Consider the following 113,200-nt stretch of genomic DNA (forward strand, 5'->3'; position numbering starts at 1 on the left):
GGCGTGCAACAGGCCCGTACGCGCCGTGCCGGCGAAGAGGAACCGCGCCAGCAACTGACCCACCCGGTCGCGCTCCACCCGCGAGCCGTCCGCTATCAGCTCCGAGACCGGCACCCCGTCCAGCCACTCGGTGACCAGCACCTGGTCCGCCTGGTGCACCACGGCCGGCACCAGCACGTCCGGGTCGTCCGCGAACTCCTCCGCGTACGTGCTCTGGGACCGCGCCTCCAGCTCGTAGTCCAACTCCTCCGAGACCCGGTCCCGCAGCTCCTGGATCAGCGGCTTGACGTCCAGCCCCGGCACCAGCGGCCCCAACAGCCGCGCGAAGCGGCCCAACTGCGCCAGGTCCGACAGCAGCGCCTTGCCCGCGCCCGGGTACTGCACCTTCACCGCCACCTCGCGGCCGTCGTGCCACACCGCCCGGTGCACCTGCCCGATCGACGCCGCCGCCGCGGGCGTGTCCCCGAACTCCAGGAAGAGATCGCGCCAGTCGGGGCCCAGCCGCTCCGCCAGCGCGCCGTGCACCGTGCGCACCGGCATCGGCGGCGCCGCCTCCTGCAGCTTGGTCAGGGCCGCGCGATACGGCCCCGCTATCTCCTCCGGCAGCGCGGACTCGAAGACGGACAGCGCCTGCCCGAACTTCATCGCCCCGCCCTTCAGCTCGCCCAGCGTCTTGAACAACTGCTCGGCGGTGCGCTGCTGGAGCTCGCGGGCGACCAGCTCCGCCGGCCGGCCGCCGAGCCGCTTGCCGAGCCCCCAGGTGGCCCGCCCGGCGAAGCCCACCGGCAGCGAGGCCAGCCTGGCCGTACGCGTGATCGCCTTGCGCGGAAGGTCAGACATGGACCACTCCCGTATCCCGGTCAGCGGCTGCCGCCGCACCGCACCCGCACCTCGGGTGTGGATCGAGCTCCGTCAACTCCCAGGCCAGGCCCGGCAGCGCGAACTCCAGCCGGGCCCCCGTACAGACCGGAAGCCGCCCGTCGAGAAAAGTCAGCGCGTGGGCGGCCGTCAGCCCTGCCACCATTGTCGCCAACGCCACATCGCACGCGGCGACCCCCTCCCGATCACCTCCGGCCCGCCACTGGGCGAGCATTCGCGGCCACTCCGGCTCCCGCTCCGCCCGGGCCGCCGCGAGGCAGCCCGCACAGGCCGAACCACCCGGCAGCACGAGCGGTCCCACCACCCCCGTGCCCTCCAGCACCCCGGCGTACACGTGCGGAATGCCCGCTTCGCGGTACCGCCGCGCGACCTCCGGATCCGGCGCGTACGCACCGAGCCCGTCCCGCGGCGCCAGCACCACGAGCGACACCGACCCGCCCTCGCGGCCGCCCCGCGCCGCCGGCCACGGCCCGGCCCGGCGCACCGCGCCCAGGGCCGCGTCCCTCCGCCGCCGCCCGACGTCCGCCGCGCCCACACCGCCCGGCGCCACGTCCCACGGCTCGACGCAGCCGCCGTCGACGACCTCCACCCCGCCGACCCCCGCGGCGGACAGCAGCGCCGCCACCGAGGCGCCCACCCGCCCGGCGCCGCGCACCACCACCCGCAGCCCCCGCCGCGCCGCCAGCCGCTCCACGGCGGCACCCGGCTCGGGGTGCACGACGGAGAGCGAAGCCCGGTCGCCCCCCAGCCGCGCGGGTATCACCCCACCCCGCCGCCGCGCCCCGGACCGCGGCGGCCCGGGCGGCGGCCGATCCGACGGCGGCGGTCCGGACGGCGGTGGATCGGGCACCGCCGCCGGTCCGGGGCGCGCGGAACGGTGGACGTGGCGTGGAAAGTCGGTGGAGGTCGGGTGGTCGTCCCGGGGAGTTCCCGTGCCGTTCGGCGGGGGCGGCCCCTCGTCGACCAGCCCGGCCCGCGTCAAACGGGCGACGAGCGTGTCCACGGACCCGGGGGAGAGGCCGAACCTGTGCGCCTCGCGGCGCAGCGCGTCCAGCCCGCGCGTGCCGTCCAGCCGACGCAGGAACAGCCCCGTCGCCGAGTCCACCGGATGGATCGACACCGCATGTGCCCTGGTCACGCCCATCTGCATGGTGTGCCTGCCGCGCCAGCTCCGCCGCAGCGCCGGCTTGATCATCGGATGCATCGCGCCCCCCTCGTTCCCCGGACACTCTGCCAGCCCGCCGCCGCACCTCATCATGAGTTATCCACAGGTGCCGGAAAAAGTATTACGAATCGGCTGCGGTGTCCGTGACGGTCCCGCACACCTGCTCCTGGCCGGGACTTTCTCCGCCCTGAACAGGTAACGTCGTGCCGTGCCCGCTGACCCAGAGCACAGCCCAGGACGGCCGAAACCGTCGCGAGCGGTCGAGGTCAGACGCAGTGCGCGCAGACGCAGGACCGTTTCCGCATATCGCGAGGGCGACCGCACCGTCGTGCTGATCCCCGCCCGCATGAGCGAGGCGGAGGAGCAGCGCTGGGTCACGGTCATGCTCGACAAGCTGCAGGCCCAGGAGAACCGGCGGATGCCGGGCGATGCCGAACTGGCCGACCGCGCCCAGCGGCTGTCCGCCCAGTACCTCGACGGGCGGGCCCGGCCCAGCAGCGTGCGGTGGGTCACCAACCAGAACACCCGCTGGGGCTCCTGCACCCCCGCCGAGGGCACGATCCGCCTCTCGCACCGGCTGAAGGGCATGCCCGAGTACGTCATCGACTACGTGCTGATCCACGAGCTGGCACACCTGCTCGTGCCGGGCCACGGCCCCCGCTTCTGGGACCTCGTCGGCGCCTACCCCCGCACCGAGCGCGCCCGCGGCTACCTGGAGGGCGTGGTCGCCGGCGAGAGCCTGCCCTTCATCCCCCGCCCCGCGCCGACCAGCCCCCCGCCCGGTACCGACTAGCCCGGGTCTGCCGTTCGGACCTTGCCGGGACCGGGAGCGTCGGCGGTCTCCCATTCCTGCCTGGACCCCCCGGCGGCTTCTGGCTACGCTGTGGGAGCGCTCCCATCCACGCGCCCCCACGCCCCTGGAGGACCCATGGCGCTCTTCTCCGCTCGCTCACCCCGCCCGCGCGCCCACCGTCCGCGCGCCCCCCGCGGCATGGCATTCGCCCTGCTCGGCGCGGTCCTCACGGCGCTCACCGGCACGGCGGCACCCGCGGGCGCCGCGCCGACCCCGACACCGACATCGGCGTGTGCGGCCAACGGCTTCTGCGAGGACTTCGAGTCCCAGACCGGCACCCAGCCCTCCGGCCGTTGGAGCTTCCAGGCCGCCGACTGCTCCGGTACGGGCACCGTCACCGTGGACACCTCGGTCGCCCACGGCGGTACGACGTCCCTTCGGGTGAACGGCGGCGAGGGGTACTGCAACCACGCCTTCGCCGGCACGGCACTCGATGACGTACCGGCGGGATCCGGGCTGTACGTGCGCTTCTGGGTCCGGCACACCACCGCGCTGCCCGCCCAGCACGTCACGTTCCTCGCCATGCAGGACACGCACGCCCGCGACACCGACCTGCGCATGGGCGGGCAGAACGCCGCCCTGCAGTGGAACCGCGAGTCCGACGACGCCACGCTGCCCGCCCAGAGCCCGGCGGGCGTCGCGCTGAGCGAGCCGCTGCCGGTGGACACGTGGTCGTGCCTGGAGTTCCGGGTCGAGCCGGCCGGCAGGCTGCAGACGTGGCTGGACGGCGAGAGCGTCGAAGGACTGATCGTCGACGACACCCCCACCCAGGACGTCGACGCGCAGTGGCTGAACGGCGGCACCTGGCAGCCCGTGCTCGCGGACCTGCGCCTGGGCTGGGAGAGCTACGGCCAGGGCACCGACACCCTCTGGTATGACGACGTCGCCGTGGGCACCGACCGCGTCGGCTGTGCCTGACGCCGCTGACGGCGTCCCCGCCCGGCCCGGGTCCGTACGGACGGACCCGGGCCGGGCCGGCGCGTGCTTCCGGGCGGCGTTCAGCAGGTGTTCTGCGAGGAGTTGACCAACTCGACGTTCCGTACGACGGTGTTCTCGCCGCACGGATTCTCGTTGATCGCGGAGTTCGTCACCCGGACGTTCTGCAGGGTGATGTCCCGGTTGTTGGCGAACTCGCCGCGGGCCGCGAGGCGGATGTCGCCCGGTCCCGCGATGGTGCCGCTCTCGCCGGCGATGGTGACGTTGTAACAGTTCTCCACGAGGACGGCGTTGCTGCCGGTGTCGGCGATGTCGACGCGGTCGATGACCGCGCCGCCGCTCTCGGAGACGCAGAAGATCCCGCGCCCGCCGCCGCGCGCGATGACCTGGTCGACGTGCACGTTCGTCGCGTAGCTGCCGCCGATGCGGCCGTTGCGGTTGGCCATGCGGAAGGCGGCGTAGCCGGTGCCGGTGCCCGCGTCGACGGCGTCGACCGTGCCGATGTCCGCGTTGACGGTCTCGTTGAGCAGCAGGCCGGACTCTCCGACGTCGCGGGCGGTCACGGAGCCGATGGTCAGGCCGTCCACGCCGTACGTCTCCACCGCATGGGAGCCGGCGCCGGAGACGTACACGTCGTCGATCCGTACGTTCCGGGTGGGCTCGGTGGTGTTGTACCGGTCGACGCGCACGCCGATGCCGCCGCCGGACAGGCGCATGTCTATCTGCCCGAGGTGGACGTCGGTGGCGTTGCGGATGAACACGCCGTACAGCGGGGTGCCGGTGACGCTGAGGTGCTGCACCTCGACGTCGGTGACCCCGCGGGCGTAGACCGGCGCCATGTCGCCGGCGGACGCGCCGGTGACGTTGATGGTGCCGCACACGTCGAGTGCGGTGTGGCTGGGCAGTCCCAGCCGGGTGTCGGCGCGCATGGTGCCGTCGCCGCGGACGACGACGCGTTCCTTGGATGTGCGGTTCGGGGTGAGGCTGCCCACGGCGGCGCCCATTGCGGAGAGCATGTCGTCGCCGGTGTAGACGACGTCGCCGCCGTGGCGCGCGGTCCAGGTACCGCCGTCCTTGACGGCCTCGGCCTGGTACGTGCCCGCGCCGCAGTCCTGTGTTGCGGCACCGGCCGCCGCCCGCGGGGCGGGCCGCTCCGGCTCACCCCAGGCGTTGCCGGGCACCGTCAGGACCGTCGCCGTCAGGACCGTTGCCGCGGCGCCCGCGACGAGGACGGGGGAGGTGCGCGTACCGCGTTGCGGTCTGCCTGATCGCCGAGCCATATTGCCAACTCCTTCACGTGGGGGAGGTGAGGAAGAGGCCCCTGGCGGCGGCTGTTCGTAATATCGAACAGCGTTCGCCATATCGCGGACAAGCTAACCGGCGTGACATGGGTCGTCAATGGAGAGGCACGAAGCGCCCGCCGGCGGGGAACGGTTGCCCCCGCCGTCGCCGCAAAGGCGTTGCGGTACCGGGCTCAGGCCAGCCGCGCCCGCGTGCGCTCCATGAGCGCCGCCACGGACGGGTCGGCGACGCCGGCCACCTCGTCGTACCCGTACCAGCGCAGGTCCAGCGACTCCTCGCTGATCTCCGGCACCGCATCCGCGGGGGCCAGCGCCGCGTACTGCACGTCCAGGTGCCAGGCGCACGGCGTGTGGTGCCGGTCGAGGCCCACCGGTCCGCCGGGGAGCAGCGTGAGGCCCGCCATACCCGACTCCTCGCGGGCCTCCCGCAGCGCCGCCGCGGCCAGCGTCGCGTCCTCCGGCTCGCAGTGGCCACCCGTCTGCAGCCACATGTTCAGCTTGCGGTGGAGGGTCAGCAGCACCCGCTCGCGCGCCGTGTCGACGATCAGCGCGCTGGCCGTCACATGTCCGTCCGCGCACGGCTTGTACATCCCGTCGGGATGCGCCGCCAGGTACTCCACGTATGTGAGGCGGAGCGCGTCCTGACCGCCGTCAGGCGCGCTCCACTCCTTCAGTACGCGCTCGGCGTCGTCCCGCAGCGTCACTTGTCCGTGTCGCCCTTGCCGCCGCCCTGCCCGTCCTGCTCGTCCTCGCCGTCCGGCCCGGCCTTCTCCTCGGGCCCGCTCTTGTCCTCCGGCGCGGCCTTGCCCTCGCCGCCGGTGCCGGAGCCCGAGCCACCCGGCTCGGCGTCGCCGCCCGAGCCCAGCAGCTTCTCCAGCTCCGAGAAGTCCACCTGCTCGCTGTGCACGAACCCGTCCGGGTCGTCCAGGTCCGCTGCCGTCGGCAGCATGTCGGGGTGCGCCCACAGCGCGTCCCGCCCGTCGACCCCGCGCGCGTCCGCCAGCGACGCCCACAGCCGCGAGGCGTCCCGCAGCCGCCGCGGGCGCAGCTCCAGCCCGATGAGGGTCGCGAACGTCTGCTCCGCCGGACCGCCCGTGGCGCGCCTGCGGCGCAGCGCCTCGCGCAGCGAGTTCAGCGACGGGGCGTCCAGGTGGGGCTCCGCGGCGGCGTGCACGACCGCGTCGACCCAGCCCTCGACCAGCGCGAGCGCCGTCTCCAGCCGGGCCAGCGCCGCCTTCTGCTCCGGGGTGTCCTCCGGCTGGAACATGCCCTGCTGCAGCGCCTCCTGCAACTGCTCGGGGCGCTCGATGTCGACCTGGCCGACCAGATCCTCCAGCTTGGACGTGTCCACCTTGATGCCGCGCGCGTAACCCTCGACCGCGCCGAACAGGTGCGAGCGCAGCCACGGCACGTGGGCGAAGAGCCGCTGGTGCGCCGCCTCGCGCAGCGCCAGGTACAGCCGGACCTCGTCCAGCGGCACGCCCAGGCCCTCGCTGAACCTCTTGATGTTCACCGGCAGCAGCGCAGCCTTGCCCGCGGGACCCAGCGGCAGCCCGATGTCGGTGGAGCCGACGACCTCGCCGGCCAGCACCCCCACCGCCTGCCCGATCTGGGTACCGAACATGGCTCCGCCCATCGAGCGCATCATGCCGATGAGCGGGCCGGCCATTGCCTGCATCTCCTCCGGCAGCACACCGCCCATCGCGGCGCCCACGCGCTCGGCGACCGGGTCGACCAGCTCCTTCCACACCGGAAGCGTCGCCTCGACCCACTCCGCGCGGCTCCAGGCCAGCGCGGCGCCCGACCCGGAGGGCAGCGACGTCGCGCCGTCCAGCCACAGGTCCGCCAGCCGTACGGACTCCTCGACCGCCTTGCGCTCGGAGTCCCCGACGCTGGCGTCCTTCGAGTCGTCGGCAGCGCCCTGGGCGACGGTCTGCCTGGCGATGTCCTTGGCCATGTCCCAGTTGACCGGCCCGCCCTCGTAGCTCAGCATCTGGCCGAGCTGCTGGAAGGCGGCGCCCAGGTCCTGCGGGCCCATGGCACCGCCCTGGCCGCCCAGGGAGCCGAAGAGGGCCGCAAACGGGTTCTGCGGGTCGCTGCCGGCGCCCCCGAAGCCGAACGGGTCCCGGCTGCTCCGGTCGCCGTCCCCCTTGCGGGCACCCTTGTCGTCGCCCTCGCCGTCGTCGTCCGGCTCCTTCGGGGGGCCGAATCCGAATGGGGTGTCACTCACGGTTTCCTCGGCTCGTCGGGCCGCCTGCACCGGGCCGGCGGCGTACGCCCTCCACTACCTCCACCCTATGCCGCTTCGTATGCCTGCACGATGTCCTGGCGCCCGCCGCCACCGCTGCGGGTGCGGCTGGGGCAGGATGGATGGAACTACTGCACACAACAGCTGGAGCCGCCCGGTGAGTTCCCCGGAACCGAACGTTCGCGCAGCGCGAAAGGCCGCAGAAGGGGCCGCGGCCGACGAGCCCGCCCCGGGTGCGTGGCGCCCCGTCGTCGCCGTCACCGGGGCGGCGGCCGGCATCGGCGCCCTGGTCACGGAGCGGCTGGCGGCCTCCGACGAGGTCAAGCAGGTCGTCGCCATCGACGAGCGGCGCGGCGAGCTGCCCGAGGCCCACTGGCACGTGCTGGACGTGCGGGACCCCGCGATCGCCGACAAGCTGCGCGGCACGGACGTCGTCGTGCACCTCGCGCTCGACCTGGACCTGGAGACCGACGCCACGGCCCGTACGGCGTACAACGTACGTGGTACGCAGACGGTGCTCACCGCCGCCGCCGCGGCCGGCGTGCGCCGCGTCGTGCTGTGCACCTCCGCCATGGTCTACGGGGCGCTGCCCGACAACCCCGTGCCGCTCGCCGAGGACGCCGAGCTGCGCGCCACCGAGGAGGCCACCGGCGTCGGCGACCTGCTGGAGATGGAGCGCCTCGGCCGCCGCGCGCCCCGCGCGCACCCCGGGCTGAACGTCACGGTGGTGCGCCCGGCGGCCGTCGTCGGCGGCGTCGACACCCCGCTGACCCGGTACTTCGAGTCGCCCCGGCTGCTGGTCGTCAAGGGCACCCGGCCGTGCTGGCAGTTCTGCCACATCGACGACCTGGCCGCCGCGCTGGAGTTCGCGGCGCTGGAGAAGGCCGAAGGCGAGCTGGCCGTCGGCTGCGACGGCTGGCTGGAGCAGGAGGAGGTCGAGGAGCTGACCGGCATCCGGCGCATGGAGCTGCCGTCGGCCGTCGCGCTCGGCGCCGCCTCCCGGCTGCACCGCCTCGGGCTCACCCCGTCGCCCGCCGGCGACCTCGCGTACACGATGTACCCGTGGGTCGTCAGCGGCAGCCGGCTGCACGACGCGGGCTGGCGTCCGCAGCACACCAACGAGGAGGTGCTCGCCGAACTGCTCGCAGAGGTCTCCGGCCGGCACACGGTCGCGGGCCGCCGGCTGGGCCGCAAGGACGCCGCCGCCGCGGGCGCCGCGGGTGCGGCCGGGGCGACGGTCGCGCTGCTGGGCACGGCCGCGGTCGTACGGCGGGTGCGCAAGGCGCGGCGCGGCAAGATCTGAGCCCCCGTGGCGGCGGAGCGTCGCGTACGGACCGTGCCCGGGCCCGTACGCGCGGCCGCCCGTGCCGCCCGCCGCCCGTGCCGCCCGCCGCGCGGGGCGCGGCGTCGGTCCCGTGCGGCAGGATGGACGCATGGCAGACACCCCGCAGCACCCGGGCGAGCAGGCCGCGGCGGACCCCGTGCGCCTCGTCGCCGTCCGCGAGGAGCCGCTGTCGCTCGACGAGGTCTTCGCCGCCGTCGGCGACCCCGCCGCGGGCGGCACGGCGCTCTTCGTCGGCACGGTCCGCGACCACGACCGGCAGGCGGCCTCCGAGCGCGTCCAGGACGTGACCGGGCTGGGGTACTCGTCCCATCCCACCGCCGAGGCGGAGATGCGCCGTATCGCGGAGAAGGTCGCGGCCGGCTATCCGGTACGGGCTCTGGCCGCCGTCCACCGCGTGGGCGAACTGGCCGTGGGGGATCTCGCCGTCGTCGTCGCCGTCTCCTGCCCGCACCGCGCCGAGGCGTTCGAGGCCTGCCGCAGCCTGGTGGACACCCTCAAGCGCGAAGTTCCCATCTGGAAACACCAGAAGTTCACGGACGGGACGGAGGAATGGGTAGGTGCTGGTTGAGGTTGTCGAGTTGCGTAACTTCCGGGCCCGCGTGAGCGTTGGCTTATCGGAAAGATGTCACGTCAGCTAGGAGCACGGGATGGCAGCGATAGCCTGGTTGGTCATACCCCTCGCGTCGGCCGGGGCGGCCGCGATATGGGCGGGCTGGGCCACGCGGACCCGCAAGGTCGGAGACAGCACGGAGCTGGCGGGGTACGCCCGATTCCGGGAAGCCATGGAGCGTAGCCACTCCCGTTCCGGGGCCGCTTGAGCGTCCCGTACTGTCGTTCTATGCCACGCCGCACGGCGACGTTGCTCGCCTCCACCGTGACGCTGCTCGCCATCCTCGTCGCCGGGGTCTTCATCCCCGTGCCCTACGCGGAGATGTCGCCCGGGCCCACGGTGAACACCCTCGGGGACCACGACGGCGAGCCCGTCCTGCAGATAGAGGACCGCAAGACGTTTCCCACGAGCGGCCACCTCAACATGACGACGGTCCGCGTCACGGGCGCCGACTACAAGATGAACCTCGTCGAGGCCGTCTACGGCTGGCTCTCGCCCGACGACGCGGTGGTGCCGCGCGAGTCGCTGTACCCGGACGACAGCACCGCCGAGGAAGTCGACCAGCAGAACGCCGAGCAGTTCACCGCCTCCCAGGAGAGCGCCAAGGTCGCGGCGCTCGACGAGTTGGGCATCGACTTCACCACCCGCGTGATCGTGGCCTCCGTGGTCGCGGGCGGCGCCGCGCAGGGCACGCTGCACGCCGGCGACGTGATCAAGGCGGTCGACGGCAAGGCGGTCGACGGGCCCGGCGACGTGGTCGAGCAGGTCACCAGCCGCAAGCCGGGGGAGAAGGTCACGTTCCGGATCGTCCCCGCGGACAAGGCGGAGAAGGCCGAGAAGAACGGCGAGGACCCCCGCAAGCTGCCCGGCGAGGAGCTGACCGTCACCACCCGGGCGTCCGACCAGGACCCGGGCAAGGCGATGGTCGGCATCACGGCGGGCACCGCGCACACCTTCCCGTTCGAGATCGACATCAAGCTCGCCGACGTCGGCGGCCCCAGCGCGGGGCTGATGTTCGCGCTCGGCATCGTGGACAAGCTCACCAAGGGCGACCTCACGGGCGGCGAGTTCGTCGCCGGCACCGGCACGATCAACACCGAGAGCCAGGTCGGGCCGATCGGCGGCATCCACATGAAGACCATCGGCGCCCGCGACCAGGGCGCGAAGTTCTTCCTGACCCCCGCGGCGAACTGCGCCACGGCCGCCCGGGACGTACCCGACGGGCTCACGCTCATCGAGATCCACACGATGTCCGACGCCATGGACGCGCTGAAGGACATCCGCGCGGGCAACCTCGACCGGCTCGACGAGTGCGAGGAGTAGCCGCACGGACACGGGGCGCGCGCGGCGTGCGAAGGCCGGCCACCCCGCCGGGGGCGGCCGGCCGTTGCGGCGCGGTCAGTCGAACGTCGCCGCCAGCGCCCGGGCGAGCCCCGGCACCAGCTCCGGGCCCGTGAGCACCTCGGTGGGGGCGTCCTTGGAGCGCAGCCGCAGCGCGGCCTCCCGGCTGCCGTCGCGCAGTACGCCGACGGTCAGGCGGACCTCCTCGCGCCGCGGGTGCTCGGCGACCCAGGCGGCGAGCCCCTCCTCGTCGAGGTCGCCGGGCACCTCGGCCTCCGCCGCGGGCGGGAGCATCAGGCGCTCGACCGTGAGCGCGCAGCCGCCGACCGCGTCGGGCCAGGCGATGGTGGCGAGGAACTCGTCGAGGGGCTGCCCTTCGGGCAGTTCCTGCTGCTCGATCGGCGTGTACGAGACCTGCGCGGCCGGCCCCGCCGCGAACCCGGCGCCGCTGTCGGCGCCGTCATCCGCGCCGAGGTCCAGTCGCTGGGCGAGCCCAGGCTCCTGCGCGCGCAGCTGCGCGGTGTCGACGAGGGCGAAGAGCCGGGGCGGCCGGTCCCAGCCGAAACCGGCCGCGTACTCGTCGAGCTCGAGGACCGCGCGAGTCAGCGGGTCGGCTGCCAGGGGTGGACCGCCGGTGGGAGAGTTGGACATGCTCGTCATCCTGCCTCATCGCTCTCTGCCACCCCCCGGCGGGAACTGAGTAAAGCTTTAGTAAGTTGCCACATTGAGCCCCTGTGCCGCGGGGGCCGTATGACATGACGTTCACGTCTCGATCGAGGTGCCACCTTGGCTTTCCAGATGCCGGACCGCGGCGGGGGCCCCACCGGGCCACGGATCAGTGTGGGCAGGCCGTCCCGGCGAGTACGAACACTGCTGATGACCCTGGGTGTGCTCGCCATCCTGGGCATCGTCTTCGTCATGTTCGCCGGCTTCTGGACGGACTGGCTCTGGTACCGCTCCGTCGGCTATTCGTCGGTCTTCACCACCCGGTTGTGGACCAAGGTGGGGCTGTTCTTCGTCTTCGGCCTGCTGATGGCGCTCGCCGTGGGCTTCAACATGTGGCTGGCCCACCGGCTGCGGCCGCCGCTCAGCGCGATGTCGCTGGAGCAGGAGAGCCTCGACCGGTACCGGATGAACCTGGCGCCGTACAAGAAGTGGGTGCTGCTCGGCGTCGCCACGCTGGTGGGCCTCATCGCCGGCGCCTCCGCGACCGGGCAGTGGCGCACGTGGCTGCTGTGGGTGAACGGCCAGTCGTTCGGGGAGAAGGACCCGCAGTTCCACAAGGACATCTCCTTCTTCGCGTTCGACCTGCCGTGGTACCGCTTCCTGCTCGGCTTCGGCTTCGCCACGGTCGTGCTGTGCACCATCGCCGCCGCGCTCACGCACTACCTGTACGGCGGCCTGCGGATCTCCAGCCCGGGCGCCCGCGCGACGTCCGCGGCGACCGGCCATCTCGCCGTGCTGCTCGGCACCTTCGTGGCGCTGAAGGCGGTGGCCTACTGGTTCGACCGCTACAGCCTGGCGACCAAGACCAGCGGCCTGAAGACCACCGACGGCTGGACAGGGCTGCGCTACGTCGACGCGAACGCGTATCTGCCCGCGAAGACGATCCTCTTCGTCATCGCGATCATCTGCGCGGTGCTGTTCTTCGCCACGCTGTGGCGGCGCACCTGGCAGTTGCCGCTCATCGGCCTCGGCCTGATGGTGCTCTCGGCGATCCTGATCGGCGGGCTGTACCCGGCGATCGTGCAGAAGTTCCAGGTGCAGCCGAACGAGCAGGCCAAGGAGACGCCGTTCATCAAGAAGAACATCGACGCGACGCGCAAGGCGTACGACATCGATGGCTCCCAGGTGACGGAGTACTCGGGCCAGGCGCCCAAGGACACCACCAACGAGCAGCTGCGCAGCGCCGTCGACAGCACGGCGAGCGTCCGCCTGCTCGACCCGAGCGTGGTCTCGCCGACGTACCAGCAGCAGCAGCAGGTCCGCGGCTACTACCAGTTCCCGGGCACCCTGGATGTCGACCGGTACGAGGACGAGGACGGCAACTCGCAGGACACCGTCGTCGGCCTGCGTGAGATCAACGTGAACGGCATCCCGGAGAAGGGCTGGATCAACAGCCACTTCCGGTACACCCACGGCTACGGCGTCGTCGCGGCCAAGGGCACCGAGGTCACCGAGGACGGCGACCCGTCGTACACGGAGAAGGACCTGCCGCCCGAGGGCGAGCTGGGCGACTACGAGCCCCGCATCTACTACGGCGAGCAGACCCGCGACTACTCGATCGTGGGCGGCCCGCAGGACGAGGTCGACTACGCCGACGACTCCGGTGAGAAGACGTACCGCTACAAGGGCGACAGCGGCGTCGACCTGTCCAACCCGATCAACAGGGCCGCGTACGCGCTGACGTTCAGCGAGCCGCAGATCATGTACTCCGGTGCGATCGGCGACGGCTCGCAGATCATCTACAACCGCACCCCGAAGGAGCGGGTGGAGGCCGTCGCGCCCTGGCTGACGATCGACGGCGACCCGTACCCGGCGGTGGTCGACGGCCGGATCACCTGGATCGTCGACGCCTACACCACCAGCAACGGCTACCCGTACTCGACCAGGACGACCCTGGGCGACACGACGGCCGACTCGCTGACGGACGACCAGCGTTCGGTGGTCGCGCAGCAGAACCAGGTCAACTACATCCGCAACTCGGTGAAGGCCACCGTCGACGCGTACGACGGCAGCGTGGACCTCTACGAGTGGGACACCGAGGACCCGGTCCTCAAGACCTGGATGAAGGCGTTCCCCGACACGGTCAAGCCGCGTGCGGAGATCAGCGACGCGCTGATGGACCACCTGCGCTACCCGCAGGACCTGTTCAAGGTCCAGCGCGAACTGCTGACGCAGTACCACGTCACCGGCCCCAAGCAGTTCTACTCCGGCAGTGAGCAGTGGGAGATCCCGGACGACCCGACCACCAAGGTCGAGTCCTCGGTGCCGCCCTACTACCTCAGTATGAAGATGCCGGACCAGGACTCGCGGTCGTTCTCGCTGACGACCACGTTCACGCCGCGCAACCGGAACAACCTGGGCGCGTACATGGCCGTGGGCGCGGACGCGCGCAGCGACGACTTCGGGCAGATCAGAATCCTGAAGCTGCCACCCAACAGTCCCGTGCCGGGACCGAAGCTCGTGCAGTCCAGATTCAACTCCAACGCCGCGATCGCCGACCAGATCAACATCCTGCAGAGAGGCGATTCGGAAGTCATCTACGGCAACCTGCTGACGGTGCCGTTGGAGGGCGGACTGATCTACATCGAGCCGGTGTACGTGCAAGGCACCGGCACCGGCTACCCATTGCTGCGCAAGGTGCTGGTCACGTACGGCGACCAGACGGCCTTCGAGGACACGCTGCCCAAGGCGCTGAACGTGGTCTTCGGGGTGGAGGAAGCGACACCACCCGAGGACACGGGCGAGGAGCCACCACCGGAAGAGGGCCAACCGCCGGCCGGTGACAGCCTCCAGGAGGCCGTGGAGGACGCGCAGAAGGCGTACGAGGACGGTCAGCAGGCGCTCTCGGACCAGGACTGGGAGGCGTACGGCAAGGCCCAGGACGAGCTGGAGGAGGCCCTCCAGCGGATCGAGGACGCCGAGCAGCAGGCCGGCTCGAACGGCGACGACGGAGCCGGTGGCGGTTCCGGTGACGGCGGCGGCGGAGCCGACGGCGAAGGCGGCAGTGATGCCGGTGATGCCGGCGACGGCGGAGGCGGCGAGGCCTAGGGCGGCCGTGGCCCGCCGGACGGGTAGTCCGGCGGGCCACGGGCCGCGCGGGCCGGTGGCGTTGAGGCCCCCGCCAGCGTGATAGCCTTACGGCACAACGACGCGGGGTGGAGCAGCTCGGTAGCTCGCTGGGCTCATAACCCAGAGGTCGCAGGTTCAAATCCTGTCCCCGCTACTTGAGATCGAGGCCCGGAGTCCATCGGACTCCGGGCCTCGACGTGTGTCTGGTGCGTGATCCGTGGGTGCCGTGGGGGCGGTGGTGTCAGGGGGGCGGATGTGTCGTGTGTGTGTTCTTGAGGTCATTGTTTTGGGGGTTGTGGGTGTGACGAGGTTTGATGAGTCGTCCTGTCGGGAAGTCGACAAACCGCTGTAGTGACCTTCCTGGCTGCGGTATACCAGGTGTACGCGGGTTGCAGGTGGTGCGACGATGGACCTCATGGGGGACGAGGCAAGGGTGTTGGACGCCCGTAGGACAGGGGGCACCGGTGGCCAGGAGCGCAAGGCTCCCGCCGCCACCGGTGAGTTGAGCGCTGCGCGCGGCCAGGACCCGGCCGTGGCGGAGCTCAGCGCGCGGGGCGCCGCCCTGCTGCGCAAGGGGGATCTCGACGGCGCCGAGCCGGTGCTGCGCGCCGCGACCGGCGAGGGCGACCGGGCGGCGGCGAACAACCTGGGCGTGCTGCTCTACCAGCGCGGCCAGGTCCACGAGGCGGCCGGCTGGTGGCGTATCGCCGCGGTCGGCGGCTCGCCCGCCGCCGCGCACGCGCTGGGGCGGTACTACCGGGAGAACGGCGACGAGCCCGGCGCCGAGTACTGGCTGCGCCAGTCCGCCGAGGCCGGGCACGCGCTGGGCGCGTACGCGCTCGCCGACCTGCTGGAGCACCGCAGCGACGTGGGCGCGGAGCGCTGGTTCCGGATCGCCGCCGACAAGGGCCACCGCGAGGCGGCGTACCGCCTCGCGCGCATTCTCGACACCGGCACCCGGGCGCGGTCCGGCAGCGGCGTCGAGACGGGTACGCGGCTGACGCCGCCGGCGTCGCCGGCCGCGGTGAGCCTCGTCCGCGGCGCGGCCGGGGCCGGCGACGACCCGGTCGCCGAGGCCGAACAGTGGTACCGGCAGGCCGCCGCGCGCGGACACGTGCGCGCCGCGCTGCACCTCGGCACGCTCCTGGAGGAGCGCGGCGAGTCGCAGGAGGCCGGCCGGTGGTACGTGATCTCCGCACGGGGCGGTGAGCCGCGCGCGGCATGCGCGCTGGGCTTCCTGCTGCGCGACGCCGGTGACGACGCCAGCGCGGCCGTGTGGTGGCGCCAGGCGGCCAAGGACGGCGACGGCAACGCGGCGAACGCGCTCGGCGCGCTGTACGCGGACCGCGGCGAGCCGCAGGAGGCCGAGCGGTGGTACCGCGCGGCGCTCGGCGCGGGCGACGTCAACGGCGCGTACAACCTCGCGCTGCTGTGCGCCGGGGAGAACCGGGTCGAGCAGGCCGAGCAGTGGTACCGGCAGGCCGCCTACACCGGGCACTGCGAGGCGGCCAACGCGCTGGCCGTGCTGCTGCTGCAGCGCGGCGACGCCGCGGGCGCGGAGCCGTGGTTCTCGAAGGCCGCGGAGGCCGGGAGCGTCGACGCGGCGTTCAACCTCGGGATCATCCACGCGGGCCGGGAGGACGAGACGGGCGCGCGGCAGTGGTACGAGCGCGCCGCGTCCGCCGGGCACGTGGAGGCCGCGTTGCAGGTCGGCATCGGGCTGCTGCGCGACGGCGAGGAGAAGGAGGCGGAGCACCGGCTGCGGACCGCCGCCGAGGGCGGCAGCCCGGAGGGCGCGTTCCGGCTGGCGGCGCTGCTGGACGACCGGCGGCCCGGCCCCGGAGCGGAGCCGGACGCCGCGGGCTCGCGCAGCGCGCGGGCGTGGGGCGGGGCGGTGGCCGCGGGTGCCGCCGGCGCCCCGGGCGGCGCGGGCGGCTCCGACGCCGACGCCGAGTGCGAGCAGTGGTACGAGCAGGCCGCGCGGCAGGGGCACCGCCGCGCCCAGGTGCGGCTGGGCATGCGCGCGGCCGGCCGGGGCGAGACGGAGGCCGCCGGCCGGTGGTACCGGGCCGCCGCGGAGGCGGGCAGCCGCAACGGCGCCTTCAACCTGGGCCTGCTGCTGGCGCGCGAGGGCAGCGTGCCGGAGGCGGCGATCTGGTGGCGCCGGGCGGCGGAGCACGGCCACGGCCGTGCGGCGCTGCGGCTCGCGCTGCTGGCCGCGCGGCGGGGCGACCTGCCGGAGAGCCAGCACTGGTCGTCGCGCGCGGTGGAGCTGGGCCCCGCGGAGGTCGCCGAGCGCGCCGCACGGCTGCGGGACGCGCTCGCGCAGGAACTCACCGCCTGAGCGGTCCGTACGACGTCCGCAGCGGGGCCTGCCGCCAGGCCTCTCGGTAGGGGCCCGGGAGGTACTGGCGGCGCGTTCGGCGGCCGAACGCCGCGCTTATCCCCGCCCAGTCCGCGATCGAGCTGCGCCAGATGTGGGACGGTGGCCTGCCCGCCCCCGTCGACGGCCTGCGCGCCGTGGCCCGGTTCCGTGCCGGGGGCCACGACATCGAGGACGAGGACGCGGCCCGTATCTCCCCGCTCAGGTGCGCTCCTTCTGAGACCCGGACGCCGCCGGTGACGCTTGAGCACGAGTATTGATCGACGGGCCCGGGGTGGAAGGCCTGTCAGGCAGGTTCGGCGTTGAGGACACGCCCGGCGGGGCTGCGGGTGTGGAGCCAGGCGGGCAGGGCGGTCAGCGCTGCCACGGCCAGGAGTGCGGCGGGGGCCGCGGTCGCGAGCCAGGTGCCCGGGGGCGTCACCACGACCGCGCTGAACAGCGCGAACAGGCCGATTCCGAGCGGTATGCCCACTGCGATCGCGCCCACTGCGGGCAGCAGTTGCGCGGTGCACAGCGCCGCGATGACCTGGCCCGGCGTGGCACCGAGGGTGCGGGTGACCGCCAGGGCGCGCCGGGCCTGCACCGCGGCGCTCCAGCCGACGAAGACGGTGTTGAGCACGGACAGCGCCACGAGGGCGACGGTGGCACCGAGCATGACGTGGCCGGTCACGGCGTTGCGAATCTCCTCGACGGCGGACGCTCCCCGAGCGGTGTCCGCTTCGAGCGACACCTGAAAGGTGAGGACCGCAGTCACCATGACGGTGGTGGCTGCCGTGCCGACGGCGCTCAGGACGGCGCGTCCGGGACGTCGAGCGATCAGCCGTACGCCGATCAGGAGCGGCGTGGGCAGATGGGCCGTCATGGCGGTAAGCCGAGGACGGTATGCGGTCGGGTGCGCAGGGTCGGCGAGGGTGTCGACGGTGCTGGAGCGCACGGTGCGCAGCACCGGGCCGAGCGTGCCGATCAGGGTCACCAGCAGGGCGAGCACGGTCGCGGTCGTGATGATGCCCGTGGTCGGCGGGGCGGCTGTGTTGAGCAGCCCGGCACTGGGGTCGGCCAGCGCGGGAGCGGTCAGACATCCCACGGTGACCCCGGCGACGGCGGACACCACCGTCAGGAGCAGGTACTGCGCGAGCAGCATCGCGGCCACGGTCCTGGGTGTGGCGCCGACCGCCTGGAACAGGCCTGCGCGCCGGTGATCCCGCGGGCCGCGCACGGCGGCGAGTGAGGCGAGGGTGACCACCGAGGCCGCGGCGAGCAGCCCTCCGCCGACGACCAGGGCGGGCTGGACCGAGCGCAGCAGCCGGGTGTTGTCGTCGACAAAGGTCTGCCAGGAATGGGTGTTGACCCAGTCCCGGCCCCGGAGGTCGTCGGTCAGGACGGTTCCCGCCCAGCCGCGTGCCGCGCCGGGGTCGGACAGCTTGATGTTCAACAGGTACAGGAGCGACTCATCGCCGGCTGCCGCGCGGGCGTCGTCGGTGGTGAGCCAAATCCGGCCGCCCCCGTCGGACGGACCGGGACCCTCGGCCCAATTGCCCCATGGATAGACGGCGGTGGCCGCGCTGACGGCCGTGCCGACCACCGGGTACGCGCGCCCGCCGATAGTGACGCGGTCACCGACGCGCACACCGAGTGCCTGGGCGAAACCGCGTTCGACGACCGCGCCGCCGCTGCGCACCCACGTGCCGGAGGTCACCAGCGGCCGGTCCACGGCGGACGCGGTGCGCTCACGCCCTTCGACCGCGGTGTTCTCCGTATGCCCGTGGGCGCGGACCGTAGTGGAGAACCCGGGGACCGGGGCTGCCACCTGGTCCACGCCGGGTGCGTCGGCGATGCGCCCGGCCAGGGCGGTGGGGCCGGTGGCGGTGGTGATGGCAGTGACGTCCGGCCCTGCGGTGACCTCACGGGTCTTCAGGTACCCACCGACCACGGCGTTGTCGGTGGCCATCCCCAGGGTGAGCGACGCGGTGGCGGCGGTGACGGCGAGCAGCAACACGACGGCTTCGCCCGGACGGCGCCGTATGTCCCGTGCGACAAGCCGCCAGATCAGCAGCAGACGGCCTCTCATCACCCCTCCCATCCCAGGAACGCGCCCAGCTGCGAGCCACCCGCGGGCACGAGTGTGTCCTCGCACAGCGCCCCGTCGCGCAGGGAGACGACCCGGCCGGCGGTGGCGGCGACGCGTTCGTCATGGGTGACGAGCACGAGGGTCTGTCCGGCGTCCCGCAGGTCCGAGAAGAGGCGCAGAACGTCGTGGGTCGCGGCGGTGTCGAGGTTCCCGGTGGGTTCGTCGGCGAGGACCACGAGCGGCTCGTTGACCAAAGCGCGGGCGATGGCTACCCGCTGGCGCTGCCCACCGGACAGCTCGGACGGCAGGTGCCGGTCCCGGTCCGCGAGCCCGGCACGGTCTAGAAGGGCCGCGGCGCGACGGCGGGCGGTGCGCGGTGAGTTGCCGGCGAGCAGCGCGGGCAGCTCGACGTTCTCGGCCGCGGTCAGCTCGTCCATCAGGTGGAAGTCCTGATGCACGAAGCCGACCGCGCGGCGCCGCAGCCGGGCGAGCGCACGCTGTCCGAACCGGTCGATGCGTTGCCCGCCGAGCCACACCTCGCCCTCGTCGGGCCGGTCGAGTCCGGCCAGAAGATGCAGCAGGGTCGACTTGCCGCAGCCGCTGGGGCCGGTCACGGCCAGCGTCTGCCCGGCCGGTATGTCGAGATCGACCCCGTCGACGGCCACCACCGTGCTCTCGCCCTGCCCGTAGACCCGCGACAGGCCGACGGCCCGCAGCACCGGACCTGCCGTCACCTCCCCGCCCTCACCGCGCCGGGATGGCCCTCCGCCACGTCGGCCGCCTCGTGTCGTCATCCGTTCCCTCCGTCTTTCCCGTACGGGGCGCGCGCGGACCAGGCGCGCCCGCACGCCTCCAACCAGTGCAGATCGGCCTGCAATCGGAGTGCGATGCCCTCCAGGAGCAGCCCGGCCTCCGTGTCCGTGCCGTGAGCAAGGAGGGTGTGCTGGGCCTCGGCGAGGCTGCGCCTCAGCTCGCGGCGCCGGGCCTCGACGAGCGCGAGCGGCTCGGCCATCCCCGACTCGGCGGCGGCCACCAGCTTCAGATGGAACTCCGCCACGTCCGCCCGGGGCCCGGCGGGCTCGGCCAGCCACCCGGCCACCCGCTCCCGTCCGGCCCCGGTCAGTGCGTACACCTTGCGCCGCGGACCACGCGCGGACGCGTCCTCACGGTCCCGAACGACCAGACCCACCTTCTCGAGCCGGGTGAGTGTGACGTACACCTGCCCGGCATTGAGCGTCTCGCCCAGCGGCCCGAGCGCGGCGCACAGCCGTCCGCGCAGGTCGTATCCGTGCGACGGTCCCTTGACCAGAAGCGCCAGCACCACGTCCTGCACGGACGGCCTCTCTTCCTCTACGACAGCGCAATAGATAGCGGTTAAGTAAATGCGGCGTCAAACTGTCACTCACCGCGCACCCCCCCTTCAGGAAGCGGCCAGACCGGGCCGCCTCAGGACAGGGCCTCGACGGGACGGCACCCGCGGCGCGGACCGGATCCTCGTCGTCAACGGTGCGCAGCACCGGCCTAGCCGTCACCGCCGTGGCCGCGCTCACGGCCGGCGGCGTCGTCGCGGCCGACGCACTCACCTACGCTGGTTTCAAGGCGCTCGCGCACGCCTTCCACCTCGGCCTGGAGCCCATCCCCACCCCGTCGACGGGCAAGGCCCCGACGCCCTGGAGAAGCTGTGCGCTACCCGGCCGGTGCGTGCGGCCTACACCATGTCGACCCTGCACAACCACCTGGCCACGACGGAAGCCGACCGCGTCCGCCTGGTCAGGATCGCCCGACGGCACGACCTCCACTGGTGGTGGCACCGGGCATCACAGCCCGGCCCTGACCACGGCGATCGCTTGCAGCCGCTCGACGACGGCACGGTGGGCCAGTTGGAGGCGCTGAGTCGGGACGACGCCAAGGCCCGCAGACCCTCCCGCGCAGGAACTGGCAGGGCTACCGCTGGTCGGCCACCCCTCGTCCTGCTTCACGTGGGTGTCTCTGCCCGGCGACGCCCCGCGCCGACCGCCTGACGGCCACCCTGGCGCTCACCGCTTCCCGGTCACGATTCACCATCTCGGCTCACACGCCGCAGGCGGTGGATGCGGCGTACGACGAACGAAGGCCCGGACCAGATGGTCCGGGCCTTCGTCATGTGGTAGCGGGGACAGGATTTGAACCTGCGACCTCTGGGTTATGAGCCCAGCGAGCTACCGAGCTGCTCCACCCCGCGTCGGTGAAACCAACACTACCCCTGGCTGATCGACCAGCGCAAATTACTTCCCGCGCCGCTCGGCGCAGTCCGGGCAGATGCCCCGGTACGTGACCTCGGCGCCGGAGACCCGGAAGCCGTAGCGCTCGCCCTCGGGCAGCGTCGACAGCAGGTCGCCCTCCGGGCGCACGTCGCGGATCGAGCCGCAGCGGCTGCACACCAGGTGCTGGTGCGCGCTGTGGGCGTTGGGGTCGTACCGCTTGGCGCGGCCGTCGGTGCTGACTTCGAGCACCTCGCCGAGGGCGACCAGCTCGCCCAGAGTGTTGTAGACCGTCGCCCGGGAGATCTCGGGGAGCCGGGCGGTGGCACGTGCGAGTACTTCGTCGGCGGTGTAGTGCACGTGGTCGCCGTCCAGGACCTCGGCCACGACTCGCCGCTGTGCGGTGAGCCGGAAGCCACGGCCGCGCAGTCGCTCCAGGAGGTCACTCATGCATTCAGGGTAGCAGCGCACCGCTCTATGGCCAGAACCCATACGGACTTCATTGGAATCTTGACTTGGACTGTGTCTAATGTAGGCTCCCTGGCAGGCTGCGGCGATCGGTTCCGAGGCCGTGCTCCAGGCCCTGTGCGGCCGCGGGCCGGTTGCCGTGCACGGACAGAGGGGTCGGGATGCCGGTCGGGCTCCCGGCCCCTCTGACTTTCCGGTGCGCTACGCGAGGGCTGTCTCGCGGCGCTCCGGCTCCTGCCGCTCCGGGGTCCAGCAGCGGATGATGTCGCGCACGGACACGATGCCGACCGGCTCCGCGTCGTCGAGGACGATCAGATGCCGGAAGCTGCCGTGGGTCATGGCGCCGGCGGCGTCGTCGAGGGTCCAGCCGGGTGCGGCGAAGACGACGTCCGTGGTCGTGTGGTCGTCGGCCTTCTCCATGTCCGGGTCCTGGCCCGCGCCGACGGAGTTGAGGATGTCGCGCTCGGTCAGGATGCCGAGCCCGCTGGTGTCGGGGTCGAAGACGATCGCCGCCCCGACGCGCCGCGCGGACATCAGCCGGGCGGCCTGGCGGAGGGTGTGAGCGGGGCCGATGGTGAGGACCACCGTGCTCATGGCGTCGCGGACGAGCATGGGGTGGAGCCACCTCCTAGGCGTTACGGGCCCTTGTGCCGGCCTGTGAAGACATTCACAAGTTCACAAGGTCTGTCACTGCCAGATTGGCACGCAGAGGAGAGGGCAACAAGGGGCGGGGGAGGCCCGGCCGCCGGGCCCGCGCCCCCGGGCGCGGGTTTGCCGGCGGCCCGGACGGGCGGCTACGGGCCGAGGTACTTCAGCAGTTCCTGGTGGAGCAGGCCGTTGGACGCCGCGGCGTTGCCGCTGTGCGGCCCCGCTTCGCCGTCCAGGCCCGTGAACATGCCGCCGGCCTCCGCCACGATCGCCGCGCACGCCGCCATGTCCCACAGCGACAGCTCCGGCTCCGCGCAGATGTCGACCGTCCCCTCGGCGACCATCATGTACGGCCAGAAGTCCCCGTACCCCCGGCTGCGCCAGCAGTCGCGGGTCAGGTGCAGGAAGCCGTCCAGCCTGCCGCGCTCGTCCCAGCCGTGCAGCGAGGAGTACGCGAACGAGGCGTCCTCGATGCGCTGCACCCCCGACACCCGCAGCGGGCTCGCCTTCGCCAGGCTGCGGCCGGTGTACGCGCCGCCGCCCTGCACCGCCCACCACCGGCGGCCGAGGGCCGGGGCCGACACCACGCCGACGACCGGCTGGTTGCCCTCCGCACCCGGCGCCATGAGCGCGATGAGCGTCGCCCACACGGGGACGCCGCGGACGTAGTTCTTGGTGCCGTCGATCGGGTCGATGATCCAGCGCCGCGGGCCGGTGCCCTCGGTGCCGTACTCCTCGCCCATCACGGCGTCGCGCGGCCGGGCCCGCCGCAGGGAGGAGCGGATCAGCTCCTCCGCCGATCTGTCCGCCTCCGACACCGGAGTCAGGTCCGGCTTCGTCTCGACCTTCAGGTCGAGGGCCTTGAACCGCTCCATCGTGGTGGCGTCGGCGGCGTCCGCCAGGACGTGGGCGAGACGCAGATCATCATGAAAACCGGCCATGCAACGAACAGTAACCCCAAAGGTGCACCGCCAACCTTCGCCCGCGCCCGCGGCGGGTCTCCGGCCCCTCGTACGGACCCTTGACAGCACCTGGCGGTGCGTCAATTCTGAGCGCACGGTCGCCTTCTGGAGGCCACGATGCCCACAGCGCGAGAAGGACTCCTCGACGCCGCCTTCGCGGCGCTCAGGAGCCGGCCCTGGGCGGCGGTGCGGATGGTCGACGTCGCCGCCACGGCCGGGGTGTCCCGCCAGACTCTCTACAACGAGTTCGGCAGCAAGGAGGGCCTGGCCCAGGCCCTCGTCAGACGCGAGGTCGACGGCTACCTCGCGGGCGTGGAACGGACGCTGGTCGGCGCCCGCAGATCCGGCGCCGACGCCGGTGGCCGACTGCTCGCCCTGGTCGCTTGGACACTGCGCGCGGCCCGCGGCAACCCGCTGGTGCGCGCCGCGCTCACCGGGTGCTGGGGCGAGCAACTGCCGACCCCCGCGCGGCGCGTGTCCGCCAGGGGCGGTGCGCCGGGCGCACGGCGCCCGGACCCGCCCGTGGAGACGCCCGCGCAACTGGTCGAGGAGGTACGCGACCGGGTGCTGCGGGCGCTGGAGGAGCAGTTGCCGGGGGGACCGGGCGAACGCCGCCGGGTCTGCGAGGCGGTGACCCGGCTGACGCTGTCGTACGTGGTCGCGCCCGCGGCGCGGGGCGAGGACGTGGAGCGGACGGTCCGCGGGCTGCTGGCGGTCAGTGCGCCGAGCCGGACAGCTGCAGGCCGATGACGCCGACGACCACCAGCGAGATGGAGACGAGCTTCAGCGCGGAGACCAGGTCGCCGAGGAAGACCATGCCGTAGATCGCGGTGCCCGCGGCACCGATGCCCGTCCACACCGCGTACGCCGGACCGACGTCCAGCTTCTTCAGCGACAGCGTCAGCAGGCCGAAGCTGCCGAGCGCGAACACGCAGAAGGCGACCGTCGGCCAGAGCCGGGTGAAGCCGTGGGAGAGCTTCAGACAGACGGCGAAGCCGGTTTCGAGGATTCCGGCCACGACGACCAGCAGCCACGCCATCGTGTAGTGCCTCCCGTTCGGTTGACGCTCCTGCGATTATGCCCAACGCGCCTCCGCTTGGGCGATGGACCTGCCGAAGGCTTCGGCGGCCCGGGGCCGGCGCCCGTCAGTCCCCTTCGCGGCGCTCGCGGGTGGCGAGCAGCCGGCGCAGCGACGCGAGCCGTGCGGGATCGGCGTGGCCCTCGGCGACCCAGGCGTCCAGCGCGCAGTCCGGCTCGTCGTGGCTGCAGTTGCGCGGGCAGTCCGCCGTCCCGGGCTCCAGGTCGGGGAAGGCGTGGATGACGCGCGACGGGTCGACGTGCGCCAGGCCGAACGACCGCACGCCGGGGGTGTCGATGGCCCAGCCCCTGTCGTCGGGCAGCGGCAGGGCGAGCGCGGACGTCGTGGTGTGGCGGCCGCGGCCGGTGACGACGTTCACCTCGCCGGTGGCCCGCTGGCGCGCCGGCACGAGCGCGTTGACCAGGGTGGTCTTGCCGACGCCGCTGTGGCCGACGAAGGCGGTGACGCGGTCGGTGAGGAGATCCAGCACGCGGGCCGCGCCGGCGCCGGTGGCCAGCTCGTCGCGGTTGCAGGCGACGGCCCGCACGCCCAGCGGGGCGTACGACTCCAGCAGCTCGTCCGCGGGCGCCAGGTCGGACTTCGTCAGCACCAGCAGCGGGTCGAGCCCGCCGTCGTACGCGGCGACCAGGCAGCGGTCCACCAGGCGCGGGCGGGGCGGCGGGTCGGCGAGGGCGGTGACGATGGCCAACTGGTCGGCGTTGGCGACGACCACGCGCTCGTACGGATCGTCGTCGTCGGCCGTGCGGCGCAGCACCGACGTGCGCTCCTCGACCCGGACGATGCGCGCCAGCGTCCCGGGGTCGCCCGAGACGTCGCCGACGACCGCGACCCGGTCGCCGACGACGATGCCCTTGCGGCCCAGCTCGCGCGCCTTCATCGCGGTGATCGTGCGCTCCTGCACCAGGCAGGTGATCCGGCCGCGGTCGACGGTCAGCACGAAGCCCTCGGTGGCGTCCTCGTGCTTGGGCCGGTTGCGGCTGCGGGGCCGGCTGCCCCGGCGGTCCGGGCGTACGCGGACGTCGTCCTCGTCGGGGTTCTTGCCGTAGCGCCGCATCGTGCGGGTCAGTCTCTCCGGGCGGCGGCGGGCGCGCCGGCTCCGGGCGCGGCGCCGGGTCCGGTGTCCGCCCCGGCGAGGAGGCCGGTCCACATCCCGGTGAAGTCGGGCAGGGTCTTGGCGGTCGTCTCCACGTTCTCCACCCGCACACCCTCCACCGCCAGGCCCAGGACCGCTCCCGCGGTGGCCATCCGGTGGTCGTCGTACGTGTGGAAGACGCCGCCGTGCAGCGGGCGCGGGCGGATCTCCAGCCCGTCTTCGGTCTCGGTGACGTCGCCCCCCAGCCCGTTGATCTCCTGCGTGAGGGCGGCGAGCCGGTCCGTCTCGTGCAGCCGCAGGTGGCCGACGCCGCGCAGCCGCGACGGCGAGTCCGCCAGCGCGGCCACCGCGGCGATGCCGGGAGTCAGTTCGCCGACCTCGGAGAGGTCGATATCGATGCCGCGGACGCCTCCCGCGGAGGAGCCGGCCGAGGGGCCGGTGAAGACCAGGTCCGTGCCGTCCGCGGTGGTCACCAGCTCGCAGGAGCCGCCCATCTCCGTGAAGATCGCGCGCAGCGCGTCCCCGGGCTGGGTGGTCCGGCGGGGCCAGTCGCGGATGGTGACCCGGCCGCCGGTGAGGAGCGCGGCGGCCAGGAACGGCTGCGCGTTCGACAGGTCGGGCTCGACCGTCAGGTCCCGGCCGCGCAGCGGGCCCGGCGCCACCCGCCAGACGTTCGGCTCGCCGCTGTCCTCCGGGGCCTCCACCTCGGCGCCGGCCGCGCGCAGCATTTCCACGGTCATCCGGATGTGCGGCAGCGACGGCAGCCGCTCGCCCGTGTGGCGCAGCTCCACGCCCTTGTCGAAGCGCGGCGCGGACAGCAGCAGCGCGCTGACGAACTGCGAGGACGAGGAGGCGTCGACCTCGACCGGGCCGCCCCGCAGGGCGCCCGTGCCGTGCACCGTCAGCGGCAGGGCGCCGGCGCTGCCCCGCGCGGTGTCGTCGATCCGGGCGCCGAGGGCGCGCAGCGCGTCGATGACGCCGTGCAGCGGGCGCTCGTGGCTGCGCGGGTCGCCGTCGAAGCGGACCGGGCCGTCGGCCAGCGCCGCGACGGGGGGCAGGAAGCGCATGACCGTCCCCGCGTTGCCCACGTCCACCGCGGCGTCGCCCCGCAGGCCGCCGCCGGGGGTGACGCGCCACTCCTCGGCACCCGCCGGGCCCGCGCCCTCCTCGATGCCGACGCCCAGGGCCGTCAGGCCCCCGGCCATCAGGGCGCTGTCGCGCGAGCGCAGCGGCCGGCGCAGCAGGCCGGGCCCGGCGGCGAGCGCGGCGAGCACGAGCGCCCGGTTCGTGACCGACTTCGAGCCGGGCACGGTGACGGCCGCGGCCACCGGTCCTGAGGCGGTCGGCGCGGGCCAGGGGCTGCTCTGCGTAGCGGTCATGGCACTCACCCTATGCGGGCGGGCCCGCCCGCCGCAGTGTCCGGCCGCCGGCCTGTGGACAACCGCCGGCCTGTGGACGACCGGGGTGGCGCGGGCCGTGGCGGGCGGGTCAGAGGTCGAGCAGCCAGCGGGCGCCGCCGGCGAGGGCGCAGAGCGCGACGACGTAGAACAGGAACACCCAGAGCCCTGCGGGCGTATGCGTCAGCCGCCCCAGCTGGTCGGCGTCCGACTGCGGCGCCTCGCCGCGGCGCCGCTTGCGCTGCAGTTCGAAGACCGGCCGCACCCCGCCGAGCAGCAGGAACCACACGGCTGCGTACGCGAACGCCGCCTGCACCTCCGGCTCGGTCAGCCAGGAGACGAGGAAGAAGGCGGCCCCGGTCAGGACGACGGTCACCACCCCGTACGCGTTCCTGATCATCAGGAGCATCGCCGCGAGCAGGGCGATCGCGCCCCACAGCGCCGCCGTGATCCGCCCGTCGGCCAGCAGCCAGGCGCCGGCGAGGCCGAGCAGCGGCGGGGCGGTGTAGCCGGAGGCGGCGGTGAGGACCATGCCGAGGCCGGAGGGCTTGCCGCGGCTGACGGTCAGGCCGGAGGTGTCGGAGTGCAGGCGTATGCCCTCCAGTCGGCGTCCGGTCAGCACGGCGACGAGGCCGTGGCCGCCTTCGTGCGCGATGGTGACGGCGTTGCGCGCCACCCGCCAGACGCCCCAGGTCATGACGGCGCAGAGCGCCACCAGGCCCGTCACCGCGACCAGCCACTCCGAGGGGTCCGGCTGCGTGCCGACGACACGGTCCCACAGCTCGCCGAGGCTGGTTCCTTCCATGTGCCCTCCCGGTGCTCGGACGAGCAGGGTAGCCAAGGCGGCGTGTGCGGGCTGTCAGAGGGGCGTGGCAGTCTTGTCACCCATGTGCGGACGGTACGCGGCGAGCAGGAAACCCGAGGACCTCGTCGACCTCTTCGAGGTCGAGAAGTGGGACGCGGAGGAGACGCTCGCGCCCGACTACAACGTGGCGCCCACCAAGAACGTGTACGCGGTGCTGGAGCGCCCCGAGCGGGACTCCGACGACCCCCGGCCGGTGCGGCAGCTGCGGGCGCTGCGCTGGGGCCTCGTGCCGTCCTGGGCGAAGAACCCGGACCTGGGCGTGAAGATGATCAACGCCAGGGCCGAGACCGTGCACGAGAAGCCGGCCTACCGCCGGGCGTTCGCCTCCCGGCGGTGCCTGCTGCCCGCCGACGGCTACTTCGAGTGGCTGACGTTCAAGGGCGAGCGGCAGCTGGAGGAGCAGGGCAAGAAGAAGCGGCCCCGCAAGCAGCCGTACTTCGTCACCCCCGTCGACGGCTCGGTCTTCGCGATGGCCGGGCTCTTCGAGTTCTGGCGGGACAAGACGCTGCCGGACGACGACCCGCGCGCGTGGTGGGTGACGTGCACGGTGGTGACGACGGAGGCGGAGACCACGGAGCTGGCGGGCGGTGCGGCGGGGGAGTCGGGGCCGCACACGCTCTCCGAGATCCACCCGCGGATGCCGCTGATGCTCCCGCCGGACCGCTGGGACGCCTGGCTCGACCCGGCCAACAAGGACCCGGAGGCGCTGCGCGAACTGCTGGCCCCGCCGCCGCCCGGCCTGCTGCGGGCGTTCCCGGTGTCGACGAAGGTGAGCGACGTGCGGAACAACGGCGCGGAACTGGTGGAGGAGATAGCGGCTCCGGAGGAGGAGACGCTGTTCTAGGGGTTCGTCGGCGTCTGCCCGGCTTGGCGTGATTCAGCAGGAAATCTCCCCGGCGGTGCGGCCGACGGGATCCCGGCCCTACACTCCGCGCCCATGTTCTCCACTCAGCACCTTCCCGACTTACTCGCGCGCGGTGGCCGCGGCGGCGGCTTCCGCGGTGGCGGCGCCGGCGGCTCCGGCGGGGGCGGCACGACGGCACTCATCGTCATCGGCATCGTCGTCGCGGTCGTCGTCGTGCTCGTCGTGTACCTCCGCGTCCGGGCGAGGAGGAGGGAGATCGCGAGCGACTGACCCCCGGTGCGGGGCCGTCGGAAGCGCATCCGACTCGCCTAGATTGGGGCGCGTGAAGCCCACCACCGAGACCGTCGCCACCCCGCCGGGGGACGCCCGCATCACCTGGCACCGGGCCGCCCGGCCCCGGCTGGTCCTCGCCCTGAGCCACGGCGCGGGCGGCGGCATCGAGGCCCGCGACCTGCGGGCGCTGGCCGCCGCGCTGCCCGGCGAGGGGGTCACCGTCGCGCTCGTCGAGCAGCCCTGGCGGGTCGCGGGGCGCAAGCTGGCGCCCGCGCCCAAGACCCTCGACGCCGGCTGGACGGCGCTGTGGCCCGCCCTGGAGAAGCCCGGCGCGCCGGTCGTCGCGGGCGGCCGGAGCGCGGGCGCGCGGGTCGCGTGCCGTACGGCCCGGGCCCTGGGTGCCCGGGCGGTGCTCGCCCTGGCGTTCCCGCTGCACCCGCCGGGCAAGCCGGAGAAGTCCCGGCTGCCGGAGCTGCTGGACGCCGGGGTGCCGACGCGCGTGGTGCAGGGCGCGCGCGACCCGTTCGGCGCCCCCGCGGAGTTCCCCGCGGACGTCGACGTGGTGCCCGTCCCGTACGCGGACCACGGCTTCGCCGTGGCCAAGAGCGCGCCGCCCGACGACGCGCAGACCGCCGACGCGATCACCGCCGCCGCGCTGGAGTGGCTCGCCGGCCTGCGCTGACGCCCCGCCGCGGCGCGTGCCCGCGCCCGGGCGGCCCCGCGGGGCGGTTGGGGAATGCGGCATCGGAAGCGTGCGTTCTCACCGGTGTACGTTCACGTGATCGACGAAGGGACACGCATGAGCGGGGTTGCATGCCCGTCGCGTCCGCAGCCGCAGGCAGCGGAGAAGTACTGGGCGGCGGATGTGCACGGACGTCGTCTATCCTCCGAACCGTACGGGGCCACCGCAGGCTCCACCACGGTGCTGGAGGAGGTGGGTCTCGTCACTGGGACCGACACGGGGAAGGGCGGGCAGGCCGAGGAGCCGACCGCGCCCGAGGAGACGTCCGCCGAGCGGAACGCGCGCTTCGAGCGGGACGCGCTCCAGTTCCTCGACCAGATGTACTCGGCCGCGCTGCGCATGACGCGCAACCCCGCCGACGCGGAGGACCTGGTGCAGGAGACCTATGCCAAGGCGTACGCGTCCTTCCACCAGTTCCGCGAGGGCACGAACCTGAAGGCGTGGCTCTACCGGATCCTGACGAACACGTTCATCAACTCGTACCGCAAGAAGCAGCGTGAGCCGCAGCGCAGCGCCGCCGAGGAGATCGAGGACTGGCAGCTCGCGCGCGCCGAGTCGCACATGTCGACCGGTCTGCGCTCCGCCGAGGCCCAGGCGCTCGACCACCTGCCGGACTCGGACGTGAAGGAAGCCCTGCAGGCGATCCCGGAGGAGTTCCGCATCGCCGTCTATCTGGCGGATGTCGAGGGCTTTGCCTACAAGGAGATCGCCGACATCATGGGGACACCCATCGGTACGGTCATGTCCCGGCTGCACCGCGGTCGCCGCCAGTTGCGCGGTCTGCTGGAGGACTACGCGCAGGAGCGCGGCCTGATGCCGGCGGGAGCCGGACCGGAGTCGGCCGGCTCGCACACGGGAAAGGGTTCGGGATCATGAGCTGCGGAGAGCCGCACGAGACGGATTGCTCAGAGGTCCTCGACCACCTCTACGAGTATCTCGACAAGGAGATGCCGGAGGGCGACTGCGCGAAGTTCCAGGTCCACTTCGACGAGTGCAGCCCCTGTCTGGAGAAGTACGGCCTGGAGCAGGCCGTGAAGAAGCTCGTCAAGCGCTGCTGCGGGCAGGACGACGTGCCGTCGGATCTGCGCGCGAAGGTGATGGGCCGGATCGACACCATCAGGTCCGGTGACGACGTACCGGAGCAGCCGGTGCTCGACGCCGGTGACGAGGGCCGCTCCACGTCACTCGAAGGTGCGAATCCACCCGGCTCGTAGTGTTCTTTTAGGCAACTGCGCCCCATTCGGCCGTAGGTGCCGCCCTATGCTCCCCAACTCGTACGGAGTACAGCGCGGACGAGGAGCGTGGGGCCCATGGGGCAGGTGGCGCAGGTCTCTGCGGCCGGGCGCGGATGTCTGTTGTGCGCGGTGCTCGCGACGGCGGCGTGTGCCGCCCCCGCACTGCGGCCCGGCGCCGCGACCCCCTGGACGGCGCTGGCGCTGCTCGCCGCCGTCTACGCGGCCGGTGAACACCTCTGGCGCGTGCCGCCGCTGGCCGGCCGGATCCCCGACGGTATCGGTGCGTTCTTCCCGGTCCTGCTTGCAGGAGCGTTTCTGCTGCCGCCCGCCGCGGCCGCCCTCGTCCCCCTCGCGGGCGCGCTGACCGCCCGGATCGCCGAGCAGCCCGCCGCCCCGCGGCGGCTGTGGCGGGCCGCGGAGCTGGCGCTCGCCGCTTGGGCGGCCGCGTACGCCGCCGGGCGGGTGCCCGGGGACGCCGTGCCCGGCGAGGCCGGGTTCCCCGAGCTGGTGCCCGCCGCGCTCGCCGCGGTCGCGGCCTTCTGGACCGTTCTCACCTGCCTGGACGCCCTGATGCAGGCCGCCGCGGAGCGCCGCTCGCCGCGCACCGCGCTCGCCGGGGCGCCGGCGGCGGCGGGCGCGTATCTCGTGCACGGGCTCGCCGGGCTGATGATGGCGATGCTCTGGCACAGCCCGCACGGCCCCGCCAGCGGGCTGCTCGTCCTGCTGCCGATGGCCATCTCCTGCTGGGCGTTCGCCCAGGCCGACCGCGAACGCGCGGCGCACCAGGCGACGATCCGCGCGCTGGTGCAGGCCGTCGACATCAAGGACCGCTACACCCGCGGGCACAGCGAGCGGGTCGGCCGCGCGTCGGTGCTCATCGCGCGCGAGCTGGGCATGGACGAGCGGCGGCAGGAGGTCCTGCGGTTCGCCGGGATCCTGCACGACGTGGGCAAGCTCGGCGTGCCGACGCGCATCCTGCGCAAGGACGGGCCGCTGACACCGCAGGAGCGGCGGATCATCGAGCTGCACCCGGAGTACGGGCACGAGATCGTCCGCGGCATCGGCTTCCTGGAGGAGGTGCGCTCGGCGATCCTGCACCACCACGAGCGGATGGACGGCGGCGGCTACCCGTACGGGCTCACCGGCGAGCGGATTCCGGAATACGCCCGGGTGGTGGCTGTCGCCGACGCCTTCGACGCCATGACCTCGACCCGCTCCTACCGCCGCGCGCGCGAGGTGCCCGCGGCGCTGGCGGAGCTGCGGCGCTGCGCGGGAGCGCAGTTCGACCCCCGGATGGTGCGCGCGCTGGCCGGCGCGATCGAGCGCAGCGGCTGGCACGCCGAGGTCACCGCGGACGAGCCCGCGACGGTCCCCGCGCCGCTGCGCGGCGGGGCCGGGGAGGCTGCGGCGGGCACCGGCGCAGCCGCAGAAACGGTCGTACGCAGCGGTGGTACGCCGTGAGCGAATCGGTTCTCCGCACCCGGCTCCCGGCCCCGCCCGAGGTGCGCGTCGCGGTCGGGGCCGCGGGGGCGGTGACCGCGGCCGGGTTCTGCTGGACGCTGTGGCACGGGCTCGCCCAGCCCGAGGCCGCGCTCGCCTTCGGCCTGCTCATCGTGCTCGGCGAGGTGGCGGGCGACCACCGGGCGGGCGCCCCCGCACGCATCCCCGCGCCCCTGGCGACCGCCGGCGCGCTCGGGTACGCGCTGCTCTGCATCCCCGCGGACGCGGCGGGCGGCGCCGTGCTGGAGATCGCCGCCGTGTCCTTCACCGCCACCGTGGTCGGCACCGTCCCGCACGTCGCCCGGGGCCGCGGCCCCACCGCGGAGCACCTGGTCCGCCGCGTCCTCGGCACCGCCTTCGCCGCCGCCTGCTGCCGTCCCCTGTGCGCCGGCGCCCCCGGCGAGGGCGACGGCGGCCCGGTCGCCGGCCTCACCGCGGGCCCCGGCTACGTCCTGGCGCTGCTCGGCGTCCTTGCCCTGACCGCGCTCTGCGACGCCGTGCTCGCCGCCTGTCTCGCCCGGGCCCGCACCGGCTGGCCGTACGGCCCCCTGCTGCGCGACGAGCTGCGCGCCCTGCCCGGCGTCGGCTCCGCGATGTGCGCCACCGGCGTCGTCATCGCGCTCGCCGCGCAGGTGGCCGGGCCGTGGGCGCTGCCCGTGCTGAGCCTGCCGCTGCTGCTCACCCAGGTCTCGCTCCGCCGCTACGCCGCCGTGCGCCGCACGTACCGCCAGACCATCGCCTCGCTGGCCCGCGCCACCGAGATGGCCGGGTACCACAGCCCGGGCCACGCCCACCGCGTCGCCTCCCTCAGCCGGGCGATCGGCCGGGTACGGGGCCTCTCCGAACGGGAGCTGGACGTGCTGGAGCAGGCCGCGCTCATGCACGACCTCGGCAAGCTGTCGCTGGCCGACCCCGTGCCGCCCGCCGCCGACGCCTCGCTCCCCGCGGGCGCCGGCCTCGCCGACCGGCGGCGCATCGCCCTGCTGGGCGGCGCCGTGGTGCGGCAGACCGGCGTGGCCGCCGAGGTCGCCGTCGTGGTGGAGCGGCAGGCGGAGCCGTACCGTGACCAGCCGGTCGCGGCCCGTATTGTGCGCGTGGCGGCCGCATACGACGCACTGGTGACGGGGAACGCGAAGGGTGAGGGCGCGGTCGCGCCGCTCGCGGCCCTGGAGCAGCTGCGCCTGGTGGCCCGCGCCGAGTACGACCCCGCCGTGGTCGACGCGCTGCGGGAGGTGCTGGCGAGTGGCGTGCGCGCGAACTGACCGGTAAGAAGCGGGTGTACGGCACCGCGTGGTTGGATGCGGGCATAGCCCGGTACCCGAGCGGACAGGAAGTTGCGGGGAGCAACGGCACCCCCCGGGAGAGCACGCCGTGCGGACGGGCCGCACAGTGGTCATCCTGGAGTCAAAGACGGCAGGCAGGAATCGTGAGGATCTTCGGCAGAACACGGCATCGGCCCTCCGCCTCGTGGCGGCAGGCGACCGACCGCGCGTTCACGTTGATCGGCGACGGCCGGTACGACGACGCGGGCGCGCTGCTCACCCGTGCCGCGGGCCTGGAGCCCTGGCTGTCGGAGTCGTGGTTCAACCTTGCGCTGCTGCACAAGTTCCGGCACGACTGGGAGCAGGCGCGCGCCGCGGGGCTGCGGGCCGTCGCCCTGCTCGACCGCGAGACGGGCGCGCCCGACTGGTGGAACGTCGGCATCGCCGCCACCGCGCTGCAGGACTGGCCGCTGGCGCGGCGGGCCTGGCAGGCGTACGGGCTGCGCGTGCCCGGCGGCGCCGCGCACCAGGGGGCGGCCGAGCCGCCGGAGGACATGGAGCTGGGCAGCGCCGCCGTGCGGCTGTCGCCGGAGGGTGAGGCGGAGGTCGTCTGGGGCCGCCGGCTGGACCCGGCGCGGATCGAGGTGCAGAGCATCCCGCTGCCGTCGTCGGGGCGGCGCTGGGGCGAGGTCGTGCTGCACGACGGGGTGCCGCACGGCGAGCGGGCCACCCTGGCGGGGCCCTCGTACCCGGTCTTCGACGAGATAGAGCTGTGGGCGCCGTCGCCGGTGCCGACGTGGGTGGTGCTGCTGGAGGCGGCCACCGAGGCGGACCGGGACGCCGTCGAGCTGCTGGCGGCCGAGGCGGGGTACGCGGCCGAGGACTGGTCGTCGTCGGTGCGGCTGCTCTGCCGCACCTGCTCGGAGAGCTGCATGCCCAGCGCCGAGGGCTCGCTGCAGGCGACCCTCGACCCGCACGACCACAGCGAGCCCGGCCAGCCCGGGCCGCTGGTGCACCGCACCGAGGACGGGCTGTGGGTGCCGGAGCGGGAGTGCGGGATAGCCGCGCCCGCGTCGCTGGTGCGCGGGCTGCTGGAGAGCTGGGCCGCGGACAGCCCGGACACCCGGGACTGGCGGGATCTGGAGGAAGTCGTCTGAGGCTGTCGGAACCTGGCCGTACCCTGGACTCCGGTCTTACATGAAGCTCATGCGGGCGGGAACCAGGAAGGCGTACGGCGAGGATGACTCAGCAGGCGGAGCAGCAGCAGGCGGGGCGGGAAGCGGAGTCGCCGGACGTGTTCCTCGACGACGTGACGGACGCGGAGGCGCGTGAGCAGGCGGCCCGCGAGCGGGGCACGGCCAGGGCGATCACGGTGGTGGGCAATCCGGTGCTGCACCGCGAGTGCCAGGACGTGACGGAGTTCGACGACGGGCTGCGCAAGCTCGTGGACGACATGTTCGCCAGCCAGCGGGCGGCGGAGGGCGTGGGCCTCGCGGCCAACCAGATCGGCGTCGACCTGAAGGTCTTCGTCTACGACTGCCCGGACGACGACGGCGTACGGCACGTGGGGGCCGTGTGCAACCCCGTCCTGGAGGAACTGCCCGCCGACCGCCGCCAGCTCGACGACGGCAACGAGGGGTGCCTCTCCGTCCCCGGCGCGTACATGTCGCTGGCCCGCCCGGACTTCGCGGTGGTGAGCGGCCGGGACCTCGACGGCAACCCGGTCCGCGTGCAGGGCACGGGCTACTTCGCCCGCTGCCTGCAGCACGAGACGGACCACCTCTACGGGCGGCTCTACATCGACCGGCTCTCCAAGCGCGAACGCAAGGACGTCATGCAGCAGATGGCGGAGAACACCCCGCGGTACGAGACCGTCCCGAACGACTGACGCCCGCCGGCCTGCGGGGACGGCCGCCAGATCCGCCCCGGCAGGCGCCGTGACCGCCGCCTCTTGCGCGGCGGTTACGGCAGTGGTCGAGACCACTGGCACCCCGGCGGCGCGTTGACCGCGCGCCCTGCGCACGCGAGGCTCGGAGCCCCCCATTCGTACGGCACGGAGGTCCGATGCTCAGACGTACGGTCAGACTCATCCTCAGCATTGTCATGATCGCGGCGGCAGGTGTCGTCGGTACGGTCGCGACCGCCGGATCCGCGCAGGCGGACTCGTGCTACACGTGGAACCGGACGCTCAAGGAAGGCATGTCCGGCTCCGACGTCACCCAGCTGCAGATCCGGGTGGCGGGGCACGTGACGTCCGGCGAGATCCTCGCCGTCGACGGCAACTTCGGCCCGCGCACCAAGGCCGCGGTCGCCAAGTTCCAGAGCGCGTACGGGCTCGCCTCGGACGGCGTCGCGGGCACCAACACGTTCAACAAGATCTACAGCCTCCAGGACGCCGACTGCACTCCGGCTCACTTCACCTACGCCGAGCTGAACAAGTGCAACTCCACCTGGGGCGGCGGCGCGGTATCCGCGGCGACAGCCAAGGAGAACGCCAAGCGCACCATGTGGAAGCTGGAGGCGATGCGGCACGCCCTCGGTGACGTCCCGATCAACATCAGCAGCGGCTTCCGCTCCGTCTCGTGCAACAACGCGGTCGGCGGCGCCTCGAACAGCCAGCATCTGTACGGCACAGCGGCCGACCTCGTCGGCTCCCCGTCGTTCTGCCGGCTGGCCCAGCAGGCGCGGACCCACGGCTTCGGCGGGATCCTCGGTCCCGGCTACCCGGGTCACAACGACCACACGCACGTGGACGGCCGCAGTTCCCGCTACTGGTCCGCTCCCTCCTGCGGCATCTGACCACGGGAGAACGCAGCACCGCAGCACCGCGGCAACGGCGCCGCAGCAGCACGCGGTCGCCGGCCGGACCCGCCCTCCGCGGCGGGTCCGGCCGGCGCCGGTGCGCCGGCGGCCGCCGCCGGCTCAGAACTCGTCGTCGAACGCGACCGAACCCTCCACCGCCACCTGGTACGCGGACGGGCGGCGCTCGAAGAAGTTCGTCAGCTCCTGCACGTCCTGCAACTCCATGAACGCGAACGGGTTCTGCGACCCGTACACCGGCGCGAAGCCCAGCCGGACGAGCCGCTGGTCGGCCACGCACTCCAGATACGCGCGCATCGAGTCGGTGTTCATCCCCGGCAGGCCCTCCCCGCACAGGTCCCGCGCGAACTGCAGCTCCGCGCGCACCGCCTCGTCGAGCATGTCGCGCACCTGCCGCCCCAGTTCCTCGTCGAAGAGGTCCGGCTCCTCCTCGCGGACCGTGTCGACCACGGAGAACGCGAAGTCCATGTGCATGCTCTCGTCGCGGAACACCCAGTTCGTGCCGGTCGCGAGCCCGTGCAGCAGGCCGCGCGAGCGCAGCCAGTAGACGTAGGCGAACGCGCCGTAGAAGAACAGGCCCTCGATGCAGGCCGCGAAGCAGATGAGGTTGAGCAGGAAGCGGCGGCGGTCCTCCCTGGTCTCCAACTGCTCGATGTTCTCCACGGAGTCCATCCAGCGGAAGCAGAACTGCGCCTTCTCGCGGATCGACGGGATGTTCTCCACGGCGGCGAACGCCGCGGCCCGCTCGTCCGGGTCGGGGAGGTAGGTGTCGAGCAGCGTCAGATAGAACTGGACGTGCACGGCCTCCTCGAAGAGCTGGCGGGAGAGGTAGAGGCGGGCCTCCGGCGAGTTGATGTGCTTGTAGAGCGTGAGCACCAGGTTGTTCGCCACGATCGAGTCGCCGGTGGCGAAGAACGCCACCAGCCGGCCGATGAGGTGCTGTTCGCCCGGCGACAGCTTGGCGAGGTCGGAGACGTCGGAGTGGAGGTCGACCTCCTCGACGGTCCAGGTGTTCTTGATGGCGTCCCGGTAGCGCTCGTAGAAGTCCGGGTAGCGCATGGGGCGCAGGGTCAGCTCGAAGCCGGGGTCCAGCAGGTTCCTGGCGTCGGTGGCGGTGGTCACTGGCAGGCCTCGCAGGTCTCGGGGTTCTCCAGGGAGCAGGCGACGGCGTCGTCGGCGTGCGGCTGCTGGACGGGCAGGGGTGCGGGGGCGGCGTCCGCGGCGGCGCCGGCGGGCGCGGCGCCGCGGGCCGAGCGGGCGATCCGGGTGGCGGGGCGCGAGCGCAGGTAGTACGTCGTCTTCAGCCCGGACTTCCAGGCGTACGCGTACATCGAGCTGAGCTTGCCGATGGTCGGCGCGGCCATGAAGAGGTTGAGCGACTGGGCCTGGTCGAGGTACGGCGTACGGGCCGCGGCCATGTCGATCAGCGCGCGCTGCGGCAGCTCCCACGCCGTCCGGTAGCGCGCCCGGACCTCCTCGGGGATCCAGGTCAGCTCCTGTACGGACCCGTCGTGCTCGCGCAGCGCCTCGCGGGTCTGCGCGTCCCACACCCCGAGCGCCTTCAGCTCGGCCACCAGGTAGGAGTTGACCTGGAGGAACTCGCCGCTGAGCGTCTCGCGCTTGAACAGGTTGGAGACCTGCGGCTCGATGCACTCGTAGACGCCGGCGATGGAGGCGATCGTCGCCGTCGGCGCGATGGCCAGCAGCAGCGAGTTGCGCAGGCCGGTCGCGCCGATCCGGGCGCGCAGGGCGGTCCAGCGCTCCGGCCAGGCCACGTCCGCGTCGGGGTAGTGGTCGGGGTGCAGCACGCCGCGGGCGGCGCGGGTGCGGGACCAGGCCGGGTGCGCGCCGTGCCGCTCGGCGAGGTCGGCGGAGGCGGCGTACGCGGCGAGCATGATGCGCTCGGCGATACGGGTGGACAGCGCCCTGGCCTCACGGGAGTCGAAGGGCAGCCGCAGCCGGAAGAAGACGTCCTGGAGCCCCATCACGCCCAGGCCCACGGGCCGCCAGCGGGAGTTGGACGCGGCGGCCTGCTGGGTGGGGTAGAAGTTGATGTCCACGACGCGGTCGAGGAAGGTCACGGCGGTACGGACCGTGGCATCCAGCTTCTCCCAGTCCATCGCCTCCTCCCAGCCGCCGGCGGTGTCGCCCAGGTGGGCCGCGAGGTTGACCGAGCCCAGGTTGCACACTGCGGTCTCGCCGTCGTCCGAGACCTCCAGGATCTCGGTGCACAGGTTCGAGGAGTGCACGACGGCGCCGGGCTCCGCGGTCTGGTTGGCGGTGCGGTTGGCGGCGTCCTTGAAGGTCATCCAGCCGTTGCCGGTCTGGGCGAGGGTGCGCATCATCCGGCCGTACAACTGCCGTGCGGGGACCTGCTTGACGTACCGCCCCTCGGCCTCCGCGCGCGCGTACGCCTCGTCGAACCCGGCGCCGTACAGGTCGGTCAGCTCGGGCACGTCCGCGGGCGAGAACAGCGACCAGGGGCCGTCGGCCTCGACGCGGCGCATGAACTCGTCCGGGATCCAGTGCGCGAGGTTGAGGTTGTGGGTGCGGCGGGCCTCCTCGCCGGTGTTGTCGCGCAGCTCCAGGAACTCCTCGACGTCGGCGTGCCAGGGCTCCAGGTAGACGCAGGCGGCGCCCTTGCGCTTGCCGCCCTGGTTCACGGCGGCGACGGAGGCGTCCAGGGTGCGCAGGAACGGGACGATGCCGTTGGAGTGGCCGTTGGTGCCGCGGATCAGCGAGCCGCGGGAGCGGACGCGGGTGAACGGGATGCCGATGCCGCCGGAGTGCTTGGAGAGCCGGGCGACCTGGTGGTAGCGCTCGTAGATCGAGTCCAGCTCGTCGAGCGGGGAGTCGAGCAGGTAGCAGGACGACATCTGCGGGTGGCGGGTGCCGGAGTTGAAGAGCGTGGGGGAGGAGGGCAGGTAGCCGAGGCGGCTCATCAGCCCGTACAGCTCGGCGACTTCGGCGAGGGCCGCGTCGGACTCGTCTGCCGCCAGCCCGCAGGCGACGCGCAGGAAGAAGTGCTGGGCGGTCTCGATGACGGCGCGCTCGGTGGGGTGGCGCAGCAGGTAGCGGGTGTGGACCGTGCGCAGGCCGAAGTAGCCGAACAGGTCGTCGCGGCCGTCGGCGGCGGCCCCGGCCGCCAGGGCGTCGAGGCGGGCGGCGTGCCGGCGGACGAAGGCCGCGGTGGCGTCGGCGACGAGGCCTTCGCGGTGGCCCACGGCGATCGAGCCGGAGAAGCTCGTGGCGCCCTGGCCCGCGGCCTCCTCGGCGACGGCCCGGGTCAGCAGCCGGGCGGCCAGCCGCGAGTACTCCGGCTCCTCCGCGATCAGCGCCGCCGCGGCCTCGGTGGCCAGCTCGCGCAACTCCGCCTCGCCGGAGCCCGGGTGCCGCCCCCGCAGGGCGCCCGCCGCGACCCGGGCCGGGTCGGTGGCGGGCAGGTCGGCGGTCAGCTCGGCGAGGGTGCGGGTGAGTGCGGCGGCCGGGCCGTCGCCGGCCCGGGGGGTGGCTGAGGCGGGCTCCGCAAGTGCGGCCGGTGGTGCGATCGTCAAGGTCCTGCTCTCCCTCGCTCGGCGGGGCCGCGCGGGAGAGGCTGCGGTACGGGCGCACGCGGGGTCCCCACGGCGCGCAGGGCGCGCCGCCGAGGCGGAGCCGCTTGCGTCCGTGAGCCCAATCCGCGAGACCCGGACGTCATCGATCGCTGCCGGAGGTGTTCGGGCTCACGACGTACGGGCACACCGGCGCACGCGGCAGGCATGGCAGCACATCGCTTACCGTTGCGGGACAGCTCCGGACTTCCACCGGATTCCCCTGCGTCGGCAGCTTGGACGAGCATACATCTAGTGGCCCGCCAAGGAACCACCCCTATATGTTGTGTCGCCCCTCAGAGGTCCGCGACGAAGGCCCACAGCGGCAGATCGGGCAGCGGGAACCAGTCGCGGTCGGGAGTGCGGACGAACCCCAGCCGCCCGTACAGCCGGTGGGCCGTGGCCATCTCCGGGGTGCTGGACAGCACCATCCGCTGCGCGCCCAGCCCGCGGGCGCGGTCCAGACAGGCCCGTACGAGCGCCTCGCCCACGCCCCGGCCGCGCGCCTCCCGGGCCACCGCCAGCATCCGGAACTCGCCCTCCCCGGGCCCGCTCAGCTCCGCGAACGGCGACCCGGCCGTCACGAACGTCACGGCGCCGAGCACCCGCCCGCCGTCCGTCCGGCCGTCCCCGTCGACCGCGACCAGCACCTCCGTGCGCTCCGCCGCCGCCCGGCCGCCCGCGTCGCGCAGCTCGTGCACGTACTCGTCGTCCTCGCCGAACGTCAGCAGCCCGTCCGCCAGATACGCCTCGGCGACCAGGTCGCCCGCCCGCTCGTGCTCCTCCGGCCGCACCGGCCGCACCGTGAAGTCCATCCCCCGAGTGTGCCCTGCCCCACCGACAACGGGCCGCCGCCCCCGGAAGCCGGGGACGGCGGCCCGTACGCCTGCGGCATCCGCCGCACCGCGCTCAGCAGCAGCGGAAGCCCTTGCGCGGGTCGTCGCCCGCGTCCATGCGCATCCGCTCGAACTCGCGCCGGGTGGGCGCCTGGGCCTCGGGGTCGTGCGTGCGCAGGTGCTCGACGTAGCGCTCGTACGCCGTGTCGCCGATCACCTCGCGGACGTACCACCAGACCTTGCGCCCGGCCGCCGCCAGCGACGCCGCCCCCGTCACGAGCCGCCTCCGTCCGGCCCGCCGGCGTCCTCGCCGCCGCCGCTCCCGCGGGCGCCCGGTCCGGTGCCCGGCTTGAAGCCGCCGCCGCTGCCCAGCCCGGCCGCGGCCAGCTCCCTCTTCTCCTCCTTGGTCGCGATCAGCTGCGCCGGCGCGATGAAGGAGGACTCCTGGTACGGCTCCTCGCGGCTGACGACGGAGTCGGGGTTGCGCAGCGACTTCACGCACACCCGGGCCGCGTCCAGGATCACGACGACCACCAGCAGCGCGAAGACCGCCGACAGCACCCCGTCGACCGTCGTGTTGGTGACGATCGTCTCGGCGTCCTCCAGCTCCTGCCCGGACAGCTTGCCGGAGTCGATGCCCTCCTGCGCCACGTCGCCCTGGGCGAAGAAGCCGACCCGCGGGTCGTCCGAGAACACCTTCTGCCAGCTCGCGGTGAGCGTCACCACCGCGACCCAGGCCAGCGGGATGCCCGTCACCCACGCCCACTTCAGCCGCCCCGACTTGATCAGCAGCGTGGTGCAGATCGTCAGCGCGACCGCGCCGAGGAGCTGGTTGGTGATGCCGAAGAGCGGGAAGAGCTGGTTGATGCCGCCGAGGGGGTCGTTGACGCCGACCCACAGGAAGTAGCCCCACAGGCCCACGACGACCGCGCTGGTGCCGATGAGCCCCGGCCACCAGCTGACGCGCTTGAGCGGCTTGTAGATGTTGCCCAGGGTGTCCTGCAGCATGAAGCGGCCCACCCGGGTGCCCGCGTCGAGCGCGGTGAGGATGAACAGCGCCTCGAACATGATCGCAAAGTGGTACCAGAACGCCTTGAGGCTGTCCCCGGTCACGTTGGAGAAGATCTCCGAGACGCCCAGGGCGAACGTCGGTGCGCCGCCCGTACGGGACAGCAGCGACGGCTCCTCGACGGAGTCCGCCGCCGCCTGGAGTGCCGCCGGTGTGATCTCCCAGCCGAAGCCCTGGATCGCCTCCGATGCCGACTGCGCGGTGTCTCCGATCACGGTGGGCGCGGAGTTCATCGCGAAGTAGAGGCCCGGGTCCAGCACGCACGCGGCGATCATCGCCACGATCGCCACGGAGGACTCCATCAGCATGGACCCGTAGCCGATCATCCGGACCTGCGTCTCCTTCTGCACCATCTTCGGTGTGGTGCCGGAGGAGATGAGGGCGTGGAAGCCGGACAGGGCGCCGCAGGCGATGGTGATGAAGACGAACGGGAAGAGCGAGCCGGCGAAGACCGGTCCGGTGCCGTCCTTGGCGAAGTCGGTGACGCCCTCCATCTTCAGCGTCGGCGCGGCCACGAGCACGCCGATGAACAGCAGCGCGATGGTGCCGAGTTTCATGAACGTCGACAGGTAGTCGCGCGGCGCGAGCAGCGTCCACACCGGTAGCACCGAGGCGATGAAGGCGTAGATCACCATCCAGATGACCAGCGACTCCTTGCTCAGCGTGAACGTGTCCGCGAGCGACGACTCGGCCACCCACCGGCCCGCGACCAGCGCGAGCAGCAGCAGGGCGATGCCGATCAGCGACACCTCGGCGACCCTGCCGGGCCGGATCATCCGCAGGTAGAAGCCCATGAACAGGGCGATCGGGATCGTCATGCCGATGGAGAACGTGCCCCAGGGGGACTCCGCCAGCGCGTTGACGATGACCAGCGCCAGCACCGCCAGCAGGATGATCATGATCGCGAAGACGGCGAGCAGCGCGGCGGCGCCGCCCACCGGGCCGATCTCCTCGCGTGCCATCTGGCCGAGCGAACGGCCGTTGCGGCGGGTGGAGAAGAACAGCACCACCATGTCCTGGACCGCGCCCGCGAAGATCACGCCCGCGACGATCCAGATCGTGCCCGGCAGGAAGCCCATCTGCGCCGCGAGCACCGGGCCGACCAGCGGTCCCGCGCCGGAGATCGCCGCGAAGTGGTGGCCGAGGAGCACGCGGCGGTCGGTCGGCTGGAAGTCGATGCCGTTGTCGAGCCGTTCCGCCGGGGTGGCGCGCGTCTTGTCGGCCTTGAGCACGCGGTAGGCGATGAACTTCGAGTAGAAGCGGTAGCCGATGGCGTACGAGCCGAGGGCCGCGGCCACCATCCAGGCCGCGGAGACCTCCTCGCCCCGCGAGAGCGCCAGCACGGTCCAGCCGACGGCTCCCACCAGGGCGACGGCGGTCCACAGGATGACGCTCTTCGGTTCCAGGCGTGGCTTTCGCGGCACGTCCGGGGGTGCGTGCACAGTCATGGCGGCTCCGTCCCCTGAGCTCTCAATCTCTTGCAATGCGCTCGAAATGTAGAGCAGTGCCAGGCCGCCGTCACTAGGTCGATCAGTCGCTATCCGATCACGAAAAGCACCGGCCGGGGCGTCGCGGCCGGTGGAGGGCGCCGGTGGAGGGCGCCGGGGGAAAGCGCCCGGGGGCGGGGCGGCCCCGGCGGGCGGCAAGCGGTCCGTACCAATCGGTCCGCGTGGTTAGACTCGCCCGCTGAGTCCCCGGGGCGGCGGCCCCGGGGCGAACGAGTGCAGCGCCGATCGAGGGGGACGCGCATGCTTGCCGCACTGGACTTGGAACCGCTGCCGGAGGCCGTCTACCAGCTGTTCCTGGACGGGTCCTGCTGGTCCGCGGAGGAGATAGGCGAACGGCTGGACCTGGCGCCCGACGACGTCGGGGAGGCGCTGGAGCAACTGGCCGCCGCCCGGCTGCTGACCGCCCCGGGGAACGGCTCCGCCGGCTACCGGGCCACCGACCGGTCCGCGGGACTGCCGCGTCTCGTCGCCCGCTGGGAGGCGGAACTGGATCGGCAGCGCCGCAAGGTGGCCGCCGCCCGCGACGCCATCAGCGCGTTCACCACGAACCCCGGCCGGCCCGGCGCCGGGCCCGGGGACCACGAGCTGCTGGAGCGGGTGCCGGGGCCCGACGCCGCCGCGCGCCGGATCGCGGAGCTGGCGGCCGGGGCGCGGAGGCGGGTGCAGAGCCTGGTCCCGAAGGAGGCGCAGGCGCACCTGGGCCCGGAGCACCTGCGCCGGGTGGACGACGCGCTGCTGGCCCGCGGGGTGTCCGTGGCGCGGGTGCTGCAGGACAGCGTCCGCGCGGACCCGGTGGCGCGGCGGCAGCCGGCCGGGCTGACGGCGGCGGGCGGCAGGGTCCGTACGGTGCCGGCGCTGCCCGTGCTGCTGGTGCTGGTCGACGGGCAGACGGCGCTGCTGGCCGCCGACCCGGCCGACCCCGCCGCGGGGGTGGTGCAGCTGCGCGGCCCCGGGGTGGTCACGGCGCTGCGGCAGCTCTTCGACTCGTACTGGCGCGAGGGCACCGACTGGGGCGGCTCCCCGGCGGTCGACCGCAACGAGCTGACGCCCACCGAGCAGGAGCTGCTGCGGCTGCTGGCCGTCGGCCACACCGACGCGCAGATCAGCCGCCGCCTGGGCGTCTCGGCACGCACGGTGCGCAGGATGTACGCGGGAATCACCGAACGCCTCGCGGTACGCAGCCGCTTCGAGGCCGGCGTCGTAGCCGCCCAACGCGGCTGGGTCTAGGGTCTGTCTTCGATCTCGCGTCGTTCGCCCGAAGGGCGGGCGGCGCGGCGTCTGGTGCGTGCGATCGCAAGGCGGAGGGTCGACCGCATAGTGGGCCTATTCGGTCGAGCCCGACAACGCAGCGAGCGTGCGTGCCAGGCTCCCCCACAGCGCGCTGCGCGCACGTGGGCGGTGCCCCCAGCCGCAGACGCGAGATTGAAGACAGACCCTACGGTCTTCCGCCTGCGCCGCGGGCCGGCACGCAGCGGCGGGTCCGGCGCTGGGCCGGGCCCGCCGCTGCGGCGCCGCTCAGCCCACCGGGCGGCGGAGGCGGGCGACGAACTTGTAGCGGTCCCCGCGGTAGACCGAGCGCACCCACTCCACCGGCTCGCCCTGCGTGTCGACCGAGTGGCGCGACAGCATCAGCATCGGCAGGCCGGTGTCGGTCCCCAGCAGCCCCGCCTCGCGGGGCGTGGCGAGCGAGGTCTCGATGGTCTCCTCGGCCTCGGCCAGGTGGACGTCGTAGACCTCGGCGAGCGCGGTGTACAGCGACGAGTGCTTGACCAGGCTGCGGCGCAGCGCGGGGAAGCGCTTGGCCGACAGGTGCGTGGTCTCGATGGCCATCGGCTCGCCGTTGGCCAGCCGCAGCCGCTCGATGCGCAGCACCCGCCCGCCTGCGGTGATGTCGAGCCGCTCGGCGAGCTGGTCGCCCGCGGTGACGTAGCCGATGTCCAGGAGCTGCGACGTGGGTTCGAGGCCCTGGGCGCGCATGTCCTCGGTGTACGAGGTCAGTTGCAGCGCCTGCGAGACCTTGGGCTTGGCCACGAACGTGCCCTTGCCCTGGATCCGCTCCAGCCGCCCCTCCACGACCAGCTCCTGCAGCGCCTGCCGCACGGTCGTACGGGAGGTGTCGAACTCGGAGGCGAGCGTGCGCTCCGGCGGCACCGGGGTGCCGGGAGGGAGGGTCTCGGTCATCTCCAGCAAATGCCGCTTGAGCCGGTAGTACTTGGGCACGCGGGTGGTCCGCCCGGTGCTCCCCCCGGCGCGTCCCGGCTCGTCGGCTGCCGGTACCGTCGCAGCCGACGTTCCCTCGGCCGGTCCGGCGTTCGTCCTCATGACTCCTCCGTCTGGTAGCGGCTCACATCCTGGCACGGCTCGTCACCCGTCGGTGCGCTCGCGGGGTGACGGGATAGCTCACATGTCGGTCCGGTAACGGAAGCCGAACCAGCAGGCCGCACACCCTTGACACCCTCATTGGTCTAGGCCAGGCTTCGTTCCACGATTGGTCCAGACCAAGACCGTCAACCTGGTCTAAACCATTAAAGACCACAAGTCCACTCCACGGGCAGGGTCCGGGAGCAAGGACTTTTCGGTGGCGAATCGCTGGCGAAAGACGGCAGGGGGGCGTGGGCCGGCATGTTGAGGAGGGTGACGTGAAGCGCACGGCGGTAGCGGTGCTGGCGGCGGCTGGCCTGGTGGCAAGCCTCGCCGCCTGCGGTTCTGACGATGGTGGCGAGGACGACGGCAAGGGCAGTGGCCCCGGGTCGTTCAAGGGCGAGACGCTCACCTTCTGGGCCATGGACGGCTCCACACCGGACGACTGGCTGAAGGACGTCCAGGCCGAGTTCGAGAAGAAGACGGGCGCGAAGCTCGAATACAAGGTGCAGCAGTGGAACGGCATTCAGCAGAAGCTGACCACCGCGCTGTCCGAGGAGAGCCCGCCCGACGTGGTCGAGGTCGGCAACACCCAGACGCCCGCCTACGCGGCGACCGGCGGCCTGGCCGACCTGACCGAGCTGAAGGACGAGATCGGCACCGAGTGGACCGAGTCCCTCAACGAGTCGTCGATCTACGAGGGCAAGCAGTACGCCGTCCCGTGGTTCTTCGCCAACCGCGTGGTGATGTACAACAAGTCGATCTTCGAGGAAGCCGGCATCACGGAGCTCCCCAAGACCCGTGACGACCTCTTCGCGGCGTTCGAGAAGATCGAGAAGAACACCGACGCCGAGCCGATCTACATGCCCGGCCAGAACTGGTACTTCTTCGACGGCCTGCTCATCGGCCAGGACGCCGAGCTGGTGAAGCAGGACGGCGACAAGTGGGTCTCCAACCTCGCCGACCCCAAGGTCGGCCAGGCCATGGACATCTACAAGCAGTACGCCGACTTCTCCACGGCGCCCAAGGACAAGGACGAGGCCACCCCGCAGCAGGGCGAGGTCTTCGGCAAGGGCAAGACCGGCGCGATCATCGGCATGGGCTGGGAGTCCGGCATCGCCATCGAGGCGAGCAAGGACAAGAACTTCGAGAAGGAGATCGGCTACTTCACCATCCCCGGTGAGACCGCCGACACCCCCGAGAGCGTCTTCCTCGGCGGCTCCAACCTGGCCATCGCCGCGGGCAGCGAGAAGCAGGAGCTCGCCCAGGAGTTCCTGAAGATCGCGCTCTCCGACAAGCACGAGGGCGCCCTCGCGGCCGCCAACGGCGTGATCCCCAACAAGGACTCGCTGCTGTCGAAGCTGGAGGGCAACGAGGCGGCCGAGGCCGCGGCGCCGGCCGCCGCCGTCGGCGGCACCACGCCGCTCATCCCGGAGTGGGGCGCGGTGGAGAACACCCCCAACCCCATCAAGTCCTACATGACCGCCTTCCTCAACGGTAAGTCCCACGAGGAAGCGGCCGAGTCGGTCGAGGGCGATCTGAACGAGCGCCTCGCGCAGGAGTAAGTGTCATCGGGCGGGCGGGACCGGGTACGACCCGGCCCCGCCCGCACCCGCGGGTCCGAAACCACCTCGTCCCGAAGAGATCGCCGCATCATGACTGTGCAGATACCGAGGCCGGCCACCGAGAAGGCCAAAGGCCGCGCCCGTACGACACCACCCCCACCGCCCGGACGCCACCGCAAGGCCCAGGGATCGGCCGGCGCCCTCCCGTACCTGCTGCTCCTGCCGGCACTGGCGATCACCGCCGTGCTGCTGGGCTATCCGCTGGTGAAGAACGGCATCCTGTCGTTCCAGAAGCTCGGCATGAAGGAGCTGATCCAGCACCTCACCGAGTGGAACGGCTTCGACAACTACAGCGACGTCCTCGGCGGCGAGGACTTCTGGCGCGTCACGCTCCGGACGGTCGTCTTCACCGCGGTGAACGTCACGCTGATCATGGTGCTCGGCACCCTGGTCGGGCTGCTGCTCGCCCGCCTCGGCCGCAAGATGCGGCTCACCCTGATGATGGCGCTCGTGCTCGCCTGGGCGATGCCCATCATCGCGGCCACCACCGTCTACCAGTGGCTGTTCGCCGAGCGCTACGGCGTCGTCAACTGGATCCTCGACAAGCTCGGCTGGCACTCCATGGCCGACTACTCCTGGACCAGCAGCCAGTTCTCCACCTTCTTCGTGATCACGGTGATGCTCGTCTGGACGTCGATCCCGTTCGTGGCGATCAACCTCTACGCCGCCACGACCACGATCGCCAAGGAGCTGTACGAGGCCGCCGGGCTCGACGGCGCCGGCGCCTGGCGCACCTTCACCTCGGTGACCCTCCCGTTCATCAAGCCGTTCCTGCTCGCGACCACGTTCCTGGAGGTCATCTGGATCTTCAAGGCGTTCCCGCACGTCTACGCGATCAACGGCGGCGGTCCCGACCGGCTCACCGAGACGCTCCCCGTCTACGCCTTCGTCGAGGGCGTCGGCAACCAGCACTACGGCATGGGCGCGGCGATCTCCGTGCTCACGATCCTGGTCCTGATGGGGCTGACGTCGTACTACATCCGCATGGTCATGAAGCAGGAGAGGGAAGACTCGTGAGGCGCTCGTTCATCGGCCGCTTCTGGCCCAACGCGACGGCCCTGGTGCTGTTCGTCATCTTCCTCTTCCCCGTGTACTGGATGTTCGCCACGTCCTTCAAGCCGACCGGCGACATCATCAGCGAGAACCCGGTCTGGTTCCCGCTGGACCCGACCTTCGAGCACTACCGCACGGCCTTCGACGCCGACAACTTCTGGAACTTCTGGAAGAACTCGCTGACGGTGACCCTGCTGGCGGTCGGCATCTCGCTGCTCATCGCGCTGCTGGCGTCCTTCGCCATCGCGCGGATGCGCTTCCGCGGCCGTACCGGCATCATCCTGGTCTTCATGTTCGCGCAGATGGCGCCGTGGGAGGTCATGGTCATCTCGGTGTACATGCTGGTGCGCGACGCGGACATGCTGAACAGCCTGGTGCCGCTCACGCTCTTCTACACCGTGATGGTGCTGCCGCTGACGATCCTCACGCTGCGCACCTACGTGGCCGCCGTGCCCAAGGACCTGGAGGAGGCGGCCATGGTCGACGGCGCCACCCGCACCCAGGCGTTCCGCAAGGTGATCTTCCCGCTGCTGGCGCCGGGCCTCATGGCCACCTCGCTCTTCGGCTTCATCACCGCCTGGAACGAGTTCCCGATGGTGCTGGTCCTCAACAAGGAGGCCGAGGCACAGACCCTGCCGCTGTGGCTGTCCCAGTTCCAGACCCAGTTCGGCGACGACTGGGGCGCCACCATGGCCGCCGCGTCGCTGTTCGCCCTGCCCATCCTCGTGCTCTTCCTGTACCTGCAGCGCAAGGTCACCGCCGGCCTGACCGCCGGTGCCGTGAAGGGCTGACGCACCACCTCGTAAGCTGCGGCGGACCACCGCCGCGGGAAGGGACAGCACGACGGCCATGACGACACTCGCAGGGAGCACCGACACCCTGACCCGGGACGCCCTCGCCGTACTGCAGCCGAGCTTCCTGGGCACCGAGCCCCCGGACTGGGTACTGCGCCGCCTCGACGAGGGCCTGACCGGCGTCGGGCTCTTCGGCCGCAACATCGAGAACCCCGAGCAGGTCGCCCGGCTCACCGCGCGGCTGCGCGCCGCCCGGCCCGACGTGCTGGTGGCGATGGACGAGGAGGGCGGCGACGTCACCCGCCTCGAGGTGCGCACCGGCTCCTCGTTCCCCGGCAACCTCGCCCTCGGCGCGGTCGACGACCCGGGCCTCACCCGGGCCGTCGCCCGGGAGCTGGGCCGCCGGCTCGCCGAGGTCGGCGTGAACCTGGACTGGGCGCCGTCCGCCGACGTCAACTCCAACCCGGACAACCCGGTCATCGGCGCGCGCTCCTTCGGCGCGGAGCCGGCGCTCGTCGCCCGGCACACCGCCGCGTACATCGAGGGCCTCCAGGACGCGGGCGTCAGCGCGTGCGCGAAGCACTTCCCGGGCCACGGCGACACCAACGTCGACTCGCACCACGCCATGCCGCGCATCGACGTCCCGGTCGAGGTGCTGCGCGAGCGCGAACTGGTGCCGTTCCGGGCCGCGATCGCGGCCGGCACCAAGGCCGTGATGAGCGCGCACATCCTGCTGCCCGCCCTGCGCACCGACGTGCCCGCCACCGTCAGCCCCGCGGTGCTCACCGGCCTGCTGCGCGCCCCCGTCGCCGACGGCGGGCTCGGCTTCACCGGCCTGATCATCACCGACGCGCTGGAGATGCAGGCCATCGCCGCGACGTACGGCATCGAGGGCGGTGCGGTACGGGCCGTCGCGGCCGGCGCCGACGCGATGTGCATCGGCGCCCGCGGCGACGAGGAGATCGTGCTGCGCACCCGCGACGCCCTGGTGGCCGCGGTGCGCAGCGGGGACCTGCCCGAGGAGCGGCTCGCCGATGCCGCTGCCCGGGTACGGGCGCTGGCGGCCTGGTCGGCGCCGGCGCCGGCTGCGGCGGCGTCCGGCGCGGTGGAGGGGATCGCGCCGGACCCCGGCGTCGGCCAGGCCGCGGCCCGCAGGGCGCTGCGCGTCACCGGCGCCGAGGGCTACGAGCCGCCGGCCGGCCCGGTGTACGTCGCGGGGTTCACGCCGGTGGCGAGCATCGCGGTGGGGCAGGAGACCCCGTGGGGCGTCGGTGCCGAGCTGGAGCGGGAGCTGCCCGGCACCGAGTCCGCGGTCTTCGACGGCTCCGCGCTGGGCGCCGGGGACGGCGGGAGCGGGGACCCGGCGAGCCGGGAGGGTTTGTCGGCGCTGACCGCAAATGTGCTCGCGGCGGCCCGTGATCGTAGGATCGTCGCAGTGGTGCGCGACGTCCACCGCCACCCCTGGATGGCGGACGCGCTCGACGCCCTGCTCGCCGCCCGTCCCGACACCGTCGTGGTGGAGATGGGGGTGCCGCAGGCGCCGCCGCGCGGGGCGCCGCACATCGCGACCCACGGTGCCGCCCGCGTCTGCGGCCGCGCCGCCGCGGAGGTCATCACCGGCAAGGGCGCCGGGGCCTGACCCCCGACCGCCCGTACCACCTGACACCGCACTACGGAGGCACCCCGCATGACTGCCGCCCAGCCGGGCCTGATCATGGCCGGCGAGATGGCCGAACAGCCCGAGGCCCTGCGCCGCGTCCTGGCGCACGGCGCCCCGGAGATCCGCAGGGTCGCCGAGGCCATCGCGGCCCGCGCGCCGCGCTTCGTCCTGCTGACCGCGCGCGGCACGTCGGACAACGCCGCGCTGTACGCCAAGTACCTGCTGGAGATCCGGCTCGGGCTGCCGTGCGGGCTGACGTCGATGTCCACGACGACGGCGTACGAGGCCAAGCAGAACCTCACCGACGTGCTGGTGATCACCGTCAGCCAGTCCGGCGGCTCGCCCGACCTCGTCGCCTCCACCCGGGCCGCCCGCGAGGCCGGCGCCATCACGCTGGCGGTGACGAACAACCCGGACTCGCCGCTGGCCGGCGTCAGCGAGTACCACATCGACGTCCAGGCGGGCCCGGAGAAGGCGCTGCCCGCGACCAAGACGTACACCGCCTCGCTGCTGGCGCTCTACCTCTTCGTCGAGGGCATGCGCGGCGGGCAGGGCGACCAGGGAGCAGCGGCCGCGGCGCTGCCGGAGCTGGCCGAGCAGATCCTCGCCCGGCAGGACGAGGTGAAGGCCCTGGCGCAGCGCTACCGCTTCGCCGAGCGGATGGTCCTCACCTCGCGCGGCTTCGGCTACCCGACGGCCAAGGAGGCGGCCCTGAAGCTGATGGAGACGTCGTACATCCCGGCGCTCTCCTACTCCGGCGCCGACCTGCTGCACGGTCCGCTGGCCATGGTCGACAACGTCTCGCCGGTCATCGCCATCGTCACCGACGGCCGCGGCGGCGAGGCGCTGCAGCCGGTGCTCGACCGGCTGCGCGACCGGGGCGCCGACCTCGTGGTCGTCGGCCCGCAGGCGCAGGTCGACGCCGCCGCGGGGGGCTTCGCGCTGCCGACGGCGGGGGTGGCGGAGGAGGTGCAGCCGATCCTGGAGATCCTGCCGCTGCAACTGCTCGCGTACGAGGTCACCATCGCCCGCGGCCAGGACCCGGACGCCCCGCGCTCGCTGGCGAAGGTCACGGAGACCCGCTGAGCACCTGATCCGGAACGGGCCGCGGCCCGTGGCACGTGCTACAGCAGCACCCCGCCGGAGACGTCGAGGTACGTGCCCGTGAGCACCTTGGCGTCGCCGGAGACCAGATAGGCCACCGTGTCCGCGACCTCGCCGACGTCCGTCATCCGGCCGAGCGGCGACATCCCCGCCATGCCGGTCTTGGCGTCGTCGTTGTCGCGCAGCCACGCCGCGTTCATGTCGGTGTCCAGGGCCCCGGGCGCGACCGCGTTGACGGTGATGCCCCGCTCGCCCACGGACTTCGACAGGAACTTGGTGAAGGCGTCGAGCGCGCTCTTCGTCATCGTGTACGCCAGCAGCGTCGGCATCAGCGCCGCGTGCGTGGCCACCGTGGAGACATTGACGATGCGCCCGCCGTCCCGCATCCGGGACAGGCCCAGCTTGGTGACGAAGAACGGCGCCTTGGTGTTCACCGCGAACAGCCGGTCGAAGTCGGCCTCCTCGGTGTCCTCGATGAGCGCCTGGAGCGCGACGCCCGCGTTGTTGACGAGGATGTCGAGCCCGTCCGCGTGCCGGTCGAACTCCGCCCACAGCGCCGCCGCGTCCCCCGGCACGCCCAGCTCGGCCCTGAACGCGAACGCCTCGCCCCCGGCCGCCTCTATCGCCGCGACGGTCTCCTTCGCCGCCGCCTCGTTGCTGCCGTAGTGCACGGCGACCCGCGCGCCGTCCCGCCCCAGGCGCTCCGCGATCGCCCTGCCGATCCCGCGGCTTGCGCCCGTGACCAGTGCCGTCTTGCCAGTGAGCGCGCCCATGGCTGCGCCCCCTTTCTGTAAAGGTCGCTACAGAAAGGACCGTATCACATTAGCTAGCGGGCGCTATAGAATTGTTTCCATGGCCACCAAGCAGCGCGGACGCCCCCGCTCCTTCGACCGCGACGAGGCGCTGGAGAAGGCCCTGCACGCCTTCTGGCAGCACGGCTACGAGGCCACCTCCGTCGCCGACCTCACCCGGGTCCTCGGCATCGGCGCGCCCAGCCTGTACGCCGCCTTCGGCGACAAGAAGGCGCTCTTCGACGCCGCCGTCGAGGCGTACGCGACGAGCGACAACGGCACGTTCATCGACCGCGCGCTGGCCGAGGAGCCCACCGCCGTCGCCGCCTTCACGCGCATCCTGCGCGAGGCCGCCGTCGGCTACACCGCGCCGGACCGCCCGCGCGGCTGCATGGTGCTCAGCGTCGGCGTCAGCGCCACCACCCCCGAGGTGGTGGCCAAGATGCGCGAACTGCGCGCCCTGAACCTCGCGGTCATGACCGCGCGCGTGCAGGCCGACGTGACCGCCGGCGTGCTGCCGCCCGGGACCGACCCGGAGAAGCTCGCGACCTACGCGGGCGCCGTCCTCCAGGGCATGTCCGCGCAGGCCAGGGACGGTGCCGACCGGGAGCTGCTGCAGCGGGTGGCGGAGGTCGCCGCGGCGGGGTTCGCGGCGGCGGCCGAGGGCCGGGAAGTCGGGGCGTCCGGGGCGTAGACAGCCGGGAGTGGTCTAGTCCACAATGCTTGTCAGGCTTCCGCCCCTTCCGCACGACGGGGCGGAACGAGGCCCGAGACGTTCTCTGCCCTGACTGCGTCCCGGCCTCCTCACCGGTTGCGACGCCGCGGGGCCGCACACTCCGCGGCGCGCGCGCCGGTGCTTGGCTCCGGGCCGCGGTGCCGGACGGGTTGAGGGTCCCGGTCCAGGCACCGCGGCCCGAAGTGCGTCACGGCGCGCCACGGCCTGCGGCCGCTGCCCGCAGAGGCGGGCTTCGGGTCCTCGGGGGCTCCGCCGGTAGGCTCCAGGTGTGCCGTCCATGAACGAACTCGTCCGCCGGCACACGGCGCTGAGCGAGACCGACCTGGAGTGGCTGCACCTCCTCGTTTCGGAGTGGCAGTTGCTCGCCGACCTGTCCTTCGCCGACCTCGTGCTCTGGGTCCCGACCGTCGACGGCGCCCGCTACGTCTCCGTGGCGCAGATGCGGCCGAACACCGGCCCCACCTCGTACCAGGACGACATGGTCGGCCACACCGTCCCGCGCGGCCGGCGCCCCATGCTCGACGCGGCCCTCGACGAGGGCCGGATCGTGCGCGAGGGCGACCCGGAGTGGCGCGAGGAGGTGCCCGTACGGATCGAGTCCATCCCCGTGCGCCGGGAGAGCCGCGTCCTGGGCGTCATCGCCCGCAACACCAACCTGCTGACCGTGCGCACCCCCAGCAGGCTGGAGCTGACGTATCTGCAGAGCGCCTCAGACCTCGCGCAGATGATCGCCGCAGGTGCGTTCCCCTACCCCGGGCAGCAGGGCGACACGGAGACCTCGCCGCGGGTCGGCGACGGGCTCATCCGGCTCGACGCGGAGGGCATCGTGCAGTACGCCTCGCCCAACGCGCTCTCCGCCTACCACCGCCTCGGCCAGGCCGCCGACCTCGTCGGCCGCCATCTCGGCCAGGCCACCTCGGAGCTGGCCGTCAGCAAGGAGCCGGTGGACGAGGCGCTGGTCAAGCTCGCCAGTGGGTGGGCGCCGCGGGAGGCGGAGGTGGAGGGCAACGGCGGTGTCATCCAACTGCGCGCGATCCCGCTGAAGCCGCGCGGGACGCGCATCGGGTCGCTGGTGCTGCTGCGCGACGTCACCGAGATCCGGCGGCGCGAGCGCGAACTGATGACCAAGGACGCCACCATCCGCGAGATCCACCACCGGGTGAAGAACAACCTGCAGACCGTCGCCGCCCTGCTGCGGCTCCAGTCGCGCCGGCTGGCCGCCGAGGACCCCGACGGGCGGGCGCGCGCGGCGCTGGACGAGGCGGTGCGGCGGGTCGGCTCGATCGCCATCGTGCACGAGACGCTGTCGCAGAACCTGGACGAGACCGTGGAGTTCGACGAGATCGCCGACCGGGTGGTGGCGATGGTGGCGGAGATCAACCCCGGCCGGGTGACGGGACACCGCGCCGGCCGCTTCGGCGTGCTGCAGGCGGAGGTCGCCACGCCGCTGTCGATGGTGCTCACCGAGGTGCTGCAGAACGCGCTGGAACACGGCTTCGGGCCGGGGGACTCGGGGCGCGTGGAGGTCACCGCGCTGCGCTCCAGCGGACGGCAGGACAGCCGGCTGCTGGTCACCGTGCAGGACGACGGGCGGGGGCTGCCGGAGGGGTTCGACCCGGCGACGTCCGGCAGCCTGGGGCTGCAGATCGTACGCACGCTCGTCGAGGGGGAGTTGGCGGGCACGTTTTCGATGGCGCGGGCGCCCGAGGGGGGCACGCGGGTGGTGTTCGACATTCCCGTGCAACCCGAAAAGCGCTGACGCGCCGGGTGGTTGGGCGTACGGAAGTGGACGTCCCGGTTGACGGCCGTGTCGTTCCTCCGGGGTTTCCGCGGGGTACCTGCGGCGGCACGCGCCCGCAACGCGGCGCAGGGCGCGGGCGGTCGGGCAGCAAAAAGCCCCGGGCCGTCGGCTCCGGGGCTCTGCAGGTGACTCTCGTGGTGCGGCTTGTGCGGCTGCTGCGCTGCGGCTCGGGGAGAGCGGCGCCGTGGGTCCCACGGCGCCTTCGCGCATCCGGGGGGTATCGGGTCAGGCGCTTGCCCTGCGCGCCCGGTTGCGGGCGGCGCGGCGCTTCATCGCGCGGCGCTCGTCCTCGCTGAGGCCACCCCAGACACCGGAGTCCTGACCGGACTCCAGCGCCCACTGCAGGCACTGCTCCATCACGGGGCAGCGACGGCAGACGGCCTTGGCTTCCTCGATCTGCAGCAGCGCAGGACCGGTGTTGCCGATCGGGAAGAAGAGCTCGGGGTCTTCCTCGCGGCAAACGGCGCTGTGACGCCAGTCCATGACTGCTCCATCTCTTCGCGTTGCTGTCAGTTGCTTGTGAATGTGAACGCTTTCACGAATCCTCCGACAAGTGAAGGGGTCCGACCAGATTTCCGGTGTGACCTTCAACATGTGGAGGGGGCGAGTGCGCCGGAGGTGGGGTCCCCTGAGGGGAGGCGCTCCAGCCGCCATGAAGAGGTTCGCAAACCTCAGCTTCGGATACAACCCCTTCCGTGAAGTTTCTTTGGATTCCTTGGTCCCAGTTGACTAAGGACCCCACTTCCAGGGGGTGAGTCGCAGCCTAAACGTTCGACTGGAAGGACTTTCGGGCCTTCCGCTCACACAATCACACGCAGTGCGCGCCGTACGCCTGTGAAGGTCACGCTCGTACGCAGTCCGAGGTGGTCACCGTCCATCTGGAAGGGCAGTGGGGCCTGTGATTCCAAGGTGAAGTCGGTGAGATCGTGCAGGGACACCGCGTGCTTGCCCTGGGGTCCGCGCTCCGGCGAGGAGGTGAGCAGCTGGGTCCCGTAACGCAGCAGTGACGGGGTGGAAAGGCGGGCGAGTCCGAGCACGTCGAGGGCGGTGTCGAAGGACGCGCCGGGGGTCGCGTAGAGGGGGCGGTTGCCCAGGTAGCTCCACGGCGAGGTGTTGCAGACGAGCGAGAGGACCAGGCCCTCGACGGGGTCCTCGGCCGGCCGCCGCAGCGTGATCGCGCCGTGCCGCCGGTCGCCCTCGCCGAGCCACTGGCGCAGCAACTGCCGGACGTAGAGCGGGTGCGTGGACTTCTTGCCGCGCTCGCGCTTCTGCTCGACGCGGCCCACGACGCCCGCGTCGAACCCCATGCCCGCGCAGAACGTGAACCAGCGCGCCGGCGCGCCCTCGTCGTCGGTGTCCGGGGTGCCGGAGGCGAGCCCGAGGCCGACGGTGCGCTCGCTGCCGGAATGCATGGCGTCGAGCAGGGCGCCGGTGGCCTCGACCGCGTCGTTGGGCAGGCCGAGGGCGCGGGCGAAGACGTTCGTGGAGCCGCCGGGGACGACGGCGAGGCGGGGCAGTTCGTCGGGCGCCGGGCCGCGGTGCAGCAGGCCGTTGACGACCTCGTTGACGGTGCCGTCGCCGCCGAGGGCGACGACGACGTCGACCTCGCCGCTGTCCGCGGCGTGCCGCGCGACGTCGCGGGCGTGGCCCCGGTACTCGGTGGTGACCGTCTCCAGCTTCAGGTCGCTGGCGAGTGCGTGGATCAGCACGTCGCGGGTCCGGGCACTGGTGTCGGTGGCGGCGGGGTTCACCACGAGGAGCGCACGCATGGCATGCAGGTTACCTACCGAAAAGTAGAGGGGCCCAGCCCTGGCGCAGCGGGCGCCGGGCCCCCAGTAGGCTGGAGAGCATGAGCGGAACGCAGGGCCGGGGCGGGCGGAAGCAGGCGGCCCGGCCCGGGCGGGAGAAGACGGCGGGGGCGGGGCGGAAGAAGGCTTCCACCGGTACGGCCGACACCACCGATGCGGCGGATGCGGTCGACGCGGACGAGGCGCCGGACAAGGCCCCGGGCGGTACGGCCGCCAAGCGCAGGAGCGCCGGGGGCAGGGCCGCCGGGCGGAAGTCCGCGGGCGCGAAGGCCGCCGGGGCGGACGGGGCGAAGGACGACGGAGCGGCGAAGGCCGCCGAGGAGCGGGGGCCGCGGCCGCCGCGGGTGACCGCCGCCGCCGTGCTGACCGCCGTCGAAGGGCTCGTCATCGCCGCCCTCGGGGCCTACGAACTCGTGCTCGGGATCGTCGGCGAACCGGACAGCACCCGCCAGGCCGTCTTCGGCGGGCTCACCGTGCTGGCGCTCGCCGCGCTGCCGCTGGCCGCCGCGCACGGGTTGCGGCGGCAGCGCAGCTGGAGCCGCGGCCCCTCGTTGATCACCCAGATCCTGGCGCTGCCGGTGGCCTTCGCGATGGCGTCGGCGGGCGGCGTGATGCTGCCGCTGGGGCTCGCGGTGGGTGCGGTCGCGGTGGTCACCCTCGTCTGCCTGCTCAGCCCGAGTTCGGCGGAGGCGCTGGGCGTGGGCCCGAGCCGGACCGCGTAGCACCGCGGCGCAGGGCCGGGGGAGGGGTGTACGGCCGCGTACGGACCCGCTACGCGGCCCGTACGGCACGAAGACCCTGCTGCCTCACCGAGGCGCTCCGGGCGCCGGAGAACGGCGCACAGCGCCTCGTGGGTCACGGCGGGGCGCAGGCGCCCCGCCGCTCACTCCTCCACGAGCAGCCGCTCGCGCAACTGCGCCAGCGTGCGCGCCAGTAGCCGGGAGACGTGCATCTGCGAGATGCCGACCTCCTGGGCGATCTGGGACTGGGTCATGTTCCCGAAGAAGCGGAGCAGCAGGATCTTCTTCTCCCGCGGCGGCAGCTCCTCCAGCAGCGGCTTGAGGGACTCGCGGTACTCGACTCCCTCCAGGGCGTCGTCCTCCGCGCCGAGGGTGTCGGCGACGGCCGGCGACTCGTCGTCGGTGTCGGGGACGTCGAGGGAGAGAGTGGAGTACGCGTTCGCCGACTCCAGGCCCTCCAGGACCTCTTCCTCGGAGATGTTGAGCTTCTGCGCCAGCTCGTGCACCGTCGGCGCCCGGCCGTGCAGCTGGGACAGCTCGGCGGTGGCGGACGTCAGCGACAGCCGCAGCTCCTGCAGCCGCCGCGGCACCCGCACCGCCCAGCCCTTGTCGCGGAAGTGCCGCTTGATCTCACCGACGACCGTCGGGGTCGCGTACGTCGAGAACTCCACGCCGCGGTCGGGGTCGAAGCGGTCCACGGACTTGATCAGGCCGATGGTGGCGACCTGGGTGAGGTCGTCCAGCGGCTCGCCGCGGTTGCGGAAGCGCCGGGCGAGATGCTCCACCAGCGGCAGGTGCATCTGCACGAGGGCGTTCCGCAGCTCGGCGTGCTCCGGGGAGTCCGCGGGCAGCTTGCGCAGCTCGTGGAACATCGCCCGCGCGCCGCTGCGGTCCTGCGGTTCACGCCTGTCGTGCTGCTGCAGTCCGTCCATGTGGTCCGCCCGCCCTTGCTCCGCCGCGGCCAGCCGGCCTTCGTCTCGCATCGGAACGCCCCTGACGTACGTCACGTCAGCCCCGGCGCCGCGCCGCGCTCCTTGAGCAGGCTGATCGTGACCGTGCGGTCCTCGCCCACGGTCGCGTCCACCCTGCCCGCGAGTGCGGACAGCACGGTCCACGCGAAGGTGTCGCGCTCGGGCGCCCGGCCGTCGGTGGTCGGTGCGGACACCGTCACCAGCAGCGCGTCGTCCCCGAGCTGGAAGACACAGGTGAGAACGGAGCCGGGAACGGCCTGCTGCAGGAGGATGGCGCAGGCCTCGTCGACCGCGATGCGCAGATCCTCGATCTCGTCGAGCGTGAAGTCCAGGCGGGCAGCGAGCCCTGCCGTGGCGGTGCGGAGCACCGACAGGTACGCCCCGGCAGCCGGCAGCCGGACTTCGACGAAGTCCTTCGGACTGGGCTCGCCTTCGAACTGGGACACCCTCACCTCCAAGGTGCGTGGCGACTCTCCGCCATGGGAACGCCGGCCCGCCCCCCGTCACTGGGAGTAACGGACCAGCGCGGCGAATCGTTCGCCTGCGACGCTACCGCGTGCGATGAGCTGCTGTCTCCTGGACCGGAGAAGGCCACCCCATCCCGCGGCTGTCACTAATAGTAAACCCTGATTACGCTCCGTGGCTAGGGCTCTTCTCGTCCCAATTCCCGTGCGGTCACTCCGGGTTGCCATTATGGCAGGGCCCGCCGACAACCGCCGACCGGCTTCCCTCGTCCGGGCGACACCCGCGTCAGCCGGTGACGACCGCCGCTACCGCCGAGCCGCGCGGGAACGCGCCGCCGGCGGCCAGGGCGACGACGGCGTAGAGCATCTTCGCGACGTACACCGGTTCGGGGACCAGGCCGTGCCGGGCGGTGAAGTCGGCGGCGAAGGCGTCGAGTTCGGGGGAGCGGCGGGCGAAGCCGCCGAAGTGGAAGCCGTCCGCGAGGCGCCAGTCGCCGCACCGGCCGCCGAAGGCGGCGGTCTGCAGCCGCTCCACGTCCGCGCCGAGGAAGCCGCCCTTGAGGACCGGTACGCCGATCGCCCGCGTGCCCGCGGGCAGTCCGGCGGCCAGTCCGGCGAGGGTGCCGCCCGTACCGCACGCGATCACCGCCGTCTGCGCCGCGCCCGCGAGTTCGCGGCCGAGGGCGGCGCAGCCGCGGACAGCCGCGGCGTTGCTGCCGCCCTCCGGGATGAGCTGGAAGTCGCCGAAGTCCGCGCGGAGTTCGGCGTGGAAGGCGGGGTCCGCGCGCCGCCGGTACGCCGCGCGCGACACGAAGTGCAGCCGCATGCCGTCCGCCGCTGCCCGCGCGAGGGAGTGGTTGAGCGGGCGGTCCGCCAGCTCGGCGCCGCGGACGACGCCGACGGTGCGGATGCCGAGCAGCCGGCCGGCGGCCGCGGTGGCCCGCAGGTGGTTGGAGTACGCGCCGCCGAACGTCAGCAGCGGCCGGTCGTCCCCGCCGGGGGAGCCGGCCGCCCGCGCCTGAAGGTTCGGCATCAGCTTGCGCCACTTGTTGCCCGGCAGCGCCGGGTGGATCAGGTCGTCCCGCTTGAGCAGCAGCCGTATGCCGTTGGCGGCGAGGCGGTCGTCGGCGACCTCCTCCAGCGGCGAGGGCAGCCGGGGGCGGAGCGCGTCGAGCCGCCCGCCGGGGGGTGCGCCGGCGGGCGGCTGGTCGTCGGGCGGCGGGGCCGCGGGCCCGGTGGGCTCTGACGCGTACACGGGACGGTGCTCGGTGGCCGTTCTGCCGTGCCGGGGTCCGGCACGCACCGCCGCGGGTGCGGCCGGAGGCCGGTCCGGCTCAGCCGCGGGTGAGGAATCCGTCGCCGTGCTGGGCGATGTGCGCGTGGACCGCCTGCAGGGCGTCCTGCACCTCCTGCGGGGAGCCGCTGCCGCGCTGCTCGTTGAAGTAGGCCGCGCCGAGGCGGCGCAGGAGGGCCTGGCCCTCGCGCTGCGCCTGCACCTCCCCGACCTTCTCCTTGCCCTGGTTCAGCGCGGTCTCCGCCTTCTCCTTCGCGCGGTCGAGGAAGCCTGCCATGTCTGTCTCCTGACGTATTGCCTGACGTATGGGGTGAATTCTGCCGCTGCTACCGCTTTGGTCCCAAGTATCCCGCGCGTCACTTAATGGATCAACGGCTGCCGGGGCCCGGCGGTTCCTGGGCGGCTTCCCCGCCGGCCCGTACGCAAGCATCCGCGGTGCGGGAACGCGGGATGGCCTGGCGGGTCCCGCCGGGCCGCCGCCACGGGGACGGCGGGCCCGCCCGCAGGCCGGACGCGGCAACCGGGTGACGGCGGTGCGTCCCAGCCCTCGGTCACGCATTTCACGTGGGGGGCGTGCGCTCGTAGCGTGGGGGCGTGACGTCCCAGCCCTCCGCCCCCTCCGCCGCCGCTTCCGGCTCTGCCTCTGCCTCTGCCGCCGCCGCCGCCTCCGCCGCCGGCCCCGCCCCCGCCGAGGCGGCCGCGGGGGTACGCGCCGGGCGGCCCGGCGGTGCGCGCGGGCGGATGGCCTCCGGGCAGCTGGGCGGCGTCGCGCTGGTGGTGACCGGTGCGCTGTCCACGCAGTTCGGGGCCGCGGTCGCCGCGCTGCTCTTCCCGCGGGCGGGCGCGCTGGGCGTGGTGACGCTGCGGCTGACGCTCGCCGCGGTCCTGCTGATGCTGGTCTTCCGGCCCCGGCTGCGGGGCCACGCACGGGGCGACTGGGCGGTGCTGTGCGGCTTCGGCGTGGCCCTCGGCGGCATGAACATGGCCTTCTACCAGGCCATCGACCGGATCCCGCTGGGCCCCGCGGTCACGCTGGAGGTGCTCGGGCCGCTGACCCTGTCCGTGCTCGCCGGCCGGCGGCTGGCGAGCCTGCTGTGGGCGGCGCTGGCGCTGGGCGGGGTGGTGCTGCTCAGCGGCGGCGGGTTCGGCGGGCTGGATGCGGTGGGCGTCGGGTTCGCGCTGGGCGCGGGCGCCCTGTGGGCGGCGTACATACTGATGAGCGCGCGGGCCGGGGCGCGCTTCCCGCGGGCCGACGGGCTGGCGATCGCGATGTCGGTGGGCGCGGTGATCAGCCTGCCGGTCGGGGTGGCGAGCGCGGGCGGCCGGCTGGTGGAGCCGGCGACGCTGGGGCTGGGCCTGGCGGTGGCGGTGATGTCCTCGGGGCTGCCGTACGCACTGGACCAGTTCGCCCTGCGCCGGCTGCCGGCGGCGACGTTCGCGCTGATGATGAGCCTGGCACCGGCGCTCGCCGCGCTCGCCGGGTACCTGGTGCTGGACCAGGGGCTCACGGCCGTGCAGTGCGCGGCGATCGGCATGGTGATCGCGGCGAGCGTCGGCGCGGTACGGACCCTGCCGCGGCCCGCGGCGCCGCGGGAGATCTGACGGCGCAGGGGCGCCGGGCGGGCGGTCCGGTGGCGATCACGGGTGGCATGCTCGTACACCTGCACGACGAAGGGAACGCGCATGACCTCGCCCGGCACCGTCCTCGACGCCCGCGCGCTGGGCCGTGCCCTGCTGCACCGGCAGTGGCTCGTCGAGCGGCGCGAGGCGGCGCCGCTGGACGCCGTCGAGCACCTCGTCGCGCTCCAGGCGCAGTCCGGCGACGCCCCGTACTACCAGCTCTGGAGCCGGCTCGCGGGCTTCACCGCCCCCGACCTGTCGGCACTGCTGACGGACCGCCGGGCGGTGCGCGTCGTCATGATGCGCGGCACGATCCACCTCGTCAGCGCCCGCGACGCGCTGCGGCTGCGGGCCGTGGTGCAGCCGTACCTCGACAGGACACTCCCCGCCACCACGGCGGGCCGCAGGGTCCCCGGCCTCGACCCGGCCGAACTGGCCGGCGCCGCGCGGGCGGCGCTTGCGGCCGGACCGCTGCACAACGACGACCTGGGTGCCCGGCTCGCCGCCCGCTGGCCCGGGGCGGAGCCGAACGACCTGGCGTACCTCGCCCGTTCCCTGCTGCCGCTCGTGCAGGTGCCCCCGCGCGGCGTGTGGGGCGCGAGCGGCGGACTCGTCTACGCGCACGCCGACCAGTGGCTCGGCGCCCCCTCCAGCACCGACCCCGCCGCGGACGGGACGGTGCTGCGCTACCTCGCCGCGTACGGCCCCGCGTCGGTCGCCGACGCGCAGAAGTGGCTGTCGCTGACCCGGCTCAAGGCGGTCTTCGACCGGCTGCGCCCGCGGCTGGTGACGTACCGGGACGCGGCCGGCCGCGAGCTGTTCGACCTCGCCGGCACCGAACTGCCCGACCCCGCCGCCCCGGTGCCGCCGCTGCTCCTCGGCCCCTTCGACAACGTGCTGCTCGCGCACGCGGACCGTACGCGGATCATCGACAAGGCCGACGAGCGGCGGGTGTTCACGAAGAACGGCATCGTGCGGGGCACGGTGCTGCTCGACGGCCGCGTCGCGGGTGTGTGGCAGCCGGAGATCAAGAGGACCTCGGCCGCGGTCGAACTGCGGCCGTTCACCGCCCTGTCCGGCTCCGACAGGGACCGGCTGGCGGCGGCGGCAGCGGACCTGCTGGCCTTCGCCGCCCCGGAGGCGGAGAAGACGGACGTCAGGTTCGCCGCCGGCTAGGCGGGCGCCCGCCCGGCCGCGCTCACACGGTCGTGAACTCCTCGCGTACGACGCCGCCGGCCGTCGCGCACCACGTGGCCACGTCCATCGCGCCGGTCGCCTGCAGCCCGTGCAGCTCCTGCATCTCGGCCACCGCCGCGGTCGTCGCCGCGTCGTAGCGGCCTGTGGCCTGCTCCAGGTGCAGCTTGCGCACCAGCATCTGCTGTACCGCGAGCACCGCCTCGCCGCTGTGGCCGGTGCTCACCGGCACCGTCAGGGCCTCCCACGTGGCGTTGTCGAGGGTGCCGTCGTCCGTGGCCGGCAGCCCCATCGTGCGCTGGAAGGTGTGCACCGCCTCCAGCGTCACCGGGCCGTACGCGCCGTCCGCCTTCAGGTCGTACCCGTACGCGCGCAGCAGCCGCTGCACCATCTCGACCGTGCCGCCCTTGCTCGACGAGTACGTGTCGGGCCAGGTGCGCGCCGGGATCTCGTCCGGGCTCTGGCCGAGCACCTGCGCCACCTGCCGGCGCAGCGCCGGGAACTCGCGGTAGAACAGCGCGCCCGGGCACTGCGTGTCGTTGAAGTCCCAGTGGCCGAAGATGCGGTCCGCCCCGAAGCCGTACTGCGTGCCGATCGTCACGCACAGCCGCTGCAGCGAGAACAGCAGGGCCGGCGGCGGGGTGTCGTTGACGTAGTGGCCGTCGTTCTCGATGCCGATGCCGCGGGTGTTCTCGCCGACCGCGTGCGCGCTGACGACCTGGTAGCCGCCGTCGTCCAGCGCCTCGAGGCTGCGGTGCCGGCCCTCCAGCACGTAGCCGCCGCGGCTGATCGAGAAGTGCTGCCCGCTGTCGATCCAGCCGTTGCCGTCCATGTGCAGATCCTGGATCTTGCGTGCCATGAAGACGGCGGCCTCGTACGAGTAGTCCGTGGTGTTCGGGAACGCGGTGTGGTGGACGACGATCTTCGTGGTCGTACCGGACGAGACGGAGACGTTCCCGCCGGGCGGCCGGGCGCCCCAGTCCGCGGTGCCGATCACGTACGACGGGTCGTCCGCCGTCCGGCGCAGGGAGTCGCCGCCGTCGGCCGCGGCGCTGCCGCCGAGCAGCAGTGCGCCGCCTCCGCCGGCGGCGAGGGCGGCGCCGGCGCCGGCCTTGAGCGCGGTTCGCCGGGAGACATACACGGGCCCAGATCGCATGGCGGTCCTCTCACGGTGCGGGTTGTGGGGGGTTCGACACGCTGCTCCGTGTACGTATGTGCAACGGACACCCTGTTTATCCGACCGCATGTGCCAATGTCCAGACCACTCTTGTCAGTTGGCCCCGGAGTCCATCCCTCCGCTCCGCCGCCCCGCGGCCCGGGGGAGCGGGGTGCCGCCGTTCATCGGCCGTCCTCCGCGTCCACCGGCGTCCCGTCCGGCCGGTCCGGCCCCTGGGCCCGTACGTGCTGGACGTGCTCCAGCGAGTCCCGCAGCTCCCGCAGCCAGTCGTCCGCGTGGCTCTCCACCAGCCGTACGCACCACCCCAGCGCCTCGCTCCGGCTGCGCGCCACCCCCGCCGCGATGAGCGTGTCGAGCACCTGGCGCTGCGGCTGCCGCAGCCGGGTCATCACGGGCGCGGAGACGTTCGTGAAGACCTCCCGCCTGCCACCGCACTCGGCGCCCCAGGAGACCTTCCTCCGGTAGCGCCGCTCCGCCGCCCGCGCCACCGCCATGCGCTCCTTGCGGGTGCGCTCGCGGAACTCGGCGATGCGGCCGTCCAGCGCCGCGTCCCGCTCCGCGCCGGTCGCGTCCGCGGCGAGCCCCGCGGGCTCGGGGACCGTGCCGACGACGCAGATCTCCTCGCGGTCGACCGTGACCTCGACCGGTGCGGCGTAGAGGCCGTCGGGCAACCGCCCGGTGAGCCATCCTCGAATCTCGTCCGTGTCCTGCGAAGTAATCATGTAATCGAGATTACGCCGCCTCCTGCCCGGAGAGAACGGGCGGGCCGGCGAAATTCCCGCAAGAATCTTTGGCGGAGCATGTCGAGAACCGCCGTCCGGCCCCGACGTCTCCTGTGAGAGGCGCCCGCACCGGGGGCCGGGAACACGGGAAGTGAGAACCATGAAGTACCTGGTGATGATCTACGGTTCGCAGGCCGACTACGACGCCATGAACGGCTCCGGCTCCGAGGGCCACCCCGCCTGGACCGAGAAGGACCTGCAGGCGATGTTCCAGCACATGGAGTCGATCAACAACGACCTCGCCGAGACCGGGGAGGTCGTCGAGGGCAACGGGCTGTCGGCGCCCAAGCAGGCCATCGTCGTCACCGACGGCCCCGGCGGCGCGTCCGTCGTCTCCGACGGCCCGTTCGGCGAGACCAAGGAGGTCCTCGCGGGCTACTGGGTGCTCGACTGCGCCGGCGACGAGCGGGTCACCGAGATCGCCAAGCGCGTCCACCAGTGCCCCGCCCCGGCCGGATCCCCCGTCTCCGACGTGGTGGTCCGCCCCATCCTGGAAGCGGCACCGGGCAAGTGAGCGCCCCTGTCGAGGACCTGCTGCGCCGCCACGCGCCGCAGGTCCTCGGCGCCCTCGTCCGCCGCTACGGCCACTTCGACGCCGCCGAGGACGCGGTGCAGGAGGCGCTGCTGGCCGCCGCCGGCCAGTGGCCGGCGCAGGGGGTACCCGACAACCCGCGCGGCTGGCTGATCCGCGTGGCCTCCCGCCGGCTGACGGACGAGCTGCGCAGCGAGGAGGCCCGGCGCCGCCGCGAGGAGTCCGCCGCCGCGCTGACGCCCCGCGACGACTTCCGCATGCCGCCGCCGGGGGAGGCGCGCCACCCGTCCGAAGACGACACGCTCACCCTGTTGTTCCTGTGCTGCCACCCCGTGCTCACCCAGCCGTCCCGCATCGCGCTGACGCTGCGCGCGGTCGGCGGTCTGACCACCGCGGAGATCGCCCGCGCCTTTCTGGTGCCCGAGGCGACGATGGCGCAGCGGATCAGCCGGGCGAAGAAGAGCCTGAAGGACGCGGGCGCCCGCTTCCGCCGGCCGGAGCCGGCGGAGCTGCCGGGGCGCTTCACCGCCGTGCTGCACGTGCTGTACCTGATCTTCAACGAGGGCTACACCGCCACCTCCGGCGCCTGTCTCCGCCGCGCGGACCTGGCGGCCGAGGCGATCCGCCTCGCCCGCGCCGTGCACGCCCTGACGCCCGGCAGCGGCGAGGCCGCCGGGCTGCTGTCACTGATGCTGCTCACCGACGCCCGCCGCGACGCCCGCAGCGGACCGGGCGGCGCGCTGGTGCCGCTCGACGAGCAGGACCGCGGCCGCTGGGACCGCGGCCAGATCGAGGAGGGCGTCGCCCTCGTCAGCCGCGCGCTGACGACCGCCGCGCTCGGCCCGTACCAGGTGCAGGCCGCCATCGCCGCCGTGCACGACGAGGCGGAGCGCGCCGAGGACACCGACTGGCGGCAGATCCTCGGGCTGTACGACCTGCTGGAGCGCCTCGCCCCGAGCCCCGTCGTCAGCCTCAACCGCGCGGTCGCGGTGGCGATGGCCGACGGCCCGCGCGCCGGGCTCGACCTGCTGGCGAAGCTGGCGGACGACCCGCGGCTCGCGGAGCACCACCGCCTCGACGCCGTACGGGCACACCTGCTGGAGCTGGCAGGGGAGCCGGGGGCGGCGCGGGCGGCGTACGGGCGCGCGGCGGAGCGCACGCTGAGCGTGCCCGAGCAGCGCTACCTCCAATTGCGCGCCGCCCGGCTGCACTGACGGGCGGCGGCCGGCGTCACAGCCAGGCGGTACATTGCGCACATGTCGATACCGCCGGGTCCGCCGCCGAATCCGTACCAGCAGAACAACCCCAACCCCTACGCACAGCAGCAACCCCAGGGCTCGGTGCCGCAGCAGTACCCCTACGCCCAGCCGACGATGCCCGCCGGCGTGCCGATCACCAGCCAGCCCTCGGGCCCCCCGCCCGGCCAGCCCCCGGGCGCGCCCGGCGGCCAGCCCGGGCAGCCGCCGCCCGGGCAGCCCTTCGGGGCCGCGGAGAAGAAGGGCGTGCCGGGCTGGCTGTGGGGCCTCGGCGGCGTCGTCGTCGCCTCCGCGGTGTGGGCGGGCGCGCTCTTCGCCACCGGCGGGTTCGACTCGTCGGACGAGCCCGAGCCCGTCCTCGGGTACGGCTTCGAGAAGGACCTCTGCAAGACCACGGAGCTGAAGGCGTTCGACGAGCGCTACGACGTCGGGGCCGCCGCCGAGGACGCCACCGGCTGGGGCTCGAAGCAGGAGGGGCTGGACCAGAGCTTCTGCAGCTGGAGCCTGACGGACCGCGAGGAGGACCCGGACTCGTACTCAAGCTCGTACGTCTCCGTCAGCGCCATGTGGCACGAGGCGTCGGACCCGGCAGGCGAGTTCGCCCCGACGTACAAGGGCTTCGAGGACCGCTCGAACGAGGACTACAAGTACGTGACCGAGGCCGTCGAGGGCTTCGGCGACGAGGCGTACCTCGTCAAGGAGAACGGCGAGGGCGACAGCAGCAGCCGCTCGATGAGCCTGGCCGTGCGCGACGGCTGGTTCACCTACGAGATGGACTGGAGCTACTACGGGGGCACCGACTCGGCCGATCCGCCGTCGCCCGACGAGGTGGAGCAGATGCTGAAGGACGAGACGAAGGCGGCGCTCGCCGACCTGAAGAAGTAGGAATGGCAAGGCGCGTGCGGCAACAGGAAGTTGCCGGGTGCGGACGTAGCAGGGAACTGCCACGGCGGCCCGGCGGGACCGCGCAGCGGCGGTGGCCGGAAGACGAGCGCGCCCGTACCGTCCGGGACGGTACGGGCGCGCCAATGTGTCCGCAGCCGGTGCGGGCTCAGCCCTTCTTGGTCTCCCAGAAGATCTTGTCGACCTGGGCGATGTAGTCCAGCGCCTTCTGGCCCGTGGCCGGGTCGGTGGACCCCTTGGCGGCGCTGAGGGCCTTGAGCGTGTCGTTGACGAGCTGGTGCAGCTCCGGGTACTTCTCGAAGTGCGGAGGCTTGAAGTAGTCGCTCCACAGCACCGAAACGTGGTGCTTGGCAAGCTCCGCGCGCTGCTCCTTGATGGTGGTGGCCCGCGCCTGGAAGTGCGGGTCGTCGTTCCCCTGCATCTTCTCCTGGATGGCCTTGACCGAATCGGCCTCGATACGGGCCTGGGCCGGGTCGTAGACGCCGCAGGGGAGGTCGCAGTGGGCACTGACCGTCACCTTGGGGGCGAACAGGCGAGAAAACATGGAAAGCAGCCGTCCTTCCTAGTGATCGTCTTCCAGGTGGGACATTACTCCGTGGGGAACGAAAATTCGCGAGTGCCCCGGAGGGCTTAGGTCAAAAGTCCAGTGGAAGGCTGGGCCTTGTGGACGACAGGCCGGAGGTGCATGCCCGATGCAGGGCCAGGTGAACGAGCGCAGGCACGACGCCGGGCGCCGAGGGCTGCAGCGCCTCGGCCTCGCGGCGGTCGACGGTCCGTCGATGGTGCCCACGCTGCGTCCGGGGGATCAGCTGATCGTGCAGTACGGGGTGGCGGTGCGGCCCGGTGACGTGGCGGTGCTGCGCCACCCGTTCCAGCAGGATCTGCTGATCGTGAAACGGGTGGTGGCGCGCCGCGACGGCGGCTGGTGGGTGCTCGGCGACAACCGGTTCGTCGAGAACGACAGCCGGGAGTTCGGCGCGGTGCCGGACGAACTGGTGGTGGCCCGCGCCCTCCTGCGGCTGCGCCCCCCGCGCGGGCTTCAGCGCTCGGTGCGCTCGGTGCCCGCGGCGGTGTCGTGGGCGGCGTCGGCGGTACGGCCGTTGGCCTGGCGCTTCCGGGCCCGGTAGGCCGCGACGTTCGCCCGGGTCGCGCAGCGGTCGGAGCAGTAGCGGCGGGAGCGGTTCGTCGACGTGTCGAGGAACACGTTGCGGCACGGCAGCGCCGTGCACAGGCCCAGGCGGTCCACACCGTAGTCCGTGAGGTGCACGGCCAGGCCCATGCACGCCGCCGCCGCGAAGCCCGCCCCGGAGTTCGCCGACTGCTCGGCGATGTGCAGGTGCCACAGGGGGCGGCCGTCCTCGTCGCGGAAGTCGTGCCCGCTGATCTGCGGGCTGACGGGGAAGTCGATGAGCAGCGCGTTGAGCATGTCCACGGCGCGCATCTCGTCGCCCTCGTCGGCCGCCTCGAAGACCCCCCGCAGCCGCCCGCGCACCTGCCGCAGCCGGCTGACGTCGGCGTCGGTGGCCCGCCGGGTGAAGTTGCCGCTGTCCCGGAAGAGCTCCTTGGCCGCGTCCAGCGAGGTCAGCGAGTCGGTGCCGCGCTGCGGCTCCTCGGTGTTGACGAGGCGCACGGCCATATCTGAGTAATAGGCCAGTTCCACTTGTAGTCCTTACGGGCTCGACTTATGCTGACGCGGCGGGGTCGTAATGGACGACCTCCACTAGAGGGTATTACGCAGCGGAGGCAGGGGAGGCAGCAATGGCCGGAACGACCGACACCGTGACGCCCGTGGGCGCCGACTGGCAGGGGTGGCAGGCGAGCTGGGACCGCCAGCAGGAGTGGTACATGCCGGATCGCGAGGAGCGCTTCCGGGTCATGCTCGACGCGGTCGAGGCGCTCGTCGGGCCCGAGCCGCGGGTGCTCGACCTGGCCTGCGGCACGGGCAGTATCAGCGCCCGGCTGCTGCGCCGCTTCCCCGGCGCGCGCACCACCGGCGTCGACCTCGACCCCGCGCTGCTCACCATCGCGCGCGGCACCTTCGCGGACGACCCGCGCGCGGAGTTCGTCACCGCCGACCTCTCCAAGCCCGACTGGACGGCGCGGCTGCCGCACGGCGCGTACGACGCGGTGCTCACCTCCACCGCGCTGCACTGGCTCTTCTCCGACCAGCTCGCCACGCTCTACGGGCAGGTCGCCGGCGTCGTCCGGGAGGGCGGGGTCTTCGTCAACGCCGACCACATGCCCGACCCGGCCACGCCCGGCATCAACGAGGCGGTGCGCAACTGGAGCAAGGTGCGCCAGGACCGCGAGCGCGCCGAAGGGGTGCTGGACTGGGCGGACTGGTGGCGCGTGGTCGCCGCCGACCCGGTCCTCGGCGGCCCCGCGGCCGAGCGTTTCACGATCTTCGGCGACCCGAACGACCCGAACGAGGGCCACGCCGACGGCGACGTCCAGCCGCCCGCCTGGCACGCCGGGACGCTGCGCGCCGCGGGCTTCGCCGAGGCCCGTACGGTCTGGGCCTCGGCCCGGGACGCGGCGGTGCTGGCGCTGCGCTGAGCCCCGCGCCGGCGGCCGCCGTCAGGCGCGGTAGCGGAGGCCGTCGACGAGCAGTCCGATCATGCGCCGCGTGTACTCCGGGTCGTCCGGGTCGATGATGCTGCTGAGCGCCTGCAGCAGGTCGTCCGGGGTCACGTCGGAGCGGATGCCGCCGGCCGCGGCGGCGGCGTCCAGCAGCCGGGTCAGCGCGGGGACGAAGCGCTCCTGGAAGTACCCGGGGAGGCTCTCGTATGCGCAGTCGCCGGAGTGCAGGGCCGCCTTCAGGCCCTGTTTCGCGGCGATGAACCGCGTGAAGCGGTGCAGCCACCGCTCCAGCGCCTCCACCGGCTCGTACCGCGCGGCGAGCGCGGGGGCGGCCGCGGCGCAGGCGTCGACCTCGTTGCGGAAGACGGCCGTGATGAGGTCCGAGCGCTGCGGGAAGTGCCGGTAGAGCGTCCCCGCCCCCACCCCTGCCTTCGCCGTGATGCGGCGTACGGGCGCGTCCACGCCCTCCGCCTCGAAGACCTCGGCCGCCGCGGTCAGCAGCGCGTCGAGGCTGCGCCGGACGTCCGGCCGCATACGCCGGCCGGGGGCCGGCTCCCCCGTGGTGCTGCGCTCAGGCATGCGCGGACCCCTTGCAAAAGCGGAACAGTGTTCCGTATTCTCGGAACTGAACGGCGTTCCGTATTCACGATACCGGGGCGTTCGACCCGCAGTCCACGCAGGAGGAGAGCCATGCAGTACCGCACGCTGGGCCGGACCGGGATCAAGGTCAGCCCCTACTGCCTGGGCGCGATGATGTTCGGCGCCCAGGGCAACCCCGACCACGACGAATCCGTCCGCATCATCCACAAGGCCCTGGCCGCGGGCGTCAACTTCGTCGACACCGCCGACATCTACGGCCACGGCGAGTCCGAGGAGATCGTCGGGAAGGCCCTCAAGGGCCGCCGCGACGACGTCGTCCTGGCCACCAAGGCGCACCTGCCCATGGGCGACGACCCCAACCGGCAGGGCAACTCCCGCCGCTGGCTCGTCCGCGCCCTGGAGGACTCGCTGCGCCGCCTCGGCACCGACCACGTCGACCTGTTCCAGATCCACCGGCCCGCCCCGGACACCGACATCGAGGAGACCCTCTCCGCGCTCACCGACCTGGTGCGCGCCGGGAAGGTACGCGCCGTCGGCACCTCCGCCTTCCCCGCCTCCGACCTGGTCGAGGCGCAGTGGGTCGCCGAGCGGCGCGCCCTGGTGCGGTTCCGCACCGAGCAGCCGAACTACTCGATCCTCGACCGCGGCATCGAGCGCGAGGTGCTGCCCGTCTGCGAGCGGTACGGCATGGGCACGCTGGTGTGGAGCCCGCTGGCCGGCGGCATGCTCACCGGCCGCTACCGCAAGGGCCGGGAGGCGGACACCTTCCGCGGCACCTACGGCTTCAGGCACCTCGCCGACGAGCGCCGGCTCGACACCGTCGAACGGCTGCTCCCGCTGGCCGAGAAGGCGGGCATGCCGCTGACGCACATGGCGCTGGCCTTCGTGATCTCCCACCCGGGCGTCACGTCCGCGATCATCGGGCCGCGCACCATGGAGCAGCTCGACGACCTGCTCGCGGGCGCCGGCACGGCCCTCGGCGACGACGTGCTGGACGAGATCGACGCGATCGTGCCGCCGGGCACGGAGGTCGGGCGGCTGGACATGGCGTACGACCCGCCGGCGATCCTGCGCCCCGGGCTGCGGCGCCGCGCGCCGCAGGAGCGCGTCGCGGCCTGAGGGGTACGGGCCGCGCGGCGGGCACCGTACGGCCCGTACGGAGCCCGCCGTACGACGTCTCCGTACGACGTCTCCGCACGACGCGAAGCGGGGCCGCCCGGCGCACTGCCGGACGGCCCCGCTCGTGGTTCTCCGCGGACCGTACGGCGCCGCCCGCCGGGCGGGCGCCGTACGGTCCGCTCGGCCGGCTACCGCCGCGCCACGCCCTCCGCCCGGGCCGCCGCGGCGACCGCGCGCGTGATCGCCGGCGCGACCCGCTCGTCGAACGGCGACGGAATCACGCACTCCGGGCTCAGTTCGCCCGCGACGACGTCCGCCAGCGCCTCCGCCGCCGCCAGCTTCATGCCCTCGGTGATCCGCGAGGCGCGCACCTGGAGCGCTCCGGCGAAGATGCCGGGGAACGCGAGCACGTTGTTGATCTGGTTCGGGTAGTCGCTGCGGCCCGTGGCCACGACCGCCGCGTACTTGTGCGCCACGTCGGGGTGGATCTCCGGGTTCGGGTTGGCCATGGCGAAGATGAACGCGCCCTCCGCCATCGTCGCCACCGCTCGCTCCGGCACGGTGCCGCCGGAGACGCCGATGAAGACGTCCGCGCCCGCGAGCGCGGACTCCAGGGAGCCCGTACGCCCCGCGTGGTTCGTCAGCTCCGCCAGCTCCCGCTTGGCGTCGGTCAGGTCCTCGCGGTCCGCGGAGACGATGCCCTTGCGGTCGGCGACGACCACGTCCCCGATGCCGGCCTCCACCAGGATCTTGGCGATCGCCGCGCCGGCCGCGCCGGCCCCGGAGATCACCGCGCGCAGCTCGCCGAGCGGGCGGCCGCTGAGCTTCGCGGCGTTGCGCAGGGCGGCCAGGGTGACGACGGCGGTGCCGTGCTGGTCGTCGTGGAAGATCGGGATGTCCAGGCGCTCCTGGAGCTTGCGCTCGATCTCGAAGCAGCGCGGGGCGGAGATGTCCTCCAGGTTCACCCCGCCGAAGGAGGGCGCCAGCCGCGCCACGGTCTCGACGATCTCGTCGACCCCGCGGCAGTCCAGCGCGACGGGGACCGCGTCCACGCCGCCGAACTGCTTGAACAGGATGGCCTTGCCCTCCATCACCGGAAGGGACGCCTCCGGGCCGATGTCGCCGAGCCCGAGGACCGCGCTGCCGTCCGTGACGACGGCGACGACCTGGGACTTCCACGTGTAGTCGTGGACCAGCTCGGGCTGTTCCGCGATGGCGGTGCACACCTTGGCGACACCCGGTGTGTAGGCCAGCGACAGGTCGTCCCTGTCGTTGACCGGCACGGTCGCCTGGACGGCCATCTTTCCGCCCCGGTGCAGGGCGAAGGCCGGATCGAAGTAGTCGTCGTCTGGGCTGTCGGACGTGTCCGTCCCGCTCGGAGGGTTGACGATCTCCGCTGCCACGTTGTTGACCCCTTAGTCACAGTCATAGAAAGAGGAACCACCCCTCTCGGTCGAGGGGTGGGCGGGCACGTGTCCGGCCGCCTGGCCGCGGAGTGAGCGCCACGGCCACGGTGGGGCCCGGACACCGGGCGCGCCGCACTCGCGCCCTGGGCCCCGGATTTGGGGTGTAAGTGTCCGTTGTACAGGAAGCCGAGCGCCCCGTGCGAGCCACTTTGCGACACTGAGTGGAGCCGAAACGCATAGTCATGCGAGAGTTCGCATACTGCGAAATGTGGCGAATCCGGGGTTATGCCCGTTATTTATAAACGTGAGCTACGTCTCACTACCGAACCTGTTATCGGATTTTGACCCGGCAGCATTCCTGAGGCGTGTCTTCCGGATGCAAAGATGCCGTCGTCGGCCATCGTCGACATCCGCCCCAGGCGCACCAGGAGTCGCGTCCGGGGTTTGTGAACTTCTGACCCCCGTTCACCCCCCGCAGGAGGATCGCGCAATGAGCCCTCGCACCACCCGGCGCACCGGAGCAGCCAAGTCTCGACTGGTGGCCGTCGGGGCACTCGCCGCCGCGGGGGCCCTCGTGCTCTCGTCGTGCGGCGACCAGACCGACGACGGGGGCGACAGCGGCGACGGCGGTGAGACCAAGACCAAGTCGAACGCGGCGCCGGGCGCACTGCCCAAGAGCATCGAGGACGCCGGCGTGATCAAGGTCGGCTCGGACATCGCGTACGCCCCGATGGAGTTCGACCAGGGCGGCAAGCCCGCCGGCGTCGACATCGACATCGCCAACGCGCTCGGCGAGGAGCTGGGCGTCGAGTTCCAGTTCCAGAACAACGTCTTCGACAACCTGATCCCGTCGCTCGACTCCGGCCGCTTCGACATCATCATGTCGTCGATGACCGACAACAAGGAGCGCCAGGCCGAGGTCGACTTCGTCGACTACTTCTCCGCCGGCGTCTCCATCCTGGTCCAGAAGGGCAACCCCGAGGGCATCTCGACGCTCGACGACCTGTGCGGCAAGACCGTCGCCTTCCAGCGGGGCACGGTCAGCGCGGACATCGCCAAGGCGCAGAACGAGAAGTGCGACAAGCCGATCAAGACGCTGCCCTTCACCAAGGACACCGAGGCTCTGCAGCAGGTCAAGCAGGGCCGGGCCGTCGCCGACCTGAACGACTTCCCGGTCGCCGCGTACAACGCCCGCGAGTCGGGCGGCGGCGAGGACTTCGAGGTCGTCGGCGAGCAGATCGACGCCGCCCCGTACGGGATCGCGGTCTCCAAGGACAACGCCGAGCTGCGCGACGCGCTCGCGAAGGCGCTCGACGCGATCATCGAGAACGGCGAGTACCAGAAGGTCCTGGACAAGTGGAACGTCCAGCAGGGCGCCGTCGACAAGGCCGCCGTCAACGGCGGCAACGAGTAACCACCGCCCGCAGCCGTTCCAGAGAGAAGTCCTCCCGTGACCGACCCGACCTCACCGGGCCCGGCCGACAAGCAACCGGCCGGGCCCGTGCCCTCGAAGACCGGCGCCGCCACCGCGGTGCCGCCCGAGGCGATCAGGGCGATCCCCGTGCGCCACCCCTGGCGCTGGGTGAGCGCCGCGGTCGTCCTCGCGCTCCTCGGGCTCCTCGTCTACGCCTTCGCCAACGCCAAGATCGAGTGGGGCGACGTCCCCGAGTACCTGTTCTCCGACCGGGTCGTCGAGGCCGCCGGGAACACGCTGCTGATCACCGTGCTCGCCATGCTGCTCGGCGTGGTCCTCGGCATCGTGCTCGCGATCATGCGGCTCTCGGACAACCCGGTGACCTCGGCGTTCGCGAACCTCTACATCTGGTTCTTCCGCGGCACCCCGGTGCTGCTGCAGCTCCTGCTCTGGTACAACCTCGGCCTCGTCTTCCAGACCCTCAACCTGGGTCCGTTCTACAAGAACGAGATGACCGACGTCATGACCCCGTTCGTGGCGGCCCTCCTCGGCCTCGGCCTCAACGAGGCCGCGTACATGGCCGAGATCGTCCGCGCCGGCATCCAGTCGGTCGACGAGGGCCAGACGGAGGCGTCGCACGCGCTCGGCATGAGCCGGGGGAAGACGATGCGGCGCATCGTGCTGCCCCAGGCGATGCGGGTGATCGTGCCGCCGACGGGGAACGAGTTCATCAACATGCTCAAGACCTCGTCGTTGGCGATGGTGATCCAATACACCGAGCTGACGTTCGTGGCGAACGAGATCTCCGCGACCAACCTGAACCCGATGGAGATGTACATCGTCGTCGCCATCTGGTACCTGGCGATGACCAGCGTGTTCAGCGTGATCCAGTACTACATCGAGCGGCACTACGCCAAGGGCTCCGTACGCCAGCTGCCGCTGACCCCGATGCAGAAGCTCCGGCGGAACATCTTCTCCGGGCCGCGGATGAAGGGAACGAGGTGAGCGCCGCCATGACGGCAATGGTCAGGGCCGAGGGCGTACACAAGTCCTTCGGGCCCACCCACGTGCTCAAGGGCATCGACCTGGAGGTCGCGCCGCGCGAGGTCTTCTGCCTCGTCGGCCCCTCGGGCTCCGGCAAGTCGACCTTCCTGCGGTGCATCAACCACCTGGAGAAGATCAACGCCGGCCGGCTGTACGTCGACGGCCACCTCGTCGGCTACCGGCAGCAGGGCAACAAGCTCTACGAGCTGAAGGACAAGGAGGTCGCCGCCCAGCGCAAGGACATCGGCATGGTGTTCCAGCGCTTCAACCTCTTCCCGCACATGACCGCGCTGGAGAACGTCATGGAGGCGCCGGTCCAGGTCAAGCGGGAGTCCAAGGCGACCGCGCGGGAGCGGGCGATGCGGCTGCTGGACCGCGTGGGCCTCGCGGACAAGGCGGCCGGCTACCCGACGCAGCTCTCCGGCGGCCAGCAGCAGCGCGTCGCCATCGCGCGGGCCCTGGCGATGGAGCCGAAGCTGATGCTCTTCGACGAGCCCACCTCGGCGCTCGACCCGGAGCTGGTCGGCGAGGTGCTGGACGTGATGCGCGACCTCGCGCAGTCGGGCATGACGATGATCGTCGTCACCCACGAGATGGGGTTCGCGCGGGAGGTCGGCGACGCGCTGGTGTTCATGGACGACGGAGTCGTGGTGGAGTCCGGGCACCCGCGCGAGGTACTCACGAACCCGCAGCACCAACGGACGAAGGCGTTCCTGTCGAAGGTGCTGTGACGCTGCGCTGTGCGCGGCGGATCCGGGGAACGCGCGGAGGTGCCGGGGAACGCGGCGGGGGTCGTCGTCCCGCCCCGGCGCTCCCCCGGATCCGGTACCGCGCCGGAGGCGGCACGCGGACGAAGGCGTTCCTGTCGCAGGTGCTGTGAGATCCGCCGGGCCCCCGGGTTTACCGGGCCCGGGTGAGATGTCCCGCATGGCGGGGCGGGGGCTGGTACGGCCCCCGCCCCGGGGCGTAACTTCATGGTCATGTATGCCGCCTACGCCGCCCGCATCGACCGTGACGAGCCGCTGAACGGCCTGGAGTTGGGGGAGCGGCCCGCGCCGCACGCCCCGCCCGGCTGGGCCGTCGTCGACGTCAGAGCCGCCTCCCTCAACCACCACGACCTGTGGTCGCTGCGCGGCGTCGGACTGGGCGAGGACGCCCTGCCGATGATCCTCGGCTGCGACGCGGCCGGTGTCGACGCCGACGGCAACGAGGTGGTCCTCCACTCCGTCATCGGCCAGACCGGCCACGGGGTGGGCCCGAACGAGCCGCGGTCGCTGCTGACCGAGCGGTACCAGGGCACGTTCGCCGAGCAGGTCGCCGTCCCGGCCTGGAACCTCCTGCCGAAGCCGAAGGAGCTGAGCTTCGAGGAGGCCGCGTGCCTGCCGACGGCCTGGCTCACCGCGTACCGGATGCTCTTCACCAACGCCGGCGTACGCCCCGGCGACTCCGTCCTGGTCCAGGGCGCGGGCGGCGGCGTCGCCACCGCGGCGATCGTGCTGGGCGCGGCGGCGGGGCTGCGGATGTACGCCACGAGCCGCGACGAGACGAAGCGCAAGCGGGCCGAGGACCTCGGCGCGGAGGCCGCGGTGGCACCGGGCACGCGCCTGCCGCACCGGATGGACGCGGTCCTGGAGACGGTGGGCGCGGCGACGTGGTCCCACTCGGTGAAGTCCCTGCGCCCCGGCGGCACGCTGGTCATCTCCGGCACGACGAGCGGGCCGAACCCGCCGTCGGTGGAGCTGCAGCGGGTCTTCTTCCTGGAGCTGAAGGTCGTCGGCTCGACGATGGGCACCAAGGAGGAGCTGGCCGGGCTGCTCAACTTCTGCGCGGCGAAGGGGGTGCGGCCGGTGATCGACACGGTGCTGCCGCTGGACCGGGCGCGGGAGGGCTTCGAGAAGATGGCCGCCGGGGACCTGTTCGGCAAGGTGGTCCTGACGCGCTGAGAGCGCCCGGAGGTACGGACCGGGCCTGGTCAGCGGGCCGCGGGCGTCGGCTTCTGCCGCGGAACGGCGCGGAGGACGGCGCGTTCCGGCGGGTCGGACGACGCGAGGGCCCCGGTCAGGGCGGCGTCGAGGAGGTCGTCGGTGCGGACGCGCCGGCCGGTCTCCGCGGACTCGACGGCGGCGGTGATCATGGCGAGGCTCATGACGTTGTCGTGCACCTCGCCCATCGGCGTCTCGCCGGTGCGCAGCGCGTGGACGAACTCGGCCAGGGCGCCGGCGATCCCCTTCGCCGGCGCCTTTGCCGTCCCCGAAGCCGTCTCCGTCTCCGCCTGCGCCGGCGCCTCGGCGGTGGCTTCGACGGTGGCGGGGTTCTCGCCGTCCCAGTGGAGCGAGCCGTGTTCGGCGCTGAGCCGCCAGGCGCCGTTCCAGGAGGTCGTGAGGCCCGGGCTGCACCAGCTTCCGGTGAAGACGTAGCGGCTGCCGCCGGTCATCTCGAAGACGGCGGTGGTGGCGGCGGCTCCGGCGTACCAGCTCCACGGCGGGTTGTACTCCTCGCAGTGCACCGACACGGGCTCGGCGCGCAGGAGCCAGCGGGCGGTGTCGAAGGGGTGGATCGCCATGTCGAGGAGCAGCGGGTGGTCCATCGTGTCGCGGAACCCGCCGAAGCGGGGGTCCTTGAAGAACTCGGTGGTGAGGATGCCCGGCCGGCCCAGCAGGGCGGCCCGGTCCCGCAGCGCGAAGAGGTGCGGGTGGTAGCGGCGGGACTGGCTGACCATGAACAGCCGGTCCGCCGCCTCGGCCGCCGCGGCCAGCCGCAGGGCCTGGGGGAGCGTGGCGGCGAGCGGCTTCTCGCCGAGCACCGGCAGCCCGAGCCGCAGCGCCTCCAGGGTGACGGGCAGGTGGGCGTCGGGGACGGTGACGTCGATGACCGCGTCCGGCCGGGTGGCCGACGCCAGCGCGGTCAGGCCCGCCCCGGTGGGCACGTCGCCGGCGCCCGTCTCCGCCAGCGCCCGGGCAGCCGCCGCCGGTTCGGTGTCGACCACCCCGGCCAGGGCCACGTCGGGGGACGCGGCGATGGTACGCAGCCACAGCCGCGCCATCCGGCCGGCGCCCACGACGACGACGCGCAGCGGCGATCCGTCGTCCGGCACGGTGCCGAAGGACCGGCCCGTCACGGCTGCCCGCCGCCGTTGGCGCTGTCGCCGCCGTCGGCCCACCAGCCGGTTTCGCTGTGCACCAGCCGGGGCGCGGTGCCGTCGCCGTCCGGGGCGGCCCAGCGGACGGCGTTGGCGATGACGCGGCGTACGGCCGGGTGGTGGTAGACCGGGTAGTCCTGGTCGCCGGGGCTGAAGTAGAAGATCCTGCCGTGCCCGCGCCGGAACGTGCAGCCGCTGCGGAAGACCTCGCCGCCGCTGAACGAACTGAGGAAGACCAGCTCGTCGGGGACGGGGATGTCGAAGAACTCCCCGTACATCTCCTGCTGTTCGATGACGATCGGGTGCGGCACCCCGGCGGCGATGGGGTGCGCGGGGTCGACCGTCCAGACCAGCTCGCGGTCGTCCGCGGCGCGCCAGCGCAGGGTGCAGGTGGTGCCCATGAGCTTGGTGAAGATCTTCGACCAGTGCGCGGAGTGCAGCACGATCAGGCCCATCCCGGCGAGCACCCGCCGGTGCACCCGTTTGACGACCTCGTCGGAGACCTCCCGGTGGGCCAGGTGCCCCCACCAGGTCAGCACGTCCGTCTCCGCGAGCACCTCCTCGGTGAGCCCGTGCTCGGGTTCCGCCAGCGTCGCCGTACGCAGCCGGGCCCCCTCGCCCAGGTGCTCCGCGATCCCCTGGGCGATGGCACCGTGCATGCCGTCCGGATACCGCTCGGCGACCTCGGGATCGCGCTGCTCGTGGAGTCCTTCGCCCCAGACCGTCACGCGCAGGGCGGCCGGTGGCTTCGGCGACGACATGGCATCTCCCTTGTGCCGGAAAAAACACGCAGAAAACTTTCGAAGCGAAGTAACGGAAGCTAGGGCGCCCGCGGGGAACCGTCAAGATCCGCGGCAGACGGCGTGCCGTAGCCGGAGCCAGGGGAATCGAGTACCGTGCGGGCGACGCGGCGGGCGATGAGAAAGCTCTGCGCCGCGCACTACAATGCTCCGAAATAATTGTCGGTAGGGCAGAGAGCGGATCGTGACACGTACCGGGATGCCGCGACCCACACTCGCGCAGATCGCCGAGACGGCGGGCGTGTCGATCTCCACCGTCTCCAAGGTCCTCAACGGCCGCGACGACGTCTCGCGGGACACCCGCGCCAAGGTCGACTCCGCCCTGCGCGAGCACCGGTACCGGCGGCGCGGCGCGGCGCTGCACGACCCCGCCGTCCGCTCCGTCGACCTCGTGATGAACGGCCTCGACGGGTCCTGGCCGGCGAGCGTCGCGAGCGGTCTCGAGGCGGCCGCGTACGAGGCCGGCGTGCACGTCGTGATCTCCGTGGCCCGCCAGGGCGCCTCCGCGAACAACCATTCGTCGCAGGACTGGGTGGACCGCGTGCTGGAGCGCGACAGCGCGGGCGTGGTGCTCGGCCTCATCGAGCCCGCCGCCGACCAGCTCGCCCGCCTGCGGGAGGCGCAGGTCCCCATCGTCGTCATCGACCCGCTCAGCGACCCGCCGCCCGACGTGGTCTCCGTGGGCACCACCAACTGGGCCGGCGCCTACGAGGCCACCACCCACCTGCTCGACCGCGGCCACCGGCGCATCGCCCTGGTGACCGGCCCGCCGCACCACCTCTACGCCCGCGCGCGCACCGCCGGCTACCGCTCCGCGATGGCCGCGGCCGGCGCCGAGGTGCCGCCCGGGCTGGTCAGGCACGGGACGTACGACCGCGCCAGCGGCGTGGAGCAGGTGCGCGCGCTCTTCGCGGCGCCGGAGCCGCCGACGGCGCTGTTCATCTGCTCCGACCACATGGCCATCGGCGGGTACGAGGCACTGGCCGGGGCCGGGCTGCGCGTGCCCGAGGACGTCAGCATCGTCGGCTTCGACGACCTCCCCGAGGCGCGCTGGGTCTCCCCGGCGCTGACGACGGTGCGCCAGCCGCTCAAGGACATGGGCGGCAGCGCGCTGCGCACGCTGCTGCGGCTGATGAACGGCGACGAGCCGGAGAGCCCGCGCGTCGAGCTGGCGACGACCCTGGTCGTACGCGGCAGCACCGCCGCCCGCGACTGACCGGAGCGCACCGCTCCGCCGCGGGCCGGCAGCGCGGCACCGCACCCGCTTTCGAAAAAGTCCCCGCGCGTCCGCGTCCGAAGCCTTGACGGTCGGCGTGCCCTCTTCCTATCGTCCCTGCGAGCGACAAGAGTTGCGAAACTTTTTTCTGGACTGTGGAGGGAGTGACGCCCCATGGCCTCCGGACGGCGGCGGGCCCTGGTGGTGCGCGGCGGCTGCGCCGGCAACCGCCCCGTGCAGACGACGAACCTGTTCCTCCCGTTCCTCCGCGAGAACGGCTTCGAGATCCTCGTCGAGGACTCGCTGGAGGTCTACGAGGACGAGGACCTGCTGCACGGGACGGACCTCATCCTCCAGTGCTGGGCCCGCGGCGACATCACCCGCGGCGAGAGCGCGGGGCTGCTCGCGGCGGTCCGGGCCGGAACCGGCTTCGCCGGCTGGCACAGGGGAGTCGTCGACGCCTTCCCGGAGGACCCCGACTACCAGTTGATGACGGGCGGGACGTTCGCCGGCAACCCCGCGGGCCCCGTACCGCTGCGCGCCCACCTGCGCGCCGAGCACGCCGACCACCCGGTCATCGCCGGACTCGGCGACTTCGCGGTGGACGGCGACGCGTGCTGGACGCTGACCGACCCCCTGAACGACGTGTTGGCCACCGTCACGTTCGACCCCGACGACACGCGGCAGCGGGCTGTGGCCGTGCCCGCGGTGTGGACCAGGACGTGGGGCAAGGGGCGCGTCTTCGTCTCCACCGTCGGCCGTGTCCCCGCCGACTTCGCCGACCCGCGCGTACGCACCCTCACGCGGCGCGGACTCCTCTGGGCGAGCCGCTGACGGCCCGCCGGGCCGCTGCCGCCGGGCCGGCACCCGTCCGCGCCGACGCCCCCGCGGGCGCGGCTGCCCTCCGACCGAGCACGACCTCGACACGTACATCCCCCACTCTCGTAGGAGAGAACACGTGCACAAGAGACGACTGCACAGATTCCTCAGCCTGCTGACCGCCGGCCTCCTCGCCGGCCCGGCCGTCCTGCTGAGCACCGCCCCCGGGGCCGCCGCGGACGGGGCCCAGGCGGCGCCCGCCGCCGAGTTCCAGCAGGTGCCGCTGGCCAAGGGCGACGCCGAGACGGGCGAGCCGATGACCATGGCGATGCTCCCGGACGACTCGGTCCTGCACACCTCCCGCGACGGCACGGTGCGGCTGACCACCGCCAACGGCGACACGAGCGTGGCCGGCAAGCTCGACGTCTACAGCCACGACGAGGAGGGACTGCAAGGCGTCGGCGTCGACCCCGGGTTCGCGGACAACCGCTTCGTCTACCTCTACTACGCGCCGCCGCTCGACACCCCCGCGGGCGACGCGCCCGAGACGGGCACCGCCGCCGACTTCGCGCCGTTCGACGGCGTCAACCGGCTCTCCCGGTTCGTGCTGAAGGACGACGGCACCCTCGACGCGGGCAGCGAGAAGAAGGTCCTCGACGTGCCCGCCTCCCGCGGCGTGTGCTGCCACGTCGGCGGCGACATCGACTTCGACGCCGAGGGCAACCTGTACCTGTCCACCGGCGACGACACCAACCCGTTCCAGTCCGAGGGCTACTCGCCGATCGACGAACGGGCCGACCGCAACCCGGCCTTCGACGCCCAGCGCTCCTCGGCCAACACCAACGACCTGCGCGGCAAGATCCTCCGGGTCAAGGTCAACGCCGACGGCTCGTACGACATACCCGCCGGCAACCTCTTCGAGCCGGGCACCGAGAAGACCAGGCCCGAGATCTACGCCATGGGCTTCCGCAACCCGTTCCGCTTCAGCGTGGACAAGCCCACCGGCACCGTCTACGTCGGCGACTACGGCCCCGACGCCGGCGCCGCGAACCCCGACCGCGGCCCGGCCGGCCAGGTCGAGTTCGCCCGCGTCACCGAGGCCGGGAACTACGGCTGGCCGTACTGCACCGGCGACAACGACGCCTACAAGGAGTACGACTTCGGCACCGGCACCTCCGGCGCCGCCTACGACTGCGCCGCCCCCGTCAACAACTCGCGGAACAACACCGGCCTGACCGAGCTGCCGCCCGCGCAGGCCGCGTGGATCCCGTACAACGGCGACTCCGTGCCCGAGTTCGGCAACGGCTCTGAGTCGCCCATGGGCGGCCCCGTCTACCGCGAGGCGGAGACGGACCCCGAGTCGGAGCTGAAGTTCCCCGCCGAGTGGGACGGCGACTTCTTCGCCGGCGAGTACGGCCGCAAGTGGATCAAGCGCATCGAGCAGGCCGACGACGGCACCGTGCAGTCCATCAACGACTTCCCCTGGACCGGCACCCAGGTGATGGACATGGACTTCGGCTCGGACGGCGCGCTGTACGTCCTGGACTACGGCACCTCGCCCGACACGCGCGCGCTGTACCGCATCGAGAACGTCACCGGCGGCCGGTCCCCGATCGCCGAGGCGTCGGCCGACGTGACCTCCGGGCAGGCGCCGCTGGAGGTGAAGTTCTCCTCCGAGGGCACCACCGACCCGGACAGCACGGACCTGACGTACGCCTGGGACTTCGGTGACGGCGCCACCTCCGACCAGCCCGACCCGGCGCACACGTACGCCGAGAACGGCACGTACGACGCGACCCTGACGGTCACCGACCCCGAGGGGCGCGACGGCACCGCCAACGTGCAGGTCGTCGTGGGCAACACCGCGCCCACGGTGAAGCTGGACCTGCCGGAGAACGGGCAGCTGTTCTCCTTCGGTGACAAGGTTCCCTTCAAGGTCACCGTCACCGACCCCGAGGACAGCGACATCGACTGCTCGAAGGTGAAGGTCACCTACGGTGTCGGGCACGACTCGCACGCGCACCCCATCACCTCGGCCAACGGCTGCTCGGGCACGATCGACTCGCCCGCCGACGGTGAGCACGACCCGAACGCCAACCTCTTCGGCGACTTCACCGCCACGTACACCGACGGCGGCGGCGGTGGCCAGGGCGCCCTGACCGGCACGGACAAGTCCGTTGCCCAGCCCCGGCACCGGCAGGCCGAGCACTTCACCGACTCCCAGGGCGTCAAGCTCTTCAACAAGACCCCGGCGCACGGCGGCAAGACGGTCGGCGACATCCACAACGGCGACTGGATCGCCTTCGAGCCGTACGTCCTGTCGAACGCCACCGAGTTCACCGCCCGCATCTCCTCCGCCGGCGCCGGCGGCACCCTGGAGGTCCGCGCCGGTGCCCCCGACGGCAAGCTCCTCGGCTCCGCCGAGGTGCCGGTGACCGGCGGCTGGGAGACCTTCCAGGACGTGAAGACGGAGCTGTCGGGAGGAGCCCCGAAGGGCACCACCAAGCTCTACCTCGTCTTCAAGGGCACGGACGGTCCGTTCCTCTTCGACGTCGACGACTTCACGTTCGCGACCGGCGACGTGGCGGAGGAGGACGAGAAGGTCCTCGTCTTCTCCAAGACCGCCGGCTTCCGGCACGACTCCATCCCCGAGGGCATCACCGCCATCGAGGAGCTGGGCGCCGAGAACGGCTTCGGCGTGGACGCCACCGAGGACGGCGGCGCCTTCACCGCGGCGAACCTGGAGAAGTACGACGCGGTCGTCTTCCTCTCCACCACGGGCGACGTCCTGAACGCGGAGCAGCAGAAGGCGTTCGAGGACTACGTCGCCGACGGCGGCGGGTACGCCGGCGTCCACTCCGCGGCCGACAGCGAGTACGACTGGGAGTTCTACGGCGGCCTGGTGGGCGCGTACTTCGACGGCCACCCGGCGATCCAGGAGGCGACCGTCAAGGTCGAGGACCACAAGCACCCCGCGACCGAGCACCTGGAGAAGGAGTGGGTGCGTACCGACGAGTGGTACAACTACCGCACCAACCCGCGTGAGACGGCCCACGTCCTCGCCAGCCTGGACGAGTCCACCTACACCGGCGGCACCATGGACGGGGACCACCCCATCGCCTGGTGCCAGGACTACGAGGGCGGCCGGGCCTTCTACACGGGCGGTGGCCACACCAAGGAGTCGTACACCGAGCCCGCCTTCCGCACCCACCTGCTCGGCGGCATCCAGTACGCCGCGGGCGCGGTCGAGGGCGACTGCGACGACGCGAAGCCCGGCTACTCGTCGATCTTCGACGGCACGTCCACCGAGGGCTGGAAGCAGACCGGGCCCGGCTCCTTCCGCGTCGAGGACGGCACGCTGGTCTCCGAGGGCGGCATGGGGCTGTTCTGGTACGAGGCCGAGGAGTTCGGCTCGTACTCGCTGAAGCTGGACTGGAAGATGGCCGGGGACGACAACTCCGGCGTCTTCGTCGGCTTCCCGCCGCCCGCCGACCCGGGGGCGGCCATCAACAACGGATACGAGGTCCAGATCGACGCCACCGACACCCCCGACAAGACGACCGGCTCGATCTACGGCTTCCAGGCGCCCGACACGGCGGCGCGGGACAAGGCGCTCAACCCGCCGGGGGAGTGGAACACGTATGAGATACGGGTCGAGGGCGAGCGGCTGCAGGTCTTCCTCAATGATGTGAAGATCAACGACTTCACCAACACCGACCCGGTCCGCAGCCTGACGGACGGGCATGTGGGGATCCAGAACCACGGTGGGGACGACGAGGTGTCGTTCCGGAACATCAAGGTGAAGGACCTGTCGTGACCGTGACCGCCGTGGGCTGAGGGCGCTGGGACCTCCGTCCGCGGACGCACACCGCCCCCATGTCAACCACGGTTGACATGGGGGGAGGTGTCAACGTAGGTTGACGTCATGAGTGATGCGACCGAGCTTGCCGAGCGGGCCGGGGGCGCCGACCCCCGGGAAGGGCTCCGGGCCGTCGCCGCGCTGCGGCGGCTGCTGGAGCAACTGGAGGCCGTGCAGGTGCGCAGCGCGCGCCATCAGGGCTGGTCGTGGCAGGAGGTCGCGGCCGAACTGGGGGTCAGCCGGCAGGCGGTACACAAGAAGCACGGGAGGCGCTGATGTTCGAACGGTTCACCGGGTCCGCCAGGGAGGTCGTCCGCGGTGCGGCGGCCCGTGCGGAACGGGGCGGCGAGTCCCACGTCGCCGCCGAGCACCTGCTGCGGCAGCTCCTCGACGGATCCGGCACCCCCGGGGCCGTCGCGCTGGCCGCGGCCGGAGTCGACAGCGAGGAGCGGCGGGCCGGGGTGGTGCGAGGGCTGGACGAGGCGCGGCGGCGCGGCGGGCTGACGAAGTCCGAGACCGAGGCGCTGGCCGGCATCGGCATCGACGTCGCCGCGGTCGTCGACCGCGTCGAGTCCGCCCACGGCCCCGGGGCCCTCGCCCGGCGGCGGGCGTGGCGGCGGGGGCGTACCCGGTTCGACGCCGACGCCAAGGCCGTACTGGAACGGTCCCTCAGGATCGCCCTGGGGCGCGGCGACAAGGCCATCGGCGACCAGCACATCCTGCTCGCCCTCGCCGCCGCACCCGGCATCCCGGCCGAGGTGCTGGCGGACCACGGCGCCACGTACGCCGCCATCGAGGCGGCACTGCCGGCGGTGCAGCGCGCCGGGTGAGACGGGCGGCGGGTGAGACGGGCGGCGGGGCGGGCCGCAGGGTCGCGGTCGCCGCCCCGCCGGGGTCAGTGGCCCGTAGGCGCGTCACAGGCCGTAGTGTCACGGGCCGTAGGCGTCACCGGCCCCTCCGCGTCACAGGCCCGACAGCTGCCCGCCGTCCACCACCACCGTCGTGCCCGTCTGGAACGCCATGTCGTCCGACGCCAGGCCCAGCGCCGCCGACGCCATCTCCTCCGGCGTCGCCATCCGCTTGAAGGCGTCGATCCCCTGCCGGCCGAACTCCGCCTTCCGCGCCGCCCACTGCTCGTCGGTGTCGCCCGGCGGCCGGTGCACGTCCAGCATCGGCGTGTCCGTCATCCCCGGCGCCAGCGCCACCACGCGGATCCCGTGCGTGCCGTTCTCGATCGCCGCCGCCTGCACCAGGCCCTGCACGCTGTTCTTGCTCGCCGTGTACGAGCCGAGGCCGGGCCGCGTCCCGAACTGGTTGGACGACCCCGTGACGAGGATGACGCCGCCCCCGCGCGCCCGCATGAGCGGGATCTCGTACTTCATCGCGAGGAAGACGCCGCGCGTGTTGGTGAGCGTCACGTCGTCCCAGTCCGCCACCGAGACCTCGTGCAGGTCGGTGAACGGCTTCTGGATCCCCGCGTTGTTGAGCGCGATGTCGGGGCCGCCGTACTTCTGCGCCACCGCCTCGACGAACCCCCGCACCTCCTCCGGCCGGCGCACGTCGGCCCTGATGTACGTCGCCTCCCCGCCCGCCTTGCGGATCAGCCGCTCGACGTCCTGCCCCAGGTTCCGGCGCCGCCCGCAGAACCCGACCCGGGCGCCCTCCGCGGCGAACGCGATCGCCGCCGCCCGCCCGATGCCGGTCGTGGCGCCGGTGACGAGGACCGTCTTCCCCGCGTACCTGCCGCCGCCCCCGCCTTTCCCCGGCCGGCTGTTCGTCCCTCGCTCCTGTGCCGACGCCGTCCGCGCACCGGCTCCGAGGCCCACCCCCGCCGCGGCCATCGCCGCTGCCGCCCCGCCCAGTACGTGCCGCCGTCCCACCGACCCGCTGCTGCCGTCCTGCATGTGCTGTCCCTCCTCGACCTGCGGTACGGCTCCACCCTCCGGCCCGTACCCCGGCCGCCGCATCCGCCGCCCGGCGGCGGCCCGCACCGACCAACGGCGGTGGCGGGCCGCGACGACCCCCGACTTTCGTCGAATGTGCGTGTCGGCGGGGCTGTTTACGATGCCGGTATGTCCACCGCCGAACGGCCCGTGCGCCGCGCACTGCTGACACCGCCGCAGCTCCGGCTGCTGCTGGCGGCCGGGTTCGCCTTCGTCGTCGTCAAGTCGGTGCGGGCGGCGCTGACCGAGCAGGCGGGTCTGGTCACGTCGCCGGCGGCGAGCGCCGTCGTCGCCGTCGTGCTGTGCGCGGTGCTGCCGCTGTGCCGCCGGATGCCGGTGGCGGTGGCGGCGGTGACGGGCGCGGGGTTCCTGCTGGAGAGCCAGCTCTGGCCGGTGTTCATCGCGCTGTACGCGGTCACGGTGTGGCGGTCGCGGGTGGTCGCCGTCGCGCTGACCGGCGCCGTGTTCGTACCGGCGGCCTTCGGCCCGTACCGCGAGCTGGTGAACATGCCGCAGGTCATGCTCTTCCCCTGCGCGGTGCTCGCCGTGCCGCTGGCCGTCGGCCTGGCCGCGCGCAGCCAGCGTGACCTGACCGGCTCGCTCGCCCGGCAGTTGGAGCACCTGGAGGCGGCGAACCGGCTGCGCGACGAGCAGGTGCGGATGGCGGAACGCGCGCGCATCGCCCGCGAGATGCACGACGTCCTCGCCCACCGGCTCAGCCTGCTCGTCCTGCACACCGGCGTGCTCCAGCGCCGCGGCGAGGCCGTCCCCGAGCCCGTACGCGAACGCCTCGACCTCCTCCGTACGACGAGCGCGCACGCCCTGGACGACCTGCGGGACCTGCTGGGCGCCCTGCGCGACCACGAGGGCCCGGTCCCGCTGGCCCCCACCGCCGACGACCTGCCCGCCCTCGTCGCCGAGTCGGAGCGCGCCGGCACCCGGGTCCGCGCCCGCACCGACGACCTCGCCGGCCTGCCGGCCGCAGTCCGCCTCGCCGCCCACCGCATCGTGCAGGAGGCCCTCACGAACGCCCGCAAGCACGCTCCCGGCATGCCGGTCGACCTCACGGTGGCGGTGACGGGGACGACGGTGGCGATACGGGCCGAGAACGAGTGCGGCGTCGCGGCGGAGGGGGCCGGGGGGTCGCGCGGATACGGCCTGGTGGGCATAGCCGAGCGGGTGGCCGCCCTGCACGGCGAACTCACCACGGGGCGCGCCGCCGACGGCAGGTTCGTGCTCACCGCCGAACTGCCCGTGCCCGTACACCCGGTGGAGGAACCGCCGGTGCTGAGCGGGGCGGCCCGGTGATCCGCGTCCTGGTCGTCGACGACGACGCGTTCGTACGCGCGGGGCTGAGGGACCTCGTCGCCACCGACGACGGGCTCGAACTCGCCGGGGAGGCCGCCGACGGCCGGGCCGCGGTGGCGGCGGCCCGCAGCAGGCGGGTCGACGTCGCCCTGGTGGACATCCGCATGCCCGGCATGGACGGTATCGCCGCCACCGCCGAGCTCAGCCGGCTGCCGGACCCGCCCGCGGTCATCGTGCTCACCACGTTCGACCTCGACGAGTACGTCTACGGCGCGCTGGCGGCGGGCGCCGCGGGGTTCCTGCTGAAGGACACCCCGCCGGACGCCATCCTCCAGGCGGTCCACGTGGTCGCCGCGGGCGCCGCGATGCTCTCCCCGACGGTCACCCGCACGGTCATCGGCCGCTTCCACCGGCCGGAGGCCACCCGCAGCCAGGCGGCGAGGGAGGCGGCGGCGCGGCTCACGCCGCGGGAGCGGCAGGTGCTGTCGGCGGTGGCGGACGGGATGACGAACGCGGAGATCGGGGCGCTGCTGCGGCTGCGGGAGTCGACGGTGAAGGCCCATGTGAGCCGGATCCTGGCGGAGTTGGGGGTGGCGAACAGGGTGCAGGCGGCGCTGGTGGCGCGGGACCTGGCGGGGTGAGGGGCCCGAGGGCCGGGGCCCGCGGTGCCGGGCGTTTTCCGATCCGCACCGGTTCGGCGCGGTTTGGGGACAGCTACCTGCCTGCTGCGTCCGCCGCCCGGAGGGCGTCATCGTCGGACCGTCCCAGCAACTGAACTGACGGCGGCGGTACCCCCTCAGCGTCTTCGGCCCCGCCGGGGTGCCCAGTTCGTACCCAGGCCGGCCAACCGCAGAGCAAGCAGGGTGAGCCCGACGAGCATCAGGCTCGTCGGGCTGAAGACGGGGTCGGTCGACGTCTCGGTGGCCTTCACGATGAACGCGATACCGAAGAGCACGGAGGCGGCCATGGCGAGCATCTTCTCTCCACTCCTTGGGAAGTCCTGGGACGCTCGGGGACGCGCCGGGAGAAGGTGCCCACCGGCGCCGGGGCCTGTGGCCGGTGCCTCAGAAGGGCATCTTCCCGCGGCCTTTGCGACCCGCGGAGCCGCTGCGGCCGACCGCCTTCTGGCTGCTGCGGAACGGCTTGCTGAAGATCCGCCCGAGAATCCCGGGGGCCTTGCCCGCGGTTCGCGTCCCCACGGCCAGGGACTTCTGCGTACCCCGCTCGGGGTGCCGCGACAGCCGCGGCACCAGGAAGGCCAACACCAGCAGCACCGCACAAACCGCAACGATCCCGACAACCACCATGCCTCTGCCTTCCTTTCCGTGTGCGACTCCACTCGTTCACGTGGACCGGGGCACCGGCGGCGCCCACGGAAGACGCGGGTACCCGGCGAATCCGGCTCGAAACAGAGTTCGAAGACCGCGAGCGGGTAGCCGCGCGTACGCCCCCCACTGAGGAGAGGAGCCTGAGCGCTGTGTCCCAGACAGCGGAAACCCCGGCGGCCGAAGCCGCGACCCGGCTCAGACGGCGACTTGAGCGCCTCGTCGGCGTCGCGGCGACGGAGGGCAACTCCCTGCGCCCGCTGCGCAACGGCGACGAGATCTTCCCCGCCATGCTCGACGCCATCGCCGCCGCCGAGCACACCATCGACCTGATGACCTTCGTGTACTGGAAGGGCGAGATCGCCCGCCGGTTCGCGGAGGCCCTCGCCGAACGGGCCCGCCACGGCGTGCGCGTACGGCTGCTGCTCGACGGCTTCGGCAGCCGGCTGATCGAACAGGACCAGCTCGATCTGATCGAGCGGGCGGGCGCGGAGGTGTCGTGGTTCCGGCGGCCGGGCCGCCTCTCGCCCTTCAAGCAGAACCACCGCTGCCACCGCAAGGTGCTCGTCGTGGACGAGCAGGTGGCCTTCACCGGCGGCGTGGGGATAGCCGAGGAATGGTGCGGCGACGCGCGGAACGAGAACGAATGGCGGGACACGCACGTCGAGCTGCGCGGCCCCGCCGTCGACGGCCTGGCCGCCGCGTTCGCCCAGAACTGGGCCGAGTGCCACGACGTCCTCTTCGACGACTTCGACCGCTTCCGCGACCACTCCCCGCAGGGCGACTCCGTCGTGCAGGTGGTGCGCGGGTCCGCCAGCGTCGGCTGGCAGGACATGCAGACCCTGATACGCGTGATGCTGGAGTCCGCCCAGGAGCGCTTCCGCCTCACCACCGCCTACTTCGCCCCCGACGACTACTTCGTCGGCCTGCTGTGCGCCACTGCCAGGCGCGGGGTGGACGTGGAGATCGTGCTGCCGGGACCGCACATGGACAAGCGGGTCTGCCAGATCGCCGGGCAGGACCACTACGACGAGCTGCTGGACTGCGGGGTACGGATCTGGCAGTACCAGCCGACGATGATGCACACCAAGGTGGCCACGATGGACCACATGGCCTCGCTGATCGGCTCGACCAACTTCAACCGGCGGTCCCTCGACCACGACGAAGAGGTCATGCTCGCCGTCATCGACAAGTCGTTCACCGCCGTGCTGGACGAACACTTCGAGGCCGACATCCAGCTCGCCGAGCGCATCGAGCCGGGCCGCTGGCGCCGTCGCCCGGCCGGCCAGCGAGCCAAGGAACTCGCCACCCGGCCACTACGGCGCTTCCTGTGATGCCGGGCGGAGGTCAGGCGGTGAGTTCGCCCGCCTTGACGGCGCTGACGAAGGCGGACCAGGCGGCGGCCTCGAAGATCAGGGCGGGGCCGTTAGGGTCCTTGCTGTCACGAACGGGCACGAGGGCGGGGTGGCCGTCGGAGACCTCAATGCATTCGCCGCCGTCGGAGTTGCTGTAGCTGCTCTTGCGCCAAGTGGCGAGACTCAGGTCGATGCGTCGCACGGTACTTCCTCCAACGTCTTCACGATGAGATTGCGCGACTCGGTCGGGGAGAGCGCCAGGTCGCGCACCGCATCGTATGCGAGCTGCAAACGCTCAACTGACCTGTTTTCCTGGACGAGTTCGCCGCGATAGGCGTTCTCTGTGTAGGCCACGGTACGCCCCTCCGGCTGGCGCAGAAACATAACTGCGGTGCTGTCGAGGCCGTAGGGCCCGGCGCTGAACGGCAGGACCTGGAGCGTCACGTGTGGCCATCCGGCGACCTCAATCAGGTGCTCCAGTTGTGCGCGCCACGCTGGAGCGTCCCGCGGCGCTGTGCGGAGTGCGGCCTCGGAGATGATGCTACGGAAGTGCGGTGCGCCCTTGCCCTCCAGCCACTCGTGGCGAGTGATGCGAGCCTTGACCTGTCTGTTCAGCTCCTCGCCCGCTGCGCCGCCGGACGCGATGACCGCGCGGGCGTACCCCTCCGTCTGGAGGAGCCCGGGGATGTAGCTCACCGCGAAATGCCACAGGCTCGTGGCCTGTCGCTCCAGCGCCATGTAGCGCCGGTACTGCTCCTTGAACTGCCTGGTGTCCGCCACCGCCAGCTCCCACAGGGCCAGTAACAGGCCCGGCGTCCCGTAGTGCTGGTCCAGTGCCTCGACTACTTCCGGTCCGCCGAGGCCTTCCCCGGTCTCCATCTTATGGAACAGCGATGCGTCCCACCCCAGCACCTCGCTGAGCTGGCGAAGGGTGTCCCCCTTTTTCGTGCGTAGCGACTTGAGTTCCTGCGCGAACCGTTGGCGCGGCTCAAGGCTACGGCCGGTAATCACATTCCGCTGTGGCATGCGCCGATCTCCATGGACGTTGTTGATTTTGGGGCTCCTGAAATCCCCGTAGACCCCTGGGGCGTCCTGACGCACCCTCCGGGGCCTCACACTCGTAGTCAATCCGCTACGGAACGTAGCTGTCCAGCCCTCTGTCCAATTGCTCAACCGGCCTACGGAGCCAGCCCATGAACACCACGTGGAAGATGCTCTTCACCCCCAGCGCCCAGAGCGTCCGTCTCGTCCGTGCCCAGGTCACCAAGGCACTCGCCGGGTGGGGCTGCTGCGGGGGTGCCGCCGAGGACGTGGTGTTGATCTGTAGCGAGTTGGCGACCAACGCCGTCCAGCACGGGCGGACACCCGGGCGGTTGTTCATGGTCCGCCTCACGCTCCGTGGGCGGGTCTGTCTCGTCGAGGTGAGCGACGCGATCCGCGTGCCGCCCCGCGAGCTCGCCGCCGGGCCCGAGGACGAGCGCGGGCGGGGGCTTCGGTTGGTTGCGGAGCTGGCGGACGGCATGGGGCACCACGACCGGGAGCCGCTGGGAAAGACGGTGTGGGCCCGGGTCACTCTGCCGGGCTGACGGCGGGGCGGGCCGGGGGTCAGCCGCCCGCCGTTACCGTTACTTCCTTCGTGAACGGGCCCCACTTCCCGTCCGGCAGCTTCGCCCGCACCTTCACCGCGTACGTCGCCCTCTTCTGCTTCTCCAGCGGCAGGCTGAGACGGCCCGTGTCCTTCGGCGCCGACTCGCCCAGCGTCAACTGCGAGGCGAACTTCCCGTTCAGGTGGACCTCGTACCCCGTGACGTCCCCGTCCGCCTTGGGTGCGTTCCAGACGAGGTCGAGGTTCCACACCCCGGCGTCCTCGCGGGCCGTCGCCTGGAGGTCCGTCGGGACCTCCGCACCGGCCCTGCCCTCCGGCTCCGACTCCGTCGTGACCGATGCCGGAGGGCTGTCCGGACTGGAGTTGTCGAGGGCGTCGCGTGCCCTCACCGTGAAGGTGTAATCGGTATCCGGGCGGAGGGTGGTGACCGCCGCGGTGGTCTCCGTGCCGCCGACGCTGTGGATCTTGGTGCCCTCCTGGTAGATGTCGTAGGACGTGACTCCCTTGTTGTCCTTCGACTCCGCCCAGGTCAGGGTGGCAGAACGCGGCCCGTCCGCACGGGCCTTGAGGCTCGCGGGGCCGGTCGGGGGCTCGCTGTCGTCGGCGTCCGCGGACGGGGTGGTGACCGCGGCGGCCTTGCCCGCGCCGGAGAGTTTGCCGTCCTCGTCCCGGGCGCGTACGGAGAAGGTGTACGAGGACGACGGCTTGAGCCCGGTGATGTCGATCATGTGCTTCGCCGCGGGCACGTTCTGGATCTTCTTGCCGTTGCGGTACACCTCGTACCGCTTGATGTTCTCCGCCTCCGCCGCCTTGTTCCACATGACGTGCACCGACGTGGACGTGCTGGTGTAGACGGTCACGCCGGTCGGCACCGTGGGTGTTTCGGGCGGCTCGGCGGCATCGCTGTCCGAGCCGCAGGAGGTCACGGTCAGGGCCAGGAGGCAGGCGGCGGTGGTGCTCAGCGCGGCGAGCGTGGGGGTGGGCCTCACAGGGACGCCTCTCATCGTGCGAAGCAAAGGTCCAGACCTTTTTCGCACACTCACCGCGTACATTTCAAGACGTCGGCAGCGCCCCGCGGTTCAGCCCTTCCTGCCGCCCCTGTCGCCATCCCTGTTGCCGCCCACGCGCAGCAGCGCCGTCAAGTGCGCCGCCGCCGTGGACAGATGCCGGCGGGCCTCGCGCAACTGCTCCGGCGCCACGCCGTTGTCGCGGGCCGCGTCACGGACGTCGTCCCGGAACCGGTCGAGCAGGCGCTCCAGTTCGCGGGCCAGCTCGGCGGGGGTGGCGTCCTGCGGGGTGTCCTCCTCGGCCCACTCCGGAGTGTCGGCGGGGGCCGGCTTGACGTACGACGGCCAGGGCGTGCTGACTCCGCCCATGCCGCCGTTGCCCGTGCCGGCGGGCATCCCCCCGGGGGCGCCGGCCGGGGTGCCGGGGGCGGCTGCGTCGGCCACCTTGTCCGCCGGGGTGCCGGACGGCGTGCCCGTGTCCGTGCCGGTCCCCGTTCCCGTGCCGCGGCCGCCGAAGCCGCCCAGGTTCCCCAACTCCCGCGTCAGCTCCGCCAGTCCGTCCATCAGGCCGCCCTGCCAGTCGCCCGTACGCACCCGCGTCTGCACCTGCTCCTGCACCTGCCGCGCGATCCGCTCCGCCTCGCTGCGCACCCGCTCCTGCGTCTCGCGCGCGTGCCTGCGCGCCTGCTCCGCGTCCTGCCGGGCCCGCCGCGTCTCGTCCTTCGCGCGCTTCGCCTGCTCCTTGAACTCCTGCTTCGCCCGCTTGAAGTCCTCCTTCGCCTGCCGCCACGACTCCTTCTCCCCGGCGCTCGCGCCGCGGGCGCCGCCCGACGTGCGGGCCTCCTTCGCGGCCTGGCGCATCTCGCGGCGCAGGTCGCTGGCCGTGCCGCTGACGTCGGCCTGGATCTCGGCGGCCAGTTCCGCGACGGACTCGCGGATCTCCAGCTCCAGTTCCGCCAGCTCCGCCTGACGGGCGGCGAGTTCGGCGCGGCCCGCCTCGGTGATCGCGTAGACCTTCCGGCCGCCCTCGGAGGTGTGCGTGACCAGGCCCTCGGTCTCCAGCTTGGCGAGCCGCGGGTAGACGGTGCCCGCGGAGGGGGCGTACAGGCCCTGGAAGCGCTCTTCGAGGAGGCGGATCACCTCGTAGCCGTGGCGGGGGGCCTCGTCCAGCAGCTTCAGCAGGTAGAGCCGGAGGCGGCCGTGGGCGAAGACGGGAGGCATGTCAGAGCACCTTCTTGTCGGCCGGGCCGGCGGCGTCGGCCGGACCTGTCGAGTCCCGCGGGCCCGTCGCGTCCTGCGGACCCGTCCTGTCGTACGCGTCCTGCGGGCCCGTCCCACCGTCCGGGCCCTCCGGGCCGCCGCCCGGCGGCTCGTCCGCCGGGCCCTCCTCCGCCCCCGCCGGGCGGCGGAGCAGCGCCAGGGCGCCGGACACCGTCGTCGCCCGGAGTGAGCCCTTGCCCGCCCCCAGGCGGCCCTCGACCGACTTCGCCCCCCACTGGCCGCCGACGTCCAGCGCCGCGAACGCGTTGGAGACCGCCCCGCTCGTCGTGCTCGCGTGCACCTCCACGTCCGGCTCGTCGGGCAGCCTTATGGCGATCTCGCCGGAGACCGTGTTCACCCGGACGTTCGCGGCGCGGGCCGCGGGGGAGAGGTCGATGACCATGTCACCGCTGACGGTGTCGGCCTGGACGGCGCCGCCCGCGCCGTCGATGAGCGTGAGGCACCCGGAGACGGAGTTGTAGCGCAGGTCGCCTTCGAGGGCCTGGGCCTCCAGCTCCCCCGACACCGTGTCGGCGCGGACCGGGCCCGAGAGCCCGACGAGGGTGGCCCCGCCGCTCACCCCGCGTACGTCCGTACGCCCCGCGATCCCGGAGACGACCGCGTCGGCGCCGACGACGCCGACCTCGACGCGGGCGGTGGCCGGCACGGCCAGCGAGACGACCACGCGGCGGCGCCAGCCCTTGCGGTCGAGCCACTTCAGGAAGCCGCGCCAGGGCAGGTCCTCGTACGCGACCGTCAGTTCGCCGTCCTCCAGGGAGACGCGCAGCGGCGGGCCCTCGATCTCGCTGACCTCCAGGCGCGCCGCGCCCGGCCGGCCGGTGTCGTCGTGGGCTCCGACGACGTGCACGGCTCCGTTGACGATCCGCACCTTCAGGGCCGTGACCGGCTCCTCGAAAGCGAGGGTCTGGGGATCGGCCACCAGCTGCACCGGCATCCACGGCCTCCTGACTCGGGCTCTGGCGAGCGCTCGCACTCAACGCAACATATCGCGTCTCTGCCAAGACACGATATATCGCGGTGCGGGGAAGTCAAGCGGGCGGCTACTCCCCGTCCTCGTCGTCGAGGCGGGCCAGCCAGGTGGCCAGCCGCTCGACCGGAACCTCGAACTCCGGGTTCAGGTCGACGAACGTGCGCAACTGCTCGGCAAGCCACTCGAGGGTGACCTCCTCCTCGCCGCGCCGCTTCTCCAGCTCCTCGATGCCGCGGTCGGTGAAGTACATGGTGGGTGCTCCGGAAGGGGGGAAGGAGAGGGGAAGGTGACCGGTTCAGTATCGCTCACCACGGAGGATGACCGGCCGGCAGCCGCGGGTACCGTCGCGGGGCGGCGGTCCGCGGACTAATGTCGGTGCATTGGGCACCGAGCGTAGTCGGGGGAACCGGATGAGCAGCAACCTTCCGCAGCGCGTGACTCTGCCGGACGGCACCGAGGTGTGGGTCCGGGCGACGCCGCTGGACGAGCGGGTCGCGGCGGGGACGCGGGCGGGGGTGCCGGCGCCCGGAGGCGCCCGCGCGGGTGCCGGGACGGATGCCCGGCCGCGTACCCGGCCGGACGCGGGCCCGCAGTTCGATCCGGACGCCGATCCGGATGTCGGTCCTGACGTGGAACCGGGCGTCGATCCGGACCCGGACGCCGACGACGACCTCGAACCCGTCGCCGACTGGGGCCGGTTGACCTCCCGGCTCGCCGGCCTCACGCCCCTCGTCGGCGGAGTGGCCGCCTCCGTACGGGCGGCGACCGCGGCCGCCGCGCCGCACGAGGTGAGCGTGACGTTCGGCGTCGAGATCTCCGCGGGAACGGGGAAGGCGATCGCGCTGCTGGCCGACGCGAACACCACGGCGCAGCTGTCGGTCACGCTGACCTGGCAGCCCGGTGCGCACGCGGCCGGCCCCTCCGGGGCGGAGTCCCCCGGCGCATCGACCGCCGCACCGACTACTGCGCCCGATACGGCTGCATCTGGTGCATCCGGCACGTCTTCCACGGCGTCTGCACCGGTATGAGGGTTCCCATCGAGAGCAGCGAGGCCGCGGACTACGCGCGTTACCAGCTCTGCAAACTGGCCGCCGCGGCGACGGTCGACATCCGGGCGGCGCCCGGGTCGGGGGACGGGTCGCTGTGGGGCAGCGGGTTCCTCGTCGCGCCGGAGTGGGTGCTGACCTGCGCGCACGTCTTCGTCCACCCCGACGGCTGGCGGCGCGGTACGGCGCCGGGCGAGCTGATCGGCGTGGTCGTGGGCGGGCGTACGGTGCCGGGGCGGGTGGAGTACAGCATGCCGTCGCCGGAGAGCACGGCCGCGCGGATGGGCCGCGATCCGGAGGTGCGGGACGAGACGTTCGCCGAAGCGGTGATGCAGGTGGGGCCGGATCTCGCCCTGGTCCGGCTGCTGCCGGTACGGGGCGAAGCGGCGGGCGCGGCGGAGGGGCCGCCGGGCGAGGCGCGGAACCGGATCCCGCACCCGGCCTACTTCACCGGCCAGCACGGCCCCGCCCGGCCGCCGGCCGGCAGCGAACCCGTCTGGCTCGGCGACCGCTACGACGACTTCCTCGACCAGGCCGTCCTCCTCAGCGCCCACGGGCGCCCCGGCGCCGGGAACGGCGACAGGGCCGAAGCGGCGCTGCTGAGCGCCGAGTTCGCCGGGCGCAACGGGCAGCAGATCCTGCTCGGCACCCCCACCCCGATCCGCAAGGGCGCCTCCGGCGGCCCCGTGCTGCACCTAGGCCGCGGCGAGGTCGTCGGGGTCGTCAAGGCCCGCTACCGCGGCGGCACCGGCGGCGGCACCGCCGTCTCCCTCGACGAGTTGCACGCGCTCTCGCCCGAGCATCTGCTGCCCGGGGCGGAGGGCCTGGGTCCCGAGCCGTACCGCGAGCTGATGCGGCTGCACGACGCCTGGCACCGGCACCGCCACTACGGCATCGACGACGAACGCACCTCCTGGACCGACCTGCAGCGCGCGCTGGGCGGGCCGCGGTACGGGGCCTGGGGTGCGCTCGACCGGCTCAGCGCGCTGTCGCGGCTCGCCGACGTGCCCGCGCCGCGCGACCCGGAGGTGGTGGAGCGGCTGGTGCACGAGGTGCTCGAAATCGAGGGCCGTCCGCTGGGCGCCCGGCGGCTGCGCGACTGGCGCGACGGCCACGGGCTGCTGCACCGGCAGGCCGCACCGGAGAGCGCGCTGCGCGACATGCTGCTCTACCTCAAGCTCGTGGCCCGCGAGGCCGCCGCCGACCTCGACTCCGGCACCGACGCGGGGGCGGCGGCGGGGGCGCGCCGCGCCGTCGAGTCCCTCGACGCCTGGGTCGGCGAGCGGGCGGGCGAGCTGACGCCGCGCCAGCGGCGGGAGATCAACGAGGTGCGGCGCGCGCCGGTGAGCGTCCTCGTCACGTTCGACAAGCTGCCGTTCCTCGACCCGGCCGCGCCGTCCTCCGTGCCCCGCTACAACTGGACGGTGCGGCGCGGCTACGGCAAGGGGGCGTGGGAGCACGTCGCGCTCGACCAGTCGTACGAGGGCGGCTCGTTCGAGGAGGCGGAGGAGCAGGTGCTCCGGGCGCTGGCGCCGCAGTTGCTCGGGGCCGACGCGGAGGCGCAGACGCGGGTGCGGCTGGAGGTGGCGCTGCCGGAGGAGCGGCAGGCGCAGCCCACGTACCTCTGGGAGCTGCCCGCGTCCGGCCGGGCGACCGCGGCCCGCCGGCCGGCCGGCACGGTGCGTCCCGTGGTGCACCGGGACGCGGCCCGCGCCGGGCCCGTGCCGGAGCCGCTGTGGCGCGACCGGTGGCGCCGGACGAGCCGGGCGCCGCGGCAGCGGCTGGTACGGGCGGAGCCGCCGGCCTGGGGCCGCGGCGCGGGCGACGGCGGGGTGCCGGTTTTCTGCCACGCCCTGGGCGGCGGCAGCGGTCGGACGGCGGTCGTGGGGCAGTTGCTCGACGAGGGCACGGCGGTGGCGCTGTGGCGCGCGGGGGGCCACGAGGGCGAGGAGTGCGGCGAGGAGTGCGCGGAGTTCCACGAGAAGCTGGCCGTGCTGCTGATGGACGGTGCAGGAACGGTCGTGCGGGACCTGCCGGAGCGGCTGCACGAGGTACGCCGCGAGGCGCTGGAGACCGGGCACGGGTGTGCCGCGGACCTGATCCTGTTCTACGACGACGCGGACGACGCGATCGGCGCCGGGGGGGCGTGAACGGCGTGCGGGTGGTGGTGAATGGGTGAGTTGGCCGGTGAACGGGTGACCGGCGCGCGGGCGTCCCGGCGCGCCGGATGCGAACGTCGCGCACCATGTGCGCAGTTGGACGAAACCGGCCCGCCACCACGCGGATTGGCCGATTCGGCACCCGGCGTCAGTGCGCCCCGCTAGCCTCTTACCCCCGTGAGGGTTGCCCTCGTCCGTCCCCGGGCAGACAGTGGGGCAAGCCCGCTGCCCGGTCGGCGACAAAGGGGTTACGACGTGAGCGAATGGCTCATCTACCGAGGCACCGGCGCCCCCCACGACGGCATGGAGAGACTGCCGGCACCGCCTCCCTGGCGAGAATTCGACGGTGATCCGCAGGCGCCTCCGCCCGCCGCGCTGGAACCCTCCTCCGAGCGGAGGCTCGGCCAGCGGGGCCGCGAGGCCAGCCACCACCGGCCCAGCACCCGCGAGTGCGAGATGGTCAACGCCGCGCTGTATCTGCGCCGCCCGCTGCTCGTCACCGGACAGGCCGGCAGCGGCAAGAGCACGCTGGCGCATTCGGTCGCGTACGAGCTGAACCTCGGCCGGGTCCTGACCTGGCCGATCGTCAGCCGCAGCACCCTGCGCGACGGTCTGTACGCCTATGACGCCATCGGCCGCCTCCAGGACGCCCAGCTCGAACGCGCCGAGCGGCGGGCCGACGCCGGGGCCGCGGACGCCGCCGAGGAGCCCGGCGGCGGCATCGGGCGCTACGTCCGCCTCGGGCCGCTGGGCACCGCGCTGCTGCCCTCCACCCGCCCGCGCGTGCTGCTCGTCGACGAGCTGGACAAGAGCGACATCGACCTGCCGAACGACCTCCTCCACGTGCTGGAGGCAGGCGAGTTCACGATCCCCGAGCTGGAGCGGATCGCCGACCGCGCCCCGGTCGTCGAGGTGCTCAGCGACGACGGTACGAAAGTGCCCGTGCGGGGCGGCCGGGTGCGCTGCAGCGCGTTCCCGGTCATCGTGCTCACCAGCAACGGCGAGCGCGAGTTCCCGGCCCCGCTGCGCCGCCGCTGTATCGAACTGCAACTGCCCGTGCCGGACCGGGCGCGGCTGACGGGGATGGTGCGGGCGCACTTCCCCGACGGCGACGACGAGCGGTTCGCCGAGCTGATCGACCGATTCCTGGCCGCGGGACCCGGCGACGTACGGGCCGTGGACCAGTTGCTCAACGCCATCGAGCTGACCAGGCAGGCCGACTGGGATCAGACGGACGGCTCCGCCCGGCGTGTGACCGAGGAGCTGATGCGGCCCATCAACAGGCCGCGGTGAGCGCGATGGCGGGCCGCGGGCGAGGGGGTGCGGGCGGGCAGGAGAGGGCCGAGGAGCTGGTAGGCCGCCTCCTGGCGGCCGGTTTGCCCCCGGACGCCCGCGGCCTCGCCGACGTCCTGTGGCTCGCCCAGGAGCTGGCGCGCAGCGCCGAGGCGGCGGCCGGCGCCGATCCGCGCACCGGTGAGACGGGCTCGGCGGCCCGCATGAAATCAGCCACATTTCCCGACGCAGCCGACGCTCCGGACGTCCCCGCCGAGGGCGCCGGGGCCGCGGACGACGCCCGCGCCGACCAGGGCCCGCCGGTGCACACCGTGCCCCAGCGGCAGGTGGGGCTCGCGGCGGGCCCGGGACTGCTGCGGCGCGACCCGGCACCCGACGCCGTGACCCCCGGGTACCAGCCGATCGGCCTCGTCGGCGTGCCGGAGCCGGCCGCGCTGTCCGCCCTGGTGCCGCTGCAGCGCGCGCTGCGCCCCCTGCGGCGCTACGAGCCGCGCGTCGCGGCGGTGACGCCCGGCGAGTTGGACGAGGAGGCGACCGCGGAGCTGAGCGCGCGGGCCGGCCTTGTCCTCCCCGTGCTGCGCACGCCCCGGCGGCGCGCCACGCTCCAACTGCTCATGGACGCCTCGCCCGCCATGGAGGTGTGGAGCCGGCTGCTGGAGGACCTGCGTACGGTCGCCGAGCGCTCCGGCGCGTTCCGCGACGTCACCGTGCACCGCCTGCACCCGCTGCCGGACGGCGGCGTCGGCTGCACGGGCGAGCCGGGCCGGCCCGCGACGCTGGGGGACGCCGGCCAGCTGCACGACCCCGGCGGGCGGCGGCTGACGCTCGTGCTCAGCGACTGCGCGGGCCCGATGTGGCGCGACGGGCGGATGCAGCGCATGCTGCACGGCTGGCTCGGTACCGCCCCCGTCGCCGTTATCCAGCCGCTGCCGCACCGGCGGTGGCGCGAGATGCCGTTCGCCGCGCTGCCCGGGCTGCTCGTCCGGCACCCCGGTCCGTACCCGGCGCTGGACTTCCGCCCCGGCACCCGCGGCGACGTCCCTCCGCCGGGCGCCCGGCCGCTGCCCGTGCTCGCGCCCGAGCCGGCCGCCGTCGGCACCTGGGCCCGGCTGCTGGCCGCCGGCGAGGGCCTGTCGCTGCCCGGCGCCGCCGGCTGGGTGCGCAGCGACCACCCGGCCGCCCCCGCCGCGGCCGCCCGCCCCGCGGACGTGCGCCCCCTCCCGGAGGCCACGCTCGCCGCGTTCGACGCCACGGCCTCGCCGGCGGCCCGGCTGCTGGCCATCCACCTGGCGGCCGTGCCGCTGGTGCTGCCGGTCATCCGGCTCGTGCAGCGCGCGCTGTTCCCCGACACCGGGCCCGCGGAGACCGCCGAGATCCTGCTGAGCGACCTGGTCGTGGCGCGCGAGCCGGCGCGCGCGGGAGCGCGTGAACCCGCGCGCGAACCCGTGGGCGACGACCCGTGGTTCGACTTCCGCCCGGGCGTGCGCGAGCTGCTGCTGCGCCGGCTCAGCCACGGCGAGGCGGCGCTCGTGCTCAAGCACTGCTCGCTGTACATCGAGCGGACCTTCGGGCAGGGCGCGCGCAACTTTCCGGCCGTCGCGGTCGCGTACCTCTCCGGCGAGGACCGTGAGCCGGAGCCCGGCGGCGGCAAGGTCCCCGACCAGTTCGCCCGCGTCTCCGAGAAGGTGCTGCGCGCCTTCCAGCCCGCCTTCCGCGGGCCGGCCGGCGCGGGCGGCGAGGAACTGCTGCGGCAGTACGAGGAGAGCCGGGCCGTCCGCCACCTGCTGGACGCCGTACGGGCCCTGCGCCGCGCCGTCGTCGAGGACGGGGACACCGCGCAGCAGGAACTGCTGGCACGGGCGCTGCTGCTGCACTGGCAGCGGCTGCGCGAGCCGGACGCGCTGGCGGAGGCCGAGCAGTGGGCCCGCAGCGCCCTGGCCGCCGGCGGCTCCGGCGAGCCCGCGGGCGGCGGCGCGCCGGTGGCGGCCGTCGCGGTGCCGCTGCGCGAACGGCTCACGTACGCCGAGGTGATGTGGGAGGTCGCCCGCGAGCGCGTGGTCGACGGCGAGCACGAGCAGGCCGTCGCGGCGCTCCGCACCTCCGCCGCCCAACTGCGCGACAGCCGCGCCCTGGTCACCACGCACGCCGCCCGGCAGGAGCGCGGCGGGCTGCTCGCCGAGGTGCTGCGCCGGCTGCACGCGCTGACCGGCGACGGCGCCGCGCTGGACGAGGCCGAGGAGACGATAGACGAGCTGCTGGCCGGCTGGCCCGACGACGAGCTGGTGCCCGCGCGGCTGTTCCTCGCCCGTGGCCGGGTCACCCTGGGCCGCGCCCAGGCGGAGCACACGGTGGACGAGACCCGGGCGTACGGGCTGCGCGCGGCCGCCGACCTGCGTACCGGCGTCGACCTGCTGCGCATGGAGGGCGGTCCCGAGCTGCGCCGGCAGGAGTGCGAGGCGCTGCTCGACCTGGCGGAGGCCAACACGACCGCCGCCGGCGACACCGGCGCGGGCCGTGCGCTGGCCGCGCTCGACCGGGCCGGGCGGCTGGCCGGCGCCCTCGACGACTACCGGCTGCAGGCGGAGAGCCTGCGCCGCAAGGCGCAGGTGCGCGTCGCGGAGTTCACCCGCGGGGGCGACGGCGAGCTGCTGGTCGAGGCCGACGGCTGGCTGGCGGACGCGCTGTCGCTGCTGCCGCCCGGGACGGCGCTGTACGGCGAGGTGCTCACCGAGCTGGGCGAGCTGCTGCTGCGCCGCGCCCTGCTGGCCCCGGCGGACGCCGGGCTGCGCGGCCGGGCGGTGCCCGTGCTGCGCGAGGTGCTGGCGGAGACGCCGCAGCGCCATCCGGACCTGCCGCGGCGGCAGTTGCTCTTCGGCAGGGCGCTGCGCCTGCGGTACGAGGCGTCCAGCACCCGCACCGACCTGTACGAGGCGGAGTTCGTGCTGGAGGGCGCCGCGCGCGAGGACGACGCGCCCGCGCGGGTGCGCTCCCAGGCGTGGCTGGAGCTGGGCGACGTCCAGCTGCTGCTCGACATAAGGACCGAGTTCCGGCAGCGGCAGGAGCGGGCGGCGGACTGCTACCGGCGCGGGGCGCTCCTGGCGGAGGAGGGCGGCGACCCGGCGGACGCGGCCCGCGCGCACCACCGGCGCGCGCAGATGCTGGAGCCGACGGCGGGGCGCGCGGCGGCGCTCAGGGCGTACCGGGACGCCTGGGAGCAGTGGAGCCGGGCGGAGCAGACGGAGAGCGCGGGCGCGGCGCTGACCCGCGAGCAGATCCGTGCCCTCGAGGCCGACGACTGACCCGGGTCCGTTTCGCTGCACGACTGTTCGGGGAAGGACTCTCACACCCTTCCGGAGGAGAACAGCGTGGAGAACCCCCTGTCGGCGCAGCCGGACGGGACACCGTCAGCCGCGGGCGCGGCCGTCCGTCTGCCCGACTTCAGCGACGTCGACGTGTACGCGGTGGCCACCCGCGGCGAGCCGCCGGTGCTCGCGGGAGCCGTCGCCCACCTGCTCCGCAACTGGCCGTCCGGCAACGACGCCGGGGCCTACTTCGACAACGGCCCCGACGACGACGATTAGGACGCGACCGACGTCACGGCGCACACGACCGGCCGACACCATCTGAAGCCCGCCGACGAAGCCGGGCGGCCGGATCGCGGCAGATTACGTTCATAAACAGTCAGTTGGGCTGCCGCCGCGTTTCACCCGTGTGACTTGTGCGCCATGCATTCAGGGGCGGTGGGTCGTCACCGTCCGGACTCGGGGGGACCGGGGAGCCGCATGGACTACGGAGGCACGGGCGCGGAGCAGGAGGCGCCCTGGCCGGGCCGGCTGCTGGATGTCGACCTGCTGCGCGCCACCGGGGTCCGGGCGGTGCCGTTCCGGCAGTTCATCCTCAAGGTGCACAGCCGCTGCAACCTGTCGTGCACCTACTGCTACGTCTACCACGGCGCCGACAGCGGGTGGCGCCGCCGCCCGGCGCGCATGCCGGAGGCCACCACCCGCCGCGCCGCCGAGCGCATCGCCGAGCACGTACGCGCCCACGGGCTGCGCCGGATCCGCGTCGAACTGCACGGCGGCGAGCCGCTGCTCGCCGGCGCCGCGTCGCTGGTCCGGCAGACCGCGCAGGTACGCGCCGCGCTGCCGGCCGACTGCACCGTCGTCGCCGGCGTCCAGACCAACGGCACACTGCTCACCGAGCCGGCGCTGGAGACGCTCGCCGCCGGCGGCATCCGCGTGGGCCTCAGCGCTGACGGCGGCACCCCGGGGCTGAACCGGCACCGCGTCGACCACGCGGGGCGCCCCGCGTGGCCCGCGCTGGAGCGCGCGGCCCGGCTGCTCAGCCGCCATCCGGCGAGCTACGCCGGCATCCTGTGCACGGTCGACGTGACGGCCCCGCCGGCCGCCGTGCTCGACTCGCTGTGCGCGCTGGGCCCGCCGGTCGTCGACTTCCTGCTGCCGCACGCCAACTGGTCGGCGCCGCCGCCCCCGGTGCCGGGCCGCGGCCCGACCCCGTACGGCGACTGGCTCTGCGAGGTCTTCGACCTGTGGTGGGACTTGCCCCGGCCGTCGCCGCGGGTGCGGCTCTTCACCGAGGTCCTCGGGCTGCTGCTGGGCCGGCCGAGCAGCACGGAGGCCGTGGGCCTCTCGCCCGTCACGGCGGTCGTGGTGGAGAGCGACGGCGCCATCGAGCAGATCGACTCGCTCAAGTCCGTGTACGAAGGCGCGGCGGACACCGGCCTCGACGTCTTCCGCAACTCCTTCGACGAGGCGCTGGACCACCCGGGCATCGCGGCCCGTCAGCTGGGGCTGCGGGCGCTGTCCGCGCAGTGCCGCCGCTGCGCGGTGGTCGAGGTGTGCGGCGGCGGCAACTACGCGCACCGCTTCCGGGCCGGCGAGGGGTTCCGCAACCCCTCCGTGTACTGCGCCGATCTGGAGCGGCTCGTACGGCACGTCGCCGACCGTCTGGAGACGGCGGTGACCGCGCAACGGAAGGTCACGGCAGGGCCGCCGTGCGTGAGCTGACGGGCCGCCAGACGGTGTACTGTGCCCTAGGGCCTGTCGTCAATCTCCCGTCGTTCGCCCGCAGGGCGGGCGGCACGGCGGCCGGTGCGTGCGATCGCAAGGCGGAGGGTCGACCGCATAGTGGGCCTCGGAGGCCCAGGGCGACTCGCCTCGACACTGGAGGGAGACGGTCGAATGGCCGAACCCATCAGCATCAGTTACGCGGGCTTCAACCGCCCCTGGGCGGCTTGGATCGCCCACCAGCTGGAGCTGCTCGGACACCCCACCTCGATGCTGCGCTGGAGCCCCGTGCCGGGCCGGCCGCTGGTCGACGAGCTGTCGGGGTTATTGGAGGCGCCCGACCGGATCCTGCTGGTGCTCGACGACTGGTTCTTCGGCCTCGGTCCGCGTGAGGCGGACGAGTGGAACGAAGCCCTCCGGACGATCATCCCGCAGCACGGGCAGCGGTTCGCCGCCGCCAGCGTGGCCACCGACATGCCGGTCGCCGCGGCGGCGCTCGCGCCCGTCGACCTCCGCGACCTGGGCACCGTCGAAGCCCGGCGCCGCGTCCTGACCCGGCTCGGCATCGACCCGGACACCCCGGTGCGCCCGGACCGCGAGCCGGAGCGGGCCCCGCGGTTCCCCAACGACCCGCCGGTGGTCTTCAACACCCCCCGCCGCAACTACCGGTTCACCGGCCGCGACGACATCCTGGAAGAGCTGCACGGCACGCTGTCCTCCGCGGGCCAGGGCGCCAGGATCGCGCTGTCCGGCATCTCCGGCGTCGGCAAGAGCCAGATCGCCGTCGAGTACACGCACCGGTTCGGCAACGACTACGACGTCGTCTGGTTCGTCAACGCCAGCTACCGGATGACAGCCCGCGAGCAGCTCGCCGACCTCTCCGTACGGCTGAACCTGCCGGTCGGCAGCAACATCGGCGACCGGCTCCGCCGGGTCCGCGAGGCGCTGCGCTCCGGCCGCCCGTACCGCCGCTGGCTGGTGGTCTTCGACAGCGCCGACGAGATGGAGCTGATCGACGACATCATCCCCGAGGGCGAGGGGCACGTGCTCATCACGACCCGCACCCGGGACTGGGCCGTCAGCGGCGGCGCCCGGGAGATCGAGGTCCCGCACTTCTCCCGGGAGGAGAGCGTCGCCTTCGCCCGCCGCCGCGCCCCCCGGCTCTCCGAGGAGGACGCGGACGGGCTGGCCGAGGCGGTGCAGGACCTGCCGCTGGTGCTGAGCCAGACCGCCGCGTGGCTCGACTCCAGCACGATGGCGCCGGCCGAGTACATCGCGCTGCTGCGCGACAAGGAGCCCGGCAAGGTCGGCATCAGCATCGGCTCCGACTACCCGATGGGCTTCCTGACCAGCTGGTCGATAACGCTGAACGGGATGCGGGAGAAGGCCCCGGCGGCGGCCGCGATGCTCAACCTGCTCGCGTGCTTCTCCCCGGACAACATCCCCGTGTCCCGGATCGTCGAGCGCAGCGACCAGCTGCCGCCGTATCTGGCGGAGCTGGCGAACGACCCCATCAGCTGGCACTCCGCCCTGCGCAGGCTGTCGGAGTCCACCGCAGTCACCATCGACTACCTCACCGACCCTTCGCCGGAGACCGAGGTCGAGAAGGTCCATATGCACCGCCTGTACCATCGCTTCCTGCGGAGCGACCTCCCCGAGGACGAGCGGGAGGCCAAGTCGGCGACCGCCTGCCGGATCCTCGCCGCGGCCGACCCCCGCCGTCCCGAGGACACCCGGGAGTGGGGGAGGTACGCCGAGCTGTTGCCGCACCTGGAGCCGGCCGGCGCGATGGAAAGTGCCGACCCGGCAGTGCAGGAGCTGGTCCTGCACTGCATCGACTACCTGCGCCAGCGCGGCGAGTACCGGGCTTCCCTGACGATGTGCGAGCGCACTCTCGCACCTTGGAACATCCGGCTCGACCCCACGCACAGCTCGATGATCACCCTGGTGCACCGGCACGCCGACGCGCTGCGCAACCTCGGCCGCTTCCGCGAGTCCGAGGCCGTCGGCCGCCGGCTGGTGGACGTGCTGAGCCCCGTGCGGGACGCGGAGGACCCCGAACTGCTGATGGCCAGAAACGGCCTGGGAGGGGCGCTGCTGGGCCTTGGCGAGTACCAGGCGGCGCGCGAGATCTTCGACGATGTCAGGCAGAAGTACGCCGACCTCCTCGGCACCGACGACCCACGTACGATGTCGCTGCGAAGCAACATCGCCTTCGCCCTCGCACTGCTCGGCCGGTACCAGGAGGCGATGGAGATCCACCGCGACGTCCTCGTCGACCGGGAGCGGCGGCTGCGTACGCGCCACCACCAGACCATGGCCTCTGGCACCCGCTACGCCTGGATGCTCCGCCTCCTCGGCCGCTACGAGGAGGCCCACTCCCGGCAGCAGCGCAACGCCGCGCTGCTGCGGCAGGTCATGGGTGAGCAGAACCCGCAGACCCTCCGGGCCGAGCACAACCTTGCCCTGTGCCTGCGCCGGCTGGGCCAGCTCACCGAGGCCGACGCCCTCATGGAGTCCGTGGTCCAGCGGTTCACGCAGGTCCAGGGCCCCCGGCACCCCGAGACCCTGATGGTCGAGGCCGACTACGCCACCTTCCTGCGCGAGCACCGCGACCTGCACCGGGCCCGGGAGCTGGCCGAGTCGGTCAACCGGCGGTACGAGGCGATGCTCGGCGAGCAGCACCCGTACACCGCCGGCACCCTCGGCAGCGTCGGGCTCGCCCTGTGGCCCACGGGGGACTGGCAGGAGGCGTCCGAGATCGCGGAGCTGGCGCTGACCCGCATGACCGCCGCCGTCGGGCCCGCGCACCCGTGGACGCTGGGCTGCGCGCTGAACGCGGCCGCCACCCGCAACCGGCTGGAAGCCCTGGACCACGCCGAGGAGCTGAGCCGGCAGACGCTCGACACCGTCAGGGAAGTGCTCGGCCCCCGGCACCCCATGGCGCTGTCGGCGATGATGGCGCTCGCGGACGACCTGCGCTCGCAGCGCCGGTCGCAGGAGGCGAAGAAGGTGGAGCGGGAGGCGATGCAGGTCCTCAGCGACACGCTGGGCGCCGACCACCCGCACACCCTCGCGTCGCGCCGCCGGGAGCGCCCGTACTGGGACTTCGAGCCGCAGCCGACGTAGCGCGCGGCGCGGGGCTCCGGGCCCGTACGCGACACGAGGAGAACGACGAGGAGGGGCCCCGCGCTCGCGCGGGGCCCCTCCTCGTTCCTGCGTGCGGCCCGTGGTGCGGGGTACGGGCCGGCCCGTACCCCGCGAGGGCTCAGAGGTCGAAGACCTCGGCCATCAGCTGGGCGTGCTCCGACTGGTGGCGCTTGGCGGAGCCGACCGCCGGCGAGGACGACGACGGGCGCGAGACCCGGCGCAGCCGGTCGGCGTTCGGCACCGGCCCGGAGCCGATGATCAGGTCCAGGTGGTCGACCAGGTTGAGCGCGATGAACGGCCACGCGCCCTGGTTGGCCGGCTCCTCCTGGGCCCAGACGAACGTCGCAGCGCCGCTGTAGCGCGCCAGCTCCGCCTGGATCTCCGCGCCGGGCAGCGGGTAGAGCCGCTCCAGCCGGACGATCGCCGTGTCCGTGGCGCCGCGCTTCTGCCGCTCGGCGTCGAGGTCGTAGTAGACCTTGCCGGAGCAGAAGACGACCTTGCGGACCGCGGCCGGGTCGACGGAGTCGTCGCCGATGACCGGCCGGAAGCCGCCCGAGGTGAACTCGTCCGTCCGCGACGACGCGGCCTTCAGCCGCAGCATGGACTTCGGGGTGAAGACCACCAGCGGCTTGTGGTGCGGGTTGTGGACCTGCCAGCGCAGCAGGTGGAAGTAGTTCGACGGCAGGGTGGGCATCGCGACGGTCATGTTGTTCTGCGCGGAGAGCTGCAGGAACCGCTCGATACGGGCCGAGGAGTGGTCCGGGCCCTGGCCCTCGTAGCCGTGCGGCAGCAGCAGCACGACGCCGGAGGACTGGCCCCACTTCTGCTCGGCGGAGGAGATGAACTCGTCGACGACGGTCTGCGCGCCGTTGACGAAGTCGCCGAACTGGGCCTCCCACAGCACCAGGGAGTCCGGGCGGGCCAGCGAGTAGCCGTACTCGAAGCCCATCGCCGCGTACTCGCTCAGCAGCGAGTCGTAGACGTTGTAGCGGGCCTGGTCCGGGGCGAGGTAGTTCAGCGGGGTGTAGTCCTCGCCGGTCTTCTGGTCGACGAGGACCGCGTGCCGCTGGCCGAACGTGCCGCGGCGGGAGTCCTGGCCGGCGAGCCGGACCGGGGTGCCCTCCATCAGCAGCGACCCGAACGCGAGCGTCTCGCCCGTGCCCCAGTCGATCGTGCCCTCTTCGACCATCGCCACCCGGCGCTGGAGCTGCGGCAGCAGCCGCGGGTGCACCGAGACCTGGTCGGGGAGGCTGACCTGGGAGTCGGCGATCCGCTTGACGACCTCCTCGGAGACGGCCGTGTCCACGGCCACCGGGAAGCCGGGCAGCGCGTGCGGCGGCACCTCGGCCGCCGCGGGCGTCTCGGTGGCGTCCCGCACCTCGGTGAAGACCTTCTCCAGCTGGCCCTGGAAGTCCTGGAGGGCCTGCTCGGCCTCTTCCATGGTGATGTCGCCGCGGCCGATGAGGGACTCGGTGTAGAGCTTGCGCACCGAGCGCTTCTTGTCGATCAGCTCGACCATCTGCGGGTTGGTGAAGCGCGGGTTGTCGCCCTCGTTGTGCCCGCGGCGGCGGTAGCAGATGAGGTCGATGACCACGTCCTTGTTGAACGCCTGGCGGTACTCGAAGGCCAGCCGCGCGACGCGGACGACGGCCTCGGGGTCGTCGCCGTTGACGTGGAAGATCGGCGCCTCGATCATGCGGGCCACGTCCGTGGCGTACATCGAGGAACGCGCGGACTCCGGCGGGGCGGTGAAGCCGACCTGGTTGTTGATGACGACGTGCACGGTGCCGCCGCAGCGGTAGCCGCGCAGCTGCGACATGTTGAGCGTCTCGGCCACCACACCCTGGCCGGCGAACGCGGCGTCGCCGTGCAGCGCCAGCGGCAGCACGGTGAAGTCCGTGCCGCCCTTGCCGATGATGTCCTGCTTGGCGCGGACGACGCCCTCCAGCACCGGGTCGACGGCCTCCAGGTGGGAGGGGTTGGCGGTGAGCGAGACCTTGATCTGCTCGCCGTCCAGGCCGGTGAAGGTGCCCTCCGTGCCCAGGTGGTACTTCACGTCGCCGGAGCCGTGCATCGACTTCGGGTCGAGATTGCCCTCGAACTCGCGGAAGATCTGCGCGTACGACTTGCCGACGATGTTCGCCAGCACGTTGAGCCGGCCGCGGTGCGCCATGCCGATGACGACCTCGTCGAGGCGGGACTCGGCGGCGGCGTCGATGACCGCGTCCAGCAGCGGGATGACGGACTCGCCGCCCTCCAGCGAGAAGCGCTTCTGGCCGACGTACTTCGTCTGCAGGAACGTCTCGAACGCCTCCGCGGCGTTCAGCCGGCGCAGGATGCGCAGCTGCTCCTCGCGCTCCGGGGTGTCATGCGGGCGCTCCACGCGCTCCTGGATCCACTTGCGCTCCTTCGGATCCTGGATGTGCATGTACTCGATGCCGGTGGTGCGGCAGTACGAGTCCCGCAGGACGCCGAGGATGTCGCGCAGCTTCATCATCGCCTTGCCGGCGAAGCCGCCGACGGCGAACTCCCGCTCCAGGTCCCAGAGCGTCAGGCCGTGCTCGTTGACGTCGAGGTCGGGGTGCTTGCGCTGCTTGTACTCCAGCGGGTCGGTGTCGGCCATCACGTGGCCGCGGACCCGGTAGGAGTGGATCAGGTCGAAGACCCGGGCGGCCTTGGTGACGTCGTCGTCGTGGCTGGCGTCGATGTCGCGCAGCCAGCGGACCGGCTCGTACGGGATGCGCAGGGACTTGAAGACCTCGTCGAAGAAGTCGTTCTCGCCCAGCAGCAGCTGGTTCATGATCCGCAGGAACTCGCCGGAGGCGGCGCCCTGGATCACGCGGTGGTCGTACGTCGACGTGAGCGTCATGACCTTGGAGACGCCCAGCTTGTTCAGCGTGTCCTGGGAGGTGCCCTGGAACTCGGCGGGGTAGTCCATCGCGCCGACGCCGAGGATCATGGACTGGCCGGGCATCAGCCGCGGCACGGAGTGGACGGTGCCGATGCCGCCGGGGTTGGTGAGCGAGCACGTCACCCCGGTGAAGTCGTCCATGGTGAGCTTGTTGGCCCGGGCGCGGCGGACGATGTCCTCGTACGCCTGCCAGAACTCGAAGAAGTTGAGCGTCTCGGCCTTCCTGATGGCCGCGACGACGAGCTGGCGGTCGCCGTTCGGCTTGACCAGGTCGATGGCCAGGCCCAGGTTGACGTGCTCGGGCTTGACCAGCGTCGGCTTGCCGTCCTTCTCCGCGAAGGAGTGGTTCATCGACGGCATCAGCTTCATCGCCTGGACCATCGCGTACCCGATGAGGTGGGTGAAGGAGACCTTCCCGCCACGGGCGCGCTTCAGGTGGTTGTTGATGACGATGCGGTTGTCGAACAGCAGCTTCACCGGGACCGCGCGGACGGACGTGGCCGTCGGCAGCTCCAGCGAGGCGTTCATGTTCTTGGCGACGGCCGCGGCGGGGCCCCGGAGGGTGATCAGCTCGGGGCCCTCGGGTGCCGCGGCGGCGGGCTTGGCGGCCTGCTTCGTGGCGAGCTCGGCCGCGGCCTGCTTCGCGGCCGGCTCCGCCGCCGGCGGGGCGGGCGCCGCTGCCGCGGGCCTGGCCGGCGGCTGCGCGACGGGCTTGCCGTCGACGGCCGGCGGCGCGGCGGGCGCGGGGGCCTGCTGCGGCG

General features: G+C 72.9%; 102 protein-coding genes, 2 tRNA genes and 1 riboswitch (2 of these 105 cut by a window edge). Of the genes, 56 read left to right on the top strand and 48 right to left on the bottom strand.

Annotated features, from left to right (window positions below):
• Positions 1-840, bottom strand: the 5' portion of a protein-coding gene (locus tag LG396_RS13705; RefSeq protein WP_225794973.1) for an ABC1 kinase family protein. 561 nt of this gene lie to the left of the window's left edge; only the first 840 of its 1,401 coding nucleotides appear in the window; its start codon is at positions 838-840; the stop codon falls past the left edge of the window.
• Positions 833-2,083, bottom strand: a complete 1,251-nt coding sequence (locus tag LG396_RS13710) for a ThiF family adenylyltransferase (protein ID WP_225794974.1) — start codon at positions 2,081-2,083, stop codon at positions 833-835. Before LG396_RS13710 ends, LG396_RS13705 begins: the two co-directional genes overlap by 8 nt.
• Positions 2,084-2,252: 169 nt before the next feature.
• Here LG396_RS13710 and LG396_RS13715 point away from each other — a divergent pair, with 169 nt between their 5' ends.
• On the top strand, positions 2,253-2,837 hold the full coding sequence (locus LG396_RS13715) for a M48 metallopeptidase family protein (protein ID WP_078523856.1): 585 nt from the start codon (positions 2,253-2,255) through the stop codon (positions 2,835-2,837).
• A gap of 198 nt (positions 2,838-3,035) precedes the next feature.
• Positions 3,036-3,815 carry a polysaccharide lyase family protein gene (locus LG396_RS13720; protein WP_225794975.1) on the top strand — a complete coding sequence of 260 codons (780 nt, stop codon included), beginning with the start codon at positions 3,036-3,038 and terminating at the stop codon, positions 3,813-3,815.
• An 80-nt stretch (positions 3,816-3,895) separates the two neighbouring features.
• On the opposite strand, the gene LG396_RS13725 is transcribed toward LG396_RS13720, so the two are convergent.
• The 3 genes from LG396_RS13725 to LG396_RS13735 all read right to left on the bottom strand — a co-directional run bounded on the left by LG396_RS13725 (position 3,896) and on the right by LG396_RS13735 (position 7,364).
• Positions 3,896-5,113 carry a right-handed parallel beta-helix repeat-containing protein gene (locus LG396_RS13725; protein WP_225794976.1) on the bottom strand — a complete coding sequence of 406 codons (1,218 nt, stop codon included), beginning with the start codon at positions 5,111-5,113 and terminating at the stop codon, positions 3,896-3,898.
• 194 nt (positions 5,114-5,307) lie between these two features.
• Positions 5,308-5,838, bottom strand: a complete 531-nt coding sequence (locus tag LG396_RS13730; RefSeq protein ID WP_225794977.1) for an NUDIX hydrolase — start codon at positions 5,836-5,838, stop codon at positions 5,308-5,310.
• Positions 5,835-7,364, bottom strand: coding sequence for a zinc-dependent metalloprotease (locus tag LG396_RS13735; RefSeq protein WP_225794978.1), 1,530 nt, complete (start codon positions 7,362-7,364; stop codon positions 5,835-5,837). Before LG396_RS13735 ends, LG396_RS13730 begins: the two co-directional genes overlap by 4 nt.
• 175 nt (positions 7,365-7,539) lie before the next feature.
• Between LG396_RS13735 and LG396_RS13740 the strand changes: the two genes are divergently transcribed.
• From LG396_RS13740 to LG396_RS13750, 3 genes are all read left to right on the top strand, one after another.
• A complete protein-coding gene (locus LG396_RS13740; protein ID WP_018835029.1) occupies positions 7,540-8,685 on the top strand; it encodes an SDR family oxidoreductase in 1,146 nt (381 codons plus the stop codon).
• A 130-nt stretch (positions 8,686-8,815) separates the two neighbouring features.
• Complete coding sequence (locus LG396_RS13745) at positions 8,816-9,295, top strand: molybdenum cofactor biosynthesis protein MoaE (protein WP_027746241.1); 480 nt, start codon at positions 8,816-8,818, stop codon at positions 9,293-9,295.
• A gap of 270 nt (positions 9,296-9,565) precedes the next feature.
• Positions 9,566-10,660 carry a YlbL family protein gene (locus LG396_RS13750; protein WP_037740928.1) on the top strand — a complete coding sequence of 365 codons (1,095 nt, stop codon included), beginning with the start codon at positions 9,566-9,568 and terminating at the stop codon, positions 10,658-10,660.
• A 75-nt stretch (positions 10,661-10,735) separates the two neighbouring features.
• Here LG396_RS13750 and LG396_RS13755 read toward each other — a convergent pair whose 3' ends face one another.
• Positions 10,736-11,329 carry a PPA1309 family protein gene (locus tag LG396_RS13755; protein WP_225794979.1) on the bottom strand — a complete coding sequence of 198 codons (594 nt, stop codon included), beginning with the start codon at positions 11,327-11,329 and terminating at the stop codon, positions 10,736-10,738.
• Between the two features lie 147 nt (positions 11,330-11,476).
• On the opposite strand from LG396_RS13755, the gene LG396_RS13760 reads away from it, so the two are divergent.
• From LG396_RS13760 to LG396_RS13770, 3 genes are all read left to right on the top strand, one after another.
• A complete protein-coding gene (locus LG396_RS13760) occupies positions 11,477-14,452 on the top strand; it encodes a UPF0182 family membrane protein (RefSeq protein ID WP_225795069.1) in 2,976 nt (991 codons plus the stop codon).
• Between the two features lie 101 nt (positions 14,453-14,553).
• Positions 14,554-14,627: transfer RNA gene (locus tag LG396_RS13765), tRNA-Met, on the top strand.
• Between the two features lie 378 nt (positions 14,628-15,005).
• The gene (locus tag LG396_RS13770; protein ID WP_225795070.1) at positions 15,006-16,817 is read left to right on the top strand and encodes a tetratricopeptide repeat protein; all 1,812 of its coding nucleotides are present in this window, start codon (positions 15,006-15,008) and stop codon (positions 16,815-16,817) included.
• Between the two features lie 325 nt (positions 16,818-17,142).
• Here the strand turns inward: LG396_RS13770 and LG396_RS13775 are convergent, their stop codons facing one another.
• The 7 genes from LG396_RS13775 to hisN all read right to left on the bottom strand — a co-directional run bounded on the left by LG396_RS13775 (position 17,143) and on the right by hisN (position 23,221).
• Entirely contained in the window at positions 17,143-18,924 is a 1,782-nt protein-coding gene (locus LG396_RS13775; protein WP_225794980.1) for an ABC transporter permease, read from the bottom strand.
• Positions 18,924-19,718, bottom strand: a complete 795-nt coding sequence (locus tag LG396_RS13780; RefSeq protein ID WP_263979070.1) for an ABC transporter ATP-binding protein — start codon at positions 19,716-19,718, stop codon at positions 18,924-18,926. Before LG396_RS13780 ends, LG396_RS13775 begins: the two co-directional genes overlap by 1 nt.
• Entirely contained in the window at positions 19,715-20,257 is a 543-nt protein-coding gene (locus LG396_RS13785) for a PadR family transcriptional regulator (protein ID WP_225794982.1), read from the bottom strand. The genes LG396_RS13780 and LG396_RS13785 overlap by 4 nt, the downstream gene beginning before the upstream one ends.
• 811 nt (positions 20,258-21,068) lie before the next feature.
• Positions 21,069-21,145, bottom strand: a tRNA-Met gene (locus LG396_RS13790).
• 43 nt (positions 21,146-21,188) lie between these two features.
• Positions 21,189-21,614, bottom strand: a complete 426-nt coding sequence (locus LG396_RS13795) for a Fur family transcriptional regulator (protein ID WP_018853024.1) — start codon at positions 21,612-21,614, stop codon at positions 21,189-21,191.
• Between the two features lie 219 nt (positions 21,615-21,833).
• Entirely contained in the window at positions 21,834-22,244 is a 411-nt protein-coding gene (locus tag LG396_RS13800) for a CBS domain-containing protein (protein WP_018835037.1), read from the bottom strand.
• 182 nt (positions 22,245-22,426) lie between these two features.
• Positions 22,427-23,221, bottom strand: coding sequence for a histidinol-phosphatase (hisN, locus tag LG396_RS13805; protein ID WP_225794983.1), 795 nt, complete (start codon positions 23,219-23,221; stop codon positions 22,427-22,429).
• 213 nt (positions 23,222-23,434) lie between these two features.
• Between hisN and LG396_RS13810 the strand changes: the two genes are divergently transcribed.
• A complete protein-coding gene (locus tag LG396_RS13810) occupies positions 23,435-23,992 on the top strand; it encodes a TetR/AcrR family transcriptional regulator (protein ID WP_018835039.1) in 558 nt (185 codons plus the stop codon).
• On the opposite strand, the gene LG396_RS13815 is transcribed toward LG396_RS13810, so the two are convergent.
• The 4 genes from LG396_RS13815 to LG396_RS13830 all read right to left on the bottom strand — a co-directional run bounded on the left by LG396_RS13815 (position 23,958) and on the right by LG396_RS13830 (position 27,636).
• Positions 23,958-24,281, bottom strand: a complete 324-nt coding sequence (locus LG396_RS13815) for a DMT family transporter (RefSeq protein ID WP_018835040.1) — start codon at positions 24,279-24,281, stop codon at positions 23,958-23,960. The two genes, LG396_RS13810 and LG396_RS13815, sit on opposite strands and share 35 nt — an antisense overlap.
• 106 nt (positions 24,282-24,387) lie before the next feature.
• A complete protein-coding gene (gene rsgA, locus LG396_RS13820) occupies positions 24,388-25,395 on the bottom strand; it encodes a ribosome small subunit-dependent GTPase A (RefSeq protein WP_026276106.1) in 1,008 nt (335 codons plus the stop codon).
• Between the two features lie 8 nt (positions 25,396-25,403).
• A complete protein-coding gene (gene aroA / locus LG396_RS13825; protein WP_225794984.1) occupies positions 25,404-26,813 on the bottom strand; it encodes a 3-phosphoshikimate 1-carboxyvinyltransferase in 1,410 nt (469 codons plus the stop codon).
• 109 nt (positions 26,814-26,922) lie between these two features.
• Positions 26,923-27,636: a M50 family metallopeptidase gene (locus LG396_RS13830; protein ID WP_100298958.1), complete on the bottom strand. Its 714-nt coding sequence runs from the start codon at positions 27,634-27,636 to the stop codon at positions 26,923-26,925.
• Between the two features lie 82 nt (positions 27,637-27,718).
• Here LG396_RS13830 and LG396_RS13835 point away from each other — a divergent pair, with 82 nt between their 5' ends.
• From LG396_RS13835 to LG396_RS13880, 10 genes are all read left to right on the top strand, one after another.
• Positions 27,719-28,540 carry an SOS response-associated peptidase gene (locus tag LG396_RS13835; RefSeq protein WP_018835044.1) on the top strand — a complete coding sequence of 274 codons (822 nt, stop codon included), beginning with the start codon at positions 27,719-27,721 and terminating at the stop codon, positions 28,538-28,540.
• A gap of 93 nt (positions 28,541-28,633) precedes the next feature.
• Entirely contained in the window at positions 28,634-28,831 is a 198-nt protein-coding gene (locus LG396_RS13840; RefSeq protein WP_225794985.1) for a hypothetical protein, read from the top strand.
• 52 nt (positions 28,832-28,883) lie between these two features.
• Positions 28,884-29,516: an alpha/beta hydrolase family protein gene (locus LG396_RS13845; protein WP_225794986.1), complete on the top strand. Its 633-nt coding sequence runs from the start codon at positions 28,884-28,886 to the stop codon at positions 29,514-29,516.
• A gap of 252 nt (positions 29,517-29,768) precedes the next feature.
• A complete protein-coding gene (locus tag LG396_RS13850) occupies positions 29,769-30,452 on the top strand; it encodes a sigma-70 family RNA polymerase sigma factor (protein WP_018835047.1) in 684 nt (227 codons plus the stop codon).
• Entirely contained in the window at positions 30,449-30,790 is a 342-nt protein-coding gene (gene rsrA, locus LG396_RS13855; protein WP_037740944.1) for a mycothiol system anti-sigma-R factor, read from the top strand. The genes LG396_RS13850 and rsrA overlap by 4 nt, the downstream gene beginning before the upstream one ends.
• Before the next feature lie 105 nt (positions 30,791-30,895).
• Entirely contained in the window at positions 30,896-32,272 is a 1,377-nt protein-coding gene (locus LG396_RS13860; protein WP_372483502.1) for an HD-GYP domain-containing protein, read from the top strand.
• Positions 32,269-33,573 carry an HD domain-containing protein gene (locus LG396_RS13865; protein WP_225794988.1) on the top strand — a complete coding sequence of 435 codons (1,305 nt, stop codon included), beginning with the start codon at positions 32,269-32,271 and terminating at the stop codon, positions 33,571-33,573. Before LG396_RS13860 ends, LG396_RS13865 begins: the two co-directional genes overlap by 4 nt.
• Before the next feature lie 164 nt (positions 33,574-33,737).
• Entirely contained in the window at positions 33,738-34,730 is a 993-nt protein-coding gene (locus tag LG396_RS13870) for a tetratricopeptide repeat protein (protein ID WP_027746029.1), read from the top strand.
• 83 nt (positions 34,731-34,813) lie between these two features.
• Entirely contained in the window at positions 34,814-35,461 is a 648-nt protein-coding gene (def, locus tag LG396_RS13875) for a peptide deformylase (RefSeq protein ID WP_018842366.1), read from the top strand.
• A 176-nt stretch (positions 35,462-35,637) separates the two neighbouring features.
• Positions 35,638-36,372 carry a D-Ala-D-Ala carboxypeptidase family metallohydrolase gene (locus tag LG396_RS13880; RefSeq protein WP_018853028.1) on the top strand — a complete coding sequence of 245 codons (735 nt, stop codon included), beginning with the start codon at positions 35,638-35,640 and terminating at the stop codon, positions 36,370-36,372.
• A gap of 123 nt (positions 36,373-36,495) precedes the next feature.
• Here LG396_RS13880 and LG396_RS13885 read toward each other — a convergent pair whose 3' ends face one another.
• From LG396_RS13885 to LG396_RS13905, 5 genes are all read right to left on the bottom strand, one after another.
• Positions 36,496-37,515 (bottom strand): ribonucleotide-diphosphate reductase subunit beta, encoded by a 1,020-nt coding sequence (locus LG396_RS13885; protein WP_225794989.1) that lies wholly within the window; start codon positions 37,513-37,515, stop codon positions 36,496-36,498.
• A complete protein-coding gene (locus LG396_RS13890) occupies positions 37,512-39,947 on the bottom strand; it encodes a ribonucleoside-diphosphate reductase subunit alpha (RefSeq protein WP_225794990.1) in 2,436 nt (811 codons plus the stop codon). The genes LG396_RS13885 and LG396_RS13890 overlap by 4 nt, the downstream gene beginning before the upstream one ends.
• A 137-nt stretch (positions 39,948-40,084) precedes the next feature.
• Positions 40,085-40,263, bottom strand: a riboswitch (cobalamin riboswitch).
• A 16-nt stretch (positions 40,264-40,279) separates the two neighbouring features.
• Entirely contained in the window at positions 40,280-40,798 is a 519-nt protein-coding gene (locus LG396_RS13895) for a GNAT family N-acetyltransferase (protein ID WP_100298950.1), read from the bottom strand.
• A 94-nt stretch (positions 40,799-40,892) separates the two neighbouring features.
• On the bottom strand, positions 40,893-41,096 hold the full coding sequence (locus LG396_RS13900; protein ID WP_100298949.1) for a YbdD/YjiX family protein: 204 nt from the start codon (positions 41,094-41,096) through the stop codon (positions 40,893-40,895).
• Entirely contained in the window at positions 41,093-43,336 is a 2,244-nt protein-coding gene (locus LG396_RS13905; protein ID WP_225794991.1) for a carbon starvation CstA family protein, read from the bottom strand. The genes LG396_RS13900 and LG396_RS13905 overlap by 4 nt, the downstream gene beginning before the upstream one ends.
• Positions 43,337-43,636: 300 nt before the next feature.
• Between LG396_RS13905 and LG396_RS13910 the strand changes: the two genes are divergently transcribed.
• A complete protein-coding gene (locus LG396_RS13910; RefSeq protein WP_225794992.1) occupies positions 43,637-44,623 on the top strand; it encodes a helix-turn-helix transcriptional regulator in 987 nt (328 codons plus the stop codon).
• A 288-nt stretch (positions 44,624-44,911) separates the two neighbouring features.
• Here the strand turns inward: LG396_RS13910 and LG396_RS13915 are convergent, their stop codons facing one another.
• Positions 44,912-45,718, bottom strand: a complete 807-nt coding sequence (locus tag LG396_RS13915; RefSeq protein ID WP_037740959.1) for a GntR family transcriptional regulator — start codon at positions 45,716-45,718, stop codon at positions 44,912-44,914.
• A gap of 317 nt (positions 45,719-46,035) precedes the next feature.
• On the opposite strand from LG396_RS13915, the gene LG396_RS13920 reads away from it, so the two are divergent.
• The 5 genes from LG396_RS13920 (at position 46,036) to LG396_RS13940 (ending at position 51,975) form a co-directional block, all read left to right on the top strand.
• Positions 46,036-47,322 (top strand): extracellular solute-binding protein, encoded by a 1,287-nt coding sequence (locus LG396_RS13920; RefSeq protein WP_037740961.1) that lies wholly within the window; start codon positions 46,036-46,038, stop codon positions 47,320-47,322.
• Between the two features lie 90 nt (positions 47,323-47,412).
• Positions 47,413-48,399 carry a carbohydrate ABC transporter permease gene (locus LG396_RS13925; protein ID WP_020610476.1) on the top strand — a complete coding sequence of 329 codons (987 nt, stop codon included), beginning with the start codon at positions 47,413-47,415 and terminating at the stop codon, positions 48,397-48,399.
• Complete coding sequence (locus LG396_RS13930; RefSeq protein WP_037740964.1) at positions 48,396-49,226, top strand: carbohydrate ABC transporter permease; 831 nt, start codon at positions 48,396-48,398, stop codon at positions 49,224-49,226. The genes LG396_RS13925 and LG396_RS13930 overlap by 4 nt, the downstream gene beginning before the upstream one ends.
• A 58-nt stretch (positions 49,227-49,284) precedes the next feature.
• Positions 49,285-50,868 (top strand): glycoside hydrolase family 3 protein, encoded by a 1,584-nt coding sequence (locus tag LG396_RS13935; protein ID WP_225794993.1) that lies wholly within the window; start codon positions 49,285-49,287, stop codon positions 50,866-50,868.
• Positions 50,869-50,916: 48 nt separating this feature from the next.
• Positions 50,917-51,975: an SIS domain-containing protein gene (locus LG396_RS13940; protein WP_225794994.1), complete on the top strand. Its 1,059-nt coding sequence runs from the start codon at positions 50,917-50,919 to the stop codon at positions 51,973-51,975.
• A gap of 38 nt (positions 51,976-52,013) precedes the next feature.
• On the opposite strand, the gene LG396_RS13945 is transcribed toward LG396_RS13940, so the two are convergent.
• Entirely contained in the window at positions 52,014-52,766 is a 753-nt protein-coding gene (locus tag LG396_RS13945; RefSeq protein WP_225794995.1) for an SDR family oxidoreductase, read from the bottom strand.
• A 79-nt stretch (positions 52,767-52,845) separates the two neighbouring features.
• On the opposite strand from LG396_RS13945, the gene LG396_RS13950 reads away from it, so the two are divergent.
• Together LG396_RS13950 and LG396_RS13955 are read left to right on the top strand one after the other, a co-directional pair.
• Entirely contained in the window at positions 52,846-53,478 is a 633-nt protein-coding gene (locus LG396_RS13950) for a TetR/AcrR family transcriptional regulator (protein WP_037740974.1), read from the top strand.
• A 319-nt stretch (positions 53,479-53,797) separates the two neighbouring features.
• Positions 53,798-55,279: a PAS domain-containing sensor histidine kinase gene (locus LG396_RS13955; RefSeq protein ID WP_018835068.1), complete on the top strand. Its 1,482-nt coding sequence runs from the start codon at positions 53,798-53,800 to the stop codon at positions 55,277-55,279.
• A gap of 267 nt (positions 55,280-55,546) precedes the next feature.
• On the opposite strand, the gene LG396_RS13960 is transcribed toward LG396_RS13955, so the two are convergent.
• Together LG396_RS13960 and LG396_RS13965 are read right to left on the bottom strand one after the other, a co-directional pair.
• Positions 55,547-55,804, bottom strand: a complete 258-nt coding sequence (locus tag LG396_RS13960; RefSeq protein WP_018835069.1) for a WhiB family transcriptional regulator — start codon at positions 55,802-55,804, stop codon at positions 55,547-55,549.
• 317 nt (positions 55,805-56,121) lie between these two features.
• Positions 56,122-57,090 carry a diacylglycerol/lipid kinase family protein gene (locus LG396_RS13965; RefSeq protein WP_018842356.1) on the bottom strand — a complete coding sequence of 323 codons (969 nt, stop codon included), beginning with the start codon at positions 57,088-57,090 and terminating at the stop codon, positions 56,122-56,124.
• A gap of 383 nt (positions 57,091-57,473) precedes the next feature.
• Here LG396_RS13965 and LG396_RS39935 point away from each other — a divergent pair, with 383 nt between their 5' ends.
• On the top strand, positions 57,474-57,851 hold the full coding sequence (locus LG396_RS39935; RefSeq protein WP_372483503.1) for a hypothetical protein: 378 nt from the start codon (positions 57,474-57,476) through the stop codon (positions 57,849-57,851).
• A gap of 161 nt (positions 57,852-58,012) precedes the next feature.
• Here LG396_RS39935 and LG396_RS13975 read toward each other — a convergent pair whose 3' ends face one another.
• The 4 genes from LG396_RS13975 to LG396_RS13990 all read right to left on the bottom strand — a co-directional run bounded on the left by LG396_RS13975 (position 58,013) and on the right by LG396_RS13990 (position 60,875).
• Entirely contained in the window at positions 58,013-58,984 is a 972-nt protein-coding gene (locus LG396_RS13975; RefSeq protein WP_372483499.1) for an RNA polymerase sigma factor SigF, read from the bottom strand.
• A complete protein-coding gene (locus LG396_RS13980) occupies positions 58,873-59,286 on the bottom strand; it encodes an ATP-binding protein (RefSeq protein WP_018835073.1) in 414 nt (137 codons plus the stop codon). The genes LG396_RS13975 and LG396_RS13980 overlap by 112 nt, the downstream gene beginning before the upstream one ends.
• A 304-nt stretch (positions 59,287-59,590) precedes the next feature.
• Positions 59,591-60,559 (bottom strand): 1-aminocyclopropane-1-carboxylate deaminase/D-cysteine desulfhydrase, encoded by a 969-nt coding sequence (locus LG396_RS13985; protein WP_225794998.1) that lies wholly within the window; start codon positions 60,557-60,559, stop codon positions 59,591-59,593.
• A 79-nt stretch (positions 60,560-60,638) separates the two neighbouring features.
• Positions 60,639-60,875, bottom strand: a complete 237-nt coding sequence (locus LG396_RS13990; protein ID WP_037740986.1) for a hypothetical protein — start codon at positions 60,873-60,875, stop codon at positions 60,639-60,641.
• 317 nt (positions 60,876-61,192) lie between these two features.
• Between LG396_RS13990 and LG396_RS13995 the strand changes: the two genes are divergently transcribed.
• Together LG396_RS13995 and LG396_RS14000 are read left to right on the top strand one after the other, a co-directional pair.
• A complete protein-coding gene (locus tag LG396_RS13995) occupies positions 61,193-62,200 on the top strand; it encodes an EamA family transporter (RefSeq protein ID WP_225794999.1) in 1,008 nt (335 codons plus the stop codon).
• 81 nt (positions 62,201-62,281) lie between these two features.
• Complete coding sequence (locus LG396_RS14000) at positions 62,282-63,394, top strand: winged helix DNA-binding domain-containing protein (protein ID WP_225795000.1); 1,113 nt, start codon at positions 62,282-62,284, stop codon at positions 63,392-63,394.
• 22 nt (positions 63,395-63,416) lie between these two features.
• Here LG396_RS14000 and LG396_RS14005 read toward each other — a convergent pair whose 3' ends face one another.
• Positions 63,417-64,568, bottom strand: coding sequence for a peptidoglycan recognition protein family protein (locus LG396_RS14005; RefSeq protein WP_225795001.1), 1,152 nt, complete (start codon positions 64,566-64,568; stop codon positions 63,417-63,419).
• A 182-nt stretch (positions 64,569-64,750) separates the two neighbouring features.
• Positions 64,751-65,311, bottom strand: coding sequence for an ATP-binding transcription factor AbmR (abmR, locus tag LG396_RS14010; protein ID WP_225795002.1), 561 nt, complete (start codon positions 65,309-65,311; stop codon positions 64,751-64,753).
• 160 nt (positions 65,312-65,471) lie between these two features.
• Between abmR and LG396_RS14015 the strand changes: the two genes are divergently transcribed.
• Genes LG396_RS14015 through LG396_RS14025 form a run of 3 tightly spaced genes read left to right on the top strand, consistent with a single transcriptional unit; the run spans position 65,472 to position 68,044 of the window.
• On the top strand, positions 65,472-65,885 hold the full coding sequence (locus tag LG396_RS14015) for a YciI family protein (protein ID WP_225795003.1): 414 nt from the start codon (positions 65,472-65,474) through the stop codon (positions 65,883-65,885).
• Positions 65,882-67,117, top strand: coding sequence for an RNA polymerase sigma factor (locus LG396_RS14020; protein ID WP_225795004.1), 1,236 nt, complete (start codon positions 65,882-65,884; stop codon positions 67,115-67,117). The genes LG396_RS14015 and LG396_RS14020 overlap by 4 nt, the downstream gene beginning before the upstream one ends.
• Before the next feature lie 42 nt (positions 67,118-67,159).
• The gene (locus LG396_RS14025; RefSeq protein ID WP_037751357.1) at positions 67,160-68,044 is read left to right on the top strand and encodes a hypothetical protein; all 885 of its coding nucleotides are present in this window, start codon (positions 67,160-67,162) and stop codon (positions 68,042-68,044) included.
• A gap of 166 nt (positions 68,045-68,210) precedes the next feature.
• Here LG396_RS14025 and sodN read toward each other — a convergent pair whose 3' ends face one another.
• Entirely contained in the window at positions 68,211-68,606 is a 396-nt protein-coding gene (gene sodN, locus LG396_RS14030; RefSeq protein WP_018835083.1) for a superoxide dismutase, Ni, read from the bottom strand.
• A 148-nt stretch (positions 68,607-68,754) separates the two neighbouring features.
• On the opposite strand from sodN, the gene sodX reads away from it, so the two are divergent.
• Complete coding sequence (sodX, locus tag LG396_RS14035) at positions 68,755-69,189, top strand: nickel-type superoxide dismutase maturation protease (protein ID WP_225795005.1); 435 nt, start codon at positions 68,755-68,757, stop codon at positions 69,187-69,189.
• Here sodX and LG396_RS14040 read toward each other — a convergent pair.
• Positions 69,102-69,722, bottom strand: coding sequence for a CGNR zinc finger domain-containing protein (locus tag LG396_RS14040; RefSeq protein ID WP_037751359.1), 621 nt, complete (start codon positions 69,720-69,722; stop codon positions 69,102-69,104). The two genes, sodX and LG396_RS14040, sit on opposite strands and share 88 nt — an antisense overlap.
• Positions 69,723-69,820: 98 nt before the next feature.
• Between LG396_RS14040 and LG396_RS14045 the strand changes: the two genes are divergently transcribed.
• Positions 69,821-70,618: a class I SAM-dependent methyltransferase gene (locus LG396_RS14045; protein WP_225795006.1), complete on the top strand. Its 798-nt coding sequence runs from the start codon at positions 69,821-69,823 to the stop codon at positions 70,616-70,618.
• 21 nt (positions 70,619-70,639) lie between these two features.
• Here LG396_RS14045 and LG396_RS14050 read toward each other — a convergent pair whose 3' ends face one another.
• The gene (locus LG396_RS14050; RefSeq protein WP_225795007.1) at positions 70,640-71,221 is read right to left on the bottom strand and encodes a TetR/AcrR family transcriptional regulator; all 582 of its coding nucleotides are present in this window, start codon (positions 71,219-71,221) and stop codon (positions 70,640-70,642) included.
• Positions 71,222-71,332: 111 nt separating this feature from the next.
• Here LG396_RS14050 and LG396_RS14055 point away from each other — a divergent pair, with 111 nt between their 5' ends.
• Complete coding sequence (locus LG396_RS14055) at positions 71,333-72,361, top strand: aldo/keto reductase (RefSeq protein WP_037751365.1); 1,029 nt, start codon at positions 71,333-71,335, stop codon at positions 72,359-72,361.
• A gap of 188 nt (positions 72,362-72,549) precedes the next feature.
• Here the strand turns inward: LG396_RS14055 and LG396_RS39695 are convergent, their stop codons facing one another.
• Positions 72,550-73,764, bottom strand: a complete 1,215-nt coding sequence (locus tag LG396_RS39695; protein ID WP_027766492.1) for an NAD(P)-dependent malic enzyme — start codon at positions 73,762-73,764, stop codon at positions 72,550-72,552.
• A gap of 493 nt (positions 73,765-74,257) precedes the next feature.
• Here LG396_RS39695 and LG396_RS14065 point away from each other — a divergent pair, with 493 nt between their 5' ends.
• From LG396_RS14065 to LG396_RS14080, 4 genes are all read left to right on the top strand, one after another.
• On the top strand, positions 74,258-75,181 hold the full coding sequence (locus LG396_RS14065) for an ABC transporter substrate-binding protein (RefSeq protein ID WP_026276108.1): 924 nt from the start codon (positions 74,258-74,260) through the stop codon (positions 75,179-75,181).
• A 36-nt stretch (positions 75,182-75,217) separates the two neighbouring features.
• Positions 75,218-76,186: an amino acid ABC transporter permease gene (locus LG396_RS14070; protein ID WP_018835091.1), complete on the top strand. Its 969-nt coding sequence runs from the start codon at positions 75,218-75,220 to the stop codon at positions 76,184-76,186.
• Positions 76,187-76,203: 17 nt separating this feature from the next.
• Positions 76,204-76,956, top strand: a complete 753-nt coding sequence (locus LG396_RS14075; protein ID WP_018835092.1) for an amino acid ABC transporter ATP-binding protein — start codon at positions 76,204-76,206, stop codon at positions 76,954-76,956.
• A gap of 249 nt (positions 76,957-77,205) precedes the next feature.
• The gene (locus tag LG396_RS14080) at positions 77,206-78,168 is read left to right on the top strand and encodes a zinc-binding dehydrogenase (protein ID WP_037751480.1); all 963 of its coding nucleotides are present in this window, start codon (positions 77,206-77,208) and stop codon (positions 78,166-78,168) included.
• A 29-nt stretch (positions 78,169-78,197) separates the two neighbouring features.
• On the opposite strand, the gene LG396_RS14085 is transcribed toward LG396_RS14080, so the two are convergent.
• Both LG396_RS14085 and LG396_RS14090 read right to left on the bottom strand, forming a co-directional pair.
• A complete protein-coding gene (locus LG396_RS14085) occupies positions 78,198-79,343 on the bottom strand; it encodes a Gfo/Idh/MocA family protein (RefSeq protein ID WP_225795008.1) in 1,146 nt (381 codons plus the stop codon).
• On the bottom strand, positions 79,340-80,125 hold the full coding sequence (locus LG396_RS14090; RefSeq protein WP_225795009.1) for a ThuA domain-containing protein: 786 nt from the start codon (positions 80,123-80,125) through the stop codon (positions 79,340-79,342). Before LG396_RS14090 ends, LG396_RS14085 begins: the two co-directional genes overlap by 4 nt.
• 238 nt (positions 80,126-80,363) lie before the next feature.
• Between LG396_RS14090 and LG396_RS14095 the strand changes: the two genes are divergently transcribed.
• The 5 genes from LG396_RS14095 (at position 80,364) to LG396_RS14115 (ending at position 86,888) form a co-directional block, all read left to right on the top strand.
• Positions 80,364-81,380, top strand: a complete 1,017-nt coding sequence (locus LG396_RS14095) for a LacI family DNA-binding transcriptional regulator (protein WP_018853246.1) — start codon at positions 80,364-80,366, stop codon at positions 81,378-81,380.
• 174 nt (positions 81,381-81,554) lie between these two features.
• On the top strand, positions 81,555-82,214 hold the full coding sequence (locus tag LG396_RS14100) for a ThuA domain-containing protein (protein WP_225795010.1): 660 nt from the start codon (positions 81,555-81,557) through the stop codon (positions 82,212-82,214).
• Positions 82,215-82,338: 124 nt separating this feature from the next.
• The gene (locus LG396_RS14105) at positions 82,339-86,016 is read left to right on the top strand and encodes a ThuA domain-containing protein (protein ID WP_225795011.1); all 3,678 of its coding nucleotides are present in this window, start codon (positions 82,339-82,341) and stop codon (positions 86,014-86,016) included.
• A gap of 108 nt (positions 86,017-86,124) precedes the next feature.
• Positions 86,125-86,334 carry a helix-turn-helix domain-containing protein gene (locus LG396_RS14110; protein ID WP_225795012.1) on the top strand — a complete coding sequence of 70 codons (210 nt, stop codon included), beginning with the start codon at positions 86,125-86,127 and terminating at the stop codon, positions 86,332-86,334.
• Positions 86,334-86,888 (top strand): Clp protease N-terminal domain-containing protein, encoded by a 555-nt coding sequence (locus LG396_RS14115; protein WP_225795013.1) that lies wholly within the window; start codon positions 86,334-86,336, stop codon positions 86,886-86,888. Before LG396_RS14110 ends, LG396_RS14115 begins: the two co-directional genes overlap by 1 nt.
• 132 nt (positions 86,889-87,020) lie before the next feature.
• Here LG396_RS14115 and LG396_RS14120 read toward each other — a convergent pair whose 3' ends face one another.
• Positions 87,021-87,962, bottom strand: coding sequence for an SDR family NAD(P)-dependent oxidoreductase (locus tag LG396_RS14120; protein WP_100298930.1), 942 nt, complete (start codon positions 87,960-87,962; stop codon positions 87,021-87,023).
• A 168-nt stretch (positions 87,963-88,130) separates the two neighbouring features.
• Between LG396_RS14120 and LG396_RS14125 the strand changes: the two genes are divergently transcribed.
• Both LG396_RS14125 and LG396_RS14130 read left to right on the top strand, forming a co-directional pair.
• Positions 88,131-89,309: a sensor histidine kinase gene (locus LG396_RS14125; protein WP_225795014.1), complete on the top strand. Its 1,179-nt coding sequence runs from the start codon at positions 88,131-88,133 to the stop codon at positions 89,307-89,309.
• On the top strand, positions 89,306-89,950 hold the full coding sequence (locus tag LG396_RS14130; protein ID WP_225795015.1) for a response regulator transcription factor: 645 nt from the start codon (positions 89,306-89,308) through the stop codon (positions 89,948-89,950). Before LG396_RS14125 ends, LG396_RS14130 begins: the two co-directional genes overlap by 4 nt.
• Before the next feature lie 155 nt (positions 89,951-90,105).
• On the opposite strand, the gene LG396_RS14135 is transcribed toward LG396_RS14130, so the two are convergent.
• Both LG396_RS14135 and LG396_RS14140 read right to left on the bottom strand, forming a co-directional pair.
• Positions 90,106-90,285: a hypothetical protein gene (locus LG396_RS14135; RefSeq protein ID WP_225795016.1), complete on the bottom strand. Its 180-nt coding sequence runs from the start codon at positions 90,283-90,285 to the stop codon at positions 90,106-90,108.
• Positions 90,286-90,373: 88 nt separating this feature from the next.
• Positions 90,374-90,616, bottom strand: coding sequence for a DUF6411 family protein (locus LG396_RS14140; RefSeq protein ID WP_225795017.1), 243 nt, complete (start codon positions 90,614-90,616; stop codon positions 90,374-90,376).
• Positions 90,617-90,786: 170 nt separating this feature from the next.
• Between LG396_RS14140 and LG396_RS14145 the strand changes: the two genes are divergently transcribed.
• Positions 90,787-91,968: a phospholipase D-like domain-containing protein gene (locus LG396_RS14145; RefSeq protein ID WP_225795018.1), complete on the top strand. Its 1,182-nt coding sequence runs from the start codon at positions 90,787-90,789 to the stop codon at positions 91,966-91,968.
• Positions 91,969-91,981: 13 nt separating this feature from the next.
• Here the strand turns inward: LG396_RS14145 and LG396_RS14150 are convergent, their stop codons facing one another.
• The gene (locus LG396_RS14150; RefSeq protein ID WP_225795019.1) at positions 91,982-92,191 is read right to left on the bottom strand and encodes a DUF397 domain-containing protein; all 210 of its coding nucleotides are present in this window, start codon (positions 92,189-92,191) and stop codon (positions 91,982-91,984) included.
• Entirely contained in the window at positions 92,173-93,015 is an 843-nt protein-coding gene (locus LG396_RS14155) for a helix-turn-helix domain-containing protein (protein ID WP_225795020.1), read from the bottom strand. Before LG396_RS14155 ends, LG396_RS14150 begins: the two co-directional genes overlap by 19 nt.
• A 167-nt stretch (positions 93,016-93,182) precedes the next feature.
• Here LG396_RS14155 and LG396_RS14160 point away from each other — a divergent pair, with 167 nt between their 5' ends.
• Entirely contained in the window at positions 93,183-93,575 is a 393-nt protein-coding gene (locus LG396_RS14160) for an ATP-binding protein (protein ID WP_225795021.1), read from the top strand.
• A 19-nt stretch (positions 93,576-93,594) separates the two neighbouring features.
• On the opposite strand, the gene LG396_RS14165 is transcribed toward LG396_RS14160, so the two are convergent.
• The 4 genes from LG396_RS14165 to LG396_RS14180 all read right to left on the bottom strand — a co-directional run bounded on the left by LG396_RS14165 (position 93,595) and on the right by LG396_RS14180 (position 97,103).
• Positions 93,595-94,584 (bottom strand): fibronectin type III domain-containing protein, encoded by a 990-nt coding sequence (locus tag LG396_RS14165; RefSeq protein ID WP_225795022.1) that lies wholly within the window; start codon positions 94,582-94,584, stop codon positions 93,595-93,597.
• A gap of 90 nt (positions 94,585-94,674) precedes the next feature.
• Positions 94,675-95,823, bottom strand: a complete 1,149-nt coding sequence (locus tag LG396_RS14170; RefSeq protein WP_225795023.1) for a PadR family transcriptional regulator — start codon at positions 95,821-95,823, stop codon at positions 94,675-94,677.
• 1 nt (position 95,824) lies between these two features.
• Positions 95,825-96,817, bottom strand: coding sequence for a DUF4097 family beta strand repeat-containing protein (locus LG396_RS14175; protein WP_225795024.1), 993 nt, complete (start codon positions 96,815-96,817; stop codon positions 95,825-95,827).
• Positions 96,818-96,923: 106 nt separating this feature from the next.
• On the bottom strand, positions 96,924-97,103 hold the full coding sequence (locus LG396_RS14180; protein WP_225795025.1) for a DUF6104 family protein: 180 nt from the start codon (positions 97,101-97,103) through the stop codon (positions 96,924-96,926).
• 160 nt (positions 97,104-97,263) lie between these two features.
• Here LG396_RS14180 and LG396_RS14185 point away from each other — a divergent pair, with 160 nt between their 5' ends.
• The 7 genes from LG396_RS14185 to fxsT all read left to right on the top strand — a co-directional run bounded on the left by LG396_RS14185 (position 97,264) and on the right by fxsT (position 109,507).
• Entirely contained in the window at positions 97,264-97,881 is a 618-nt protein-coding gene (locus LG396_RS14185; RefSeq protein ID WP_225795026.1) for a CU044_2847 family protein, read from the top strand.
• Positions 97,878-100,049, top strand: coding sequence for a VMAP-C domain-containing protein (locus tag LG396_RS14190; RefSeq protein WP_225795027.1), 2,172 nt, complete (start codon positions 97,878-97,880; stop codon positions 100,047-100,049). The genes LG396_RS14185 and LG396_RS14190 overlap by 4 nt, the downstream gene beginning before the upstream one ends.
• A 264-nt stretch (positions 100,050-100,313) precedes the next feature.
• Complete coding sequence (locus LG396_RS14195; protein ID WP_225795028.1) at positions 100,314-101,351, top strand: AAA family ATPase; 1,038 nt, start codon at positions 100,314-100,316, stop codon at positions 101,349-101,351.
• Positions 101,352-101,356: 5 nt separating this feature from the next.
• Entirely contained in the window at positions 101,357-104,650 is a 3,294-nt protein-coding gene (locus tag LG396_RS14200; protein WP_225795071.1) for an SAV_2336 N-terminal domain-related protein, read from the top strand.
• 66 nt (positions 104,651-104,716) lie between these two features.
• The gene (locus tag LG396_RS14205; protein ID WP_225795029.1) at positions 104,717-104,932 is read left to right on the top strand and encodes a hypothetical protein; all 216 of its coding nucleotides are present in this window, start codon (positions 104,717-104,719) and stop codon (positions 104,930-104,932) included.
• A gap of 201 nt (positions 104,933-105,133) precedes the next feature.
• Positions 105,134-106,378: an FxsB family cyclophane-forming radical SAM/SPASM peptide maturase gene (locus LG396_RS14210; protein ID WP_037751404.1), complete on the top strand. Its 1,245-nt coding sequence runs from the start codon at positions 105,134-105,136 to the stop codon at positions 106,376-106,378.
• A 174-nt stretch (positions 106,379-106,552) separates the two neighbouring features.
• Positions 106,553-109,507 carry an FxSxx-COOH system tetratricopeptide repeat protein gene (gene fxsT, locus LG396_RS14215; RefSeq protein WP_225795030.1) on the top strand — a complete coding sequence of 985 codons (2,955 nt, stop codon included), beginning with the start codon at positions 106,553-106,555 and terminating at the stop codon, positions 109,505-109,507.
• A gap of 139 nt (positions 109,508-109,646) precedes the next feature.
• On the opposite strand, the gene LG396_RS14220 is transcribed toward fxsT, so the two are convergent.
• Positions 109,647-113,200, bottom strand: partial view of a multifunctional oxoglutarate decarboxylase/oxoglutarate dehydrogenase thiamine pyrophosphate-binding subunit/dihydrolipoyllysine-residue succinyltransferase subunit gene (locus LG396_RS14220; RefSeq protein WP_225795031.1) — the 3' portion only. It continues 301 nt past the right edge of the window; only the last 3,554 of its 3,855 coding nucleotides appear in the window; its start codon lies beyond the right edge, outside the window; it ends in the stop codon at positions 109,647-109,649.

The sequence above is a fragment of the Streptomyces aculeolatus genome, assembly GCF_020400605.1.
Classification (GTDB): domain Bacteria; phylum Actinomycetota; class Actinomycetes; order Streptomycetales; family Streptomycetaceae; genus Streptomyces; species Streptomyces aculeolatus.

What these genes read in the sequence shown, in the direction of transcription:
- LG396_RS13710 (WP_225794974.1), bottom strand. Translation starts at nt 2,083, where the DNA reads ATGCATCCGATGATCAAGCCGGCGCTGCGGCGGAGCTGGCGCGGCAGG.
- LG396_RS13720 (WP_225794975.1), top strand. Translation starts at nt 3,036, where the DNA reads ATGGCATTCGCCCTGCTCGGCGCGGTCCTCACGGCGCTCACCGGCACG.
- LG396_RS13725 (WP_225794976.1), bottom strand. Translation starts at nt 5,113, where the DNA reads ATGGCTCGGCGATCAGGCAGACCGCAACGCGGTACGCGCACCTCCCCC.
- LG396_RS13745 (WP_027746241.1), top strand. Translation starts at nt 8,816, where the DNA reads ATGGCAGACACCCCGCAGCACCCGGGCGAGCAGGCCGCGGCGGACCCC.
- LG396_RS13750 (WP_037740928.1), top strand. Translation starts at nt 9,566, where the DNA reads ATGCCACGCCGCACGGCGACGTTGCTCGCCTCCACCGTGACGCTGCTC.
- LG396_RS13755 (WP_225794979.1), bottom strand. Translation starts at nt 11,329, where the DNA reads ATGTCCAACTCTCCCACCGGCGGTCCACCCCTGGCAGCCGACCCGCTG.
- LG396_RS13760 (WP_225795069.1), top strand. Translation starts at nt 11,477, where the DNA reads ATGCCGGACCGCGGCGGGGGCCCCACCGGGCCACGGATCAGTGTGGGC.
- LG396_RS13775 (WP_225794980.1), bottom strand. Translation starts at nt 18,924, where the DNA reads ATGAGAGGCCGTCTGCTGCTGATCTGGCGGCTTGTCGCACGGGACATA.
- LG396_RS13780 (WP_263979070.1), bottom strand. Translation starts at nt 19,718, where the DNA reads ATGACGACACGAGGCGGCCGACGTGGCGGAGGGCCATCCCGGCGCGGT.
- LG396_RS13795 (WP_018853024.1), bottom strand. Translation starts at nt 21,614, where the DNA reads ATGAGTGACCTCCTGGAGCGACTGCGCGGCCGTGGCTTCCGGCTCACC.
- LG396_RS13800 (WP_018835037.1), bottom strand. Translation starts at nt 22,244, where the DNA reads ATGCTCGTCCGCGACGCCATGAGCACGGTGGTCCTCACCATCGGCCCC.
- hisN (WP_225794983.1), bottom strand. Translation starts at nt 23,221, where the DNA reads ATGGCCGGTTTTCATGATGATCTGCGTCTCGCCCACGTCCTGGCGGAC.
- LG396_RS13810 (WP_018835039.1), top strand. Translation starts at nt 23,435, where the DNA reads ATGGTCGACGTCGCCGCCACGGCCGGGGTGTCCCGCCAGACTCTCTAC.
- LG396_RS13815 (WP_018835040.1), bottom strand. Translation starts at nt 24,281, where the DNA reads ATGGCGTGGCTGCTGGTCGTCGTGGCCGGAATCCTCGAAACCGGCTTC.
- rsgA (WP_026276106.1), bottom strand. Translation starts at nt 25,395, where the DNA reads ATGCGGCGCTACGGCAAGAACCCCGACGAGGACGACGTCCGCGTACGC.
- aroA (WP_225794984.1), bottom strand. Translation starts at nt 26,813, where the DNA reads ATGACCGCTACGCAGAGCAGCCCCTGGCCCGCGCCGACCGCCTCAGGA.
- LG396_RS13830 (WP_100298958.1), bottom strand. Translation starts at nt 27,636, where the DNA reads ATGGAAGGAACCAGCCTCGGCGAGCTGTGGGACCGTGTCGTCGGCACG.
- LG396_RS13835 (WP_018835044.1), top strand. Translation starts at nt 27,719, where the DNA reads ATGTGCGGACGGTACGCGGCGAGCAGGAAACCCGAGGACCTCGTCGAC.
- LG396_RS13840 (WP_225794985.1), top strand. Translation starts at nt 28,634, where the DNA reads ATGTTCTCCACTCAGCACCTTCCCGACTTACTCGCGCGCGGTGGCCGC.
- rsrA (WP_037740944.1), top strand. Translation starts at nt 30,449, where the DNA reads ATGAGCTGCGGAGAGCCGCACGAGACGGATTGCTCAGAGGTCCTCGAC.
- def (WP_018842366.1), top strand. Translation starts at nt 34,814, where the DNA reads ATGACTCAGCAGGCGGAGCAGCAGCAGGCGGGGCGGGAAGCGGAGTCG.
- LG396_RS13880 (WP_018853028.1), top strand. Translation starts at nt 35,638, where the DNA reads ATGCTCAGACGTACGGTCAGACTCATCCTCAGCATTGTCATGATCGCG.
- LG396_RS13895 (WP_100298950.1), bottom strand. Translation starts at nt 40,798, where the DNA reads ATGGACTTCACGGTGCGGCCGGTGCGGCCGGAGGAGCACGAGCGGGCG.
- LG396_RS13905 (WP_225794991.1), bottom strand. Translation starts at nt 43,336, where the DNA reads ATGACTGTGCACGCACCCCCGGACGTGCCGCGAAAGCCACGCCTGGAA.
- LG396_RS13910 (WP_225794992.1), top strand. Translation starts at nt 43,637, where the DNA reads ATGCTTGCCGCACTGGACTTGGAACCGCTGCCGGAGGCCGTCTACCAG.
- LG396_RS13915 (WP_037740959.1), bottom strand. Translation starts at nt 45,718, where the DNA reads ATGAGGACGAACGCCGGACCGGCCGAGGGAACGTCGGCTGCGACGGTA.
- LG396_RS13925 (WP_020610476.1), top strand. Translation starts at nt 47,413, where the DNA reads ATGACTGTGCAGATACCGAGGCCGGCCACCGAGAAGGCCAAAGGCCGC.
- LG396_RS13935 (WP_225794993.1), top strand. Translation starts at nt 49,285, where the DNA reads ATGACGACACTCGCAGGGAGCACCGACACCCTGACCCGGGACGCCCTC.
- LG396_RS13940 (WP_225794994.1), top strand. Translation starts at nt 50,917, where the DNA reads ATGACTGCCGCCCAGCCGGGCCTGATCATGGCCGGCGAGATGGCCGAA.
- LG396_RS13945 (WP_225794995.1), bottom strand. Translation starts at nt 52,766, where the DNA reads ATGGGCGCGCTCACTGGCAAGACGGCACTGGTCACGGGCGCAAGCCGC.
- LG396_RS13950 (WP_037740974.1), top strand. Translation starts at nt 52,846, where the DNA reads ATGGCCACCAAGCAGCGCGGACGCCCCCGCTCCTTCGACCGCGACGAG.
- LG396_RS13955 (WP_018835068.1), top strand. Translation starts at nt 53,798, where the DNA reads ATGAACGAACTCGTCCGCCGGCACACGGCGCTGAGCGAGACCGACCTG.
- LG396_RS13960 (WP_018835069.1), bottom strand. Translation starts at nt 55,804, where the DNA reads ATGGACTGGCGTCACAGCGCCGTTTGCCGCGAGGAAGACCCCGAGCTC.
- LG396_RS13965 (WP_018842356.1), bottom strand. Translation starts at nt 57,090, where the DNA reads ATGCGTGCGCTCCTCGTGGTGAACCCCGCCGCCACCGACACCAGTGCC.
- LG396_RS13990 (WP_037740986.1), bottom strand. Translation starts at nt 60,875, where the DNA reads ATGGCAGGCTTCCTCGACCGCGCGAAGGAGAAGGCGGAGACCGCGCTG.
- LG396_RS14000 (WP_225795000.1), top strand. Translation starts at nt 62,282, where the DNA reads ATGACCTCGCCCGGCACCGTCCTCGACGCCCGCGCGCTGGGCCGTGCC.
- LG396_RS14005 (WP_225795001.1), bottom strand. Translation starts at nt 64,568, where the DNA reads ATGCGATCTGGGCCCGTGTATGTCTCCCGGCGAACCGCGCTCAAGGCC.
- abmR (WP_225795002.1), bottom strand. Translation starts at nt 65,311, where the DNA reads ATGATTACTTCGCAGGACACGGACGAGATTCGAGGATGGCTCACCGGG.
- LG396_RS14015 (WP_225795003.1), top strand. Translation starts at nt 65,472, where the DNA reads ATGAAGTACCTGGTGATGATCTACGGTTCGCAGGCCGACTACGACGCC.
- LG396_RS14025 (WP_037751357.1), top strand. Translation starts at nt 67,160, where the DNA reads ATGTCGATACCGCCGGGTCCGCCGCCGAATCCGTACCAGCAGAACAAC.
- sodN (WP_018835083.1), bottom strand. Translation starts at nt 68,606, where the DNA reads ATGTTTTCTCGCCTGTTCGCCCCCAAGGTGACGGTCAGTGCCCACTGC.
- sodX (WP_225795005.1), top strand. Translation starts at nt 68,755, where the DNA reads ATGCAGGGCCAGGTGAACGAGCGCAGGCACGACGCCGGGCGCCGAGGG.
- LG396_RS14045 (WP_225795006.1), top strand. Translation starts at nt 69,821, where the DNA reads ATGGCCGGAACGACCGACACCGTGACGCCCGTGGGCGCCGACTGGCAG.
- LG396_RS14050 (WP_225795007.1), bottom strand. Translation starts at nt 71,221, where the DNA reads ATGCCTGAGCGCAGCACCACGGGGGAGCCGGCCCCCGGCCGGCGTATG.
- LG396_RS14055 (WP_037751365.1), top strand. Translation starts at nt 71,333, where the DNA reads ATGCAGTACCGCACGCTGGGCCGGACCGGGATCAAGGTCAGCCCCTAC.
- LG396_RS14065 (WP_026276108.1), top strand. Translation starts at nt 74,258, where the DNA reads ATGAGCCCTCGCACCACCCGGCGCACCGGAGCAGCCAAGTCTCGACTG.
- LG396_RS14075 (WP_018835092.1), top strand. Translation starts at nt 76,204, where the DNA reads ATGGTCAGGGCCGAGGGCGTACACAAGTCCTTCGGGCCCACCCACGTG.
- LG396_RS14080 (WP_037751480.1), top strand. Translation starts at nt 77,206, where the DNA reads ATGTATGCCGCCTACGCCGCCCGCATCGACCGTGACGAGCCGCTGAAC.
- LG396_RS14090 (WP_225795009.1), bottom strand. Translation starts at nt 80,125, where the DNA reads ATGTCGTCGCCGAAGCCACCGGCCGCCCTGCGCGTGACGGTCTGGGGC.
- LG396_RS14095 (WP_018853246.1), top strand. Translation starts at nt 80,364, where the DNA reads ATGCCGCGACCCACACTCGCGCAGATCGCCGAGACGGCGGGCGTGTCG.
- LG396_RS14100 (WP_225795010.1), top strand. Translation starts at nt 81,555, where the DNA reads ATGGCCTCCGGACGGCGGCGGGCCCTGGTGGTGCGCGGCGGCTGCGCC.
- LG396_RS14110 (WP_225795012.1), top strand. Translation starts at nt 86,125, where the DNA reads ATGAGTGATGCGACCGAGCTTGCCGAGCGGGCCGGGGGCGCCGACCCC.
- LG396_RS14115 (WP_225795013.1), top strand. Translation starts at nt 86,334, where the DNA reads ATGTTCGAACGGTTCACCGGGTCCGCCAGGGAGGTCGTCCGCGGTGCG.
- LG396_RS14120 (WP_100298930.1), bottom strand. Translation starts at nt 87,962, where the DNA reads ATGCAGGACGGCAGCAGCGGGTCGGTGGGACGGCGGCACGTACTGGGC.
- LG396_RS14125 (WP_225795014.1), top strand. Translation starts at nt 88,131, where the DNA reads ATGTCCACCGCCGAACGGCCCGTGCGCCGCGCACTGCTGACACCGCCG.
- LG396_RS14135 (WP_225795016.1), bottom strand. Translation starts at nt 90,285, where the DNA reads ATGCTCGCCATGGCCGCCTCCGTGCTCTTCGGTATCGCGTTCATCGTG.
- LG396_RS14140 (WP_225795017.1), bottom strand. Translation starts at nt 90,616, where the DNA reads ATGGTGGTTGTCGGGATCGTTGCGGTTTGTGCGGTGCTGCTGGTGTTG.
- LG396_RS14155 (WP_225795020.1), bottom strand. Translation starts at nt 93,015, where the DNA reads ATGCCACAGCGGAATGTGATTACCGGCCGTAGCCTTGAGCCGCGCCAA.
- LG396_RS14160 (WP_225795021.1), top strand. Translation starts at nt 93,183, where the DNA reads ATGAACACCACGTGGAAGATGCTCTTCACCCCCAGCGCCCAGAGCGTC.
- LG396_RS14170 (WP_225795023.1), bottom strand. Translation starts at nt 95,823, where the DNA reads ATGCCTCCCGTCTTCGCCCACGGCCGCCTCCGGCTCTACCTGCTGAAG.
- LG396_RS14175 (WP_225795024.1), bottom strand. Translation starts at nt 96,817, where the DNA reads ATGCCGGTGCAGCTGGTGGCCGATCCCCAGACCCTCGCTTTCGAGGAG.
- LG396_RS14180 (WP_225795025.1), bottom strand. Translation starts at nt 97,103, where the DNA reads ATGTACTTCACCGACCGCGGCATCGAGGAGCTGGAGAAGCGGCGCGGC.
- LG396_RS14185 (WP_225795026.1), top strand. Translation starts at nt 97,264, where the DNA reads ATGAGCAGCAACCTTCCGCAGCGCGTGACTCTGCCGGACGGCACCGAG.
- LG396_RS14190 (WP_225795027.1), top strand. Translation starts at nt 97,878, where the DNA reads ATGAGGGTTCCCATCGAGAGCAGCGAGGCCGCGGACTACGCGCGTTAC.
- LG396_RS14200 (WP_225795071.1), top strand. Translation starts at nt 101,357, where the DNA reads ATGGCGGGCCGCGGGCGAGGGGGTGCGGGCGGGCAGGAGAGGGCCGAG.
- LG396_RS14210 (WP_037751404.1), top strand. Translation starts at nt 105,134, where the DNA reads ATGGACTACGGAGGCACGGGCGCGGAGCAGGAGGCGCCCTGGCCGGGC.
- fxsT (WP_225795030.1), top strand. Translation starts at nt 106,553, where the DNA reads ATGGCCGAACCCATCAGCATCAGTTACGCGGGCTTCAACCGCCCCTGG.